Annotated in this window: 98 protein-coding genes, 1 tRNA gene, 2 pseudogenes and 1 riboswitch (1 of these 102 running past the window's edge); of the genes and pseudogenes, 29 read left to right on the top strand and 72 right to left on the bottom strand. The window is 50.3% G+C overall.

Annotated elements, in window-relative coordinates; translation table 11 throughout:
• On the bottom strand, positions 1-1,636 hold the 5' portion of the coding sequence (locus ACI77B_RS05050; RefSeq protein ID WP_409337670.1) for a cation-translocating P-type ATPase. It extends 980 nt beyond the left edge of the window; 1,636 of the gene's 2,616 nt are visible here — the first part of the coding sequence; the start codon lies at positions 1,634-1,636; its stop codon lies off the left edge, out of view.
• 360 nt (positions 1,637-1,996) lie between these two features.
• On the opposite strand from ACI77B_RS05050, the gene ACI77B_RS05045 reads away from it, so the two are divergent.
• On the top strand, positions 1,997-2,785 hold the full coding sequence (locus ACI77B_RS05045) for an RNA-binding protein (protein WP_409337669.1): 789 nt from the start codon (positions 1,997-1,999) through the stop codon (positions 2,783-2,785).
• 445 nt (positions 2,786-3,230) lie between these two features.
• On the opposite strand, the gene ACI77B_RS05040 is transcribed toward ACI77B_RS05045, so the two are convergent.
• Positions 3,231-5,003 (bottom strand): AMP-binding protein, encoded by a 1,773-nt coding sequence (locus ACI77B_RS05040; protein ID WP_409337668.1) that lies wholly within the window; start codon positions 5,001-5,003, stop codon positions 3,231-3,233.
• Positions 5,004-5,307: 304 nt separating this feature from the next.
• Here ACI77B_RS05040 and ACI77B_RS05035 point away from each other — a divergent pair, with 304 nt between their 5' ends.
• Positions 5,308-6,492, top strand: coding sequence for a shikimate kinase (locus tag ACI77B_RS05035; RefSeq protein WP_409337667.1), 1,185 nt, complete (start codon positions 5,308-5,310; stop codon positions 6,490-6,492).
• Between the two features lie 15 nt (positions 6,493-6,507).
• Positions 6,508-6,741 carry a hypothetical protein gene (locus ACI77B_RS05030; protein WP_409337666.1) on the top strand — a complete coding sequence of 78 codons (234 nt, stop codon included), beginning with the start codon at positions 6,508-6,510 and terminating at the stop codon, positions 6,739-6,741.
• Positions 6,742-7,679: 938 nt separating this feature from the next.
• On the opposite strand, the gene ACI77B_RS05025 is transcribed toward ACI77B_RS05030, so the two are convergent.
• The gene (locus ACI77B_RS05025; RefSeq protein ID WP_409337665.1) at positions 7,680-8,249 is read right to left on the bottom strand and encodes a nitroreductase family protein; all 570 of its coding nucleotides are present in this window, start codon (positions 8,247-8,249) and stop codon (positions 7,680-7,682) included.
• Positions 8,250-8,599: 350 nt separating this feature from the next.
• Here ACI77B_RS05025 and ACI77B_RS05020 point away from each other — a divergent pair, with 350 nt between their 5' ends.
• Entirely contained in the window at positions 8,600-9,382 is a 783-nt protein-coding gene (locus tag ACI77B_RS05020; protein ID WP_409337664.1) for a PHP-associated domain-containing protein, read from the top strand.
• Positions 9,383-9,599: 217 nt separating this feature from the next.
• Here ACI77B_RS05020 and ACI77B_RS05015 read toward each other — a convergent pair whose 3' ends face one another.
• Both ACI77B_RS05015 and ACI77B_RS05010 read right to left on the bottom strand, forming a co-directional pair.
• Positions 9,600-10,790 (bottom strand): pyridoxal phosphate-dependent aminotransferase, encoded by a 1,191-nt coding sequence (locus tag ACI77B_RS05015; protein ID WP_409337663.1) that lies wholly within the window; start codon positions 10,788-10,790, stop codon positions 9,600-9,602.
• 126 nt (positions 10,791-10,916) lie between these two features.
• The gene (locus ACI77B_RS05010) at positions 10,917-11,618 is read right to left on the bottom strand and encodes a B3/B4 domain-containing protein (RefSeq protein WP_409337662.1); all 702 of its coding nucleotides are present in this window, start codon (positions 11,616-11,618) and stop codon (positions 10,917-10,919) included.
• A 551-nt stretch (positions 11,619-12,169) separates the two neighbouring features.
• Here ACI77B_RS05010 and ACI77B_RS05005 point away from each other — a divergent pair.
• Both ACI77B_RS05005 and ACI77B_RS05000 read left to right on the top strand, forming a co-directional pair.
• Complete coding sequence (locus tag ACI77B_RS05005) at positions 12,170-12,595, top strand: Hsp20/alpha crystallin family protein (RefSeq protein ID WP_409337661.1); 426 nt, start codon at positions 12,170-12,172, stop codon at positions 12,593-12,595.
• Between the two features lie 391 nt (positions 12,596-12,986).
• A complete protein-coding gene (locus ACI77B_RS05000) occupies positions 12,987-13,412 on the top strand; it encodes an Hsp20/alpha crystallin family protein (protein WP_409337660.1) in 426 nt (141 codons plus the stop codon).
• Between the two features lie 171 nt (positions 13,413-13,583).
• Here the strand turns inward: ACI77B_RS05000 and ACI77B_RS04995 are convergent, their stop codons facing one another.
• On the bottom strand, positions 13,584-14,834 hold the full coding sequence (locus ACI77B_RS04995) for an OFA family MFS transporter (protein ID WP_409337659.1): 1,251 nt from the start codon (positions 14,832-14,834) through the stop codon (positions 13,584-13,586).
• Between the two features lie 175 nt (positions 14,835-15,009).
• Positions 15,010-15,088: riboswitch (ZMP/ZTP riboswitch) on the bottom strand.
• Positions 15,089-15,281: 193 nt separating this feature from the next.
• Complete coding sequence (locus tag ACI77B_RS04990) at positions 15,282-15,584, bottom strand: hypothetical protein (RefSeq protein WP_409337658.1); 303 nt, start codon at positions 15,582-15,584, stop codon at positions 15,282-15,284.
• Between the two features lie 440 nt (positions 15,585-16,024).
• On the opposite strand from ACI77B_RS04990, the gene trpE reads away from it, so the two are divergent.
• From trpE to trpA, 6 genes are read left to right on the top strand one after another with little or no spacing between them, the layout of a single operon-like run.
• Entirely contained in the window at positions 16,025-17,491 is a 1,467-nt protein-coding gene (gene trpE, locus ACI77B_RS04985) for an anthranilate synthase component I (protein ID WP_409337657.1), read from the top strand.
• A 3-nt stretch (positions 17,492-17,494) separates the two neighbouring features.
• Positions 17,495-18,085 carry an anthranilate synthase component II gene (locus ACI77B_RS04980; protein ID WP_409337656.1) on the top strand — a complete coding sequence of 197 codons (591 nt, stop codon included), beginning with the start codon at positions 17,495-17,497 and terminating at the stop codon, positions 18,083-18,085.
• Between the two features lie 44 nt (positions 18,086-18,129).
• Positions 18,130-19,146: an anthranilate phosphoribosyltransferase gene (trpD, locus tag ACI77B_RS04975; RefSeq protein WP_409337655.1), complete on the top strand. Its 1,017-nt coding sequence runs from the start codon at positions 18,130-18,132 to the stop codon at positions 19,144-19,146.
• Positions 19,147-19,157: 11 nt separating this feature from the next.
• The gene (trpCF, locus tag ACI77B_RS04970) at positions 19,158-20,564 is read left to right on the top strand and encodes a bifunctional indole-3-glycerol-phosphate synthase TrpC/phosphoribosylanthranilate isomerase TrpF (protein WP_409337654.1); all 1,407 of its coding nucleotides are present in this window, start codon (positions 19,158-19,160) and stop codon (positions 20,562-20,564) included.
• A gap of 26 nt (positions 20,565-20,590) precedes the next feature.
• Complete coding sequence (trpB, locus tag ACI77B_RS04965) at positions 20,591-21,793, top strand: tryptophan synthase subunit beta (RefSeq protein ID WP_409337653.1); 1,203 nt, start codon at positions 20,591-20,593, stop codon at positions 21,791-21,793.
• Positions 21,786-22,559: a tryptophan synthase subunit alpha gene (gene trpA, locus ACI77B_RS04960; protein ID WP_409337652.1), complete on the top strand. Its 774-nt coding sequence runs from the start codon at positions 21,786-21,788 to the stop codon at positions 22,557-22,559. The genes trpB and trpA overlap by 8 nt, the downstream gene beginning before the upstream one ends.
• 510 nt (positions 22,560-23,069) lie before the next feature.
• Here trpA and ACI77B_RS04955 read toward each other — a convergent pair.
• The 3 genes and pseudogenes from ACI77B_RS04955 to ACI77B_RS04945 form a co-directional block, all read right to left on the bottom strand.
• Positions 23,070-23,999 carry a hypothetical protein gene (locus ACI77B_RS04955; protein WP_409337651.1) on the bottom strand — a complete coding sequence of 310 codons (930 nt, stop codon included), beginning with the start codon at positions 23,997-23,999 and terminating at the stop codon, positions 23,070-23,072.
• 922 nt (positions 24,000-24,921) lie between these two features.
• Positions 24,922-26,313, bottom strand: a pseudogene (locus ACI77B_RS04950) (APC family permease); the annotation flags it as partial.
• A 638-nt stretch (positions 26,314-26,951) separates the two neighbouring features.
• Entirely contained in the window at positions 26,952-28,139 is a 1,188-nt protein-coding gene (locus ACI77B_RS04945) for an aldo/keto reductase (RefSeq protein WP_409337650.1), read from the bottom strand.
• Between the two features lie 732 nt (positions 28,140-28,871).
• Here ACI77B_RS04945 and ACI77B_RS04940 point away from each other — a divergent pair.
• Positions 28,872-29,450: a carbonic anhydrase gene (locus ACI77B_RS04940; RefSeq protein ID WP_409337649.1), complete on the top strand. Its 579-nt coding sequence runs from the start codon at positions 28,872-28,874 to the stop codon at positions 29,448-29,450.
• A gap of 282 nt (positions 29,451-29,732) precedes the next feature.
• Here ACI77B_RS04940 and ACI77B_RS04935 read toward each other — a convergent pair whose 3' ends face one another.
• The 4 genes from ACI77B_RS04935 to ACI77B_RS04920 all read right to left on the bottom strand — a co-directional run bounded on the left by ACI77B_RS04935 (position 29,733) and on the right by ACI77B_RS04920 (position 34,000).
• Entirely contained in the window at positions 29,733-30,596 is an 864-nt protein-coding gene (locus tag ACI77B_RS04935) for an HAD-IIA family hydrolase (RefSeq protein WP_409337648.1), read from the bottom strand.
• A 193-nt stretch (positions 30,597-30,789) separates the two neighbouring features.
• The gene (locus ACI77B_RS04930; protein WP_409337647.1) at positions 30,790-31,767 is read right to left on the bottom strand and encodes a DUF368 domain-containing protein; all 978 of its coding nucleotides are present in this window, start codon (positions 31,765-31,767) and stop codon (positions 30,790-30,792) included.
• 84 nt (positions 31,768-31,851) lie between these two features.
• The gene (locus ACI77B_RS04925; protein ID WP_409337646.1) at positions 31,852-32,538 is read right to left on the bottom strand and encodes a response regulator; all 687 of its coding nucleotides are present in this window, start codon (positions 32,536-32,538) and stop codon (positions 31,852-31,854) included.
• Positions 32,531-34,000: an ATP-binding protein gene (locus tag ACI77B_RS04920; RefSeq protein WP_409337645.1), complete on the bottom strand. Its 1,470-nt coding sequence runs from the start codon at positions 33,998-34,000 to the stop codon at positions 32,531-32,533. The genes ACI77B_RS04925 and ACI77B_RS04920 overlap by 8 nt, the downstream gene beginning before the upstream one ends.
• A 253-nt stretch (positions 34,001-34,253) precedes the next feature.
• On the opposite strand from ACI77B_RS04920, the gene ACI77B_RS04915 reads away from it, so the two are divergent.
• Entirely contained in the window at positions 34,254-34,802 is a 549-nt protein-coding gene (locus tag ACI77B_RS04915) for a glutathione peroxidase (protein WP_409337644.1), read from the top strand.
• Between the two features lie 213 nt (positions 34,803-35,015).
• Here the strand turns inward: ACI77B_RS04915 and hemB are convergent, their stop codons facing one another.
• From hemB to ACI77B_RS04885, 6 genes are all read right to left on the bottom strand, one after another.
• Entirely contained in the window at positions 35,016-35,984 is a 969-nt protein-coding gene (gene hemB, locus ACI77B_RS04910) for a porphobilinogen synthase (protein WP_409337643.1), read from the bottom strand.
• 32 nt (positions 35,985-36,016) lie between these two features.
• The gene (gene cobA, locus ACI77B_RS04905; protein ID WP_409337642.1) at positions 36,017-37,471 is read right to left on the bottom strand and encodes a uroporphyrinogen-III C-methyltransferase; all 1,455 of its coding nucleotides are present in this window, start codon (positions 37,469-37,471) and stop codon (positions 36,017-36,019) included.
• A gap of 12 nt (positions 37,472-37,483) precedes the next feature.
• Positions 37,484-39,082 carry a hydroxymethylbilane synthase gene (gene hemC, locus ACI77B_RS04900; protein WP_409337641.1) on the bottom strand — a complete coding sequence of 533 codons (1,599 nt, stop codon included), beginning with the start codon at positions 39,080-39,082 and terminating at the stop codon, positions 37,484-37,486.
• A gap of 340 nt (positions 39,083-39,422) precedes the next feature.
• On the bottom strand, positions 39,423-39,917 hold the full coding sequence (locus ACI77B_RS04895) for an NADAR family protein (protein ID WP_409337640.1): 495 nt from the start codon (positions 39,915-39,917) through the stop codon (positions 39,423-39,425).
• 128 nt (positions 39,918-40,045) lie between these two features.
• A complete protein-coding gene (locus tag ACI77B_RS04890; RefSeq protein ID WP_409337639.1) occupies positions 40,046-41,563 on the bottom strand; it encodes an L-lactate permease in 1,518 nt (505 codons plus the stop codon).
• A gap of 938 nt (positions 41,564-42,501) precedes the next feature.
• Positions 42,502-43,491 carry a carbohydrate kinase family protein gene (locus ACI77B_RS04885; RefSeq protein ID WP_409337638.1) on the bottom strand — a complete coding sequence of 330 codons (990 nt, stop codon included), beginning with the start codon at positions 43,489-43,491 and terminating at the stop codon, positions 42,502-42,504.
• 171 nt (positions 43,492-43,662) lie between these two features.
• On the opposite strand from ACI77B_RS04885, the gene ACI77B_RS04880 reads away from it, so the two are divergent.
• Positions 43,663-44,616 carry an AEC family transporter gene (locus tag ACI77B_RS04880; RefSeq protein WP_409337637.1) on the top strand — a complete coding sequence of 318 codons (954 nt, stop codon included), beginning with the start codon at positions 43,663-43,665 and terminating at the stop codon, positions 44,614-44,616.
• A 944-nt stretch (positions 44,617-45,560) separates the two neighbouring features.
• Here the strand turns inward: ACI77B_RS04880 and ACI77B_RS04875 are convergent.
• The 23 genes from ACI77B_RS04875 to ACI77B_RS04765 all read right to left on the bottom strand — a co-directional run bounded on the left by ACI77B_RS04875 (position 45,561) and on the right by ACI77B_RS04765 (position 68,529).
• Positions 45,561-46,721, bottom strand: a complete 1,161-nt coding sequence (locus ACI77B_RS04875; protein WP_409337636.1) for a pyridoxal phosphate-dependent aminotransferase — start codon at positions 46,719-46,721, stop codon at positions 45,561-45,563.
• Positions 46,718-46,927, bottom strand: a complete 210-nt coding sequence (locus ACI77B_RS04870; RefSeq protein WP_409337635.1) for a hypothetical protein — start codon at positions 46,925-46,927, stop codon at positions 46,718-46,720. The genes ACI77B_RS04875 and ACI77B_RS04870 overlap by 4 nt, the downstream gene beginning before the upstream one ends.
• A 49-nt stretch (positions 46,928-46,976) precedes the next feature.
• Positions 46,977-47,049, bottom strand: a tRNA-Ala gene (locus tag ACI77B_RS04865).
• A 1,449-nt stretch (positions 47,050-48,498) separates the two neighbouring features.
• Entirely contained in the window at positions 48,499-50,163 is a 1,665-nt protein-coding gene (locus ACI77B_RS04860) for a sulfate adenylyltransferase subunit 1 (protein ID WP_409337634.1), read from the bottom strand.
• The gene (gene cysD / locus ACI77B_RS04855) at positions 50,163-51,074 is read right to left on the bottom strand and encodes a sulfate adenylyltransferase subunit CysD (protein WP_409337633.1); all 912 of its coding nucleotides are present in this window, start codon (positions 51,072-51,074) and stop codon (positions 50,163-50,165) included. Before cysD ends, ACI77B_RS04860 begins: the two co-directional genes overlap by 1 nt.
• A 176-nt stretch (positions 51,075-51,250) precedes the next feature.
• The gene (locus ACI77B_RS04850) at positions 51,251-51,565 is read right to left on the bottom strand and encodes a 4Fe-4S dicluster domain-containing protein (RefSeq protein WP_409337632.1); all 315 of its coding nucleotides are present in this window, start codon (positions 51,563-51,565) and stop codon (positions 51,251-51,253) included.
• Positions 51,546-53,258 (bottom strand): adenylyl-sulfate reductase subunit alpha, encoded by a 1,713-nt coding sequence (locus ACI77B_RS04845; RefSeq protein ID WP_409337631.1) that lies wholly within the window; start codon positions 53,256-53,258, stop codon positions 51,546-51,548. The genes ACI77B_RS04850 and ACI77B_RS04845 overlap by 20 nt, the downstream gene beginning before the upstream one ends.
• Positions 53,259-53,307: 49 nt before the next feature.
• Positions 53,308-54,828: a chromate transporter gene (locus tag ACI77B_RS04840; RefSeq protein ID WP_409337630.1), complete on the bottom strand. Its 1,521-nt coding sequence runs from the start codon at positions 54,826-54,828 to the stop codon at positions 53,308-53,310.
• A gap of 334 nt (positions 54,829-55,162) precedes the next feature.
• The gene (locus tag ACI77B_RS04835) at positions 55,163-55,420 is read right to left on the bottom strand and encodes a sulfurtransferase TusA family protein (protein WP_409337629.1); all 258 of its coding nucleotides are present in this window, start codon (positions 55,418-55,420) and stop codon (positions 55,163-55,165) included.
• A gap of 20 nt (positions 55,421-55,440) precedes the next feature.
• Positions 55,441-56,382, bottom strand: coding sequence for a 4Fe-4S binding protein (locus tag ACI77B_RS04830; RefSeq protein WP_409337628.1), 942 nt, complete (start codon positions 56,380-56,382; stop codon positions 55,441-55,443).
• A gap of 50 nt (positions 56,383-56,432) precedes the next feature.
• A complete protein-coding gene (locus ACI77B_RS04825; RefSeq protein ID WP_409337627.1) occupies positions 56,433-56,855 on the bottom strand; it encodes a M67 family metallopeptidase in 423 nt (140 codons plus the stop codon).
• Positions 56,856-56,871: 16 nt separating this feature from the next.
• Positions 56,872-57,690 (bottom strand): thiazole biosynthesis adenylyltransferase ThiF, encoded by an 819-nt coding sequence (thiF, locus tag ACI77B_RS04820; protein WP_409337626.1) that lies wholly within the window; start codon positions 57,688-57,690, stop codon positions 56,872-56,874.
• On the bottom strand, positions 57,690-57,896 hold the full coding sequence (thiS, locus tag ACI77B_RS04815) for a sulfur carrier protein ThiS (RefSeq protein ID WP_409337625.1): 207 nt from the start codon (positions 57,894-57,896) through the stop codon (positions 57,690-57,692). The genes thiF and thiS overlap by 1 nt, the downstream gene beginning before the upstream one ends.
• Positions 57,897-57,953: 57 nt before the next feature.
• The gene (locus tag ACI77B_RS04810) at positions 57,954-59,189 is read right to left on the bottom strand and encodes an O-acetylhomoserine aminocarboxypropyltransferase/cysteine synthase family protein (protein WP_409337624.1); all 1,236 of its coding nucleotides are present in this window, start codon (positions 59,187-59,189) and stop codon (positions 57,954-57,956) included.
• Between the two features lie 105 nt (positions 59,190-59,294).
• Positions 59,295-60,200, bottom strand: a complete 906-nt coding sequence (locus tag ACI77B_RS04805; protein WP_409337623.1) for a LysR family transcriptional regulator — start codon at positions 60,198-60,200, stop codon at positions 59,295-59,297.
• Between the two features lie 643 nt (positions 60,201-60,843).
• On the bottom strand, positions 60,844-61,575 hold the full coding sequence (locus tag ACI77B_RS04800) for a PrsW family intramembrane metalloprotease (RefSeq protein ID WP_409337622.1): 732 nt from the start codon (positions 61,573-61,575) through the stop codon (positions 60,844-60,846).
• 613 nt (positions 61,576-62,188) lie between these two features.
• On the bottom strand, positions 62,189-63,418 hold the full coding sequence (locus tag ACI77B_RS04795) for an MFS transporter (RefSeq protein ID WP_409337621.1): 1,230 nt from the start codon (positions 63,416-63,418) through the stop codon (positions 62,189-62,191).
• A gap of 367 nt (positions 63,419-63,785) precedes the next feature.
• Positions 63,786-65,129 (bottom strand): acetyl-CoA hydrolase/transferase family protein, encoded by a 1,344-nt coding sequence (locus ACI77B_RS04790; RefSeq protein ID WP_409337620.1) that lies wholly within the window; start codon positions 65,127-65,129, stop codon positions 63,786-63,788.
• A gap of 2 nt (positions 65,130-65,131) precedes the next feature.
• Complete coding sequence (locus tag ACI77B_RS04785; RefSeq protein ID WP_178264450.1) at positions 65,132-65,692, bottom strand: 2-oxoacid:acceptor oxidoreductase family protein; 561 nt, start codon at positions 65,690-65,692, stop codon at positions 65,132-65,134.
• Positions 65,692-66,456, bottom strand: coding sequence for a thiamine pyrophosphate-dependent enzyme (locus ACI77B_RS04780; RefSeq protein ID WP_409337695.1), 765 nt, complete (start codon positions 66,454-66,456; stop codon positions 65,692-65,694). Before ACI77B_RS04780 ends, ACI77B_RS04785 begins: the two co-directional genes overlap by 1 nt.
• A 5-nt stretch (positions 66,457-66,461) precedes the next feature.
• Positions 66,462-67,538, bottom strand: a complete 1,077-nt coding sequence (gene vorB, locus ACI77B_RS04775) for a 3-methyl-2-oxobutanoate dehydrogenase subunit VorB (protein WP_409337619.1) — start codon at positions 67,536-67,538, stop codon at positions 66,462-66,464.
• Positions 67,539-67,552: 14 nt separating this feature from the next.
• On the bottom strand, positions 67,553-67,771 hold the full coding sequence (locus ACI77B_RS04770) for a 4Fe-4S dicluster domain-containing protein (RefSeq protein WP_178264452.1): 219 nt from the start codon (positions 67,769-67,771) through the stop codon (positions 67,553-67,555).
• A gap of 71 nt (positions 67,772-67,842) precedes the next feature.
• The gene (locus tag ACI77B_RS04765) at positions 67,843-68,529 is read right to left on the bottom strand and encodes a hypothetical protein (RefSeq protein WP_409337618.1); all 687 of its coding nucleotides are present in this window, start codon (positions 68,527-68,529) and stop codon (positions 67,843-67,845) included.
• A 245-nt stretch (positions 68,530-68,774) separates the two neighbouring features.
• On the opposite strand from ACI77B_RS04765, the gene ACI77B_RS04760 reads away from it, so the two are divergent.
• The 7 genes from ACI77B_RS04760 to ACI77B_RS04730 all read left to right on the top strand — a co-directional run bounded on the left by ACI77B_RS04760 (position 68,775) and on the right by ACI77B_RS04730 (position 74,990).
• Entirely contained in the window at positions 68,775-69,419 is a 645-nt protein-coding gene (locus ACI77B_RS04760) for a helix-turn-helix transcriptional regulator (RefSeq protein WP_409337617.1), read from the top strand.
• Positions 69,419-70,321 (top strand): LysR family transcriptional regulator, encoded by a 903-nt coding sequence (locus tag ACI77B_RS04755; RefSeq protein WP_409337616.1) that lies wholly within the window; start codon positions 69,419-69,421, stop codon positions 70,319-70,321. Before ACI77B_RS04760 ends, ACI77B_RS04755 begins: the two co-directional genes overlap by 1 nt.
• Before the next feature lie 249 nt (positions 70,322-70,570).
• Positions 70,571-71,044: a hypothetical protein gene (locus ACI77B_RS04750; RefSeq protein ID WP_409337615.1), complete on the top strand. Its 474-nt coding sequence runs from the start codon at positions 70,571-70,573 to the stop codon at positions 71,042-71,044.
• A 48-nt stretch (positions 71,045-71,092) separates the two neighbouring features.
• Positions 71,093-72,034: a flavodoxin family protein gene (locus ACI77B_RS04745; protein ID WP_178264457.1), complete on the top strand. Its 942-nt coding sequence runs from the start codon at positions 71,093-71,095 to the stop codon at positions 72,032-72,034.
• A 132-nt stretch (positions 72,035-72,166) separates the two neighbouring features.
• Complete coding sequence (locus ACI77B_RS04740) at positions 72,167-73,039, top strand: acetyl-CoA hydrolase (RefSeq protein ID WP_409337614.1); 873 nt, start codon at positions 72,167-72,169, stop codon at positions 73,037-73,039.
• A gap of 14 nt (positions 73,040-73,053) precedes the next feature.
• On the top strand, positions 73,054-73,563 hold the full coding sequence (locus ACI77B_RS04735; RefSeq protein ID WP_409337613.1) for a DUF1097 domain-containing protein: 510 nt from the start codon (positions 73,054-73,056) through the stop codon (positions 73,561-73,563).
• 77 nt (positions 73,564-73,640) lie between these two features.
• Positions 73,641-74,990: an LVIVD repeat-containing protein gene (locus ACI77B_RS04730; RefSeq protein WP_178264460.1), complete on the top strand. Its 1,350-nt coding sequence runs from the start codon at positions 73,641-73,643 to the stop codon at positions 74,988-74,990.
• A 1,473-nt stretch (positions 74,991-76,463) separates the two neighbouring features.
• Here the strand turns inward: ACI77B_RS04730 and sfsA are convergent.
• From sfsA to dapD, 4 genes are read right to left on the bottom strand one after another with little or no spacing between them, the layout of a single operon-like run.
• Complete coding sequence (gene sfsA / locus ACI77B_RS04725; protein WP_409337612.1) at positions 76,464-77,123, bottom strand: DNA/RNA nuclease SfsA; 660 nt, start codon at positions 77,121-77,123, stop codon at positions 76,464-76,466.
• 13 nt (positions 77,124-77,136) lie between these two features.
• Entirely contained in the window at positions 77,137-78,288 is a 1,152-nt protein-coding gene (locus tag ACI77B_RS04720) for a M20 metallopeptidase family protein (RefSeq protein ID WP_409337611.1), read from the bottom strand.
• A 1-nt stretch (position 78,289) separates the two neighbouring features.
• Positions 78,290-79,453, bottom strand: a complete 1,164-nt coding sequence (locus ACI77B_RS04715) for a pyridoxal phosphate-dependent aminotransferase (protein WP_409337610.1) — start codon at positions 79,451-79,453, stop codon at positions 78,290-78,292.
• Positions 79,453-80,145 (bottom strand): 2,3,4,5-tetrahydropyridine-2,6-dicarboxylate N-acetyltransferase, encoded by a 693-nt coding sequence (gene dapD, locus ACI77B_RS04710; protein ID WP_409337694.1) that lies wholly within the window; start codon positions 80,143-80,145, stop codon positions 79,453-79,455. Before dapD ends, ACI77B_RS04715 begins: the two co-directional genes overlap by 1 nt.
• 253 nt (positions 80,146-80,398) lie before the next feature.
• On the opposite strand from dapD, the gene ACI77B_RS04705 reads away from it, so the two are divergent.
• Entirely contained in the window at positions 80,399-81,292 is an 894-nt protein-coding gene (locus ACI77B_RS04705) for a YitT family protein (protein ID WP_409337609.1), read from the top strand.
• Between the two features lie 54 nt (positions 81,293-81,346).
• Here ACI77B_RS04705 and ACI77B_RS04700 read toward each other — a convergent pair whose 3' ends face one another.
• Positions 81,347-82,522, bottom strand: a complete 1,176-nt coding sequence (locus tag ACI77B_RS04700; protein ID WP_409337608.1) for a PucR family transcriptional regulator — start codon at positions 82,520-82,522, stop codon at positions 81,347-81,349.
• Positions 82,523-82,759: 237 nt separating this feature from the next.
• Here ACI77B_RS04700 and ACI77B_RS04695 point away from each other — a divergent pair, with 237 nt between their 5' ends.
• On the top strand, positions 82,760-84,007 hold the full coding sequence (locus ACI77B_RS04695) for an aspartate aminotransferase family protein (protein WP_409337607.1): 1,248 nt from the start codon (positions 82,760-82,762) through the stop codon (positions 84,005-84,007).
• Positions 84,008-84,202: 195 nt separating this feature from the next.
• On the opposite strand, the gene mscL is transcribed toward ACI77B_RS04695, so the two are convergent.
• Positions 84,203-84,607 carry a large-conductance mechanosensitive channel protein MscL gene (mscL, locus tag ACI77B_RS04690; RefSeq protein ID WP_409337606.1) on the bottom strand — a complete coding sequence of 135 codons (405 nt, stop codon included), beginning with the start codon at positions 84,605-84,607 and terminating at the stop codon, positions 84,203-84,205.
• A 376-nt stretch (positions 84,608-84,983) separates the two neighbouring features.
• Between mscL and ACI77B_RS04685 the strand changes: the two genes are divergently transcribed.
• Positions 84,984-86,696 carry an IS1634 family transposase gene (locus ACI77B_RS04685; RefSeq protein ID WP_409337605.1) on the top strand — a complete coding sequence of 571 codons (1,713 nt, stop codon included), beginning with the start codon at positions 84,984-84,986 and terminating at the stop codon, positions 86,694-86,696.
• Positions 86,697-86,837: 141 nt separating this feature from the next.
• Here the strand turns inward: ACI77B_RS04685 and ACI77B_RS04680 are convergent, their stop codons facing one another.
• From ACI77B_RS04680 to ACI77B_RS04645, 8 genes are all read right to left on the bottom strand, one after another.
• Positions 86,838-88,778, bottom strand: coding sequence for an EAL domain-containing protein (locus ACI77B_RS04680; protein ID WP_409337604.1), 1,941 nt, complete (start codon positions 88,776-88,778; stop codon positions 86,838-86,840).
• Between the two features lie 210 nt (positions 88,779-88,988).
• Positions 88,989-89,765 carry an alpha/beta hydrolase family protein gene (locus ACI77B_RS04675; RefSeq protein WP_409337603.1) on the bottom strand — a complete coding sequence of 259 codons (777 nt, stop codon included), beginning with the start codon at positions 89,763-89,765 and terminating at the stop codon, positions 88,989-88,991.
• A gap of 80 nt (positions 89,766-89,845) precedes the next feature.
• Entirely contained in the window at positions 89,846-91,963 is a 2,118-nt protein-coding gene (locus tag ACI77B_RS04670) for a CocE/NonD family hydrolase (RefSeq protein ID WP_409337602.1), read from the bottom strand.
• 293 nt (positions 91,964-92,256) lie between these two features.
• Positions 92,257-93,177 (bottom strand): lactate/malate family dehydrogenase, encoded by a 921-nt coding sequence (locus ACI77B_RS04665; protein WP_409337601.1) that lies wholly within the window; start codon positions 93,175-93,177, stop codon positions 92,257-92,259.
• A 117-nt stretch (positions 93,178-93,294) separates the two neighbouring features.
• The gene (gene dtd / locus ACI77B_RS04660) at positions 93,295-93,744 is read right to left on the bottom strand and encodes a D-aminoacyl-tRNA deacylase (protein WP_409337600.1); all 450 of its coding nucleotides are present in this window, start codon (positions 93,742-93,744) and stop codon (positions 93,295-93,297) included.
• A gap of 42 nt (positions 93,745-93,786) precedes the next feature.
• Positions 93,787-94,788 (bottom strand): hypothetical protein, encoded by a 1,002-nt coding sequence (locus ACI77B_RS04655; RefSeq protein ID WP_409337599.1) that lies wholly within the window; start codon positions 94,786-94,788, stop codon positions 93,787-93,789.
• A gap of 459 nt (positions 94,789-95,247) precedes the next feature.
• The gene (locus ACI77B_RS04650) at positions 95,248-95,436 is read right to left on the bottom strand and encodes a ferredoxin (protein ID WP_409337598.1); all 189 of its coding nucleotides are present in this window, start codon (positions 95,434-95,436) and stop codon (positions 95,248-95,250) included.
• A gap of 55 nt (positions 95,437-95,491) precedes the next feature.
• Positions 95,492-96,148: a cupin domain-containing protein gene (locus ACI77B_RS04645; protein WP_409337597.1), complete on the bottom strand. Its 657-nt coding sequence runs from the start codon at positions 96,146-96,148 to the stop codon at positions 95,492-95,494.
• A 106-nt stretch (positions 96,149-96,254) separates the two neighbouring features.
• Here ACI77B_RS04645 and ACI77B_RS04640 point away from each other — a divergent pair, with 106 nt between their 5' ends.
• Positions 96,255-96,923 (top strand): Crp/Fnr family transcriptional regulator, encoded by a 669-nt coding sequence (locus ACI77B_RS04640; RefSeq protein WP_409337596.1) that lies wholly within the window; start codon positions 96,255-96,257, stop codon positions 96,921-96,923.
• Between the two features lie 107 nt (positions 96,924-97,030).
• Here the strand turns inward: ACI77B_RS04640 and ACI77B_RS04635 are convergent, their stop codons facing one another.
• Both ACI77B_RS04635 and ACI77B_RS04630 read right to left on the bottom strand, forming a co-directional pair.
• Complete coding sequence (locus ACI77B_RS04635) at positions 97,031-97,225, bottom strand: helix-turn-helix transcriptional regulator (protein ID WP_409337595.1); 195 nt, start codon at positions 97,223-97,225, stop codon at positions 97,031-97,033.
• A complete protein-coding gene (locus ACI77B_RS04630; RefSeq protein WP_409337594.1) occupies positions 97,222-97,752 on the bottom strand; it encodes a hypothetical protein in 531 nt (176 codons plus the stop codon). Before ACI77B_RS04630 ends, ACI77B_RS04635 begins: the two co-directional genes overlap by 4 nt.
• A gap of 213 nt (positions 97,753-97,965) precedes the next feature.
• Here ACI77B_RS04630 and ACI77B_RS04625 point away from each other — a divergent pair, with 213 nt between their 5' ends.
• Entirely contained in the window at positions 97,966-99,225 is a 1,260-nt protein-coding gene (locus tag ACI77B_RS04625; RefSeq protein WP_409337593.1) for an MFS transporter, read from the top strand.
• Positions 99,226-99,332: 107 nt separating this feature from the next.
• Here the strand turns inward: ACI77B_RS04625 and ygiD are convergent, their stop codons facing one another.
• On the bottom strand, positions 99,333-100,115 hold the full coding sequence (gene ygiD, locus ACI77B_RS04620; protein ID WP_409337592.1) for a 4,5-DOPA dioxygenase extradiol: 783 nt from the start codon (positions 100,113-100,115) through the stop codon (positions 99,333-99,335).
• 161 nt (positions 100,116-100,276) lie between these two features.
• Between ygiD and ACI77B_RS04615 the strand changes: the two genes are divergently transcribed.
• Positions 100,277-100,627 (top strand): winged helix-turn-helix transcriptional regulator, encoded by a 351-nt coding sequence (locus tag ACI77B_RS04615; RefSeq protein ID WP_409337591.1) that lies wholly within the window; start codon positions 100,277-100,279, stop codon positions 100,625-100,627.
• Between the two features lie 113 nt (positions 100,628-100,740).
• Positions 100,741-101,622: a nitroreductase family protein gene (locus ACI77B_RS04610; protein WP_409337590.1), complete on the top strand. Its 882-nt coding sequence runs from the start codon at positions 100,741-100,743 to the stop codon at positions 101,620-101,622.
• 146 nt (positions 101,623-101,768) lie between these two features.
• Here the strand turns inward: ACI77B_RS04610 and ACI77B_RS04605 are convergent.
• The 12 genes and pseudogenes from ACI77B_RS04605 to ACI77B_RS04550 form a co-directional block, all read right to left on the bottom strand.
• Positions 101,769-102,641: pseudogene (locus tag ACI77B_RS04605) on the bottom strand (IS3 family transposase); the annotation flags it as partial.
• Between the two features lie 17 nt (positions 102,642-102,658).
• Entirely contained in the window at positions 102,659-103,354 is a 696-nt protein-coding gene (locus ACI77B_RS04600; protein WP_409337335.1) for a helix-turn-helix domain-containing protein, read from the bottom strand.
• Positions 103,355-103,504: 150 nt separating this feature from the next.
• Positions 103,505-103,807: a type II toxin-antitoxin system RelE/ParE family toxin gene (locus ACI77B_RS04595; protein WP_409337589.1), complete on the bottom strand. Its 303-nt coding sequence runs from the start codon at positions 103,805-103,807 to the stop codon at positions 103,505-103,507.
• Positions 103,800-104,063, bottom strand: coding sequence for a type II toxin-antitoxin system Phd/YefM family antitoxin (locus ACI77B_RS04590; protein ID WP_409337588.1), 264 nt, complete (start codon positions 104,061-104,063; stop codon positions 103,800-103,802). The genes ACI77B_RS04595 and ACI77B_RS04590 overlap by 8 nt, the downstream gene beginning before the upstream one ends.
• A 109-nt stretch (positions 104,064-104,172) precedes the next feature.
• Entirely contained in the window at positions 104,173-106,713 is a 2,541-nt protein-coding gene (locus ACI77B_RS04585; protein WP_409337587.1) for an ABC transporter permease, read from the bottom strand.
• A 66-nt stretch (positions 106,714-106,779) separates the two neighbouring features.
• Positions 106,780-107,484 carry an ABC transporter ATP-binding protein gene (locus tag ACI77B_RS04580; RefSeq protein ID WP_409337586.1) on the bottom strand — a complete coding sequence of 235 codons (705 nt, stop codon included), beginning with the start codon at positions 107,482-107,484 and terminating at the stop codon, positions 106,780-106,782.
• Positions 107,485-108,324: 840 nt separating this feature from the next.
• The gene (locus ACI77B_RS04575) at positions 108,325-109,254 is read right to left on the bottom strand and encodes a DUF1848 domain-containing protein (RefSeq protein WP_409337585.1); all 930 of its coding nucleotides are present in this window, start codon (positions 109,252-109,254) and stop codon (positions 108,325-108,327) included.
• A gap of 516 nt (positions 109,255-109,770) precedes the next feature.
• The gene (locus ACI77B_RS04570) at positions 109,771-110,652 is read right to left on the bottom strand and encodes a GGDEF domain-containing protein (RefSeq protein WP_409337584.1); all 882 of its coding nucleotides are present in this window, start codon (positions 110,650-110,652) and stop codon (positions 109,771-109,773) included.
• 90 nt (positions 110,653-110,742) lie between these two features.
• On the bottom strand, positions 110,743-110,925 hold the full coding sequence (locus ACI77B_RS04565; protein ID WP_409337583.1) for a hypothetical protein: 183 nt from the start codon (positions 110,923-110,925) through the stop codon (positions 110,743-110,745).
• A gap of 64 nt (positions 110,926-110,989) precedes the next feature.
• On the bottom strand, positions 110,990-112,570 hold the full coding sequence (locus ACI77B_RS04560; RefSeq protein WP_409337582.1) for a glucose-6-phosphate isomerase: 1,581 nt from the start codon (positions 112,568-112,570) through the stop codon (positions 110,990-110,992).
• An 804-nt stretch (positions 112,571-113,374) separates the two neighbouring features.
• Positions 113,375-113,713, bottom strand: coding sequence for a hypothetical protein (locus tag ACI77B_RS04555; protein WP_409337581.1), 339 nt, complete (start codon positions 113,711-113,713; stop codon positions 113,375-113,377).
• Between the two features lie 195 nt (positions 113,714-113,908).
• Positions 113,909-115,255, bottom strand: coding sequence for an alpha-amylase family glycosyl hydrolase (locus tag ACI77B_RS04550; protein WP_409337580.1), 1,347 nt, complete (start codon positions 115,253-115,255; stop codon positions 113,909-113,911).
• Between the last annotated feature and the right edge of the window lie 88 nt (positions 115,256-115,343).

The raw sequence follows: 115,343 nt of genomic DNA, 5'->3' as shown, positions 1-115,343 counted from the left end.
AGGCCAGGTCGCCCTCATGCATAATGCCGATCCGCTTTGCGATGGCTGAAGCGGTAACCTTATGATCTCCAGTGATCATGATCGGCTTGATTCCGGCCGCGATACAGTCGGCGACCGCCTTCTTCGACTCCTCACGCGGTGGATCCACCTCGGCGAGCAGGCCGATGTACTCGAGATCAAACTCATCTGCGACAGTCAGCTTCCTGTTTTCCGGAATCGTCTTCATCGCAAATCCCAGAACACGCAGGCCTTCCGAAGACAGCTTCATGTTCTCTTTTCTGACCGCGTCGATTTCTTCATCCGTCAGATTGACCGTACGGTCCATGATAACGTCGATCGCACCCTTGATAAACATGACGTACTCACCGTTCACCTTATGCAGCGTGCTCATCAGCTTTCTGTCCGAGTCAAAAGGCACTTCAGCAAGGCGCGGATGGTCATTCAGCACCTTGTCCAGCGCTTCTTCTCCGCGTTCCTTAATATAGTAGTCAAAGTAAGCTGTTTCCGTCGGATCTCCAGTCAGCTTCCCGTCCACCCTCTTGGTGTCGTTACAGAGTACAGACGCCATCATCATTTCATTTTCCACGTCTTCTCTTGCATCCGCATATTCCACGGTCATCCGGTTCTGGGTCAGCGTTCCGGTCTTATCCGAACAGATGACCGATACACAGCCCAGTCCTTCTACCGCATTCAGATCCTTCACGATCGCATTCTGCTCCGCCATGCGGGACGTTCCGATGGCCAGCGAAATCGTGATGATGGAAGACAGCGCTTCCGGAATCGCCGCTACCGCAAGTGCGACGGCAAAAAGCAAAGCATCAAGGATATGCATGCCTCTGTACATGCTCAGCAGAAAGACAACTGCACAGATTGCCATGATCGCAATGGACAGCTTTTTGCTGAACTGATCCATGGTTACCTGCAGCGGAGTCTTTTTTTCTGATGTGTCATTCATCAGCTCCGCAATCTGTCCAAGCTCGGTTTCCTTTCCAACGGCTGTAATGACTGCCGTTGCGCGGCCGTATGTGACCAGGGATCCGGAGAAGACCATATTCTTCTGGTCACCCAGGGCAACGGTTTCCTCGTCGATCACCTTCGCGTGTTTCTCCACGCTCATGGATTCGCCGGTCAGGGTGCTCTCATCCGTTTTCAGGGAGAAAGATTCAATGATTCTTCCGTCCCCCGGGACGATATCACCGGCTTCCAGCGTGATGATATCTCCGCAGACCAGGTCTGCCGCGTCAATGATGTGCGGCGTTCCCTCGCGGATGACTTTGGCTTCCGGCGAAGACAGCTTCTTCAACCCTTCCAGCGACTTCTGCGCTTTAAAGTACTGCACCGTTCCCAGAATAGCATTCATGATCAGCACCAGGAAAATAACCACGGTGCTGGATACACTTCCCGTCAGCATGGAAACGATCGCCGCAACGATCAGGATAACGACCAGAAGGTCCTTAAACTGATCCGCGAAAACCTGAAGAAAACTTTTCTTCTTCGTTTCCCTGAGCCGGTTGGCACCAAACTCTTCCCGGTTCTTGTCTGCCTGCGCGTCAGAGATGCCCTCTTTTCCGGAATGGAAATACTGCATCGCCTGCTCTGCAGACTGGTTGTAAAATGTCTGTTTCTTTTTTTCCATCGGATTCTCCTTTTCGATGACAGGGGAAGCTGCAGATCTGTTCATCTGCACCCTTTCAAGTCCTTTACAGCCTCCTGAACGCCTTTGTTTCAAGATAACAAAAAAGACTTTCAAGGCAAACACACCTTAAAAGTCTTGCTGTTTCAAGTAATTGCGGATCTGCTGAAGATATGTTTCTTCCGGGCAGATCGTGTACTGACGCTGATTACCGCGGCACCGATGAGATACCGCCAGCTACTCCCCTTTAATTCATAAATATGATATCCTGTCAGGAGAAGAAGTGCAAGCTTTTTTTCTTGCTCAGGAACTTTTTGTCAAAAAGAAATCCGGCAGGATACAAATATGGAAGGATGAATCACAATGAATGAAGAAAACATACTGCTGGGACAGGCAGAGGACCGTATTACACAATGTCTGGACCGCTACATGCTGACGTTTACGGGCTTTCTGGACCCGCATCAGCAGGCCCTGCTGCGGCAGAAAATGAGGAAGGAAAATCCGGCCTGTAAAATACTCTTTACGGGAGGCTATCCGGACGCGCAGAGGCGGGTCATGGCCTGTCTCCCGGATTACATGGAAGGCGACGCCGGTGAACAGGACGCTATGCAGCAGATCTTCTCCGTCATCTGCGCGCAGCACAGCAAAAACTCTTCCGCCTCCCGATCCGGGCGTGCCCTCCGCCATGGAGACTATCTCGGCGCCCTGATCGGCCTGGGGCTGAAGCGGGATGTTATCGGCGATATTCTGGTGAGAGAAGACGGTGCGGACATCATCGTGCTGCAGGACATGGCGGAATACATCTCAGATAACTTCGGTAAGGCCGGAAGGACCTACCTTTCCGTCAGCGTTCACCCGCTCTCCGAACTGCTGATCCCGGAGCAGAAAGTGAAAATGAAGCACGACACCGTCGCCTCCCTCCGCCTGGACAGCCTGGTTTCATCCGCCTTCGGGCTGGCCAGGAGCAAGGCAGCCGATGCCATCCGCGGCGGCATGGTGCTGGTCAACCACGAAGAAGTTTTGAAAATCGACCGGATGCTGGAAGAAGGCGATGAGCTGGTTCTCCGCCATCACGGGAAAGCCGTACTCGACGAGGTCGGCCGGGAGACCAGGAAGGGGCGGACGGCGATTACACTGAAAATTTACATATAGGATGACGAGATGGAGTTCCAAAAGCTGGTGTGGACCAGATGAGCAGAAAGAGAAACTGATGAAAGACAGAGGAGACGCTGAACTTGAGTATACTGTATTATAATCATTTTTTATAAATTATCTCGGTCGGGATTTCATTCCCAATCTGAAGGTTTCCCGACTTTTATTTCACCGCTGTCGGGAAACCAATCCTCTCACCACGAGCTCCCAACCGCTGGCATTCTATTTTCTTCCCATCTAATAATAAAGAGAAGTCCGGCTCAATCGGTATACAGTATACCCAATCATCCTTTTTCCTACTTTTTTCCACTCATTTTCTCTTCCTTCCCCTTCATTTCATTATCCATCCTTTACAAAAAATGCATGTCCATCGGCATTTCAGCTCGGATGAACATGCATTGTCTATTTCCTGTTTTTATTTATCGTTTTTCTGCAATATTTTCTTCTACTGCTCCTTTGGCGGTTTATCGTAACGGACGGCGCCTTCGCGGAAGCGTTTTACCTTGCCGGTTGTCGTCTTTTCCATCTCTTTGTCGGTGGCGATCAGACGGTAGATCTGCTTGTAGACTGGAAGCTCTTCATTGATCTTATCCAGGTCTTTCTTGATGACGGCTTCGATGTCTTCCTGGGTTTCCGCGTGGAAGGCGTTCTTCATGTAGTCCGGATCGTAGACGATCTTGGCGCAGAGGGCCAGGTCACGGTTGTTTCCGTCGTGGTGGCGCGGCTGGCCGATGACGATGTTTTCCTTAACATACGGAAGGTTGTCGATCAGGGTTTCAATCTCTTCCGGATAGACATTTTTTCCGTTTTTCAGGACGATGACATTCTTTGCACGGCCGGTCAGCCAGATAAATCCGTCATCATCAATGTAGGCAAGGTCGCCGGTCCGCAGCCATCCGTGAACCAGAACCTTGGCGTTTTCTTCCGGATCATTGTAATAACCCAGCATGACATTGGCGCCTTTGACAACCAGTTCGCCGACTCCGTCTGGACCTTCATTGACGATTCTCGCTTCCATGCCTGCCATGGTCTTTCCGACAGAACCCGGACGCTGGTTCAGATAGTTCTCTGCGCAGATGACCGGGGAAGTCTCTGTCAGTCCATATCCCTGGATAACCTGAACGCCGATATCGTCAAAACCTCTTGCAACTGCAGGATCCAGCGGAGAAGCGCCGCTGATGATCAGGCGCAGGTTGCCCAGTTCACCGATGATATCTTTAAACATACGTCTTCTGACATCGATGTGCATGCGCCGTAAGCGTCTGGAAATCTTCAGACCTCTCTGGAAAGATGCTTCCTTACCCTGCTTGCGCACACCCTTCAGGATGTTTTTATACATCTGCTCAACCAGAAGCGGAACGCCGACGAACATCGTTACATTATATTCTTTCAGATTCTGCTTGATGTAGCGCAGGCCGTCACAGTAAACGTTCACGATGCCGCACTGCAGAGCGGTGACAACGCTGATGGATCCGAAGGTGTGGTGGTACGGAAGGAAGTTCATGTTGACATCTCCTTCGCGCAGGTCCTCGCAGCGGATCATGGCATAAACGTCGAACAGGAGATTGTGCGGTGACAGCATGACCGCCTTGGACTTGCTGGTTGTACCGGAAGTGAACAGCAGCTCGGCCATCTCATCCGGGTCACGCATGATGTTCTGGAAGGATGTGTGTCCGGCCTGGAATTCCCGGACGCCTTCATCCATGATATCCTGCAGGGAATCGAATCCCTCCAGCGGCGTCATGCAGATGTATTCTTTCGCACAGGCGTTATTCTCTTGCAGATACTTGATCAGCGGAAGGTGCTTTTTGTCAAAGACAACTGCGTCAGAGGAACTCCTCTGAATGGAAGACAGGGCCTCTTCCTCCGGGAGTCCCTTATCTAGCGGAACAACGATTCCGCTTCCGCAGAGGACAGTCAGATAGGTGAGCGCCCACGGGTAGCTGTTCTCGCCGACGATGGCGATGCGCTTGTCGCCCAGGCCTCTGGCCATCAGACCAGTTCCCAGCCAGTTGATGTGGTTTCTGAGCTCACGGTAGCTGATGTTTCTGTAGGTCGGTTTCTCCTTGCGGTTTGCCGGTTTGTCCTTCACGATGAAACATGTCTGATCTTTATATTTAGCCGTGACGCCGTCGATAAAGGAACGGAATTCGCGGTATTCTACAGTTTCCTGAACAGGCTTCAGCTGTCCTGCTCTGGTCTTGAATTTCTTGCTCATAGATGCCTCTTTCTGATGATACGAGTATGATCTGAAAAATGCCAAAAATATTCAGATACTTATACAGATATATTATAGTATCTGCAGGAGGGAAAATAAAGATGAACCATGTGTAAAAACGATGTGGGAAAATGATTTTTTGCTCACAAACACCCTGCAAAAATGCTGTATATTAAATTGTGTCTGTCTGCGGAAATGCCAGAACACCGCAGGCTTAATTCAGAACAGTATGTCTGAAAAGGTGGAGAATACAATTCCATTGTTGTATAATGGACCTGTCACGCAATGCAGGAGGAGAGGTAAAATGGGAAAGTTTGGATTGATCGGCAAGGGGCTGGAATACAGTTATTCTGTGCCGATACATCAGATGTTCGGAAATTACACCTATGAACTGCTGGAAACCAGCGAAGAAGAACTGGAATCAAGACTCCGGGATCACGACTATGACGGATTCAATGTCACGCTTCCATATAAGCAGAAGGTCATCGATTACTGCGATGAGATTTCTCCGGAAGCTCTGGCAACCGGCAGTGTGAATACGATCATCCGGGAGTTTGGAAAACTGAAGGGCTATAACACCGATTACTTCGGGTTCTGCTATCTTCTGGACAGAAATGAAATCGATGTCACGGGAAAGAAATGCCTGATTCTCGGCAGCGGAGGCGTATCCCACACCGTCCGTCAGGTCCTGAAAGACCGGAAAGCCGCAGACATCGCAATTGCCTCCAGAACCGGAGGACTTAACTACGATAATATTTACGAAAAAGCGAAGGACGCGGAAATCATCATTAATACTACGCCGGTCGGCATGTATCCGGACAACGGCCGCTCCCTGATCGACATCCGGGAATTCCCGCACTGCTGCGGAGCCGTCGACGTCATCTACAACCCGGACAAGACCTGGTTCATTCTGGACGCCATGTCCCACGATATTCCGTGCGCAGGAGGAATTTCCATGCTGGTCGCAGAGATCAAGCAGGCAAGCGAGCTCTTCCAGCAGAAGGAAATTTCCGATGACGACATCGACACGGCCATCTATGAAATCCGCAGCCAGAAGCTGAACTACATTCTCATCGGAATGCCGGGTGCCGGAAAGACCTATCTCGGCGGACAAATGGCAAAAGCAAGGAACCGCGATTTTTATGATCTGGATACCTGCATTGAGAAAAACGAAGGAATGAGCCGCCGGAAAATCATCAAAGAAAAAGGTGAAGACTATTTCCGGAACAAAGAAACCGAATGCCTCCGCAGACTCTGCAAGAAAAACGGCATCATCATCGCTGCCGGCAGCGGAATCGTCACCCGCAAAGCCAACTACAGCCTGATGAAACAGAACGGACGCATCATCTGGATCAAGCGCGACCTCGATAAGTTCGAGATCGACGACTACTCACCAGAACCAGAAGAACTGAAAAAACTCTACGATGAGCGCGCCGATCTGTACGACTCCTGGAGCGATTACTTTATTGATAATAACCAGGAGCTCTAAGGAGGGATTTTTTCTATGAAGAAGCACCGGGTTTATGCATTATTGCTTGTGTTTGCAGTGCTTATCGCAGCAATTACAATCATAGGAGCTCAATTAATCGGTCAAATTATGCCTTTTGATTCCAGCGATTTACCTGCATATCACTATGACTGCAAAATGCTCATCAATGCGATATTACTTGGAATTAACATTCTCTCAGATACACTGCTTTTTATCTGTGGAGTGAAAATTTCTCAAAGGGATAAATAGAAAAATGAAGATGTGTGGCGGCTGCACCTGATATCATTTACAGGCGCAGCCGTTTCCATTCAAACCACCAGTGGCCTGTAACTCAATGCAAGAATTTAGTTACAGGTATACTGCATACAAGAACTTAATCTCACGATAGTTTCAGCTATTGCCGTATTCACCGTTTATGCAGACGATAAAAGCAAATTTATGCTTCCTTGCTTCTCGTTTTTAGGTAAAATCCTGGCGAAACCAAAGATCTTACCAATGATATAGCATCAGTTTGGTAAAATGACCTGAAACTGCCGATATCTACCAACTACCTATTACATCACACGGAAACTATGTTGGTAAAAGCAGGCGATTCCCGCCATTTTTATCAAGTATATGTACAGACTATTCCAACAACATCATCCATAAGCATAATTATTTCCCTTGCCAACATTTTCCCTCTTTACTCGCTTACTTCCAGTTGATTTTCATTTCTATATTTATCACTATTTATGTATATATATCAAATCACTTGCATCAATTGCCCCGACGTTATCATCCTTAAGGAAAACTTTTTGGTAGAAATCATGATTATCATATCATCTTACTCAAAATATTTTCCTGTTGGTACAAAATTGCGTTTTATGCGTTTTTTACCAAGGGTTTTTCTCTGTCAGCAAATCAACTTGATCAACACGTTATATTGCATGTTATTTTACACATATTGCCAGGCAATAAAGTGCTTAAGTTTCTGTGATGCTCTCCTTCCTCCCATCGACCAGAAAGTAATTTCTTCCACATCTGTCTATGCAGCCAGAGACAGGCGGTGGAAATCGTAAGCGGACTGATAGTACATTACATGTTTGCATCAGTCCCCACGATTTCCCGGATGTTTCTGGATCTGCGCCAGCGGCCTGGAGAGCAGCCTGCCAGTCGCAAGGCACTTGGATTCGCGGGGGTAGGTCTCCCTATCTGTACTTCACAATCTCATCCAGCGCGCGCTTCGGAACATGGTAGTCGCCGTTTTCATCGCGCCAGTATTTTACGTCGCCGTCTTTCATCTCGACGATTTCGGCTTTGTGTTCTGGCTTTCCGAATGCCATGACGAGGCGCAGGTTATCCTCTTCAGGAATGTCGAGAAGTTCTTTGATGGCATCCTTTTTAATGTTTCCGAGGATGCAGCTGCCGAATCCTTTTTCCCAGGCTGCTGTGGCAAGGGTATTTGCGGCGATTCCCAAATCCACGTCTGCGAAGGCACCGGCGCCTTTCGCTTCGATCAGGGCGATGAACATCACTGGCTGATGTCCCTTCTGCGGAGTGCCGGCGCCTTTCAGATAACCGGCCCAGCCGACCAGATCCTGCATTTTCTCTACATTTTCCTGCTCACGAACGACAACGTAACGGAGTGGCATGAGATTGGCCGCGCTGCTGGCGATACGCACGTCTTCCATCATTTCCTCTACCACATCATCCGGAACCGGATCCTGTTTAAACGCGCGGTAGCTTCTGCAAGTTCTGTATAATTCTTTCAGTTCCATGAATTGTTCCACCTTTCTGCCGGCCTTGCACATATCCGGTCTGTCTACTAAATAAATAACCGCCGCAGATCAGAAATCTGCAGCCGCTGCATCAAGACATCGCACGGACCGGCCGATATCCGTTCCGCTTCTTGCTTCGTCTTTTTTGTCTCTCATTATTATACCCCATAAGCGCTCTGGTATGTGCCGCCATTCTGGACAAAAAGAAAAAGTGCCTGCAGCACATTTTACATATATTGCCAAGATTTCACAATTTCTTCTTCATTTTTGCGTTCCGGCGGTTTAGAACAGTGTATAATAGAGGTAGCCGGTCGGGTTCAGAGACCGGACTTACAGAAAGGAATGATGCGATGAAATTTGACATGCATTGCCATACCGCCGAAGGATCCATTGACGCGAGAATTCCCATCAAGGAATATGCCGAGATCTTGAAGAGTAAGGGCTTCGGCGGTATGCTGGTCACCGATCATGATTCATATAGAGGCTTTAACCACTGGCAGACATTCCGGGAGCAGATGCCGGAAGACTTCGTCGTGCTGAAAGGCATCGAATACGATACCCGCAACGCAGGTCACTTTATCGTGATTCTGCCGGACGGCGTCAATCTGAAACTTCTCCAATACCGCGGAATGCGGCTGGAAGTTCTGACCAGAGTCGTCCACGAATACGGCGGAGTTCTCGGCGTCGCGCATCCATTCGGAATGAAGAGCTCCAGCGCAATGTTCACCTGGCACACCCGGAAACATCCGGAGATCCTTGCCGATCTGGACTTTGTCGAGGGGCTGAATGCCTGTGAGAAACCGTCTTCCAACGTCAAGGCCAGAGAACTGGCCGACCGTTTCCAGCTTCCGTGCACAGGCGGCACGGACGCCCACGTTGCCAAGTACGTCGGACTTGCTTACACGGATTTCGATGAGGACATCACATGTAACAACGACATGATCCACGCCATCAGGAACGGCGGCATCGCGGCGTTCGGCGGAAGAGAGCGTACCTATAAGCTCAGCCATGAGAAGCGGAACATGTTCGCCGCAACATGGGGATTTAAAGCCTACAATCAGGGTCTGGGACTGATTTTCAAGCCTTACCGCAGATCAGTCGTGCATAAGATCCTTGGGGATTACAACATTTAGAAGATTATGTTCCGGCAAAATATAGCCGGGCAAGAAAACAGGAACTGCCATCCCGTGACTTCATGTTCACAGGAGGCAGTTCCCTTTTTACGTGAAAGGCGTAATCTCTGACGGCGGCCGGTTCCCTGCCTTGGATCAGGCTCTGTCATCAGCCAGACACAGCCGGGCAGCGGCCTTGCTCCGCCACTTTTTGTCCTGTCGCCCTCTCTTTATATTCTTACTTGAAATATTTCTCTCCAAGTCTCATGAAGGCATCTCTGGAGCGCTCAATCATTTCATGAGATACGCAGAAGGAGAGTCTGACATTTCCAGGTCCTGCGAAGGAGCTTCCCGGAACCAGGATGATGTGCTCTTCCTCAGCAGCCTCTACGAATCTCTTCTCGTTCGGAACCGGTGACTTCATCCACAGATAGAAGGCTCCTTCCGGCTTGACGCACTCGAAACCGGCTGATGTGACGATATCATACAGATCTTCCGCATTCTTCTTGTAGTAGTCAATGTCTACCTTCTCATCCAGGCAGCGCTCAATCGTCAGCTGCATGAGGGACGGCGCATTTACATCGCCGCAGATTCTGTTTGCGATCGTTGCAGCCTCGATAAACTCAGCAGACTGGTCGGACATGTCCGGAATGGCCAGGTATCCGATTCTCTCTCCCGGAAGGGACAGGGACTTACTGAAGGAATAGGCAATCAGCGTATCGTCATAGAACTTGGATGTGCAGACAATCGGCTTGTCGGTGTAAATCAGCTCTCTGTACGGCTCATCAGAGATCAGGTAGATCGTGGTTCCCAGTTCACGCTCCTTGGCAGCCAGGATGTCGCCGATCTGCTTGATGACGGTATCCGGGTAAATCGCACCGGTCGGGTTGTTCGGCGTATTTATGATGACCGCTCTGGTTCTTCTGTTGATCTTATAGGCAAACTCCTTCATGTCCGGCATGAAACCGTACTCCGGATTCGGGGAAACTTCAATCGTCACGCCGTGATAGTTCGCAATATAATTTCTGTATTCAACGAAGTACGGAGCAAATACGATGACTTCATCGCCCGGGTCCAGGATGGTTCTCAGCGCAACATTGATCGCGGAGCCGGCGCCGACCGTCATAATGATGTTCTTTGCGCCGAAATCTGTGTTAAAGCGCTTATTCAGGTTATCCGCAATTGCCTTTCTGGTGGATTCAAATCCCGCGTTGGACATGTATCCGTGCACCTTGTGCGGATCTTCTGTGTTCAGGATATCAATAATCGAATCTTTTACTGCTTCCGGCGGATACAGGTTCGGGTTGCCCAGGCTGAAATCGTAGACATTCTCCTCACCGTAAATTGCAGCCATCTGCTTTCCCTTTTCAAACATCGCTCTGACTGCGGAATTGCCCTGCACCAGCGGAATCATTGAATTTGCAATCATTCTTTTACCTCCATTTTCACATTCTTCACTATATATCCGATATATTTCTTCTATTATATAGTATACGATATCTTAATATCTCCCTGCACAGTAATAGTTGACAAAAATCAATGCGCAAGGAAAAAGCTAGTCCTCATAAACCGGATTCTGCACGTCCACCATACCGGTGTGAACGGTTCCGCCGAAATACTTCTTAAGAAGGTCTGCCAGCTCGTCTCTGGCGGCTTCTACCTGCTCCCTGTTGAAGTCGGAGAATCCGTCGATCGGGAACTGGATGGCGGTGGTGTCTTCCGTAATTTCTCCGATCTGGCTCTGGCGCCAGGTCCAGCGGCGGGTGCGGACCTGATTTCCGGAGGCGTAGACGACCTCCCCATCCTTCGGGTTGTCCGGCTCTGTCGAACCAAACGGGATAAAAACGTCCCCTTCTCTGGTGTAGCGGACCATCAGCGCATCCTCAATCGTTCCATTGTCATGGGCGCCGATCGGGAGACGATACTTCAGGGAAACCGCATTTCCCAGGTCAACTGCCGGGTTGATATGCGGCATTCCCTTTCCTTTGGAGATACGGTCAATCAGTGCCTCGATTGAGCACATGTAACGGTTCGGATTGATGCCGATCTTGCGGAAGGCCTCGCGGTAAGGCTGGACCTCGTCCGCCTTCTTGGCCTTGATGCCTTCAAAGGCGCTGCTGCATTCGCTGACCGCATTGCTGAGCAGTTCCTCGATTTCCCCATTTTCTCCGTGATTGTCAATTCCGTCTACCGTAACGATTCCAACGATATATTCCGGCAGAAGCTTGAATACTTCCTTCTCAACCTCAAATTTCAATGTCTGCCCTCCACAAAACTCCTGTTTTTCTTGTAATATCAACCAACTTTTCTTATCTTTTATCTTAACATATAGATGTAGAGTTTCAAGGAAAAGCCGATATTGTGAAATTAATAACCCACTTTTCTCTCTGTAGTTATCGTGGACGATCACCATTTCCAGCGCCACAGCAGCGATATCTTTCTGCCGGATGAGTAAAGCTCTCCATTTCAGAAGCTGAATCCCGCCGTCTGCTTATCCCGGCCATCAAATATGATGCTTTATTTCTCAATCGTACTTGTGATTTCCCATCAACCTGCGACAGATCCAGAATAAGATCTGGAAATCATTGGAATAATTTAAATTCAAAAACCGCAGAATTCCAACGTTTTACAGCGATTCTCTCCAGAATACCCAAATTTTTTTAAAATTTTTAGCACTCACATGTTGACAGTGCTAACAAAATGAGTATAATAAGAATTGTCAAAGGGATAGAGATTAGAGAGTAGATGGAAACATTCCGGAAGGATGAAAATCCGGAAGGGGTGTGAACATAAAAGGAGGTTTTCGTTATGATGTTACCGAGCATTTTCAGAAATGGATTCTTTGATGATTTTGATGATTTCATAGACTGGCCGACCGTCAGCACCGATACGACACTGATGAAGAGCGACGTAAAGGACGCCGGAGACCACTATGAACTGATGATGGATCTGCCAGGATTCAAGAAAGAAGATGTAAAGCTGCAGCTGAAGAACGGAGTACTGAGTTTTGAAGCTACAACCAATAAGAACAATGATAAAAAGGATGATAACGGTAAGTACCTGCGCCGCGAGCGTTTCCAGGGCACCTGCTCCAGAAGCTTCTACGTCGGCAAGAATATTACCGAAAACGACATCAAGGCAAAGTTCGACAATGGTGTTCTGACCGTCTGCATTCCAAAGCCGGAGCAGAAACCTCAGGTTGAACAGAACCACTTCATTCAGATCGAAGGTTAATCCCCTCGCATGAAGATGAAGATATAGATAAATTTGATAACAGCCGCCAGATCCGGACATCCGGATCAGCGGACTGCATATAGATCAGGCTTTTCCTAAAGCCATCATTCAGGATCGATATTTTCGACATTACATAGATTCCTAAAGCAATCACGTCCGGTGCTGCAAGTTGACGCGGTACCGGCTTGTAGATCTGCTCATTAGACGATCGCAAGGTTCCCGGGTACCCGTCCGGCGCTTCAGCGCCGTGAAAGGGTGGGGTTCTTATTATAGATTCAGCTTAGCACTCTCAGGTACACAGTGCTAAATCCACTGAAAACAGCTGAGAGTTCCGGCTGAGCAACAGCGCAGGCTGTATAAACACGAGTAAAGAATTAAGGAGGTTTTCATTATGTTGTTCCCAAGCGTATTCAGAGATAATTTATTTAACGATTTTAATGATATCATGGACTGGCCAACCGTCAGTACCGATCCGACACTGATGAAGAGTGACGTAAAAGACGCCGGTGATCATTATGAGCTGACGATGGATCTGCCGGGATTCAGCAAGGATAATGTAAAGCTCCAGCTGAAAGACGGAGTCCTGAACTTCCAGGCCTCTACAAGCAAGAGTAATGACGAGAAAGATGAGGACGGAAAGTATCTGCGCCGCGAGCGCTTCCAGGGCAGCTGCTCCAGAAGCTTCTACGTCGGCAAAGATGTAAAAGAAGAGGATATCAAGGCGAAATTCGATAATGGTGTTCTGACCGTCTGTGTTCCTAAGAAGGAAGACAAGCCAGAAGTCGAGGACAATCACCTCATTCAGATCGAGGGTTAATCCCCTCTTTCTGACCCCGGTCCCGGCAAAAGCCAATACGCCGGGGACCGGATGATCAATCAATGAGCTTTTCCAGGCAATACCAATAAACCAATCCAACCAATATTCAAACACTCACTTACAATTCTAAAAGAAAAAGAGCTCCGGATTCTGTCAGTCCGGAACTCTTTTTTATCTTACCGCCGCTCCTCCCGGAACGCAGATATCCTCCTCTTCCTTTCCGACTACGAACTGCGCGATCAGGAAAGCAATCAGATACAGACCCGCAAGAACGATGATGACATTCTCATAGGACCCTGTCAGACGGAGAATCAGTGCCGTGAGCTGGTTTCCGGAAAGTCCCGCAAAGGCCCATGCGGACAGCGCCACGCCGTGAATCGTGCTGATGTTCTTCATGCCGAAACGGCTGGACAAAAGCGCAGGCAGTGTGCTGAATCCCCCGCCGTATCCGGCGTTCACCACAAGAAGCAGGATAAATACGATGACCATAATTCCTTTAGAAACAGCAGAAACAGAAAATGCCAGAAGCGCCGCACCGATGCACAGCAGGAAAATCGCTTTATACACAGAATTCCTGTCCTTCAGATGATCGCTGAAGCTGGAAAATCCGATTCGGCCCAGAGCATTGGACGCCGCGGTCAGAGACTGAACGACGCTGATCGCCGCCATTCCGAATCCTGCCAGCTGCAGAATCGGCTTCTCATAAGAAATCAGGGCCAGTCCGCAGGTGATGTTGATGTAAAACATCAGCCAGATGCCCGCATAGGTTTTATTCTTAAAGAAACGCAGGCGATTGACATGGCTCTTTACCCTCGGCTCAATCCAGCCCTCCGGTTTTTTCAGGAGAAAATGACCGAGCATCATCATCAGGAAATACACGCCTGTCAGGACAAAAAACATATTCGCAAGGCCGATCTTCCCCTGTAACGTGTTCATGACCGGGCTTGCAATTGCCTTTGCCAGGCCGAATCCCATAATGGAAATTCCGGTTCCCAGGCCCGGATTATCCTTAAACCAGAGCATCAGAGTCTTTACCGGCGTAAGATAGCCGATTCCCAGACCGATTCCCATAATGCATCCATAACACAGGAAAATTCCGGCTGTTGTCAGTCCCCTTCCCAGCATACTGGAATAGCGGATGCAGAGTCCCGTTCCCGCCATGCCGGCAGTAAAACAGAGGCAGGCGATCAGGCTTGCCTTGTGAATGTTTCTTTCAATAAATGGGCCTGCAAAAGCGGCAGACATGCCGAGAAAAAAGATTGCCAGACTGAAGGCAAATCCGATCAGTGCCGGAGAAGTGCCGATCCGTTCCGCCAGAGCGCCGCTGAAGGACGACCAGCAGTAGACAGTTCCGATGCTGCAGTGAATCAGCAGAGCCGGAACCGCTGCGCGCATCCATTTGTTTTCGATAAGTTTCATCATGTCATGACCTCCGAATCTTCCAGGTACATGACAGAATGCCTCGTACCTGAACATAAGGTTGGGGTGTCTTCCTGTTTTCCCTGAACATCGGAATAATTGCAGAAAACGAAACTGCCGTACAGAGGAAGTCATCCCCCATATCCATTTCAGAGAATAAAAAAAACAACCCATTGAATTGAGCTGCCCAGGCGGTCGGCATGTATAAATCTGCAGCGCACCGTGTTCTTTCACGTGATCCGCCAGCGCTGCGGACAGATTTTCATTCCGGTATTTCTCTCTGGACGACATTCCGTCCGGAAAGATAAAACCGATATCTAGAGAATAGCGTATTTGCTTCTTCCGGTCAAGAGGGAAAATAACGAGATACTGTCAATCGCTGATGGGAGTTTTCGTTGACAGGTCTCCAAGTTGTTTGGTGATCTGTACGCAGCATGGTAATAAATTACACTATTTCTCATTCCAGGCACTGACCTGCTCTCTCAGCCAGCCGCACCATTGATTCACACCCTCTCCGGTTTTGGCGTTGATCGGAATGATTTTCAGTTTTGGATTTCTCATATGCGCGTATTTTCTAACCTTATCCATATCGAAGTCGAAATACGGCAGTACGTCAATCTTATTCATTACCAGAACATCGCAGACGGCGATGCAGAGGCTGCCATTGCCATTTACAAACGGGAAGCCGAGATATTCATCAAGCGTCTGTAACCCGGAATCACAGCCATCGTTACGCACTAAATATTGAACCAAAACAAATACACCATACCTTTCCTGTTTTGGTTGACCAAACAACCTTTTGGTGATATATTTGAATCAGAAAACAAAATAGCAAGAAACCGATGAGGCGAAGAAAAGATAATTATGCTCCTACAGAGAGTCTGCGAAGCTGAAATGCAGATGGAAAACAGGTTATGCAATATGGATCGCTGAGGGCGCGGTCAAAGGCCGGAAGAAGGTGTTCATCAGAATGAACTTTTCCCCCGTCTGAGTATTCCGCGACGTAAGGCACACGTCAGCTGCCAGGAATATGATGGTATTCCCCAGAGTGCGCATTATGCGAAGCAAGGTGGCATCGCGGATGATTGAAGATTATTCGTCCTTGGCAGATTAAAATGATTATCTGCCAGGGGCTTTTTTCTTGCCAGGGTAAATTTTGCCGCTGAATGGGGTCTTTAGGAAAGGAAACCAGATTGAACATTACGCCTAGTCTTGATGAAATTAAAAAGATTGCTGCAGAGGGAAAATATGATATCGCGCCGGTCATGGGAGAAATGCTCTCGGATATGGCGACGCCGGTTCAGGTCATGCGGAAAATGCTGAATATTTCCGAACACTGCTACATGCTGGAGAGCGCAGAGGACAACAAACAGTGGGGCCGCTACTCCTTCCTCGGATGTGAGCCGAAAAGCGCGATCAGCGCAGTGAACGGTGTGCTGAAAATCGACGACCTGACCATTGAGAACGCGGATCCGAGAAAATACATCCGCCAGATTATGGAGAAGAACCGCTCACCGAAGATTCCGGAAATGCCGCCCTTCACCGGAGGACTTGTCGGATATTTCTCTTACGATTATCTGAAGTATTCTGAGCCGACTCTCCGCCTGGACGCGGAAGACACGGAGGGTTTTCAGGATGTGGACCTGATGCTGTTCGATAAGGTCATCTGCTTCGACAACTACCGGCAGAAGATCCTGCTGATCGCCAACATGCCGCTGAATGGCGACCTGGATGCCGCCTATAACAAGGCGCAGCTGGAAATCCAGCATCTGAAGGACCTGATCCTGAACGGCACTCCGAAGAAAGACATTCCGGGCCACATGACTTCTGAAATCAAACCGTATTTCTCGAAAGACCAGTACTGCGGCATGGTCCAGAAAGCCAAGCACTACATCAAGGAAGGCGATATTTTCCAGATCGTCCTGTCCAACAGACTGGAAGCGGATTTTGAGGGCTCCCTCTTCAACACCTACCGGGTTCTGAGGACGCTGAACCCTTCCCCATACATGCTGTACTTCTCCGGTTCCGACATGGAGGTCGCCGGAGCATCCCCGGAGACCCTGGTCAAGCTGCAGGACGGAACCCTGCACACCTTCCCACTTGCGGGAACCCGGCCGAGAGGAAAGACAAAGGAAGAAGATGACCGGCTGGAAAAGGAACTTTTGGAAGACCCGAAGGAACTGGCCGAGCACAACATGCTGGTCGACCTGGGCAGAAACGACATCGGAAAACTCAGCAAATTCGGCACAGTGGAAGTCGAGAAATACCATGTGATCGAGAAATATTCCCACGTCATGCACATCGGTTCAACCGTAAAAGGCGAAATCAGAGACGACATGGACGCGCTGGACGCAGTAGACTCGGTTCTGCCTGCCGGTACACTTTCCGGAGCACCGAAGCTCAGAGCCTGCCAGCTGATCAACGATCTGGAAAACAATAAACGCGGAATTTACGGCGGAGCGATCGGATACATTGATTTCACCGGAAATCTGGACTGCTGCATCGCCATCCGCATTGCCTATAAGAAGAATAATAAAGTGTTTATCCGGAGCGGAGCCGGAATCGTTTACGCTTCCGTACCGGAAAATGAGTATCAGGAATGCCTGAACAAGGCCGCCGCCGTTGTAAGTGCGCTGAAGACAGCAGAAGAGGAGGACTAACAGATGATTTTACTGATTGACAACTATGACAGTTTCTCCTATAACCTGTATCAGCTTATCGGATCCATCAACCCGGATATCAAGGTCATCCGGAACGACGCCATGACCGTGGAAGAAATCGACAGGCTCAATCCTGAGGCCATCGTAATCTCCCCGGGACCGGGCCGGCCGGAAGACGCAGGCGTCTGCATCGACGTCATTAAGAAGCTCGGCTCCCGCATCCCGATCCTTGGCGTCTGCCTGGGCCATCAGGCCATCGCCATGGCCTTCGGCGGAAAAGTCAGCTACGCGAAAACCCTGATGCATGGAAAACAGTCCATCGCCCGGCTGGACACGTCCACCACCCTGTTTAAGGGCCTTCCGGACAAAACCGAAGTCGCAAGATACCACTCGCTTTCCGCTGATCCGGACACTCTGCCGGACTGCCTTCAGATTACGGCAGAAGCGGACGACGATGAAATCATGGCTGTTCAGCATAAGGAATACCCGATTTTCGGCATGCAGTTCCATCCAGAATCCATCATGACCCCGGAAGGAAAGCCGATGCTGGAAAACTTCCTGTCTGCTGCAGCAGAGTATAAACAGACAAGATAGAATATAGAAATACATATAAGTTTTGAGAGACAAAGGAGAAAGAAATGATCGCAGAAGCAATTAAGAAAATTGTCGGTAAAGGTGATCTTAGCTATGACGAAGCCTATGCAGTAATGAATGAAATCATGAGCGGAGAAACGAGTCAGGTGCAGAATGCCGCATATCTGGCGGCCCTCTCCACCAAGAGCACCCGCGCAGAAACTATCGATGAAATCACTGCATCCGCAGCAGCCATGCGCGAACACGCCCTTCCGGTTTCCCACAGCCAGAAAGTCATGGAAATCGTAGGAACCGGCGGAGACCACGCAGGAAGCATCAACGTATCCACGACTTCCGCATTCGTAGTCGCCTCTGCAGGCGTTCCGGTTGCCAAGCACGGAAATCGCGCGGCTTCCTCCCTCTGTGGCGCAGCAGACTGCCTGGAAGCCCTCGGCATCAACATTCAGCTTGAACCTGAGAAATGCACCGAACTTCTGGACAAGATCGGCATCTGCTTCATGTTTGCACAGAAATATCACGCATCCATGAAGTACGTCGGCTCCATCCGAAAAGAACTGGGAATCCGCACCGTCTTCAACATCCTCGGACCCCTGACCAACCCGGCCAAGCCGGAAATGATGATGCTGGGCGTCTACGATTCCTACCTCATCGAGCCTCTGTCCAAGGTTCTGACCAAACTGGGCGTCAAGCGCGGCATGATCTTCCACGGCGAAGACGGACTGGATGAAATTTCCGCTTCCGCACCGACCAGCTTCAGCGAATTCCGCGATGGATGGTACAGAAACGGCACACTCAAGCCGGAAGACTTCGGCATGGAGCGCTGCAATAAATCCGACATCGTCGGCGGCACCCCGCAGGAAAACGCAGAAATCACACGCGACATCCTGAAAGGTGTCAAGGGACCGAAATACAACATCGTCATGCTGAATGCCGGAGCATCCCTCTACACCGCGGGCAAAGCCGACACGATCAAGGAAGGAATCGAACTGGCCGAAGCACAGGTTGCAAGCGGCGCAGCATACAAGAAACTGGAAGAATTCATTGCTGAATCGAATAAATAGAGAGCGGTAAAATGAGCAATATCCTTGAAACAATTGCAGAATCCACGAGAAAACGAGTCGCAGACGCGAAAAAGCGCGTGTCGGCAGAAGAAATGAAACGGCGCGCACAGGCCCTGGACCCGGACACCGGCTTTCCCTTTGAAAAAGCCCTTGCCGCCGATGATATTTCCTTCATCTGTGAATGCAAGAAAGCATCCCCTTCAAAGGGCCTGATTGCAGCGGACTTCCCATACCTGCAGATCGCTAAGGATTACGAGCGCGCCGGCGCCTCCGCAATCTCCGTGCTGACCGAACCGGAATGGTTCATGGGAAGCACGCAGATTCTTCAGGAAATCACCAGTGCCGTCCACATCCCAGTCATCCGGAAAGACTTCACGGTCGATGAATACATGATCTACGAGGCAAAAGTTCTGGGTGCATCTGCTGTTCTTCTGATCTGTGCCCTTCTGGATGAAGATACACTCCGGCGCTGCCGGGAAATCGCCGACTCCCTCGGCCTCTCTTCCCTGGTGGAGGCCCACGACGATCAGGAAATCCAGATGGCCATCCGCGCAGGAGCACGCATTATCGGCGTGAACAACCGCAACCTGAAAGACTTCTCCGTCGATGTGAGAAACGCCAGAAATCACCGGGCGCAGGTCCCTGGCGATATCCTTTTTGTCAGCGAAAGCGGCATCAAAACCCCGCAGGACATCGATATCTTAAGAGATGCAGATGTCGATGCCGTCCTGATCGGAGAGACTCTGATGCGGGCAAAAGACAAGCCGGCCATGCTGGACTATCTCAAGGGGAAAACGCGCCTGAAAATCTGCGGAATGCGGCGGCCGCAGGACATCGAATACGCCAATCAGACGCGGCCGGATTATATCGGATTCATCTTCGATCCGTCCCGGAAACGCTGCGTCGCGCCGGAAGACGCAGCATCGCTGAAAGGCATGCTTGACCCGGAAATCCAGGCTGTCGGCGTCTTCGTCAACGCAGAAATCGATGATATCGTGAACATCGCAAAGGCCGGCAGCATCGACCTGATTCAGCTGCACGGGCAGGAAGGGCCGGAATACATCGAAAAACTGAAGGACGCGCTGAAAAACGCCGGGGCCGGAGACCTTCCGATCATCAAAGCCTTCAAAATCACTTCGGAAGCAGATCTGAAGGCTGCTGAAGAATCCCCCGCTGACCTGATCCTGCTGGACAACGGTGCGGGAACCGGCCAGCCCTTCGACTGGACCCTGCTTTCCGGTTTCAAGGGATTCCGCCGCCCCTTCATTCTGGCAGGCGGCCTGGGACCGGACAACGCAGCCGCAGCAATCCGGAAATTCCATCCCTTTGCCATCGATGCGAGCTCCAGCCTGGAGACTGACGGCGTAAAAGATATAGAAAAAATGCAGGCACTGTGTGAAGCGGTAAAAAACTGCTGACTGCATCATGCATACAGGAGGAAAAAATGACTGAAACGAAATCAAGATCAAGAGGAAGATTTGGCCAGCACGGCGGCCAGTACATTCCGGAAACACTGATGAACGCCGTGATCGAACTGGAAGAAGCCTATAATAAATATAAGGACGATCCTGAATTCAACCGCGAGCTTACGGCCCTGCTGAACGACTACGCGGGACGTCCCAGCCGGCTTTATTTTGCCAAAAAGATGACGGAAGACCTGGGCGGCGCGAAAATCTATCTGAAGCGTGAAGATCTGAACCACACGGGCGCACATAAGATCAACAACGTCCTGGGCCAGGCCCTTCTGGCAAAGAAAATGGGCAAGACCCGCCTGATCGCGGAAACCGGCGCAGGCCAGCACGGTGTAGCAACGGCAACCGCAGCCGCTCTGATGGGCATGGAATGCGTAGTCTTCATGGGCATCGAGGACACAAAGCGCCAGGCCCTGAACGTATATAAGATGAAACTGCTGGGCGCTGACGTCGTACCGGTTACAACCGGAACAGGAACACTGAAAGACGCGGTTTCCGAGGCTATGCGCGAGTGGACCAGCCGCATCGACGATACCCACTACTGCCTCGGTTCTGTCATGGGCCCGCATCCATTCCCGACCATCGTCCGCGACTTCCAGGCCGTCATTTCCAAGGAAATTAAGGAGCAGATTCTGGAAAAGGAAGGCCGTCTTCCGGATGCCGTCATCGCCTGCGTAGGCGGCGGATCCAACGCAATCGGCAGCTTCTACAACTTCATTGATGATAAGGATGTTCAGCTGATCGGCTGCGAAGCAGCAGGCCGCGGTGTCGACACATTCGAGACTGCCGCAACGATCGCAACCGGACGCGAAGGAATTTTCCACGGCATGAAATCCTATTTCTGCCAGGATAAATACGGCCAGATCGCGCCGGTTTACTCCATTTCCGCCGGCCTCGACTACCCGGGCATCGGACCGGAGCACGCCTACCTGCACGACATCGGCCGCGCCAAGTACGTACCAATCACCGACGACGAAGCCGTCAACGCATTCGAATATCTGTCCCGCACGGAGGGCATCATTCCGGCCATCGAGTCCTCACACGCACTGGCCTACGCCATGAAGATCGCGCCAGAGATGGATAAAGACAAGATTATCGTAGTCACCATTTCCGGCAGAGGAGACAAGGACTGCGCAGCAATCGCACGCTACAGAGGGGAGAATATCGATGAGTAAGATTAAAGAAGCATTCCAGAACGGAAAGGCATTTATTCCATTTATTACCTGCGGTGACCCGGATCTGGAGACGACAAAAGCAATTGTCAAGGAGATGGCAGCGCGCGGCGCAGACCTGATCGAACTCGGAATCCCGTTTTCCGATCCGACCGCAGAAGGCCCGGTCATCCAGGAAGCCAACATCCGCGCGCTTTCCGGCGGTGTGACAACGGATAAGATTTTCCAGATGGTCAAAGAACTCCGGGAAGAAGTCACTCTTCCGATGGTCTTCATGACCTATGCCAACGTTGTATACTCCTACGGCACGGAGAAATTCATCTCCCTCGCCGCAGAAGCCGGAATCGACGGCCTGATTCTACCGGATGTCCCGTACGAAGAACGCCCGGACTTCGCGCCGACCTGCGAAAAATACGGCCTTGACCTGATTTCCATGATCGCGCCGACCTCCGAAGACCGTATTTCTATGATCGCGAAGGAAGCGACTGGATTCATCTACGTCGTCTCCTCCCTCGGCGTCACCGGAACCCGCAGCAAAATCACAACCGACATCGGCCATATCGTGAAGATCATCCGCGATAACACGGATATTCCTTGCGCCGTCGGCTTTGGCATCTCCACACCGGAACAGGCCGCCAAGATGACACAGTTCGCGGACGGCGCCATCGTCGGCTCCGCCATCGTCAAGCAGGTTGCCGCCAAAGGCCGCGACGCCGTCTCCGGCATCGGCGACTATGTACAGAGTATGAAGGATGCGATTCGAGGATAAACGCAGATCCGCTGGCTTCGCTGCATGCTTCGTTGCAGGCTTCGCTGCATGCTTCGTTACTGGCCTCGCAAACCCAGCAGAACACGGAGCCTCACCTGACATCGCAAGCTAGCAGATCCCACAGACCTCGCAGATTATAGAAGGAACAGTGGTGCGATGCACTGCGTTAAAGTAATAAAACAGCAAGGTCAGTTCCACGCTGGCGAACGCGCGCCGCGTTAAAGCGCTAAAGCAGCAAGGTCAGCTCCACGCTGGCGAACGCGCACCGCGTTAAAGCGATAAAGCAGCAAGGTCAGCCCCACGCTGGCGAACACGCACCGCGTTAAAGTGCTAAAGCAGCAAGGTCAGCCCCACGCTGACGAACACGCACCGCGTTAAAGCGCTAATACACAAAATTGAAATAATCCAGGAAGTTCTGCCCATAATCGGCATGCTTCCTGGTTTTTCATTTTTTCAACATTCTGCCCCTGCCGGAATCGTCCCTCTGCCTAATGGAATCAAACCCTGATATTATTGCATATTCATGTCCTTCACAGCTTCTTCCTGATGTTTTTCTTGTATAAAATATTTCCTGATAGTTTCACCTATTTCCGCCGAATTAATGCCGCTTTCCGTGTCATCATATGTTACGATCAGATTTTGCCCGAGAATGATTCCCTCGTCCTGATAATGCTGTAATTTCCAAAGCGCGTTTTTCATATACTTCGAGTCATCAAGCAGTCCCATGTGCTCCCAGACAAACAATCTTTTCTTTTTCTCCGAAAGGACGAGAAAATCCGGGCTGACCGTGTAATTTCCAAGCTTCAGATCCGGCTCATAAACAAACGCCAGACCGTTCTGGATCAGCTGATTACAGATGATCACCTCCGACTTGGACCTTACCTTCAGATTATGATCAGCCTGATGCCTGAGATCCTGAGGGTATTTCGGGTTATTGATCCTGTGCACGGACAGATGCTCTTCTCTCCATTTATTAATATTCAGGCTTCCAGAAATCTGATAGCACTCTTCTGGCAGGGGAAAATAGGATTGTCCCCAGTTGGCTGAAATGGATTGCGGATTAAGCAATTTTATTACTTCCAACAAATTCTCAATTCGGGAAATGCTGCAATCTAAACGTTTAATATATTCATATAAATACCTATAATAGATGATATTTTCTATTGTTTTCGCGTTATTTTCATCTCTTTTTCCCATATACCAGCGTTTCTTCTTTCCCAGGCTGTTGTCTTCCCTTCTAATCATAGAGTAATACAACTCACCATTCTTTTTATAGCATGAGAGCCGGAAATATTTATACTCGTCAAGGCGGCGCATTTCCTTGATGCATTCTTTTCGTATTCTCTTTTCTCTCATTATTTCCTGGCTCAAATCTTCCGAGAAATCCGTCGTTTGCGAAATATTGAAATGATATAGCATCTCTGTATTTGAATCACGCATTTCGATATACCCTTTATCACTGAACTTGGCTTTCTTAATATGGATGATCTATTCCATATCTTAGATTTCCATATTTTTACATCTATGTCAAATATTCTATATGGAATCTCACAATTACACAATAGGAATTTTATTCCCTATGTCTGACATGTATACTTGGTAAAACGGCTGGATTTAAGCAATTATTACCAACGACATTATTTTTTGGGATAATACATTTCCAGATGCAGATCGTCCCAACTTTTTCTTCCATTCCAGAAATATATTCTCGTATATTTGTTCAATTTTTATATTTTATCATATTATAGCATGATTATTCATAGCAAAGGAACAACGCCATATGCACTCAATAATACTATATACTCATTCCTTTTCATTATCCGAACATTATTCGATTTATTTTGCAAAAACGTTCACATCAAAGCATTTTATGCAGACAATAAAATCCACTGCAATCCTAGGTTTTAGGTAACATTTCGACTTTTACGCCGTTTTTCCCAAAAAGAACATAGTGTTTTGGGAAATTCCTCAACTTCTTATCAAAAATACCAAAACAACTCATTTTGAGAACTGTGTTCGTGTCAAATTTCCATTTTCTTCCTGCATAATCAATGCATACTTCCCTGGGTGACCTTTTCCCATAGTCCGAACTCAGTACACAGTATACCCTCACTCCTCTTCCCGCGAACTGAACACTCACTCATCGTGGCCGCGACTTACTATATGACAAAAAAGCAGGGCCGCCTTCCCTCCAGCGCCTCAGCGGCGTAGGATGAATGGCGGCCCTGCTTTTTTTCAGGCACTGCGTTTTCGCGGCCCATTGATTAACCAATATTTTTCCTGACTGCAGCAAACTGCAGCCTTTATAATCAATTTCTACAGCGGCTGGCCTTTTTCCTGGACAACAGCTCCTGCACAGTTCCTACATGATCTGTCCGTTCTTGGCTGCGGCCTTTGCCTGCTTTGCAGATGCAGCTGCGCTGTAATCAGTTCTGTGCTGGTAAACCTTGGTAACGATGAAGCCAGCGATCAGGACGATGAACGTGATGATGGCCAGTGAGTTTCCGGCAAGGTTTCCATAGAAGCAGTATGCCATTACAGCAATGGCGATAATCGGGAAGATTACCTTCCATGTCCACTCACGCTTACCGTCGCGGAGTCTTGTGAAATAGATGACAGAACTCAGGCAGGTCAGGCCGTAAGTCAGAATCAGTCCCAGAATTCCAACGGTACCGAATACATCAGTTCCGGAAAGTGCTCCATGGGAGGCTGCATACATTGCAATCGGCGGAATCAGCGCGATCACGAAGATCGTGTGGTCGGATGTATACGGCGTGTTGTGTTTCTGGTGCACGCGGGCGAACACAGCCGGTGCCTTATGCTCTTTTGCGAGCTCATACAGCATACGTGTCGATGCTGTCATGGATCCAAGTGCCGTTGAGAACGCAGATACAACGATAGCAAGCGTTACCAGAATGGTAATAGCGTTGTTTGTGTACATACCAGAAAGTTCAACAACAGAAGATCCAGAGTTTGCGAACTTGGTCAGTCCAGCCTTTGTCAGACCGAATCCATTCATCTCAGCCCATGCCATAATGATGAAGATCGCTCCGGCAAAAATTACAGTACTGAGAATAGCAAGCGGAATATATTTCTTTGGATTCCTGGATTCCTCTCCGAGTGACGCAGCTCCTTCAAATCCGCCAAAGCAGAGGACGGCCGGCACGATGGCTCCGCCGATTCCTGCAGCAGTTACCGCACTTCCCTCCGGCATGAAGGCACCGTGCAGCTTGAACGGCATTGCGGAAATTCCGGTTTTTGCTGCGACTCTCGTCAGAATGAAAATGGCCACGACAACCAGAAGAATGGTTGACGCAAGCTCGACAAACAGCATGATTCTGGTGGAAAGCTGAATGTCATAATAGGTAATCAGCCAGATGGCGACAATTCCCAGTACCGCGAGGTAAATCCACGGAACGGAGACGCCGGATACTTCCTTGATAAAGGCTGAAAACAGATATCCGAATGCAGAGGAGCATCCGCTGGTGAATGTGAAGTATGCCAGCAGCAGGCCCCAGCCGGTAACCGTTGAAACGTTATCCCCCAATCCGGCTTTTACATATGTATATGCCGAACCAGCCGATGCTACGCGCTGACCGAATTTCACAAAGCTGAATGCTACGCAGAGCAGCATTAATACAGAAATAATAAATACAAATCCGATGGCCGAACCTGCGGAACTGACCATCATGCCCAGATTCATTGAACTCGCAAACGTCGGCGCGATAATCGCTACAGACAATGCAACGACCTCAAAGAATCCGAGCTAGTCTTTTTTCAAAGACGTACGCTCTTCTTTTTTACTCATAATCCCCAACTCCCTTTCTCAGATGCGGATTATCTGCCAGGCAGTTAATCCCTCTCTGTGCAGCGGTTTCATTACCCCTTTCACTCCTGACTCTGCAGATATTATCAAGTCGGTCAGGATGAACGATAAACCCATTTAATGAAACACGCTATGAAACTTTGTCGTGTTGAATGCATTCATGCACTCCGAGGCAGAATTTCATTTTTCCCTACGATGTAAATGGGTTGTATGTATAATACATCAACGCGCTATTGATTGTCAAGGATTTTTTATAAATATTTCACAATAAATTCTAATTAAAATTGTGGTGTTGCCACAATAATCGTTACACGCGCTTCTTGTGAAGCCGCCACAAGCAATTACTGTATACTGTATGCAAATTTTGTGTCCGAAAAATAAGAAGCCGATTCCCGGCCGATTCATTGACATGGGACATTCAGATCATCGTGTGCACAGTATACATAAGTTGTTCTGCTTTTTTTCTTGAACATCAACGATGATCATTCCAGGATGGCAGAGCTCCGCTATCCTTTCTTCTTCATTCTTCGCAGCATTCACGACAGTCAGAAAGTTTCCCTTTCCCGTTACTTCATCTTCCGCAGCATCTTTTTCCGGGCGATTGAAATTCCTATGCGGTAAGGAAGCGGCCGCAGGGCGCGGTCCGCTTCCTTTAATTTTTTGCGGATCGGCAGGCTCTGCGGGCAGCGCGTCTCACATTTCCCGCACTGGACGCACTGGCTGGCAAAAGCGGGATCCATCCGCAGGCCCACGGTCTGGGCGTATTCCTTCCGGCCGGCGCCTTTGTTTTCTGTATACATGCGGTTGTAGCAGCGGAAGGCGGCCGGAATGTCCACGCCGCGCGGGCATGGCATGCAGTAGCCGCAGCCCGTGCAGCCAACTTTTTCCGTCGCAGCGATGATTTCCTTTATTTCACCGACAACCCGGAAATCTTCATCCCTGAATCCACCGACCTGGGCCTCCGAAGCGATCCGGCAGTTTTCCCGCACCATGTCAAGAGAATTCATACCTGACAGAACACACATGATTTCCGGCTGATTCCAGAGCCAGCGCAGCCCATACTCCGCTGCCGAGTATCCCGACGGCTGCGCGGCGATCAGTGATTTTGCCTTATCCGGCAGGAGATTCACCAGTTTTCCGCCGCGCAGGGGCTCCATGATCACAACTGGAATCCCCTTTCTGCCGGCGGCTTTCAGCCCGTCCACACCGGCCTGCGCATACTCGTCCACATAGTTATACTGAATCTGACACATATCCCAGTCATAGACATCCAGGATCTTCAGAAAGTCCGCCGTATTTCCATGGTAAGAGAAGCCAATATTTCTGATCCTGCCAGACTGCTTTTTGTCCCGGATCCAGTCCTCAATGCCAAGGGCGCAGAGCTTCTCCCACTGCACGATTCCGGTCATGTGGTGCAGCAGATAATAGTCCACATAATCCGTCTGCAGGCGGCTGAGTTCCTCATCGAAATACTTATCCATGCCGTCCGGCGTCGTCACCATGTACTGGGGAAGCTTGGCCGCAATCTTCACCTTTTCGCGGATGCCGTTGCGCTGGAAAATCTTCCCGATCGCCGTTTCGCTCCCCGGGTAAACGTAGGCAGTGTCATAATAATTGACGCCCAGCCTGTAGGCCTCCATCAGCTCCTTTTCCGCCTTTTCCAAGTCGATATTTCCCGCCGTCCGCGTAAATCTCATGCACCCGTAGCCGAGCGCAGAAACCGCTTCCCCGTGTTTGTCCTTCCGATACTGCATAATCAGCTCCTCCATTACACCTGTGTTTTCTACAGTATATCCGGATTTCACGTCTCTCGTCAATTTTCAGTTTCCGGTCGTTGGTGTCAAGAGGCAGTGGTTTTTTTGTTGACAGATCTCCAAGCTTTTTACTGTGAGCCGTATGCAGCCTGATGCAACGTGATCTGATATCCGCACGGAGTTCTTTTCCATCTGCGATAACACCGACAGCGCGTCCGTCTTCAATCAGGATTTTTGAGACTTCGCAGTTATACCAGATGTCCCTGTCATGCTTCAGAATACTGTCCGCTAGTCCCAGAGAAAGTGCATGGGATTTCATCTCCGACATGCCCGGTTTCAGATAACAGTATTTATAGATCATCTGGCAGGTAGTCAGAAAGTCCATTTCATCGGCATCCGCGCCCAGATAGCACCAGTAGGTCTCCAATGTTCTGTGCCTTCTCCGGCATCCCGGGACCTGACGTTCCATTTCATCATTTACACAACAAGGAAAAAACTGTCCGGCCGCCTGCCGGCATATTTTCTCATAGCAGGCAGTCAGTAATCACAAGGGTTATGGGGCATACAGTATACATATATTTATCTGCTGCAGACCCGCGGCAACGGAATACCGTCACCGGCACTCGCCGGAATTGCTGACAATATTCATTCTTTTCGCGCAAACACTGGAATGCTTCTGGAAAACGTTGTAAGATATGAATACGATAAGAAGAAGACAAAGGAGATGAGAACATGGCAAAACAGCAGAATTTAAACGCGCATCAGGCTCTTCTCCGTCTGGAGGAAGGCAACCGCGCATATATGGAAGCCTCGGCTTCAACAGGTAATATTTCCCCCGCGATCAGAAAGGAAACAGCAGAAAACGGCCAGTCGCCGTACGCGATCATCGTCACCTGCTCCGATTCCCGTGTGATTCCGGAAAGCATTTTCAATGCCGGTATCGGTGACCTGTTCGTCATCCGCGTTGCGGGAAATGTCATCGATAAACATCAGCTGGCAAGCATCGAGTACGCGCAGAAACATCTGGGTACCCGGCTGATTGTCGTTATGGGCCACACCCACTGTGGCGCGGTGGAGGCCGCCATGCATCCGGATGAAGACTGTAAATTCATCCAGTCAATTCTGGAGGAAATCCGCAGCGCAATCGGCGATGAATCGGATGAACGCACCGCTTCCGTGCTGAATGTCCGCCACAGCATCCACCGGATCGAAAACAGTTTTGAGATCCTTGCAAGCGAGGAAGAAAACGGCCTGGACGTCATCGGCGCGATTTATGACACGGAAACCGGAAAGGTTGATTTTCTGGATTAGCGGGAATCCTGCCGGCCAGCTGACCTGTAACTGCTGGTTTTCCGTCATCTGGCCGGGGCAGAATTGGGTTTTGTTCACCTTACAGGTTTATCTGTTGCCTGACCGCTTACAGATGATCCTGAACGCAAAACAGGCGCTGCCTGTGGCACGGAATCAATCCGTCCTGTAGACAGCGCCTGTTAATTAATATCGATTCATCTTTTGATCTGCATGATCGTCATCAGATCCCTGCCGTTCCGGCGGCAGGAAAATGCTGCCGTCTTTCTGGCACATTCAGCGGCCTTACTTTCCGGAAGGCCTCGCAGATCCAGCTGATTTTCCTTTTTCCGCAGTTTTTCCGGAATCCGGCTCGCGGTAAGAAGCCGCGGCTTTCGGGATATCGCCGACGCCCTCCAGCACCATAGATGGACGGAAGGCAAAGGACTCCATCATATCCCGGTCGAAAACGCCGGACATGACGAGCACGGTGGACATGCCGCTCTCCAGTCCGGAAATCACGTCTGTATCCATGCGGTCGCCGATCATGACGGCTTCATTGGAATGGCATCCGAGCCTCTTCAGCCCCGTGCGCATCATCAGCGGATTCGGCTTGCCGCAGAAATAGGCTTTTGTGCCGGTTGTCATCTCTACAGGAGAAACCAGGGAGCCGCAGGCCGGCATGATGCCGTTTTCAATCGGTCCGGAAATATCGGAATTGGCGCCGATCAATTTGGCACCGTTCATGACGAGATTGCAGGCCTTGGTCAGTGTATCCAGAGAATAGTTCTTTCCTTCTCCGATGACGACATAATCCGGATCTACGTCATTCATGACAATCCCCGCATCATACAGGGCGTTCAGCAATCCTGCCTCGCCGATGACGTAGGCAGAGCAGCCCGGCGCCTGATCCGCGAGGAATGATGCGGTGGCCAGAGCGCTCGTATAGAAATGCTCTTCCGGAACGTCCAGTCCCATCCGTTTCAGCTTCTGTCTCAGTTCACGCGGCGTATATCCGCTGTTGTTGGTCAGGAAAAGATAGGACTTCTTCTCGTCCTGAAGCCATTTTATAAACTCCTTCACCCCCGGCAGAATGATATTCCCGTGGTAGATCACTCCGTCCATATCGCAGATGAAGCCTTTTTTCTCATTAAAATTAATTGCTGCCATAATCATCACATCCTTACTTCTAATATGCAGAGCACACTCCTCCGTGCCCTTTCTTTATTTTTATTGTAAACTACAAGTTCACTATATCATGTTCAGGATGCTGATTCCACAGTCTTTTCTGTTTATTAGCATAGTTTTAAATGCCGTTTACGCGCCCATAACATTTCTTCATAAGAATTTTGAAAAAAGGCATCTATTCGTGCCGGATTTTTTTATAATCCAGCATTTCCAGCGGAAGTTTTCCCGTCTGTTTCTGAAACAGGGCTTTCTCCTGGCGCTGTATTTTTTGTCTGAGGGAACGCGCACGGAAAATTTCCAGCAAGGCGACCAAAAGTACACCGGCAAGGAATAAAAGCGGCCTGCCGTTGGACAAGCTCAGCATACTGCCGCCGTAAGAGGGGACGGTCAGCGGTCCGAGGATAATCGCATAAATGGAGCCGATCACCATGCCGGCGACGTTGAATTTCATTGCGGTTCCGTGGGCCGCAAGAAGCCGTTTCAGCAGACGGATGAAGCCGGTAATTCCGATCCAGACACCCAGAATGAAAATCAGAAGTGCCGGAAGATAACGGAAATCCATGTGCATAGTGTTTTTCACCGCATCGATAACCGGTACATATAGACCGAAGATCAGCAGAATCGTTGATCCGGAAATGCCCGGCAGGATCATTGCGGAAATCGCCAGAGCCCCGATCAGAAACAGAAGAACCCCAGTCAGTGCATCCAAATGAAGCAGCTGGAAGCTGAAATGACTGATCACGCCGAGCTGAGCGGCCGCGCAGACCGATGCGGCGCCGAGAATCAGACAGCCTGCCCGCTTCAGCGTCCAGCCGCAGCGGACCTCCGGATCCATCATCAGAAATACTGCTGCAGCAATCGTAAATCCCAGAAATAAAGAACTTGCTCCGTAAATATCCCTTTTAAAAAACGCCGAAAGTACAGAAACGCAAAGGCCGAACCCGATGACCCAGCCGAATCCCAGCGTCAGCAGAAAGGGTACATTCTTGTGTATTTTCTTTTTGTTCCAGCTTGTGATGCCCTCTACCGCATCTACAAGCCGCTGATAAAAGCCCATTAAGTAGGCAATGCTTCCGCCCGATACGCCCGGCACGGAATCCGCGGCTGCCATACACATGCCGCAGACCATGTTTTTCACAGATTTCTTAAACATCTCCGCTATCCTCCTTGATAAAAAGGATAGCAGAGAAGAATCAACCCCATATTACATGGGAATAAACATTCTTTAAATCAGCCGCTATTTACTGAAGCGGTAGCCGGCGCCCCAGACGGTCTGAATATGGCGCGGATGGGCAGGATCGTCTTCGATCTTGGTGCGCAGACGGTTGATATGCACGGCAACGGTCGCATTGTCGCCCATGGCGTCCATGCCCCAGACGTTTTCGTAGAGGGTCTCTTTATCAAACACCTGATCCATGTGATAAACCATAAACAGGAGCAGCTCGTATTCCTTATTCTTCAGTCGGATTTCCTTTCCTTTAACCGTAACCCGGTGGGACGATGTATCGATGCTGATGTCTCCGACATCGATTCTGGACTGGTGCCCATCCTTTCCCGTCAGCCGTTCGTACTGCTTCAGATTGGCCTTGACCCGCGCCACCAGGACACTCGGAGAAAATGGCTTTTCGATATAATCGTCGGCGCCCAGCCCCAGGCCTCTGATCTTATCCACATCTTCCTGGCGCGCCGTAACCATGAGGATCGGAATGTCGAGGCTTTCCCTGCATTTCTGACAAAGGGTGAAGCCGTCCATCCCCGGCAGCATCAAGTCGAGAAGGATGAGATCATATTCCCCGCTCATGCTCATTTCATAACCCTTATCTCCGTCCTCTGCAATATCCACTTCAAAACCGTTTACCGCAAGGTAGTCACGCTCAATTTCCGCGATTGCCTGATCGTCTTCCACGATTAAAATCTTACTCATCTTCTGCTCCTTCCGGGATTTCTATGATGATGCGCAGTCCGTGAGGATTCACGTTTTCCGCCCGCAGCTGCCCCTTCATCGAGGACACTGCTTTCTCTACAATGGCAAGTCCCAGGCCGCTTCCCTTGTCTGGGTTCTTTCTGGCCTGATCGCTCCGGTAAAACGAGCTGAAGATCTTCTGCAGTTCATCTTCCCGCACGCCCGGTCCGTCATCTTCCATGGTGAGCTGCGCCCAGTAAGGGTGAGTCTCACTGTCCTTCCTGATTTCCTTCAGGCTGATCTTCAGATTTCCACAGTCCCCTTCTTTATATTTCAAGCTGTTTCCGGCGATATTGCTGAGGATCCGCTGAATCAGCCCGGAATCACCGAGAACCAGAAGCGGCCCCGGCGGAAGGTCGGTATGAATCGACAGCCCTTCTTTTTCATATCGATCCTTATCCTTTTCCAGCATATCATGAATTTCCTGATTCAGATCGAGTTCCCGCATCACCGGCTTATATTGATCCAGATCCATCTTTGAGAACATGAAGATCTGTGAGATCATGCCCTGAATGGCCAGCGCCTTGTCGTGAATGGTCCGGAGATATTTATTTCTCATCTCCTCCGTCTGGGCAATGCCGTCCATCAGCCCTTCCACATAGGCCAGAATGGATGTCAGCGGAGAACGGATATCGTGAGAGAGGTCAGCAAGCAGAACCTTCCGGCTTTCCTCATGCTTCTGCACCTCTTCAATGGACATCTGCAGGTGGTCCGCCATTTTATTAAAGTCCTGGCAGACCGGCAGAAATTCATCCTTCCGGTCGTAGTGAATCCGATAATCCAGATTTCCCTGCCCGATGGCGTGAACTCCGTCAGCCAGCGTGTCCAGCGGATCCTCAATCCTGCGGAATACAAAACGGATCAGAAAGCGGTCTGTAAAGAAAATCGCAAGGACAATGACTACAGCCAGAATAACCGCAGAAGTGATAATGGCCTTCTTCAGGGTACTGTAAGTCAGATGACTGACCTTGCTGAATATATAAATGGAGTAGTAGTTGTCCCCAATATGGCGTTTAAGCGCATAAACGCCCCGCTTATTATCCGTGGCCATTGCCGTATTTCCAAGCTTATCCACCGTCCTCACCAGCTTCGCATCACTCGACGATTTCTTTCCGTATTGATAAAACGGCTTTCCGTTGCAGAACACTACTAGCGACATATTCTGCTCATCAATCATACTGGTTAATTTATTCAGCCGGCTGGCGCGGTTGTCCGGGCTGGTCTTCAGCGTCTGAATGACCGATGCCGCCAGGCCGCTTCCCGCCTGATAGAAATCTTCATTATCATCGAAACTCAGCCCCTGTCCGTGCGTAATCATGGAGAGAATCATCCCCAGGCAGGCCAGCGCGATAATCATCGTGATCACCACTGGCACCAGAATCATCAGCACATTCGACAGAGCAAGCCGTTTTTTTATCGTCATCCCATTTCCTCACTTGCCAGTCTGCATTTTGTCTGTATCTGATTCTCAGTATAGCATTTCTAAATGCATCGTTATTTAACAAAAGATAAACAGCAAGTCCGCACTGCCCTGAAATCTGCATCTCCTGCCCTCCGGGATAAATTCTGGTAAAATACATTTAATTCCTTGACATCTGATTCCGGCATGGGTATAATACGAGTATAAATTGAACGCAATTGAATTGAACGCAATATTATATACAGGAGGTAATACCATGAGCAGCAAGATCTATGAATATTCCCTGCAGAGACCGGACGGCACTGAAGTTTCCCTTTCCCAGTTTGAAGGAAAGGTTATGCTGATTGTCAATACAGCGACAGGATGCGGCTTTACTCCGCAGTACAAGGATCTGGAAGATATGTATGAGAAATACCACGATCAGGGCCTGGAAATCATCGACATTCCATGCAACCAGTTCCTCGGACAGGCACCGGGAACCGATGAGGAAATCCATGAATTCTGCACCCTGCATTACAACACAAAGTTCCCGCAGATGAAGAAGTCTGAGGTAAACGGCGAGAATGAGCTGCCGCTCTACACCTACCTGAAGAGCCAGAAGGGATTCAAGGGTATGGGAAAAGGTCCGAAGGCCCTGGCCATGAGCGCCATGCTGAAGAAGTTCGATAAGGATTATAAGAACAACCCGAAGATCAAGTGGAACTTCACCAAGTTCCTGGTTGACCGCGAAGGAAATGTTCTGGAGCGCTTCGAGCCGACAGCAGATATGAAGGATGTAGAGGCTGCAGTTGCGAAGCTGATTTAACTATAGTTGGAAAACCCGATTTGACCTGACTGAAGAATATACAAAAACCCCGAAGTTGCAGCTTCGGGGTTTTTCGTGTGCACAAGTTGGTAAACACTCTTAGCTATCTGAAGTTAAATTATACCACAACGCATCAATAAATATACGTCATTTTGCTGTGACAACAATTTCTATTTCAACCTGCCCTGCTTCCCTGATGAAAGCAGCTGAGCCCTACTTATCCTCTCTCAGCCATCTGGCCGCATCCATCGCATGGTAGGTGATGATGATGTTGGCGCCCGCGCGCTTCATGGAAAGCAGATTCTCCATAACGACACGCTTCTCGTCGATCCAGCCGTTTCCTGCAGCCGCCTTGACCATGGCGTATTCGCCGCTGACATTGTAGGTCGCAATCGGCACACGGACAAGCTGGGAAACTTCCTTAACCACATCCAGATATGCCAGAGCCGGCTTGATGATCAGGATATCCGCACCCTCATCGATGTCCGCCAGACATTCACGAACCGCTTCATTGCCGTTCGGCGGATCCATCTGGTAAGTCTTTCTGTCTCCGAATGCCGGTGCAGAATGTGCCGCATCACGGAATGGAGAATAGTATACCGAAGCAAATTTTGCACTGTAAGACATAATCGGCGTATTGATATAGCCTGCCTCATCCAGGGCCTTGCGGATTGCCGCAACACGGCCGTCCATCATATCAGACGGAGCGATCATGTCCGCGCCCGCTTCAGCAAGCGTTACCGAAGCCTTGGACAACAGCGGCAGCGTCTCATCGTTCAGAATAATTCCATCCTTAATCAGGCCGCAGTGACCGTGTGATGTATACTCACAGAGGCAGACATCCGCAATGACCAGCAGCTCCGGCGCATACTTCTTGATAAATCGGATTCCCTCCTGCGTAACGCCATTGTGGTCATAGGCCTCACTTCCGACCTCATCCTTATGCTTTGGAATTCCGAACACCAGAAGTCCTCTGACGCCGCTCTCCATGACATCATCCAGCAGCTCCGGAAGACGGTCGATGGACCACTGATAAACCCCCGGCATCGACGGAACCGGATTCTTGATGTTCTCACCCTCCGCGATAAACATCGGATAAATCAGCTCATCCGGACTCAGTCTGTTTTCCTGAACTAGTTTTCTCATTCTGGCTGAATTTCTCAGCCTTCTCATTCTCTGCATTGTTTTCTCCTCATTAACCTCTTCAGCAATATTTACCGCTGCATCAGCTTCAGCCTGCGCGCCAGTTCCTCCGCCGTATGCGGGTGCGTGACGAACTCCGGCTCAATGCCCCGTTTTCTCAGAGCATCCGCCGTTGCCTCACCGATACAGACAAAACGTTTCCCGGCAAGGGAATAGCCTTCCTGCTCTGCAAGCGCGAACATACTGTCCACCCCGGATGCGCTCGCAAAGGCAAGAATTCCCGTCCTGCCGAGTTCTTCCGGACTTACGGTCAGCTCCCCTTCTGAACGGTACAGACGGATTTTTTCGTACTCCATCCCTGCCTCGTCCATAATAGAAAACATCTCCTGCCGTCCGCCTTCTGCGCGGATAACCAGTACCCGCCCGCTCTTTCCGACCTGCTCTGCAAGAGCCTGCCCCAGAGCGTCGCTAGTATAACTTTCCGGCAGCAGATCCACGTGTCCGGCGGCCGCCCTCAGCCGCTCCGCCGTTCCCGGACCGATTGCGGCAAAACGCAGATGATCAAGGCGGTGAAGCGGATAGCGGTCCTCCCGGGCAATCCGTTCGCACATGGCGACCGCATTCCTGCTGGTAAAGACCACCCAGTCAAACTCTTCAATCCTGGAAAACGCTTCTCTCAGCTGCTTTCTCCCTTCTTCCGTTACGGAAAGACGGATCCGCATGACATGAGAAAGCATTCCTGCCTCCCCGTCCATGGCCCGCTCCATCCTCGCGTAGAAAGAATCTGAACCGATGATGCCGAACGGTGCATGATACAAAAAGTCAAGATCCGCGCAAGGGCCCACGACAACCACAGCCGGTGCCCCCATGCGCTTTTCTTTTGTCCTCTCTGCAATCTCCGACAGCGGCGCCCGCAGCACTCTCTGCCTTTCCGTAAAGCCCTGTGAAACCACGGCAGCCGGAGTATCTCCCGCCATTCCGCCGGAAAGAAGTCCCGACGCGATGCGCGGCAGAGCGGAAAGCCCCATCAGGAAGACCAGCGTCCCCTCAAGTTGCGCATAGGCAGCGTAATCCAGCTCATCATCCGCGATATGACCGGTGATGACATGAAAACTCCTGGCCAGGCGCCGATGGGTCACGGGAATTCCCGCGGCCTCCGGCACCGCAACCGACGAAGTCACGCCCGGCACCAGCCGGTAAGGAACGCCGGCCTCCTGCAGCGCCAGCACCTCCTCACCGCCGCGGCCGAAGACAAAGGGATCTCCTCCCTTCAGCCGGACCACCGTTTCATATTTCTGCGCGCCGGCAATCAGAAGGTGGTTGATTTCCTCCTGCGCCGCGCTGTGACGGCCTGCCCGCTTTCCGACATGCACGCACTGGCATGACGGCGGTGCCTCTTTCAGCAGATCCGCCGGCGCGAGACTGTCATAGACAATCAGATCCGCCCTCTGAATCAGCCGCAGCGCCTTTACCGTAACCAGCTCCGGGTCCCCCGGGCCGGCACCGACCAGATATACCGTTCCCATACTGCCGCCTCCTTATTTTTTCTCCGCTTCGCGATCCGGATGCTCCGATTGTCCGCCAGGCATTTTCGGATCATCTGCTTTTCCGGCAGACACATCTAAGCTATCTGTTTTTACGCCAGGCATTTCCGGACCTTCTGCTTTCCCGGCAGACACTTCCGGACCATCCTCCGCTCCGGCAGCCGCCTCCGGATCATCCGACAAAATTTTCCCGGCAAGGATGTCCGCTGCCTGCTCCGCCTGTGCGTGTATACTGTGCACAAAAAGCTTTCCACTGTAGTCTTTCATGACTTTCATTTTCAGGCTTCCGTCGTCCTGATACTGTGCAAGCGCGCCCACAGCCTCATGACATCCCGCATTGATGTCTTTCATAAAGCGCCGCTCCGCAGACAGTTCGATAAAGGTTTTCCGGTCATTGATTCCCCGGATCAGCCCGGCCAGATCTCCTTCTGCCGGTCCTTCGACCGCAATAATGGCCTGCCCCGCTGCCGGAATAAAGTTTTCCGGATCCAGGTAACGGTACACCAGATCCGGTTCCTGATCCAGCTGCAGCCGGTGAATTCCGGCAGCGGCCAGAATCACCGCATCATACTCCCCGGTTCTCAGCTTATGCAGGCGGGTCGGCACATTCCCGCGGATGACTTCACACTGAAGGTCCGGATACAGACGCTTCAGCTGCACCTTTCTTCTCAGACTGCTTGTTCCCGCGACTTTGATGTCTGCTTCCTTCGTTCCTTTCCGGTAAACCAGAACGTCGCGCACATCCTCCCTCTTCAGACAGGCGAGTACTGCTGTTCCTGCAGGACAGGCAGCAGGCATGTCCTTTGCACTGTGGACCGCCAGATCGATCTTGCCCTTCAGAATAGCATCCTCAAAATCCGTGACGAAAACTGCTTTTCCGCCGAATTTCCAGAGCGGCTTGTTCTGCACCTTGTCGCCCATGGTTTTTATCACTACGGCCTCGGATTCAATGCCGATGCTCTGCAGGGCATCCATGACCATTTCCGTCTGGATCATGGCCAGTTCGCTTCCTCTGGTGCCGATGCGCAGTTTCCGGCTTCCGATGTATTTTTCCGCCAGCTGGGTAAAAATTTTCTGCCGCTCGCTCTGGCTTTCCGCCCTGCTTTTGACTTCCTGGCGGACAGCTCCGAGTTCTCCGACTGCCTTATCATAAGCATCCGGAATGGATCGGCTGATGGCCTTCTTGATTTCTCTTGCCAGCAGGGGGCTTTTTCCGTCTGTGGATATGGCGACCGTGTAGTTTTCCCGACGGACAATGGCCGGAAAAATAAAATCACACATTTCCTTGTCATCCACTGCATTCGCCAGAATGCCGTGACTTCTGGCCAGTTCTGCCAGTTTCCTGTTCAATTCGCGGTCGTCTGTAGCCGCAACCAGAATGTCCGCATGTTCAAGATCTTTTTCCTGAACTTCTCTTCTGATCAGACGGATTCCCTTAAACTGCTCTATCTCTTCGGAAATTTCCGGCGCAATAACCAGCACGTCTGCTCCAAAGCCCTGAAAAGCACGTACCTTCCAGAGCGCACTGTGCCCGCCTCCTGCGATGATTACCGTTTTCCCTGAGATATCCATCATAAATGGAAAGTATGCCATGATCTGCTCCGTTTCTGCCTGACGCATGTCCTGTCACGCGCACAGCTGCCGGCCGTTATTTTACCCGTCCTGTCCGCTGCAAGCCGCGTTCAGTTTTTATTTTCAGACTCAGCCGCGTATGAACTGCAACTGTTTCAAGTGTACCATTTTCCTTAAACCTAGTCAATTAATAGTTAAATATAGATGATCAGAAAGCTTTGTGATCAGATTATCACACTTAAAAAAGCACTTCTGTAACACAGGTTACAAAAGTGCTCATCCATCATGTATACAACAAAAGAGGCGGACTTTCTCCGCAGCGGTCTCCGCCTGGATTTACCGGGGCTTTTCTTTTCCGTATTTATTCTTCTGCTTTCAGTTTTTCTCTGACCATCATCAGAAGGAAGCCCAGGTAGTTGCTGCCTTTCCAGTTTTCCATATAGAAACGGTTCTCGTCATCTCTTTCCATGGCGATTCCCCAGATCGGATCATCCGGGTTGCATTCTGCCAGAACGGCGTCTCCCGTTGCCAGCAGTTTATCCCGTAATTCCCTGTTCTGGGTGAATTTTGCCAGAAGGCCCTCATAGACGACGATCTGACGGACGCCGTTCCAGACGGTGTCATTGTAATTTCTGACCTTGCGGCCGATGGCCTTGATTTCCCGCGCATCGGTCAGATCAAGCACCTCCTGCGCATGCTCCCCATCCTGGAAAACCATGGCCTTGCGGTACATCATGTACTGCTCGATGGAGGAAAAAGTCTTTCCATCGATGGTAAACGCAGCTTCATACCAGTTGCTTAAAAATCCGTATTCCTTCTCCGGCTCATGAAAGCCGATCACATTCAGCTTCTCCATACTGGATCTCCTTTCTGTATGCTTTACTCCCTATATTATACTGCGTTACAGGCGCAAGAAAAACGGCCGGCACGGATATTGCCAGCCGTATATCTATTCCATGTTCTTTCCGATTTTCCTCAGAACGCCTAGACGATCACATAGGTGATGATTCCCGCGATGACTACGTAAACCAGTGCGAATTTCAATACGCGGCTGAGTACGGTGCTCTCATGTCCGGCAAGTCCTGATGCAGCGCAGCCGATGGCAATGCCCTGCGGAGAAATGGCTTTTCCGATGCCGGCACCCATCAGGTTTGCGGCAGCAAGCAGGTCCGGGTTGACGTGGATGGCAGCAGCGGTGTCTGTCTGCAGCTTTCCGAAGAGAACCGCGGTGGATGTTCCGCTTCCGGTTACGAATCCTCCGATCATGCCGATCAGCGGGGAAATTGCCGGATAGAAGCTTCCGGTTACGGCAACCAGGAATGCAGCCATTGCAGAGATCATGCCGCTGTAGCCCATGATTTTTGCCGTGGCAAGAACGCTGCAGATGGTGATGATGGTCTTGATGTTTGCCTTAAAGGTTCTCCAGAATACGCCCATAATCCGACCGAAAGAGGCGCCCTGAATCAGGCCGCCGATGATTCCGGCGATGAAGATCTTTACGCCCGGGCAGTCCAGCCAGCTTAAGGTCAGTGTGTTCGGGTTCTTTCCAGTGTATACGGTAACCTGGCTCGCGACTTTTGCGATCGGGTTGTGCAGAGCCGGGAAAATGCTGGAGGTGAAGAGGAGAAGTACAAAAATCAGAATGAACGGACTCCATGCAACCAGTGCTTTCTTCACGGTCAGATCCTTCATGGCATCTGACTGCTCTGCATCTTTATCCGGATGTTTCTTCTCATAGACAATTCCCGCGATGACGGTGCAGATCATGCAGACCACAGAACCGAGGATATTCGGAAGCTCCGGTCCGATGAACTTCGCCGCGATGTACTGCGGAATGATGAAGGACAGAGAAGAAATCAGCGCGATCGGCCATACGCCCTTCAGGGCCTTCACTCCTCTTCCCACGATGATAATCATGACGAATGGCGCAATGAAGGTCAGAATGAACTGCAGAAGCACGATGGAACCGGATACTGCCGTCGCATTCAGTCCTGTAACCTGCGCGATCGTGGTCGTCGGTACTCCGACGGAACCGAATGCTGTCGGCGTGGAGTTGACGATCAGACAGGCGATAACGGTCGGGATCGGGTCGTAACCCATGGCAACCAGGATTCCCGCCGGAATGGCAACTGCCGTTCCGAATCCTGCCATACCTTCCATGAAGTTGCCGAAACCCCAGACGATGATCAAAAGAACGATCATCTTATTGGAAGACACACCGGACAGCATGGCTTTGATGGAATCCATCGCCTTCGTTTCCAGTGTCAGTTCATAAACGAACAAAGCCGCGATAATGACGGCGCAGATCGGCCATAAGGCGTTGATAATTCCTTCCACCGCTCCGGTCACTGTATTCATCAGATTCAGCTTGAAATACAGCATGCCCACTACGGCAGATACCAGGACGGCAATCATGCAGGCTTTATAGCCCTGCATCTTGATCACGCAGAGCGCAATGACCAGCCAGATGATTGGCAATAGAGCAAGAATAAACTCTAACATTAATAAACCTCCTTTTTCAGGATTTCCTGTAACCTTTTTACTTTTACAACAGCATATACTGATCCCGGCCGGCTGCAGACTGCTGCAGGCTCAGACGCCGGAGAATTGACGCATTTCTTAATCCGGAAAGATCCGCTGTCCTTCCGTAAATATCAGACTATTCCATCGGAATACGGCCTGCTGCCGCATCCCGGCTGGCTCCGGAACATGGATATCTGTGTCGTTTTCCCGACAGACCCTCTTTATCTTTTGTATACAGAATACAGTATAGTTAATACAAATATCTCTTATGCGATGCTATAAACGAAATCGTCAGAAGATTTAAGATGTAACAGGCACAATGGGATAATATAAGTTATAATGTATTATGTATACAAAGCAGGTGAGCAAAAATCCCTTTCGTTCTAAAAACGGCTCTGCCGACCCGCAGTCTGCTCGCTGAGAGCATCCTTACTATCTGTCCAGGAATATCCATTATCTGGAACAATTTATTCAGTAGTATACTGTATATCTGCAATAATTTCAATAGTTTCGGCCATTCTCCGAAAAATATATTAATTTAAGTACATGACGAAGCCAGAATGGTCAAGGCATCGCAGCGGTGCATTAAGTCCGTATAATGCTGTAAATTGAAAAATCGGTAATAGAAAACTGACCAGGATACGAGTTGATTTGCGTATACAGTATACTTATTCATCAATTATTCTCTGCATTTTCATGCAAAACAGCCGAAATCGGTCGGGAAAATCATCTAGAAGACGGTTTTCCCGACTTTGCGTAAACGGGAGTCGGGAAAACCTGTACCATCATTCATTTTCCCGACTTCAATCAGAGAAATACATTTTGTTCAGCACCTTGCTGAAGCATCGTGTTTCAAAAAACCAGTTTTTCAATTTTACTCTACATTCTAGACCAGACCATAATCTGAAAATACAATTTTATTTTACTGATTGTATTCTTTTCTGAATCTCGTCCACCGACGGCATTACCGCCAGTGCACCCTTTCTCTGCGTAATGACAGAAGCCGCCGCGTTCGCGAAGGAAAGCAGCTCGGTCAGGCGCTGCGGATTCAGTCCTTCCAGGCTGTATTTCAAAACGTGATACAGCGCACAGGCACAGAAGGTATCTCCGGCACCCGTCGTCTCCACCGGCTCAATCTTATATCCCGGATGATAGACACATTCACCGTCCTTGAATGCCAGCGAACCATTCGGTCCCAGGGTGACGAAGACCAGCGGAATATGATACTCCTCAATCAGCTCTCTGGCTCCGGCCTTCATTTCCTCAATATTGGTGCCGTCCCTGCCTGTCAGAAATTCCACTTCATTATCCGAGATTTTCAGGATATCGCATTTTGACAGTCCGTAACGGATCTTTTCCTCCGCGTAAATTCTGGAGCGCCAGAGCGGCGGACGCAGGTTCGGGTCAAAAGAAATCAGGCAACCGTTTTCTTTCGCGATGCGGAGTGCCTCAACCGTTGCATTTTCCACCGTCTCATCCGTCATCGAAAGCGTGCCGAAGTGGAAGATTTTCGCGTCTTCAATTAACTGAGAATGCTCTTGCACTTCACTTTTTGTCAGGCGGACATCCGCACCGGGGCTGCGGTAAAAGGAAAAGTCCCGGTCGCCGTTATCCAGCTTCTGCACAAAGGCCAGTGTCGTGTGGATTTCCTGATCCACCATCAGGCCTGTCAGATTAATGCCCTGCTCCTGCGCCTTCTTCTTCAGCATCTGGCCGAAGGCATCATCTCCGACCTTTCCGATAAAGGCCGTCTCACAGCCGAGCTTTCCCAGCATCGCCAGAACATTGCACGGCGCACCGCCCGGATTGGCCTCAAACGTCGGATTTCCCTGGGCACTGATTCCGTTGGCCGTAAAATCCACCAGAAGCTCGCCCAGCGCGGTTACATCGATATGTTTACTCATCATTTCCTCCCTGATTCTCATACTTCCCGCATTTTTCAGCACATTTAATTTTCTGAGTCCATCATAGCACAGAATTCTGCACATCCCCATAAAAAACAAGGGCATTCTTCCCCTTTTTTTCTCTCCCCGATCGCGGTAGAATGTATCCAACTGACGTCTAAAGGGGAAAGATCTATGTTAAATAACTTTATTATCTGTCTGGATACGACTATACCAGCCTTTCTGATGATGGCTCTGGGCATATTTCTGCGGAAAATCGGCTTTATGACACCCGATTTCACGAAGAAACTGAATAATTTTGTGTTCAAGGTCACGCTGCCGGTCCTGCTCTTTTACAGCCTCGCCAGCAAGAACTTCTACGAGGCCTGGGACGGCCGTTTTGTGCTGTACTGCTTCCTCGCCACCTGCGCCAGCATCGGCCTGGTCATCCTGCTGTCCTATCTTCTCTGCCGGACAAAAAGAAACGTGCAAGGGGAATTCATTCAGAGTGCCTACCGGAGCAGCGCGGCGATCCTGGGCGTCATGCTGGCCCAGAATATGTACGGGAGCGCTGGAAAAATCCCTCTGATGATCCTGGGAGCCGTGCCGCTTTACAACATCATGGCCGTGCTGATTCTTTCGTTCTATAAGCCGGACAGGGAACCGCTGAGCGGGAAACTGATCAAAAGCACCCTTCTCAATGTTCTGAAGAACCCGCTTCTGATCGGAATCTTCCTCGGCCTTTTCTGGTCGCTTCTGAGCATTCCGATGCCGAAAATTCTCGCCACTTCCCTGGATACCCTGGGAAATACCGCTTCGCCGCTGGGCCTTCTCGCCCTCGGCGCATCCTTCAGCCTCGGAAAATCACTGTCCCAGATTAAACTGACCAGCATCGCGGCCTTCTTCAAACTTGCAGGCCTCGGTATTCTGTTCCTTCCACTGGCTGTCCGTCTCGGCTTCCGCGGAGAAGAACTTCTGGCCGCCATCATCATGTGCGGTTCACCGACCACCGTCACCAGCTTCGTCATGGCAAAAGGTTTCGGCCACGATGGCAGCCTGACCTCCGGCGCAGTCATCCTGACCACGCTCTTAAGCTCCGTCAGTCTGACTGCCTGGATGTTCCTGTTTAAGTCGCTTGGATATCTGTAAAACAATGCAATGAATCAGTCGTGAACTGGTCATTTCCGGCTTACGCGATACCTGCGAAAACCCATCAGTCGGCCCCGGCCCAGCCTGCCGGACAGGAATGTGCATGATTCAACCGGTCAGCAGGGCATTTAATACTGCTCAGCAGGGCGTGTATACAAAATACTTCTCACGTCTGATCTGCAGGGAAGGCAAATTCCACACTCCCGCGCTCACCGTATTCCCACACGCGATCACTCTGCCTTGAGTTATACCAGACAGCGTGTATACAGTACGCACAGGCCAGCAGCTTGTGCATCTGAAAACCGGGCATATCACGGCTCTTGCTGCTGGGCCGGGCTCCATCTGCGTATACTGTGTACATATGACCCTGCGTTTTCATTGTCATCAGTCTCATTATCTGATATTCATCATTTATGCAGGCACTTCAGACATTGTTTTCTGCAATCCTGCTTTCATTTTGGTATAAATCAGACAAAAACTCCACATTGTACCAAATACGCGGAAGTGTTTTGGTACAATCAATCGAAACCGGCGATTTTTACCCAATACATACTATACAGATTTCTATATATGTTGGTAATAATAGATGATTTCTGATGTTTTCACCTACTCATAACAGTCAATATTCCGACAATTGAACCGTAAACCCATTTCCCTTATCGATCTGCCAGACTGTTGCGGGAAATTTATGCATGTTTTCTCATAATTATAAAATCATGCAAAAAGTCATTTTCATTGTATCCGTATTTGTGCATTTTTTTGGTATGAATCATGATTATCATTCCATTTTCCCAAAATATTTTTTGCATTGGTAAGAAACCGTATTTTTTACGGTTTTTACCAATGCTTATTACGAGATTTCAGCCAATCTGGAGTAGATGTTGGTCATAACAAATTTCCAGGGGCGTAAACTGAGTAAAAATTAACACAGGTCCCTGGATGGGCTATTTCTTCAGCTTTCCAATGTCAGAAAGGTTTTCCAGGGCAGCCTGGAGTGTCTCGTCTTTCTTGGCAAAATGAAAGCGGATATAGCGGTTTTCCGGCTCGCTGAAGAAGCTGGAACCCGGAACGGCACCGACTTTCACCTTCTCGGCCAGGTCCTCGCAGAATTTCAGATCGTCATCGTAGCCGTAGTCGGAAATGTCAACCATGACGTAATATGCGCCCTGCGGAATGTTATGTTTCAGCCCGATGTCGTCAAGGCCCTTCAGGAACAGGTCGCGTTTATGGGTGTAAACGGCGAGCAGCTCGTCGTAGTAATCCTGCCCGAACTGAAGGCCAGGGATGACCGCCTCCTGAAGGGGTGCTGCTGCTCCGACCGTCAGAAAGTCATGCACTTTCCGGATACGGTCGGTGATTTCCGCCGGTGCGATGGTGTATCCCAGACGCCATCCCGTGATGGAATAGGTCTTGGAAAGTGAACTGCAGGAAATCGTGCGCTTGCGCATTCCCGGAAGGGTGGCAAAATACACGTGCTTGTATGGCGCATATACAATGTGTTCGTAAACCTCGTCGGTGATGACATAGGCATCGTATTTCTCGGCCAGCTCCGCAATCGTCAGGAGCTCCTCGCGGCTGAAGACCTTGCCGCTCGGATTGGACGGATTACAGAGGACCAGAGCCTTGGCTCCCTGGCGGAAGGCATCTTCCAGCACATTCGGGTCAAAATCGTATTCCGGCGGATTGAGCGGAACGTAGACAGGAACCGCGCCGGACAGAATCGCATCTGCTCCGTAATTCTCATAAAACGGTGAAAATACAACGACCTTGTCGCCCGGATTGACGATGGACATCATGGCCGCCATCATTGCCTCCGTAGAGCCTGCCGTAATCACAATCTCCGACTCCGGATCAATATCCATGCCCATATAATGCGACTGCTTGGCTGCAAGCGCCTCACGCGTGTCTTTTGCGCCCCAGGTGATGGAGTACTGATGGAAGTCCTCCTCGGTTACCTCTCTCAGTCTCTTCAGGATCTCTTCCGGCGGTTTAAAATCCGGAAATCCCTGCGACAGATTGACCGCGCCGTATTTATTGGAAATACGTGTCATGCGCCGGATCACTGAATCCGTGAAATGCGCAGTACGTTCTGATAATGGTCTCATTCTTCCCAAGCCTCTTTTCTGTCAGCGGACACGCGGCATCTTAGCTGCAGGGCCTGCAGCAGTAAGGATTTACTCTGTGCCGGCAGCCGTCCTGCACGCTGTCTCCGCTCCAGAGCGGCAGCCTGCCAGACTGCAAAATCCGGCTTGCTTCGGCTGCTGATGGTTTCGGCACCTTCTCTCTTCTCTGCCGCAGAATTCTGCCACATGGTGTCCGCTCCCCTTTTATTCTTTATTACATAAAATTACACGAAAAAATGGAGCATATGGGATTCGAACCCATGACCTCTTGACTGCCAGTCAAACGCGCTCCCAGCTGCGCCAATGCCCCAAAACAAATTCTTTCTTATTCACTTTTCTCTGCTGCCAGATCACAGCCTGCCTCCATGGGATATTCTGTTTTTCCGGCTGCCAGCATCACTGAATATGTTCTTATTATATCGAAAAAACAGTCCCAGATAAAGTGTGGATTGCAGGAAAGTGAGGTGAAAAAGCGAGGTATACTGTATGCAGCATAATAATGTGTCTGGCAGAGATACAGTAGTATCCCGGCGGTGATGTAGTTGAGTGGCCGGCAGTGGTGCGGTTGTATGGACAGCGGCGGCATGGTGGTATGACCGGCGATGTTGTAATATGTGGCCGGCGGTAGTGTAGTGTGTTGGCTGGCGGTAGTGTAGAGTGTTAGCCGGCGGTAGTGTAGTGTGCAGCCGGCGGTAGTGTAGTGTGCAGCCGGCGGTAGTGAACAAGTATACTGTATTATAATCGCGTTTGACAAATTCTGCTGGTCGAGATTTCCATACTAATCCGAGGGTTTCCCGACTCTCATTTCCTACAGTCGGGAAACCGGTCCTTTCACGGCAAATTCCCGAGCTTATTTTTCAGGACCTCGGGAAAATCAACTTAATCGTGTTTTTTCCCGAGCCTGCCAAAAGCAGCAATATACTCATATACGCCCAAATAAATATATATTATCTTATACACATATTTATTCATATATTCTATTTAATAATCGCGATATTTTTACTATAAAATAAATATATCCCTCATGCATGAGACTCTCCCGAACTTCTGCATCTGGAAGTTCGGGAGACTAGCTGTAATAAGGTATTTTCCCGAAGGCTCTGCTGTCAAAAGTTCGGGAACACCCCCTGATATGAAAGAATTCCCGAATTGCGTGCAATACGTCTCGGGAATTCCACATTTATAAGCTGTTTTCCCGACCTTTAGGAAGTGCATCGTATCAATATCCGCACAATTTAACGTGAATATTTTATGAATGCTGCATATTAAAGTATACAGTATACTTATATCTATCTATCAACCTGTCTATCTGCCCGTTAATCTGCCTTCTGCCCGTCGTTCTCTCTGAAACATCAAAAGCTGCCAACCGGCCTGTTTTCACCCCACCGACCGAGTCCTCGCCTTCCCTGCACCGGCCACCGGCCATCTGAAGTCACAAACAACGCCAGCCAAACTGTACATTCTGCCGCCGCCACCTATAGGCACGAAAGCCGCCGGCCGGGCTGGCAATCTGCCTTTCCCGGCCGGCGGCTCCTTGTGAAGGAATATGTTGAAGTATTGTAAATTGCATTGATAGGCCGGCAGCAGTGCTCTGACTGCGGCAGGATCAGCTGAACGCGACTGCTTCTCTTTCGCCTCGTCGGGAGGCTGACCGATCCTCAGCCGCAAAACTGTGTGTACCGCATCAGCTGCCCGGAGCCCTGCTCCGGCAGTCTGCTGCGTATGCTGGCTGTATGGCATAAAAGTAAATTATCTTCTCTTAAATTACCCAGTTATTGTATTCGATGGTCACGTTGGCATTGGTGATCTGGAAGATCTTCTGGGCGATTTCTGCGGCTGTCGCATCATGCGCTGCTGCGCCATTTCCGCTCAGTTCGGACCACAGCTTATAGCGCTCGTCGGAGCTCAGGCTGTCGTCTGGCTCCTGGTCGCTGTCGAGGACAAGCAGGACGATGATTCCTGTCTCTTTCAGGTGCTTCAGGACGTTGACATAGTCTTCACCCTCCTGTGGGTGATACAGATAGGTGTGGCGTCCGTTTCTGACCAGATTGAACTCTGCCTCTTCAACGGCCTCCAGCGTGGAACCGTCTTCTCCCGGACGGAACTCGACGATGCCGGAAGTCTGCCAGTTCAGCGAACTTCTCATCTGACGGGTTGCCTTTGGATGCTTCTTCTCCGACTGATCATTGATTTTTGTAACAATGCCGCAGGCGGAAGTCATGTGGCTGATACGGTCGATCAGGATCAGCTCGCCCTGGGTTCTGTGATCCTTGAACTCGGAGAGGATGATCGGCTCTGTAACAGCGATTTCACAGACAGCGATTTCATTCTTTTTCAGCGTGTCTGCGTTCTGCTTTTCGCCGGTGTTGATATCGATCTTGTACTTGATTTTTGTCAGGATTCCAGGAATCTTCTTGGTGCCAAGCTTGATCAGGAAGTTCTTTCCGATGCTCAGCGACTGGTCGTCCATCCAGAGAAGTTCGGTCTCAAAGGAATCGGATGCTCTCAGGCCGCTTCCGGACTCCAGTACGCAGCCTCTGGATACGTCGACTTCACGGTCCAGCTGGATGGTGACCGGCTGTCCGGTGACGGCGGACTGCTCCTCATGATCGGCCACGAGAATGCTCTTTACGTGTGCCTGCTCGCCGCTTGGAAGGGAAGTCAGTTCATCGCCGACTTTCACGCTGCCGCATTCGATCTGGCCCTGGAAACCACGGAACTCGTGGCTCGGACGGCAGACACGCTGAACCGGCATGTAGAAGCCCTTTTCTTCAGCAGCTGCATCGCCCACATCGACCGTTTCCAGCTGATGCAGAAGGGTCGGCCCCTTGTACCAGTCGAAATTTGTCGTCGGCTTGGTGATGTTATCGCCCTCGGTCGCGGAAACCGGGATAATCACAACGTCCTGCAGATCCAGCTCGTCTTTCAGCTCGCCGATCTGCTTTTCAGTCTCACGGAAACGGTTCTCGTCGTAGCCGACCAGATCCATCTTATTCACTGCGAAGATGAAGTGGCGGATGCCCATCAGAGCGCAGATTCTTGCGTGACGCTTGGTCTGGATCAGCACACCCTGGGAAGCGTCGATCAGGATGACGGCCAGGTCTGCAAATGACGCACCGCAGGCCATGTTTCTGGTGTATTCCTCGTGACCCGGTGTGTCCGCACAGATGAAGCTGCGGTTATCCGTCGTGAAGTAACGATATGCGACGTCGATGGTGATGCCCTGCTCACGCTCGGCAATCAGTCCGTCCAGCAGCAGAGAGTAGTCGATCTTTCCTCCGCGGCTTCCTACCTTGGAATCCAGCTCCAGGGCATTTTTCTGATCTGCGTAGATCAGCTTGGCATCATACAGCAGATGCCCGATCAGCGTGGATTTTCCGTCGTCCACACTTCCGCATGTAATAAATTTCAGTAAACCGCTCATTAGAAATACCCCTCTCTCTTACGCTTCTCCATACTTCCTGCTCCGCCGTCTTTATCGATGACACGGCTGGTACGCTCAGATTCCACGGCGCTGAGCGTCTCCTGGACGATCTTGTCCAGGGTGTCTGCATCTGACTCGATTCCGCCGGTCAGAGGATAGCATCCAAGCGTGCGGAAACGGATTTTCTTATGCATGATGTCTTCTGGCTTCAGATTCAGGTGGTCAATGATTCTGTGGTCGTCCACCATGATCAGATTTCCTTCGTAATTGATGCATGGACGTTCTTTCGCGAAGTAGAGCGGCACGATCTCAATGTGCTCTCTCTGGATGTACTGCCAGATGTCTTTCTCCGTCCAGTTGGAGATCGGGAACACACGCATGCTCTCTCCCTTGTTGATTTCTGTATTATAGAGTTTCCACATCTCCGGACGCTGGTTTTTCGGGTCCCAGGCCTGCGCAGAGTTTCTGAAGGAGAAGATTCTCTCCTTGGCTCTCGATTTTTCCTCATCACGGCGGCCGCCTCCGAAGGCTGCTGTAAAGCCGTAATAGGTCAGGGCCTGTTTCAGCGCCTGCGTCTTCATAATATCCGTGTAAGAAGCGCCATAGTCGAACGGATTGACCCCGGCTTTGACGCCTTCCTCATTCTTCCATTCCAGCATTTCCAGGCCGTATTTCTTCGCCTGCTCGTCTCTGAACTTGATCATTTCATGGAATTTCCAGGTGGTGTTGACATGCAGGAACGGGAACGGCGGCTTTTCCGGATAGAACGCCTTCAGTGCAAGATGCAGCATGACGGAGCTGTCCTTTCCGATTGAATAGAGCATTACCGGTTTCTCGCATTCCGCGGCAACCTCACGGATGATGTAGATCGCTTCTGCTTCCAGAGCGTCCAGATGTGATAAATTACTCATTGCTGACTCCTTCTGTCTCCGGCTTTCCGGAGCTTCCTTCATATTCCTTCTGGACAAAAGCCACACGCGCAAGGGATTTCCCTGCCTCTGCGGGCTCCGCCCGGTGCCGGCTGAAGCCTCTAGCCAGACCATTCCATTCCGGCCGCTTCAATTTCCGGCTGTCTGATCCTCCCGGATCAGTACTGGTTTGCGTTTTTCCGGTTGACGGTAATCACCGTCTCTTCCCCGGATGGACGGTGCACAATCCAGTTGTATAAATCTCCGTCCTTTTCGATCCGCATGGCAGATCCGGCTCCTCCGATGTCTGCTCCCAGGAACAGGCTGATGGCCGATACCGGACAAACCTTCATGCAGGATGTACATCCCCAGCAGTCTTCCAGAATCCGGATTTCTGCTTTTTTCTCTTCATTCAGGCGGATCAGGTTTCCCGGACAGGCTTCCGTGCAGCGTCCGCAGCCGATACATGTTTTCTTATCGATCTGTATGCTCATAACTGCCTCCTTTCACCAGATCCCGGTAGATGATTTCGATCTTCCCGTCCTTCAGTCTGGAATTGACGTAGCGAAGGCCTTTATCGGACTGCTCCGGGTAATCCGCGTTTTCTCCGAATGTATGCCAGCGGGTTTCTTTTCTTGCCCGCATGTGGGCGATCAGTGTGCGGCAGACGGTCAGGCGTTCTCTGACCTCATAGACATGAAGCAGATCGAACATGTCTTCTGCAGGAAGTGTTTTAACCAGTTTCTGCAGTTTTTTGATTTCCTCATCGGCCTTCTTCAGCCGGCTTTCGTTGTAGCGGTAATCTGTACGGATGCCTCCCGCATACTCGTCCATGACTTTCTGCATGGCTTCCTCCAGCTGATGCCAGTCTAAAATGCCGGCCGGCTGATTCAGATGATCCTGCATTTCCCGGATCGCGGAAGCGGCTTCCTTTTCATTAATCTCCTGCTCTGAACCGTTATCAGAGTCTTTTTTGTCCCTGAACCTTCTGGCGATGGATTCTGCGGCGATTTCCCCTTCCGCAAGGGCTCCCGTTACGTACTTCTGAGGCGCGCCCCCCGCTGCGTCTCCGGCTGCGTAGAGCCCGTGTACGGTGGTTTCCCTTGAGGTGTCGACCCAGAAGCCGCTGGCAGTGTGGCCGCCGACTACATACGGTTCTGTGCCCTCGACCTCGACATTCTGCTCAGACGGTCCCTTTCCGGATTCCAGCCATTTCAGGGTCTGCGACGGCGCCATGTTCAGATAGGCCTTGTACAGATCCTCTTCCTGCTGCTTTGTGATTCCGGAAGTGGCCAGGTAACAAGGTCCGCGCCCCGCCCGGTTCTCTTCCACGGTTCCGTAGATTCTCTGCGGAGTAGTCAGGCCGTATTTCGTTTCGTAAACCTCGCCCTTGGAGTTAACCTGCTTTGCGTGAACCCCCTGGGCGATGGTTCCCGTCGGCGCGATGGTGTCCTTACAGCGCAGCGCCACAAAACGGTTTTCAAACGTGGTCATCTCTGCGCCGGCCCGGATTCCCATGGAAAATCCCGCGCCGGTATTAAACGGCGGATACCACATCTTATGACGGGAAAATCCCGGGTTGTTCGGCCGGTACAGTCCTGCCGCGCCCCCTGTGGCGATCAGCACGGCTTTCGCGTCGATGTCATAGGCAGTCTCTTCTCTTACGGAGAAGCCGACCGCTCCGGTAACGGAAGTCTTCCCATCGGCTTCCTCTGTTTTCAGATCCGTGATATTCACGTGATTCAGAACCGTGACATTCGGCTGGGCTTCCGCCCCTTTTGCCAGCAGCGGTTTGATGTTCTCCCCGTTGATCTTCACGTTTCTCCAGCCCCGGGTGACGTACTTTCCGTTTTCATCCTTCAGGATGATCAGACCGCGGCGCTCCAGGTCTTCGGTGACCTCATTCAGCCGTTCGGAAATCGTCATCAGAAGGTCGTCTCTGACGATGCCCTCGGCGTCTTTTCTCGCATATTCCACGTAATCGGAAGGGGTGTGCCCTTCCGAAATATATGCGTTCAGTGCATTGACTCCCGCCGCGAGACATCCACTGCGGATGATGTTGGCTTTCTCCGCGATGAGGACCTTCAGCTTTTCGCCGCCCAGTTTGATGGCGGCGTAACAGCCTGCCGTTCCTCCTCCGATAATCAGCACATTGGTTTTGATTTTCTTTATCTCCAGGTTTTCCATAACTCTTTATCCCTTGTAACGTTCATTTTTGCCGGCAAAAAGTAATGCGCTAGACAGTGAGCAGCAGTGCGCCCGTCAGAGCGGATGCCGCAATCAGAATACCATTTCCCGCATGTTTTCTGTTCATGAGGAAGAGGTTGGCTGCGGTGAGGACTGCAGTGATGATCACAGTGGCTGCTGCGCTGTTTCCGAGCGCTGCGCCGGTGTCGATGTTGGTTCTGATCATGGTCAGGGTTACGTTCAGCAGAAGTCCGCTGATGATCGGACGGATCCAGCGGCTGATCTCGCGGAATACTGTGACTTCCTCAAACTCGGACAGCAGCCAGCGGATCCAGCAGAATACGAGGCCGGAAGCCGATACGCTGACGCCCAGGCATGCCAGAGCGGTCAGCCAGCCGCCTGCAGCGGTTCCGCTTACGTCCAGGCCTGTGAAATAGCCGATGCCGGTCAGGATCTTGCAGAGGATGGATCCCGGAAGCACATTGGCTGCCGGAACCAGAGTTCCGTAGAAATCATGGGCGCTGACCATGCCGTGTCCGACGAACATGCCGTCTGCCACGGACAGGTAGGCATCTCCGCCGCCGAAAGAAATCAGCGAAGAAAGAATTCCCTTTCCCAGAAGAAGTGCAGAACCTTTAATATAGAGCAGTGCCGGAAGTGATGTAACCGTAAGCAGAAGCAGCCATGCACCGGTCTGCTTAAGCGGTGTTTTCCAGCTGATCTCTGCCTGTGCATCGATGCGGCTGTGCTTTCTGTCATTCTGGATGCTTTCCGCAATTCCCTTCACGGAAAGGAGCACCATGAACAGATACAGCGCAATACGCAGCATGCCCGGAACGGCAGCTCCCGTCCTTCCAGTGAAAACCAGGTAAAGGACCGCGGTAATAATGCAGACTGTGCTCTTCAGCTTTGTGAACCTGCATCCGGTATAGAAAATACCGAAGAAGGCCAGTCCCAGAACCTCAACGGTGGACAGGCTGAGTACCGGATTTCCGCTGATTCCCAGAATCCCGAACAGATTTTTTCCAAAGGTCAGCAGGAAGACGGCAATCATAATCAAAAGTGAAACTCTTCCCGTCTTCTTCCCCTCCAGGGAAGATGTCTTCTGTGTTTTTGCCGCATAATTGATCAGAAGACTGCAGATGAACGCACCCAGGCCCACGGACAGATAACGGACAAAGTTCAGTGACTTGACACTGGATCCGGAGAAAACCGTCAGAAGAAGGACGGTGAGAAGAGCGCCCGGTGCTGCCATCGCGGCAGCGGCCAGAAGCATTCCTTTCAGGCCGAATGTGGTCAGTCCGTTTCCAGCGGCAATCTCAACCGGAAGAGCGCCAGGAGTCACGCAGGCTGCAATGACGTCCTCATCGTAGTCTTTCTTGGAAATGATGTTCTGCTCCTGCACAACTTCTTCTTCGATCACCGGAATCAGTGCGCTTCCGCCGCCGAATCCGATCACGCCGATTTTCAGCATGGAGAGAATCATCTTCCAGAATCTGCGTGATTCAGAACGGGCAGGAACCTGTACGGTCTGCTCTGCCTTCATTGTCTGTTCTGCTGTCTGACTCATGATCGTTCCCCTTCCGGTAAATTGAACCAATAACTTTCTGTTCCCCTGAATTGAAAGGTCCGCCCGGGATGCGCTCGTCACACTTTATCCTTTCATCCTGCTGAGCGGACATTTTATTACCATAATTCTAGTAGGAATATATCTTTATTAGTTATTATCATACCGCATTCTGTCCAGTTTGGATAATACGGATTCCTGATAGCCGGTTCTATGTTTTTACTTATGACGGGAAAACCAGTGACGGGTGACAGGGAAACAGAAGGACAGCAAGAGGCCGCCCCCCTGTTCATCTGAACCCGGTGCGGCGGCCTCCCATAAAAGACAGCGGATACTCCTACTCTCCAACCTTTCTCACGATCAGATCGTAGGTTCCGTCTTCATTATCGATCAGTTTCAGAATCTGGTGTCCCTCTTCCTTTACGCTGCGCGGAACGTTCTGCACCGGCTCGCCGTCGTTCATGTGAACAGAAAGGATCTGTCCCTCGTCCAGCTCCTCCAGCGCAACCTTTGCCTTAACAAAAGTTACCGGGCAGACAACGTCTGTAATATCCACGGTGTCATCAATCTTTATTCCTGCTTTTTCCTCAGCCATTTCAATCCCCTTTTCTCTTACTACTTCTTCTGCAGATCCGGACGAAGCTTCCAGTCCGTCAGTTCCAGCGGTTTGGAGGCCTGTGCATGTGCCTCTTCCTCGCTTGTTGCATAAACCTTCCGGATCATCGCGTCAAACTTATCCTCGCCTTCTCTTGCGATCGCAAACTGCAGACGGTCTCCCGGCTGTGCGTGATCATGGAAGAACTGGATCGTCGCATCGCACATCTGAATCAGCTTATCGTGACTCTCTACAAACGGTGTGAGCTGACGTCCCTTATGGAAGTGATTTCCGTACATTCCGCCAAAGCTCATGATGTATCCAGGATGCTCCTCATAAGCATCCATCGGACATGACTTTGCGCAACGGCCGCAGTATGTGCACTTATCCTGGTCGATGGAAATCTTTCCGTCCTCCAGCGAAACCGCGCCCTCACGACAGGCTTTTACACAGACACCGCACTGAATGCATTTATCCGGAATCCACTCAACACGCTCCGCGCCTTTGATTCCGATATCGTTTTCCTCAGTCTTCAGGCAGTTGTTCTGGCATCCGGTGATACCAAACTTGAACTTTCCCGGAAGCTCCTTCGCAAAATATCTCTGGTCAATTTCCTCTGCCAGCTCATAGGTGTAAATGCATGCACTCGGACAGGTATCCGCACCCTGACAGGCTGTCGTTGTACGGACACGCGGACCGCAGACAGAAGGCTCTACGTTATACTTTGCCAGCTCTTTCTTGATTTCCTCGATATCCTCCAGCTTCATATATGGAATTTCCAGGGACTGACGCGCTGTCAGATGTACATAGCCCTGGCCGTATTTCTCTGCGACCTTAGAAACTCCAATCAGCTGTTCCTCCGTCATCTTTCCGCCGATGACATGAACTCTCAGTGCAAACCGGTTCTTCTGCTTCTGGCGCATCCATCCGCCTTTTTTCAATGCTGCATAATCTGTTGCCATATTCGGTTCCTTTCTCTTCTTCCGTGACAAAAAGCAAACGGCCAAGGGGATCAGCCCTCAACGATCTGCAAATCTTCCTTTGTCGATACCTTATCCTCAACGTGGAAGGAATTCAGCACCGGATGACTGTCATCCATCAATGATAATATTAGATAACTTGCTTTGCCGTCAAATGCCAGACGGATATCTTCCTGAGAAGATCTGGACGGGCTCTCCGGATGAGAATGCCAGTTTCCCAGCGGCTTCATGCCGTTTTCTCTCATGTCCTTTACAGCCTTCAGCTGCTCCTTCGGATCCAGAGAAAAATGCTCGTTGCTGTGGTCCAGATTGGTCAGAAGGTAAACCTTCTGAATTTCTCTGCTGCCGTCTTCATGGTCAATTCCTCCAATCAGGCCGCAGGCTTCATCCGGTTTTTCTTTTCTGGCATGCTCCAGTATTTTTTCATAATCGCTTTTTTTCAATGTGATTTTCATTTCACTCTTGCCTCTTTTAATTTTGTCCCGGCTTCCACTCGCAGGCTGGCTGCTCATAATCGATCAGTTTGGTAATGGTCGGATGATCGGAGCATACAGCGCATCCTTCTCCGCGCGGCGGAAGGTTGATGGTGTGGAATTTCATTTTCAGTCCGTCAAAGGTCAGAAGCTTTCCGACCAGAAGATCTCCGGCTCCGGTCAGATACTTGACAGCTTCCAGGGCCTGCAGGGATCCGATGGTTCCGGCCATCGCGCCGATGACTCCGGCGGACTTGCAGGTCGGAATTGCGTCCTTCGGCGGCATGGTCTTGAATACGCAGCGGTAACACGGTCCCTCGTGTGGGATGACGGTCATCAGCTGGCCGCTGAAACGCAGGATTCCGGCGTGAGAGAATGGCTTGTTGGCCATGACGCAGGCATCGTTGATCAGAAATTTGGCTGGGAAGTTGTCTGTTCCGTCCAGAATGAAATCATAATCCTTGATGATGTCCAGGATGTTGCTGCTGTCGATGAACTGATGGTAGGTGACAACCTCGACATCCGGGTTGATGGCACGCATCGTTTCTGCAGCGGATTCCACCTTCGGACGGCCGACATCCGCCGTTGTGTGAATGACCTGACGCTGAAGATTGGACAGGTCCACAACATCTGCATCGACGATACCGATTTTTCCTACTCCTGCTGCTGCAAGATACAGAGCGGCAGGTGCTCCGAGGCCGCCCGCGCCGATGATCAGAACACTTCCGTTCAGGAGCCTTTTCTGGCCCTTGACGCCGATTTCTTTCAAAATGATATGTCTGGAATAACGCTCCAGCTGTTCATTGGTGAAACCCATTATCTTCCACCTCCCATGAAGTACAGGAACTCAACGACATCGCCGTCGTGCAGCTGCTGTGTGTCAAAATCCGCGCTCTTTGCGAACTCTTCGTTGACGGAAACGCTGACGTACTCCGGCGTCTCGACATTTTCCTGTGCGATGAGTTCGGAAATCGTGATTCCGTCCTTAACTTCCTTCTGGTCTCCTGAAACTGTGATCTTCATGATTTTTCCTCCTGAACCTTATGTTTCTCTATTTCTGAATTGAATCCTTGTTATCTCTTACTGGTCCGCCTGCTTTACGGCCTGCGTGAAATCTTCAATCAGGTCTTCCGGATTTTCGATTCCCACGCTGACCCTCACCGTATCTTCAAAGACACCGGCGGCTTCTTTCTGTTCTTCTGTATTATGAATAAATATCGTGGAAGAAGGATGAATGGCCAGCGTCCTGAGATCGCCGATGTTGCTGGCGATCACCACGCACTTCAGCGCATCCAGAATGCGGAATGCCTTTTCCTTTGATCCCGCACGGAAAGTCAGGATGCCTCCGCCTCTTCCGCGGAACTGCTTTTCCACAATGCTCCGACAGGGATGTTCCTCAAGGCCCGGATAACAGACCCTGGAAATTCCCGGAAGCTTCTCAAGAGCCTCCGCAAGTTTCTGCGCATTGCTGCAGATTCTCTCCATCCTCAGCCCCATCGTTTCCATGCCGACGATATTCATGTAAGCATTTGCCGGCGCCAGACAGCAGCCCAGGTTTTCCCCGAGATCCGTCCGGATCCGCACTAAATACGCCATCGGGCCGTACCTCTTAAACGGCGCCAGTGCCGGATACCGCTTTTCATCCCAGCGGAAATGCGTGCTGTCCACAATCACTCCGCTGATGGAATTCCCCCCGCCATTAATATATTTAGAGGAAGAATGAACAACAATATCTGCACCAAGCGAAATCAGATTGACCAGATACGGCGTCGCGGTTGTATTATCCACCACAAGCGGAAGTCCGTGCGCATGAGCCGTTTCCGCCACGGACTGAATATCCATGACATCCAGCCCCGGATTTCCAATCACTTCTCCGTAAATGACCCGTGTCTTCTCATTAATCAGCGGCTCGATCGTTTCCGGCGTCAGTTCCTTCACAAACCTGGTGCGGATACCAAAATTCTTAAAATCGTCGAACAGACCGATTGTCCCGCCGTACAGGCCGCTGCAGGCAATAATCTCATCGCCGCTGCTGAGCATATTCAGAAGCGACAGCGCTACCGCAGCCATTCCAGAAGAACAGGCCGCTGCTCCGCCGCCGCCTTCCAGCTCATTAATCCGCTGCTCAAAGGCAGAAACCGTCGGATTTCCGACCCGGGTGTAGGCATAGCCCATCGCCTTGTGCGAGAACACCGCCGCGTGCTTCTCTGCAGACTCAAACTGAAATGCGCTGACCTGACTGACCGGCGGAAGCGTCGCGCCGTCCGCATACGGCTTTACCGACTTCCCGTGCAGAAGTTTCGTATCAAAATTCATGCTTCCTCCTTTCCTTTTGCTTTTTGTCTATAAAGCAATACCATCTTACCACTGCATCTGTATACATGGTTATATGAACTCTCGATGCCTTGTTATAACCCGGGATTATAACGAAGCATCCTGGTAGTGCTCCAGCTTATCAAGATAAATCTCGCCCAGCCGCGAAAGCTTGGCGCCCTTATGCCTGAGATATCCGATCGTCATCTGCTCCGATTCTTTCAGCGGAATCGCCGCATAATCCGTACCATTCAGCTCCTCACTGATGATGCCCGAGCATAAGGTGTAGGCATTCAGCCCCACCATGAGATTCAGCATCGTTGCCCGATCATCGCCCTTGATCAGCTTCTTATACTCATACGTACTCTTCATCTCTTCCGCAAGGTAGAAAGAACTGTGACTGCCCTGCTCGAAAGCCAGGCACGGATAATCCTGCAGATCCTCCATCGACAAAATCTTCCGCCCGGCAAGAGGATGTCCTTTCCATAAATATACGTAAGTGTCACAATCCAGAAGCGGCTCAAACACCAGATCATTCTCCCGGAACATCTGCTTCAGCACCGCCTCGTTGAACTCCGAAAGATAGAGAATTCCAAGCTCACTCTTGAAATTGTGGACATTGCGGATAACCTGATACGTCGTCGTCTCATGGATCGCAAACTCATACTCCGCCATGCCGACTTCCTTCACCAGCTCCACAAAAGCCTTGACCGCAAAGCTGTAATGCTGGCAGGACACAGAAAACTTCTCCTTGCTGTCCTGTTCCAGATAACGCTTCTCCAGAAGCGCATACTGCTCAATGACCTGACGCGCATAACCCAGAAACTCTTCCCCGTCCGGCGTCACCTTGATGCCCCGGTTCGACCGCAGAAAAATCGTGATTCCCGCTTCTTCCTCGATCTCCCGGACCACTGCCGAAAGATTCGGCTGCGAAACATAGAGCTGCTTCGCGGCCTCATTCATCGAGCCCACATCCGCAATCGTAATAATCTGCCTCAGCTGCTGCAGCGTCATCCGCAATCCCTCCCTTCATGATTTCCCCTCCCGGGATCTACTTTCCAGAGCCTGTTTTCATGATCTTCCAGCCCTTCCGGGCATCTCGGCCTTTCCAATATTCCCGGTCCCTCCGATTCACCCAGACTTTCAAATTTTCTTATTCTCCAGGATCCACCCGGCTTTCAAATTTTCTTGTTTTCCAGGATCCACCCGGCTTTCCCGACTGATCACTGACCATTTATAAACCCGGTAAACCGTAGCAATTATACATACTTCCCTAGTAGGTAATTAACTATTAGGGCTAGATTACTACAAAGCCAGGGAAAATTCAACCGTAAAACCCAATTTTTTATCAGAAAAGTTGTTTTTACCTCTGTCCTTCTCCAGAAAGAAAATAATCGTTACCAATCTTAACGTGTAACAGGAGCGGCAAAATCCTCACCTGTCAAGATGATGAAACGCCAATGCTGCCTGATGACGAGTTTTGAGTTGATGGATGACGGGTTCTAAGTTAATGAGATGACGGATACCAAATATTCGGATAATTAGCTGACGCTCTTCCATACCTCTTTCCTTCAGCACTTCGCCCTGCCGAAAGGAAATTCATTACTTTCCTTTCGGCAGGGCATCATCCACGGCAGAAGGAACAACTCATTTTCTCCTAATACATAATCTCTCTGTCCGACCAGGATTCATGGCGGATCAGGTTGAAGATGACGATGTACATGAGAATGACAAAGCCTATGAAGAAGCCGGTGGAGCGGGCTGTTCCCCGCATGGCGCAGAAATCGTAGCTTCCGTGAAGAAAGACAGCCAGAATGTAGCCAACAATCAGGTTGACGGTTCGTTTAACTGGCTGGCGGCGGTTTGCGGCATATCTGGCTCTTCCGTAAAATACGCCGAAAACAACTGCGAATCCGAGATGCCCCGGGATAGAAAGCACGGCTCTTGGAAGTGCAACAGAAAGTCCGAAAGAGAAAACGTATTTAATATTTTCGAGGGCGGCGAATCCGAGAGAAGTAAACGCCGCGTAGACGATGCCGTCAAAACGATAGTTGAATTCCGGATTTCGCCAGGTCAGACGGGCCATGAAGAAGTATTTTGTTCCCTCTTCAACGACCGCAACGACCAGAAAGGCCAGAACCGCAGTATAAGCCGGCGTGTTGGCCTTCAGCCCACTGGTGTTCAGAACCGCTTCGCCAATTGTTTCTAATACAATAGAAGCGATGACGGCCAGAACGCCGCGGCCTACGCATGCCCACAGCAGCCGCGGCGATTCTTTCTCCACAGTATCTTTTTTATAAATATAGCGCATCAGAACTACCGCCGGCAGAACCGCTGCGGCGACATAAAGAGCAATAATCTGGTTCGTCAGTGAAATTACAAAAAACATAATAAATCTCCATGTTTTGTCTGCTTCATACAGCGAACCTGTCTGTCTTTCCGCTTACAGATTCGCAGCATTTTCGGATTATTCCGGTTTTGGCAGCGGCGGTTTATTATCGGGCAGCAATGTCCAGGCCGTTCGCCGTGGAATAAGCCCGCTTCATTACCGTCATCATTCGTCAGTGCGCCGAAATCTTCTTCCATTTCTTTCAGCACACTTTCCGTCTTCTCGTCCATGTTACCGGGAAATACAGTGTATCATATCCTGTCCCCGTACACAAACAGCCCGGCGAAAAACGCGCAGGCTGGCCGTCCTTATAATCGTGTTTTCAGACATTGTGATTTGTAAACGCATCAGAAATACAGAGTATACACAGGTTATCCTCTCACTCAGCCACAATTCACCAGATGCATTTTTTCAATAAAAAAGCCTGAGCAGAAGAGGAGCGGACAAGCTGCTCACCTTCTGCCCGGCTGATTTTATGGAAACATTAAACTATGTTTTTCAGCGGCGTTGTTTATTGAACGCGATTATTATGCAGTATACCGGAGTCACAGTCCCCGTCACTCGTTTCCCACACACTCGCCAATGCACTTACCGACTTGTTTCCCGGCACATGCTACGCAGTCTCGCCCTTGCGGGCAGCTTTTGGCGAACGGATGAGAATCGTCAGGACCAGCGCGGCGGCGGAGAAGAGCAGGATCATGAAGAAGGTCCGCATGTAGGAGCCGTTTCCGACCATTGGTCCCAGGTAGGAGGCTGCGATCAGGTTCAGGTTGATGACGCTGAAGTTCAGGGCGTAATTCTGTCTGCCGAAGAAATGCGCGGTGAAGGCGGAGTTGGTCGGGGTTACACCGCCGTAGGCCAGGCCCACGACGATGAATGCTGCTGCCAGTGCGGCAAAGGATCCAGTCTGCCAGGAGAGCATGAGCAGGAGTGCCGCGGCTGCGGTTACGATGCAGACGGAGACCATGGTGACCCGATAGCCTTTCATGTCGAACAGCTGGCCGAAGATCACGCGGCCGATTCCGTTGAACACGGAGACGATGCCGGCGATTGCGGCTGCTGCGGTCAGGCCGGTGTGCAGGACTTCCTGTGCGTATACGGTCGAACTGTTGATGATGGAAAGGCCTGCGGCGCTGAGAACGATTGCCCAGAGGAAATACAGCCAGAAATTCTTTCTTTTCAGCATCTGCTGTGCTGGAATTTCTTCAACGGCGGCATCGGTGCGCTTTCCGCTTCCGGACAGCTGTTTCAGGAAATCTTCGCCGGCCGGTCTTAAGATGAATGCGCCGGCAATCATCATGATGCCGAACACGATGCCAAACAGGCGGAAGGTCGCCCGCCAGCCGAGTGCGGAGATCATGGATGCGCCTGCTGTTCCGAGCAGCATGCCGCCGAAGCCGAATCCCATCAGGGTAATTCCGGAGATCAGACCCTGCTTATCCGGGAACCATTTTACAACGGTGCTGATTACTGTGTTGTAGCCAAGACCGACGCCGAATCCGCACAGTCCGCCGTAGGTCAGATAGATTCCGGCAAGGCTGTGAATCGTCGAAGCGCTGAGAAATCCTGCAGCAAGAAAGGCTGCGCACAGGATCATGGTCAGTTTTACTCTGCTTTTCCGGTTGATGATTCCGGAAACCAGACCGCCCAGACAGAACATCATCATGGAAATGGAGAATGTGACAGACAGTTGGGCGCTGGACCAGCCGAATTCTTTTGCCAGCGGAACACGGAAAACCGACCATGCGTAAATCAGTCCCAGGAAGAGGAGCAGTACAACTCCGGTGATGAGATAAGCCCACCTTTTTTTCATATTTTTATTATAATTTTCTGTAATATTCACTCTTTTACCTCCCACTGAGGGTTTTCGAAATGCCCTCTGACGGTTGACAAAAACGGTCTCAGGCCTCACACAGGCAGACATCTGCAGGCTTGCGGTTTACGACGCGTCTCAGGGCGTTTTAGAAGCCGTGTGAGAGCTGTCCCCGCGGGAATGCGGTTTACGGGGTTCCTCCGCCTTTCTGCGGCCTGTCTGTATTCAGGAATCCTGTTTTCTCTGCACTCCTGCAGGTAACAGAAAAGAGTCTCCGCATCCGGAGGACTCTTTTCCATTACTCACACTTCGTATTTTGATTGATTCTATCTATCTTAATAATGTATGTATAGAAGACGGCATTCTGTCTTCTATATAGAGGAGTTATCTGTTATGTTTAACGCTTGTTGGAACGTCTCCAGATTTTCTGTTCTTCTGCCGCGGCGATCAGTTCGTCTCTGACTTCCGGATGGGCAATGGCAATCAGCCGCTCAGCGCGCTCCCAGGTGCTGTGTCCCTGCAGCTGCGCGGTTCCGTATTCGGTCACGATGATCGGGGCCTGCGTACGCGGCGTAGTGATCACATTTCCTTCTGTGAACTTAGGGATGATGTTGGAGTGCTTCTTCCCTTTCTTATCCGTAAATACGGATGGAAGCGTCAGGAATGCCTTTCCGCCTTTTGAGCGGTAGGCGCCGGTGACGAAGTCCAGCTGCCCGCCGGTTCCGCTGATCTGGCGTGTTCCGACCGTTTCTGAGCAGACCTGTCCATACAGATCGACATTGATGCATCCGTTGATGGACACGAAGTTGTCGATGGACGCGATGGTTTCCGGTTTATTGACAAAAGCCATCGGGGCAGAGAGGATATCTGTATTCTCGTTCAGAAAATCGTACAGCTCACGGGAGCCGTTGCAGATGGAGAATACACCTTTGCCGCGGAGAAGTGTCTTTTTCTTATTGGTAATCTTACCTGCCTGATAAAGCTTCAGATATCCGTCGCTCATCAGCTCGGTGTGCATGCCCAGGTCTTTCAGATCGGATTCGGCGATCAGTGTTCCCAGGGCATTCGGCATTCCGCCGATTCCAAGCTGCAGGGTGATTCCATCATGCAGGAATGGAAGAATCTGTCCGGCAATCTTCTTATCAATCTCGGTCGGAGCAGGGCTGCCGACTGTAGCGATATGGCTCTTGCTTTCAACAATCATATCCACGTCACGGACGTTAATATGGTCATTTTCCATGCCGTAGATGAACGGCATCTCCGGATTAACCTCAGCGATAATCGTCTTTGCCGCATCCAGCATCTCCTGCATGCAGCAGTTGGTCAGGCCAAAGCTGAAGTTGCCGAAACGGTCCATCGGGGATACGGTAACCATGGCGACATCGACCGGTGCAAATCCGTTCTGATAATAGGATCCGCAGTCCCGGAAGAGCATCGGCATATGATATGCGCGTCCCTGATCTACGTAATGGCGGTCGATGCCCGAACAGTGCCAGAGATTGTAGGTAAAGGCCTTCTGCTCTGGATCCTGCTCGACTACCTGAACTGGCTGCATGGAGATCGCATTTCTGACTTTGACGTCAGTCAGTTCATCTTTTCTCTTTGCAAGGGCGGCATCCAGATCTGTCGGGAAAGAACAGGTCTGGCTGTAATCTACCCAGTCGCCGCTTTTTACGCACTTGACGGCTTCATCAGCCGTGCGCAGTTTTTCCTGATAAATCTTCTGAATGTCCATACCCATGACTATTTCTCCTGTTCTCTTGCAGCCTGTCCGATTTTCAGTCCCTTTTCAAAGGCCTCATTATTCAACGGAACCAAATGCGGTCTCTTGGCACCGATCTTATGCTCAATCGCGTGAAGAATGACGTCCTTGGAAATCACCTGTGTATATCCGACGTACACGCCCAGCATGATGATGTTCAGAACCTTGGAATTTCCCATTTCCAGGGACATCTCGGTAACCGGAGCTTCTACGATATGAATATCGTCTCTGTCCGGACGGGACTTTACGATGGATGTGTTCAGGAACAGTGTGCCGCCTTTCTTCAGCTTTCCAATGAACTTCTCCAGGGAAGCGTCATTGAAAATAACGAGGTCGTCGACCTGATCCATAACCGGCGCGCCAATTTCATCATCAGAGATTGCGACATAGCAGTTGGCTGTGCCTCCACGCATTTCTGCGCCGTAGGAAGGGAAATAGGTGACCTTCTTATCGGTTGCATCTGTCGTTCCCTGCGCAAGCAGAGTTCCGAACATCATGACTCCCTGTCCGCCGAATCCGGCGGCAATCAAATCTCTTTCCATTACTCTGCCTCCTTCTCATCTTTTGATCTGTCTCTGTATACGCCCAGCGGATATTCTTTCAGCATGTCGTCCTTAAGGAAATCCAGTGCCTTCAACGCGCTGAGTCCCCAGTTGGTCGGACATGATGTGACAATCTCTACCATGGAGAAGCCTTTTCCGTCAATCTGATTCTGGAATGCCTTCTTGATGGCTGCCTTTGTCTTTCTGACATGAGCAGGATCGATGCAGGTTGTACGCTCCAGATAATATGGTCCAGTCAGCTGGTTCAGGATTTCGCACATATGCATCGGGTAGCCCTGGCCCTTTTCCGGATCTCTTCCGCCCGGCGTGGTTGTGGACTTCATGCCCAGAAGTGTTGTCGGAGCCATCTGGCCTCCGGTCATTCCGTAAATTCCGTTGTTGATGAAAATAACGGTGATGTTCTCGTTACGGTTAGCGGCATGCATGGTCTCTGCCAGTCCGATGGACGCCAGATCTCCATCACCCTGATAGGTATAGATAATGGAATCCGGGTTGGAGCGCTTCATGCCTGTTGCCATGGCGCAGGCTCTTCCGTGCGGGGAAATTGTTGTGTCGTAAGAAACGTAATTCTGTCCCAGTCCGCAGCAGCCAACGCCTTCTGCACGGACGAGTCTATCCATAATTCCCAGTTCTTCAGCAACTTCACCGATCAGCTTATGAACGGTGCCATGCATGCAGCCCGGACAGAAACCAGATACTACATCCTTCTGAATACCCTCTGTTCTTGCGTAAACTTTTTTCATCATGTCTACAGCACCTCCTTAACCAATGCGTGAGCTTCTTCCATGACTTTTTCCTTGGTCATAATCTGTCCGCCGGAACGCAGGCACTCATGAATCGGAAGTCTGTCCTGAACGGCGTATTCCACATCCCACTTCATCTGTGCAGGAATGGACATCTCTACGTCCAGAATGCCCTTTACGCGGCTGTAGTCCAGATTCTTGAAGACGTCATACGGGAATGGAGAAACGGTGATCGGACGGATCAGTCCGGCCTTGATTCCTTCTGCACGCAGATCCTTTACGGCTGCCTTGGAGATTCTGGCGGAAATGCCATAGCTTGCCAGAATAATCTCTGCATCGTCTGTCATGTATTCTTCGCAGCGGATGTCCTTTTCCCAGGTCTTGTACATCTCTGCTGCTTCAATGTTGCGGATTTCCTGTCCGCTGCCGACTCCGCCCGGTTTTCCGAGCTTTCTGTCAGTGATCGGATGGCCGATAATAGCCTTTTCATAGTATTTTGCCTTCAGAACGGCAACTTCCTCATCACTCTTCATGTCCGGAAGAACGACCGGCTCCATCATGGTTCCGAGGACTCCGTCTGCCAGGATCATAACCGGGTTATCGTCACGCTCTGCCAGGTCGAAGGCTTCGTAAACCATGTCTACGCATTCCTGAACGGTGGACGGTGCCAGAACGATCATGCGGAATCCTCCGTTTCCGGATGCCTTGGTTGCCTGCAGATAGTCCTGCTGTGCCGGCTGGATGGCTCCGATTCCCGGGCCTCCTCTTACGACGTTGACAACAACTGCCGGGATTCTTGCGGATGCCATGAAGGAAATTCCCTCACTGTACAGGCTGATTCCTGTACTGGAGGAAGAACTCATGGAACGTGTTCCGGTCTGTGCGGAACCGTACAGCATGTTTACGGACGCAACTTCACTCTCGCCCTGAACAAAGTTTCCGCCGACTTCCGGAAGTCTTCTCGCAAAGTATTCCGGAATTTCGTTCTGCGGAGTAATCGGATAACCTGCGAAGAAACGGCAGCCTGCTCGAACGGCGGACTCTGCAATGGCTTCGCAGCCTTTCATGAATATTCTTGCCATGATTATGCCCCCTCTTAGTTTTCTTCTCTGTATACTTCAATTGCTGCGTCCGGACATACGATTCCGCACTGCGCGCATCCGATGCAGTCTTCCGGACGTGCCGCAACTGCATACAGATAACCCTTGGCGTTTACTTCTTTTCCAAGCTCCAGTACATTCTTCGGACAGTATTTCACGCAGTAGCCGCAGCTCTTGCAGCTCTCGATCCGGATTTCGACCTTGCCTTTTGCCATTTTCCAAGCCTCCTCGTCTCACACATTGAAGATTATTCATCCTTCCGGACGCTTTCGTCCATTGGATAGTTTTAATGATCCGCCGGTTTCTGATCCCAGTCATAAGTCATCATCAGGGACATCGGAAAGACCGGAAGATCACTCTGTTTTATTACCTGCTCCGCGCAGTCCTCTCTGACTGCCAGGAAAGATACCGGAAGAATGCTGCCGATCATTTTTTCTGATTTTTCAGCGCCCTCCAGAATTTCCTCCGCTGTCGTGGTCCTTCCCAGATTCGGATTGAAGATAACCGATGTATTTTCCAGCCCGATTCTGGCCGCGCGGTAGATCATGGTCATGGTCTGATCAATCTCTCCGATTTCTCCTGACCACGGCCGATACACATTCAGCATGAAGAACACCTGCGTGCCCGGCTGACTCATCCAGCCGGAGTATTCTCCGACCAGTCTGGAACCGGTGTCGTTTCCCCCGACATCCAGAATTGCTACGGCATTTGGATCGGACAGCGTTTCATTCACGCCTCCGGTCGAGGTCGGCGCGTCCTGAAACTGCTCTTCATAATGAAAGAAGATCTCCTCAGCTTCCAGAGCCTTGCGAACATCTCTTGAGCGGAACAGGGGTTTCGTCTGATCCAGATCGAAGAAATGCACTTCCTTATCGGTCATCTCTTTCACCTTCAGGGCAAAATTCAAAGCCGTCTCGGATTTTCCGCATCCGGCTTCACCAAGGAAGATAAAATTATTTTTTCTGTTCAGCATCTGCTGAATTGTCTCCTCTGCTCTCAAGATGCTCTCCTTTCTTTCATTTTGGAATGTTATCAAACTTATTTTTTGATTTCGATGTCATTATAAACTCATGCAGAACGTATGTCAAACTTATTTTTAGAAAATTATACTTTTTGTTTTTCTGATTTTTTATGATAGAATGGTTTTCAGAAGCACACGTTACTCGTCAACATCTGACTTTTTGTCAGATTACTTTTTGTCAGAAAGGAACAGCCGAAATGGAAAGAGATATAAAAGAAGTTCTGAGCGACGCCGCGGATGTGATCGCCGCGCAATTCGGTCCGGACACGGAGGTTGTGGTGCATGATTTCACCCGGGATCTGGATCATACAATTGTACACATCGTCAACGGCCATGTTACGGGAAGGAAGGTCGGCGACGGCCCGACCAAGTCCTTCCTGCGCGACCTGACGGAAAACAGTAATTTCAAGAAGCATCCGCGCACCATCTCCCTCACGGATGACGGACGGACGATCCGCTCCTCCACCGTCAATTACTGCAATGACGACGGCACGCTGGCCTATTCCATGTGCATCAATCAGGACATTACGAACCTGATCACGCTGGAGCAGGCCATTCAGGGAATGACAAAAGACAAATATTTTGAAACATCGATTCAGCAAGAGGCCGAAGAGAGTGGAACCATTTCCATCCAGGACGTAATGGAAAGCCTGATTTCTGAGGGTATCCGCAAGATCGGCATGCCGCCGGACCAGATGAACCGCGATGCGAAAATTGAGTTTATCCGTTTCCTGAACGAACGCGGAGTGTTCAAGATTCAGAAATCCGGTCAGGAAGTCTGTTCCCTGCTGAACATTTCTAAATTTACCTTATATAACTATATGGAAGAGGCGAAGAAATAATGAACAGCCAGCAGATCAACTATTTTATGGCCGTCGCATCCAATCTGAGCTTTACCAAAACTTCAGAAGAATTGTTCGTCTCGCAGCCTGCTGTTTCCCGGCAGATTTCCATGCTGGAAAAGGAACTCGGAGTCCGGCTGTTCAACCGCAGCAACCACCGGACGGAGCTGACCGACGCGGGAAAACTGTATTACGACTTCTTCAGCCAGGCAAAAGCGCAGCTCAGAAACATTCAGCAGAAAATCGGTCTCCTGGAAAACGGCATACGGGAGCCTGTCCGTCTCGGGATCCTGGAAGGCTGGGATATCGATGCCCTGCTGTTTCCGCTTCTTCAGCAGTTCGACCAGAAGCATCCGGATGCCGAGCTTTCCTTTAACTTCTTCGGACTGAAAGAAATCCGGACCATGCTGCTGACCGGCGGAATCGATCTGGCATTAACACTCAGAAGCCGCCTTCTGGATGCGGAAGAAATCCAGTGTCTGGACGTCGCGTCTCCGAAGAAACTTCTGATCTGCTCCAGAAATCACCCAGTCGTGATGCAGGCAGAGCATACTGAAGAGCTGACTCCCTACGACTTCCGCAATGTTACTTTCTATGCGCCCTGGGACAGTGCGGAAGAAAACATTGCGAAAGATATAGAAGGGTATCTGTCTCCTTACGGATTTACTCCTCATCTTCAGTTTGTTCACAACACCGCAAGTATGCTGACGGCTATACACTGCGGTCAGGGTGCCGGAATCATAAACACCTGGTCTTATGCAGCACACGATCCTTCTGTTTTCTCCCTTCCTATGGAGATCTATGACCATATCTGCCTGGCCTGGATGAGAGAATCTGAAAATCAGCATACGCAGAAAGCGGTCAGTATATTATCGGAAATCATCCGTTCCGAGGGAAAATAGAGCCACAAAATAAAGCCATCAGGAAATGCCTGCCTTACGATGAATGGAGGGCAGGCATTTCTGCTATATAAGCAGAATCAGACCATACATAACAATATGGTTATGTACAGTATGTCAGACAAAATATTATACATCCACAGAAGACTTTGATATTATAATAACAGGAAAACGCAGAGGACGTTCTCACGTACCAGGTAAGTTTCCGATGCATCAGAATAACAATTGAATTATACTATTCAGGAGAGTACTATGCAGAAGAGCAAAAAACTTACGGCGGTCTATGCACTGATCATGGATCTGCCCCTCAGTATTGTGATTACACTGATTGCGATTAACCTTGCACACAATTTCACTTTGCAGATGTTTGTAATGAATACAATCATTGCATATATTCTGACCTTTCTGATTAACATGTTTATTCCCGCTCCAAAATGGGGATTTACATTTGCTGTAAAACACGCGAAGCCGGGAACATTCAAGTTCGGCCTGCTGCTGAACATGATTGTGGCTGGAGTATTCGTCATTGTCCTGGATTTCGCCATGACCGGTATCGGCGTGCTCGGTTTTCAGCATCTGGGAATGAAGGTTTACCTCATTTCCGTACTCGGAGGATTCATTCCATGCTATCTTCCGACACTGATTATCGCCATGCTGTGGAACGGTCCGTCAGACAGAATGTCAAGAGCCATCTGCAGAGAGCCGGTTCCGGAAATGCCGGAATAACAGAAGATGCATAGCAGAATATAATGTAACTTTAATGGAGGAATAATAATGAAAGTATTAGGAATTTCCGGCGGAACGCCGAATGGAAACAACGACGCGATGTGCAGAGAAGCTCTGATGGGCGCTAAAGAAGCTGGTGCCGATGAGCTGCAGTTCATCAACTTAAATAAACTTCATATCGAACACTGCACAGGATGCACAGCATGCGTTGTCAGCCTGATGACCGGAAAGGGCGGAAAATGTGTCCTGAAGGATGATTTCGACTGGCTCAGAGATAAGATGATGGATGCAGACGCAATCGTTTTCTCCATTCCGATTTTCGAAAAAGGCGCATCCGGCCTCTTTCATACACTGATGGACCGCATGGGACCGAGAAACGATACAGCGATGAATATCGTTGGTACAGAGATTGCAGAGAAAACAGGCGGCACCGCTCCGGACCAGAGAATCCTGAAGCCGAAGACGGTTGCTTACATCGGTGTCGGCGGATCAGACTGGGCGACCAGAATTGAGTGCGACTTTAGAAACCAGGCCCTCACCCCAATGTGGAAAATCGTTGACACTGCCACATTCTCCTGGTCCAAGTCCATTATCATGGACGATGAAAAGGTTGCCCGCGCTCATGAAGTCGGATACAATCTCGTAAAGGAAACCCTGAAGGGATACGATGACGCACAGTATGTCGGTGATCCTGGCGTATGTCCTCACTGCCACAACCGCAACTTCTTCCTGAACGACGATGCGACCAAGGCAGTCTGCTGCGCATGCGGCCTTGAGGGAGAAATTAAGGTCGTTGACGGAAAGATTAAATTCGTCTTTGATCCTGAAGATGAACGCAAGGCACACGACACCCTGTCCGGAAAGTTCATCCATGCCGACGACATTAAAGAAAACGAAGGAAAGCTGAAGGATTTCAAGTCCGATCCGGAGTTCAAGGCCCGCAAGAAAGCCTACAACGACTTTATCCAGCCGATCGTTCCAGAAAGATAATTTTTTTAAACCTATACCGCCGGCGCCGGAAAGCAGTTTCCGCGCTCCGGCGCCTTTTCATACCCGGCCTCTTTCACCGCAGACCGCCGGACAGACAAAAACAATCCGCAAGGAAGAAAGGAACTAGAATAAATGAGAAAACCAGATTTTTACCCTGTAAGAAGCATCATCTACGTCGACCTCGCCCACGAAGACTACCGTATCAAGCTGGAAAACTGGCTCTACCGCTATCATGTTCCGGACAGCATTTCCCAGTTCGGTCCATACGTATCCAAATACGCATTTTATCAGGCCCTGCCGACTCCTCCGGGCGGCGAGCGCTTCGGAACCGTCCGCATGCAGATGACCGAGCACTACTGGCTGGCCAACCCGAATGACCTCCGCGAATTCACCCATCACAAGGCCCTGACCGAATATTTCCCGAAGGACGTCCTCATCTGGCAGAACAACCTTCCGGATACCGGCCATTCCCATAATATCGTCAAGGCAGAAGAAGAGAACATGGAAGGAGACAATGCCCGCTCTGTAAAGGGAAATGAAGCCCTTGGCACGGTACCTTTTGTCTTCGCCTTCATCCCGGTCTGGTGGGAAGACGACTTCAAGGGTGAGGGACGCACAGTCGAGGACGGTCCGAACTACCGCTGGCAGTTCATGGTCCGCTATCCGGAAGGCGTATCCAGAGAAGAAGGCGACCGCTGGCTGAAGGAAGAGTTCATCCCGGCATTCACCGCTCAGGATGAGGTCACCCGCTGCCTGTCCAGCCACATCATGAAGGAAGTCAACAATTGCGACTTCGACCGCATCGTGGAAATGTGGTTCCCTTGCCAGAGCGCCTGGGTCACTGCTGTTCAGAAGGCCGCAGAGACCGTAAAGAAGCCGGACTGGGCTGAGACAGAGGACTTCCCTTACCTGAAGAAATCCTACGGATTCGTCGGCATCTTCCTGTCCGACATCGCCCGCTCCGACAATATGACCCAGTACCACGGCTATATCACCATGCGTTAAGGGCAGTGGACAAAATGAAATCATCAAGGAAAGACATTTTATCTCTTGCCTTCCTGGTCGCTCTGCTGCCGCCGGTCTGGGCTGTCCTGGCACCGCACCTGAACATCAGTGTGGGACCGACAGCCCTGATCTGCGCCGGCATTTACGGTGCCAACGGAAACAAGTTCAGCGACGCCCTGAAAATTTCCCTGGGCTATCTCGCGGGAGACCTCTGGGCCCTGCTCAGCGCGGTCATTACCGCATCTTCCGCTGCAGATAAGCTCAGACCGTCACTGCTCCTGTTTCTGACCCTGTTTGTCTTAGGCTTCCTCGCTGTTGTTATAGCAGCGAACCTGCCGAAGCTGTTTTTCCTTCCGGCATGGCTCAGCGGATGGGCCATCGGAATGCTGACAAACACCCTGTCACACGGCACTTCCCTGCTGAGCCTGACCATCCAGACCGGCGCCGCTATGCTCGTGGGTGTCTTCTACGTCGGCGCCCTGGTGGACAAACTGCAGAAACTCATGGCCGGAAAACAGTCATAGACAGAAGGATCTTCAGGAGTACCGTAATATTAGTGACAAAAGCAATTGGGACAAGAGATTACAGAAAGGAATATGAAATGAGTCGAAGAACAGAAATGCTGATGAAAAACATGGAATACATCGGCTACACCGATCTGAACAAGAAACCGGGATTCCAGATGGCCATGTATAAAAGCCCGGAAGGAAAGTATTACATCTATACTGCCTGCTTCCGCGATAACGGATTCAATATCGTCGATGTAACCGACCCGAAGAACCCGACTTCCACATGGGTGGAGGGTGACTGGATCGGCGAGATCCACGACGGACAGAGCCTGGCAAAAATTCAGGCCGCTGACGGAAAACTCCTCTGCTTCTACGGCGGAACTATGCGCGTTCTGCACGGAACCCACGAAGTTCCATACTGGGGAGGCATGAAAATCTACGACATCAAAACCGATCCGATGCACCCGAAATTCCTGGGGCAGTTTGAATGCGAAGACGGCCCTGGCGCACACCGCTCTTTCTATAACGGCGGCGACTACGTCTACGTCCTCGGAAGCAAGCGCAACTTCATCGGCTACATTCTCAGAATCGTGGACATTTCCGATCCGACACACCCGGTAGAAGCTGGAAGCTGGTGGGCAGACGGCCAGTACATCGGAAACAAAAAAGCATCCGATATTCCGGAAGTTGGAACCGAGCCGTTCATGAAACTTCCAAACGGCCACGCCGTCACCGTAAAGAACGACATCGCCTACGCTGCATTCCCGAACGTCGGCTTCTGCCTGATCGATGTAAAGGATAAAACCCGTCCGCATCTGATCGGAAATATTCCGCTGAATCCGCCTTTCGCAAACGGACAGTCCGGCGCAGCCGTTCACACGGCTATGCCTCTCGGCGACCGCCCGTTCGCCATCGTAACCACAGAAGGCGAACGTCCGTGGTACTTCGACCCGAACCGCGAGACCGGCATGTTCCATAAAATCACCAGCCAGCCGATGAACATCATCGGAATGGTAGAAACCAGCGACATGGAAAACCCGAGCCTGATCTCCATCTTCCCTTATCCGGAAGTCCCGGAAGGCTATAAAAAATGCCACGGCGATAACTTCAACATCATCGACGGACAGCGCGTCGTCTTCGGCCCGCACAACATGTTCGACGCCTTCGGCCAGGACTGCTACGAAAACAGAGACGACCGCGTTTACAACTGCCACTTCCAGGCCGGCCTGCGCGTCTACGACGTCACCGACCCGTTCATTCCAAAAGAAATCGCCTACTTCATGCCGCCAGACCCAGAAGGAACCTGGTTCGACATCGAAGACGGCACCCTCTTCCCTGGACCACACATCGGCATCGCAGAAGACTGCCTGGTCGACGACCGCGGATACATCTATGTGGATACCTACCAGGACGGTATGTACATCGTAAGGTGCACGGTGTAAAAGAAGAACCCCACCCTTCCACGACGCTGAAGCGTCGGGTGGGTGCCCGGGAACCTTGTTGTCGTCTAACGGGCGACAATAAAAATCCATTTCATACCAGACGGCCGGATTCAGAAGCTGCTCTACAGACCGGGCGCAACAACGGAGATCATCCGATGAATCGAGGATTCTGACGCAAACGTTAACGTACACGATGCGTCAGAACACTCTCGATTCCTTTCGTCTATCTCCTGTTGCGCCACCGGTCTTACGAGAGGCTTCTTTTCCGGCCGTCATTCTGAAATGGGTTTTTTTATAATATATTTTCCTCTGACGTCGGTTGTGGCAGCGGCCTTTCGAGAGGTTGTAAAGGCGGTGACTGGGATACCCGGGTATACTGTATTATAATCACGTTTTCTACATTATTTCGGTCGGGATCTCATTATTAATCTGAGGATTTCCCGACTTTTATTTCCCGCAGTCGGGAAACCGGTCCTCTTACCTCGAATTCCCGAACGGCAGTATCTGCCGCAGCGATGATTTCTTTTTTTCTTGAATCTTTATGTGAAACAGGAAAACTATTGCCTTTCTTAATTTCAGAATCTTTCGGTATGTTAAATATATAATGTCAGAAAGCCCTGAAATGTGATGGAATTGTGGTGGAATTTCACGCGTTTCGTTTTTTTTTGCTTTTTGAGAGAAAGCGCAGAACCGAATATATATAAATACGTGAAAAACAGCAGAATTGTTATGGACATACTATGAGGAACTGGAAATTTACAGACAGCTGAAGTCAAAATTCCTTCTGGGAGAGAAAATAATTGTAAACTTTTTCCAACAATGCATGAATTACACATGGAAGTGGGTCAATCAACTGCAGTTTTCAGCAATAGTTTTCTGAACATTTAGCATCAGGGAAATCCCGGGTCTGTAAAATATATAATAATCATGATTTAAACGAACCAAAAAAATACGAACTCAGATGGACACAAAATACATGCATATATACGAAAATATATTCATTATGGGACCTTCCGCTGTTCAATCTTCGCCCATTTATAATCGAATACTGCGCTCGATTTCACAGGGATAGGATTGGATAACGCCGTAGCTTGCATCGCATCGACCTTCGCTGTCGCTCGCTCTCTGCGGCAAGCCTGACGGGGGACCTTCCACTGTTCAATCTTCGCCCATTTATAATCGAACACTGCGCTCGATTTCACAGGGATAGGATTGGATAACGCCGTAGCTTGCATCGCATCGACCTTCGCTGTCGCTCGCTCTCTGCGGCAAGCCTGACGGGGGACCTTCCACTGTTCAATCTTCGCCCATTTGTAAACGAACACTGCGCTCGATTTCACAGGGATAGAATGGATAACGCCGTAGCTTGCATCGCATCGACCTTCGCTGTCGCTCGCTCTCTGCGGCAAGCCTGACGGGGGACCTTCCGCTGTTCAATCTTCGCCCATTTATTAAAGAACACTGCGCTCGATTTCACAGGGATAGGTCTCCCTCCAGGCTGTCCGGCTCCACATGGCAGGGCAGGTACAAGACCTTTACTCCGGCAGCCTGTGCCTCGCGGAGGGCCTTTCCGAAGGCGGGATGGGTTTCGTCGTTTGGAAGGACCTTTTTCATGCCGTCGGCCTGCATGACGAAGGCGAGGGCGGCGGCGTATCCTTCTTTTCTGGCTTTGATCAGCTCGTGCAGGTGTTTGACGCCGCGTTCTGTGGGTGCATCGGGAAAATAGCCGATTCCGCCGCGTTCCAGCGTGCAGCCCTTGACTTCGATCAGCATTTTCTGACCGCCGTTTTCCAGATAGAAATCGATCCGGGAATCGCCGAAGCGATACTCGGGAACGATTTTATCGATATGCTGCCGCTCCAGCCATTCTTTGACCACGGCGTTCGGCGCCTGACTGTCGATATTAAACAAGACACCGTTCGATTTCCGTACCGCGATCAGATCGTATTTTGTCTTTCGGTTCGGATTGGATGCCTCTTCCAGGTACACTTCTGCGCCGGGAATAAGCAGCTCGCGGCAGCGGCCGGTGTTTTTCACATGGACGACCGTCTCTTCCCCGCCGATCATAACCTTTGCAATAAAACGATTCGGGCGGGAAAGAAATTCCCCCCGAATGACCTTGCCATATTTCATTTTGTCAACCCTTTCATCCTCTCATCGCCGCCTGCAGAACAGCGGCATGGACAGCAGCCGCCGGCGCCAGGGCGGATTCATCCGGGCACATTTTCGGGCTGTGCAGCGGGTAAGGGCAATTGACGCCGATGTGGTAATAGGCCCCCGGATATTTCAGGAGGTAAAATCCGAAATCCTCGGTCGTCATGGTCGCATCCTTCTCGACCTCCAGCCGGGACGCGCCCAGCACCGACTCCGCGGCCTCCTGCACCAGCTGGGTCTGCTGGTCGTGATTGGTGACGCCGACATAGCCGTCCACCATATGAAGATCATAGGTAACATGCGCGTCCTCCGCGATCCGGCTCAGAGTATCCTTAATTTTCTGCTCCAGTTCCGCGCGGAGATCCAGTCCCGCCGTACGCAGAATTCCCTTGAAATCAGCGTGATCCGAAATGATGTTCCGGGCGGTTCCGGCATGGAACTCGCCAACTGTCACGACCGCGCGCTCACCGTCATACAGGCCGGTCATCTCCTTCAGCGCCGCACACATCCTAGCCGCCGCATAGAGGCTGTCTGTGCCATTTTCCGGCTCCGCCCCGTGCGTGCCTTTCCCGTGCACCGTGACATCATACATACAGGCCGCCGCGTAGAACCGGCCGTATTTCACGCCGATCGTCCCCGCCGGCAGCGACGGATTGCAGTGGGCGCCGAACACAGACTGCACCTGCAGCTCGTCCAGAATGCCCGTGTCCAGAATTCTCTGCGCGCCGCCGTCACCCTCTTCATCCGGCTGGAAGATAAACACCGCCGTCCCGGAGAAGGCCTCCTTATGCATCGACAAAAGTTTAGCCGCGCCAAGGAGAGACGCCATGTGCATGTCATGACCGCAGGCATGCATCATGCCATGGATCTCTGAGGCAAACGGTACTTCCACCTCCTCCGTCACCGGAAGGGCGTCGATATCCGAACGGAAGGCCGCTGCCGGGCCCTCCCCGTTTCTGAGAATTCCGATGACGCCGGTTTTCAGTACCTGCCGCGTCTCAATCCCGCAGGAATGGAGGATCTCGATGATTTTTTCCGTGGTCCGGTACTCTTTATTTCCGATTTCCGGATGACGGTGAAAATCCCGCCGCCATCCGATAATTTCAGCTTCGATTTTTTCTGCTTCTTGCAGCCAGTTTACCATATTAACCGCGGCCCTCGCTTTCCAGAATCCGTACGAACTTCTCCAGACGGTCCATGCCTTCGTGCAGCTCTCCATCACTGTAGCAGTAGGTCAGACGAATATGGTCATCACTTCCAAAAGCGAATCCCGGCGTCGCCGCCAGCCTGACTTCCTGAATCATCCGGCTGCAGAACTCCGATGAAGAGAGGCCGAACTTCTTAATCGACGGGAAGACGTAAAACGCCCCGTCCGGCTCCGTAACGGAAAGCCCGATCTCCTTCAGCCTGCGCAGCATGAAGGCCCTGCGCTTCTTATAGATCTCCAGAAACGGCTCCGGATTAAAATCCAGAGCCTTCACCGCCGCTCTCTGGAAAGGAGCCGGTGTCGACGTAATCATAAACTGGTGAATCAGCTCCACCCGCTCCCTGATTTCGCTGTCCATGCAGACATAGCCCATTCTCCAGCCCGTCATAGCGTACGGCTTTGAGAAAGACTGCACCAGGAAGAACTGATCCTTCAGATCCTCATATTCCGCGATGCTGTGGCAGCCCGGCTTGTAGACCAGCTGCTGATAGACATCATCCGCAATCACGAATAAGCCGTGCTCCTTCGCCAGATCGTGCACGGCGTCCAGACTCGCCTTATTCAGCACACAGCCTGTCGGGTTGTTCGGTGAATTCAGGACGATCGCCTTGGTGCGGTTCGTGATCAAACTTGCCAGCTTATTTTTGTCGATCTGAAAGGCGTTGTCTGACGTGTCCAGAGGAACAAACTTTCCCCGGCACATCTTGGTGATTTCCTCGTAAATCATAAAGGCCGGCACCGGCACGATGACCTCGTCACCCGGGTTCAGAATGCCGAACAGAGACAGGAAAACGCCCTCTTCCGCACCGGCAGTGACGATGATGTTGTCTGCCGTGTAGGAATGGCCGTGTTTCTCGTTTTCAAAGGCCGCGATCTTCTCTCTCAGCTCCGGGCTTCCATTGTTCGGAATGTAGTGCGTCTCGTGGTGCAGAAAGGCCTCAAACACCTCGTCTTTCACCATCTGCGGGGTTTCAAAATCCGGTTCGCCCAGGGTCAGCGCCACGCAGCCCGGAGTCTTCTTCGCAAGGTTGGAAAACTCCCGGATTGCGCTGTGCTGCGCCTTGTACATGACCTGATTCAATTTATCTTTCATGTTTCCCATTACAGCTTCCTTAACATATCCTCAAGACCTGTCTTGCTGGAGGTCTTTTCATCCTTCATTTTAATGACTCTTGCCGGGCATCCCGCAACGACGGCGTTGTCCGGAACATCTTCGATCACGACGGCTCCTGCTGCAACGACTGCGCCCTTTCCGACGTGTACACCTTCGATGACGACTGCGTTTGCGCCGATCAGAACATCGTCCTCGATAATAACCGGAGTTGCGCTGGCCGGCTCGATGACGCCCGCCAGAACCGTGCCTGCGCCAATGTGGCAGTGATTTCCGACGGTTGCGCGCCCGCCCAGAATGGCGCCCATGTCGATCATGGTTCCCTCGCCGATGACGGCGCCGATGTTGATGACTGCGCCCATCATGATGACGGCGTTCTTACCGATGGAAACCTGGTCTCTGATGATTGCGCCCGGCTCGATTCTCGCGTCGATTTCCTTCATGTCCAGGAGCGGAACAGCAGTATTTCTGGAGTTATTCTCTACTACCGCGTCTTCGATCTTATCCTTGTTTGCATCCAGAATCGGCTTCAGCTCTTTCCAGTCGCCGAATACGATTTTATCCTTATCGCCGAATACCTTTGCATTTCCATAGTCAATCGGCGCTTTTTCCTTTACATATACCTTAACCGGAGTCTTTTTCTCAGACTCTCCGATGAAACGGATGATTTCTTCTGCATTCATCATGGCTCTTACCCCTCTTTTATTGTTTCCTTCCAGCGCCCGTGGCTCTTTTTCTGCCGGGCTTTTGTTTACTGCCACTATTTTAACACGTTGAAGTAGTGCATACAAACATGATTACCAATTTACAGCCAGCTTTATCGGGAAGATTTTCCCGGAAAGGATTTTCCTTTTTTTCTTGCGGTATACGTTGTAAAATATTTTTTGTCCAGAGGTAAAGTCCGGACAAAATCCAATGAGCAAGGAGTTAACTATCATGAGCACAATCCGTTCACTGCGCCATAATAAAATTGTCAGCAAAATCTTTCTGGTCGTATTCGGAAATATTTTCTACGCAGCGGGTGTTAATCTCGCCATCAACCCGCTTCATTTCTACAGCGGCGGCTTCACCGGAATCGCGCAGCTCCTGCGTCTTCTTCTGGTTCAGGTTCTGCACGTACCTCAGATCGGCGGACTCGATTACCTGGGAATTATCTATTTTCTGATCAATGTACCGTTTTTCCTCATCGCCTTTAAGGTCATGGGAAAGCGCTTCTGTCTGGAGACGCTGGTGTCCATCGTCATGGCATCCGCTTTTCTTTCAATTATTCCTGTGCCTTCCAAACCGATTATCACCGACCCGCTGCTGGCCGCAACGGTTGGAGGCCTGGGCTCGGGAATCGGAGCCGGCATGGTGCTGAGAGCCGGAAGTTCTCAGGGCGGACAGGACCTGATCGGTGTCTGCCTGGCGAAAACCCATCCGGACTTTAAAGTCGGCAACATCGGCATTATTATCAGCGTCTGCATTTATGCGATCTGCCTCTTCATCTATGATGTCCCAACCGTGCTCTATTCCATTATTTTCGCGGTTGTCACCGGCCTTTGCATCGACAGGGTCCACACCCAGAACATCAAGATGGAAGCCATGATCTTCACCAAGAAAGAAGGCATGGCAAAGGCCATCATGACGGAACTGAAAAGAGGCGTCACGGACTGGGACGGTGAAGGCGCCTATACCAATGAAGATTCCCACGTTCTCGTCACGGTCATCTCCAAGTATGAAGAGCCGCTGCTGAAAGAAATTGCAGCAAAATATGACCCTCACGCCTTCATCATTCTGGTGGATCACGCAAGAGTCATCGGTAATTTTGAAAAACGTTTTACGGAATAGCTGTCTCTGTACATCAGCTTAACTTCCGTAAAATCTTTTCCACATCTTCAGTTCCTACAGCATCTCATGAACCAGGAAGGCCAGCATCAGCTGCATCCGGTTTTCCAGGCTTCCGAGATCCATGTTCAGGATTTTAGAGGCCTGATTGATTTTATAGTTTACGGTATTTCTGTGCACGAACATCTTGGAGGCGGTCCTGGTGATGCTTCCGTCGTTCTGCAGATAGAGTTTCAAAACGTCGGTAAGATCGGTGCCCTTTTCCTTGTCATGCTTTACCAGAGGTCCGAGAACCTGATTATAGTATTCCTGCTTGATTTCGTCGTCTTCAATTCCAAGGAGCAGACGGTATGCACCCATATCGGTGAAGAAAATCTTATCCTGCGGGATGGATTCTTTCATCTGAAGCCTGACGATGGCTTCCGCCTGCCGGTAACTCTTATGGATGCAGCGCATGCTCTTGGTCAGCTTTCCGATTCCGATATAGACTTTTTCATCGTTCAGCGGAAGCAGAAAACAGACATGATCCAGCAGGTCTTCTGCCAGAATCCTGACCTGCTCGGTGTGCTGGGTGGAAATAACGGCGATAATATCCCGGTCATCGGTAAAAACCGCGCACTTCGGATAGATTTCCCGCAGATGGTTCCACAGCCGCTCGCGGATCGATTCCGCCAGCGCGTAAGGATCGGATGATGTGTTGGTAACCCGCAGCATGCAGATGGCATAGCGGTCCTCTACATTAAAATGATGCTCGGACAGCGGAACCACGTACCGCTCCTGCTGGTCCGGGAAGAAAATCGCGTTTTTAAAGGCTGTGCTGATTTCCTCTTCACTGACATTATCCTGAACAATATATTCAGTCAGCGGCTGAATAATTTTTTCAAGCGGCACCTTCCACGGAAGGGTAAACAGTGGGAAATCTTTAGCATTGCAGAAGGAACAGACCTTCTTCGGAATATTTCTGATGTAACCCCCTATATTAACAATGACTCCGGACGCTTCATTCTCATAAAGCAGCCGCACTTGATCTAAAAGCGCATCCTCAATATTCCACTTATCCAGACCGACGCCCGTGGTAATTACCAGCTCGCCGCCATTCAGATATTCCGCCATTTCCGGCGTTTCTGAAATGTGCACCCAGGTGACCTGACGGTGCATGCCGGTCGCCCCCGCGGCCAGTTTCAGCTCATCCCCCGGATACTGATCGACTAGTACTTTCATATCAATAGACATAATTAACCCCTCACTCCCTTGGGTATCCCCTTTTGTTCCCTATTCTATTATAAACCATTTTCGGTGGATTGCCACAATAAAACTGTGTGCACTTTTGTGTAAAAGCACAATAAACATTGTGCCCTGTCACAGCACCACTAGAACACGTTCTTGCTATAATGACAGCATCAAGGGGAGTTCAAAAGAACAAAAGAAAAAATGATGAATTGTTTATGAGAGTTTGAAGGGAGAATTAAGATGAAACTGAGCGATACAGGATTCACAGCAGAAGAAATCAAAGAAAAGGTTAACAAGTACATGATCGAGACTTACGAGCGTTTCGACTTTGTCGCTCAGCGCGGCGAGGGCATGTACCTCTACGATGAGAACGACGAGCCGTACCTGGACTTCTACGCAGGCGTTGCCGTCAATGCAGCAGGAAACTGCAACGAGCACGTGGTCAAGGCCGTTCAGGAACAGGCTGCCGATCTGATGCAGACCTTTAACTATCCATATACCATTCCGCAGGCACTTCTGGCAGAGAAGATCTGCACAACCATCGGAATGGACAAGATTTTCTATCAGAACACAGGAACAGAAGCCAACGAGGCAATGATCAAGATGGCAAGAAAGTACGGAATCGAGAAGTACGGTCCGTCCAGATACCACATCGTCACTGCAGCACAGAGCTTCCACGGCAGAACATTCGGATCCATGTCCGCGACAGGTCAGCCGGACAATGCATGTCAGATCGGATTCGGACCGATGGAGCAGGGCTTCTCCTACGCAGAATTCAACAACCTGCAGTCATTCATTGACGCATGTACAGAAGATACCATTGCATTTATGGTTGAGCCGGTTCAGGGCGAAGGCGGAGTTCACCCGGCTACAAAGGAATTCCTGACCGGTCTCCGCAGATACTGTGATGAGCACGATATGCTCCTGCTTCTGGATGAAGTACAGTCCGGATGGGGCAGAACCGGAAACATCATGTCTTATATGAACTATGGAATCAAGCCGGATATCGTATCCATGGCCAAGGCTCTGGGCGGCGGCATGCCGATCGGCGCAATCTGCGCGACAGAGGAAGTATCCAAGGCCTTCACACCGGGATCCCACGGATCCACATTCGGCGGACATCCAGTCTGCTGCGCAGCAGCACTGGCAGAAATCGATGAACTGCTGAAGAACGACCTTCCGGGCAATGCCAAGGAAGTTGGTTCCTACTTCATCGAACGCCTCGGAAAAGAAATTCCGCACATTAAAGAAGCAAGAGGCCAGGGCCTGTTCGTCGGTGTTGAATTTGACGGCAGCGTAAACGCTGTAGAGGTAAAGCATGAGTGCTTCAAGCGCCACCTGCTCATTACCGCCATCGGCGACGATGTCATCCGCATGGTTCCGCCACTGATCGTAAACAAAGAGCAGTGCGACCAGGCCGTAGACATCATCCGCGAAGCAGCAGAAGCAGCATTCGCAAAGAACAAAGCAAACTCCAAAGTTGCATAAGCATTTTGCATTTTTTCCAAACAACACAGGAAGCCGGAAGGGGATTTCCCCGACCGGCTTCCTGTGTTTTCTGTTCTTAATCTTCTTCCTCAGCCTTTCCGGACGGTGATGTCATCTTATGTCCGGACCAGATGCAGACGATTGCTGCGACAATCATTACGATCGCGCTGCATTTATGCAGTTTAAACGGATTCATTATCTTTCTCCTTTCTTCTGCTCAGCAAGCAGATCACGAATTTCTCTCAGAAGGACCACATCTTCTGACGGAGCAGGAGCTTCTTCTTCCTTTTCCTGCGGCTTATGCAGTCTGTTGATGCCGCGGATCAGAATGAAGACACACAGAGAAATCAGCAGGAAATTAATGATGGACTGAATGAAATTTCCATACTTCAGCGTGGCCGTACCGATGGTAACGCTCAGTCCCGCAATGTTAATTCCTTTCAGAATCATGCCGATCACCGGCATCAGCATGTCATTAACCAGCGATGTTACAATTGCCGTAAACGCGGATCCTACAATAATTCCGACTGCCATATCCAGGACATTTCCGCGCTGGATAAACTCCTTGAATTCCGTAATAAAGTTTTTGGTCTCCTTCATGGTGCTCTCTTTCCCCCAGACTATTGCATTTCATTAATTGATATAATGTAAGATTATACCATGTATAGAAAGCCCCGGACAATCATTTTTCCGGCTTATTCTCTTGCTTGTTATTTTTGTCCAGATGGGCGCGGATAAACGCAAGGAAGTCTTCTTCCGGCAGCGGCCTGGAAAAATAGAACCCCTGCTGATAGTCGCAGCCCAGCTCGGGAGTTTGACAGTTTGATTCTGCAAAAATCGCTGTAAGCCTTGCAATGGCTTTCTTTTTTTGTCAAATTTTATCAAAATAATTGTGGTATTGTTTGGTATTGTATGATATAATAAATTTAGGTGTAACTTGATTGACCGTTGAAAATCCAACACAAGGAGTACTGCTATGCGCCTCAATATTGTTAAATCGAAGAATGCTGAACAGCTGTACATTATCAAGTCTTATCGCAAGCCGGACGGAAAGTCCACGACTAAGATCTTCAAGAAACTTGGTACGATGCAGGAACGGCTTCCTGAACATGATAATTCCCGGAATAAAGTGATTGCATGGGCAAAGGCGGAAGCTAGAAAATACACAGAACAGGAAAAAGAAGGTTCCCTGGAGATCTCAATCCCGCTTTCCGAAAAGAAGCAGTTGGAACCCAATCAGCAAACCACGTTCAACGGTGGATATCTGTTTCTTCAGAAGGTATTCTATGATCTCGGGATTGAGAAAACCTGTCAGCAAATACAGAAAAAGTATCGCTTTCAGTCTGATCTTGGAGAGATTCTCCGGAATCTGGTCTATGCGAGAATTCTGGATCCGGGTTCCAAGCGCTCGTCTTTGGAATACGGGCGCAGTCTTCTGGAACCGCCAACGTATGAACTTCATGATATTTACCGTGCTCTGGATATTCTTCAAAAAGAGTCCGCTTTCATCCAGACTTCTCTGTACAACAGTAATTCGCAGATGCATAACACATCGGTTCTTTACTATGATTGTACAAACTTTTTCTTTGAGATGGAGGAAGCAAATGGAATCTGCCAGTATGGGAGGAGTAAGGAAAACAGACCCAACCCGATTGTCCAGATGGGGCTGTTCATAGACGGAAGCGGTCTGCCGTTAGCACTCAGCGTCTTCCCGGGAAACCAGAATGAACAGCCGTCTCTGATTCCTCTTGAGAAACAGATATTGGTAGATTTTGATCTTTCCCGATTCATCGTCTGTACTGACGCCGGACTTGCTTCTCAGGCGAATCGCCGCTTCAACAATATTAACGGGCGTTCCTACATCGTGACACAGTCCTTAAAGTGTATGAAGGACCATTTGAAAAAATGGGCCCTGGATCCGTCCGGCTGGAAAAGGCAGCATGACAATACAGAATACTCTTTGGACGAGTTGGATGAGGATGTCCATTTTAATGACGTATTCTTTAAAGAACGATGGATCAATGAGAACGAACTGGAGCAGCGGCTTATCGTATCGTATTCGCCGAAATACCGCAGATACCAGCGTTCAGTGCGTTCAAGACAGATCGACAGAGCACTGAAAATCATAGATAAAGGATCGAGAGGAGAGACACGAAATCCTCATGATCCAAAACGTTTCATCGACGAACAGCAGATCACAATGGATGGCGTACTGGCAGAAAAGAAACTGAGAACATTGAATGAAGACAAAATCCGGGATGAGGAACTTTACGATGGATTTTATGCGGTCTGCACAACACTGGAAGACGAAATCGGAGATATTCTCCGGATCAACAAACGCCGCTGGGAAATCGAGGAATCATTCCGTATCATGAAATCCGAGTTCCGTTCACGGCCTGTCTATTTAAGGAGAGAAGAGCGCATAAAGGCGCACTTCCTGACATGTTTTATTGCACTGCTGGTATACCGGGTACTGGAATCACGAGTAGGAGAAGACATCAGTATCCGCGAACTGATCAGTACGATGAAAGAAATGAAGTACCGAAAAATCGAAGGGATGGGATACATTCCCTGCTATACTAGAAGCCATATCACCGACGTACTCCATGCAGCCTGCGGCTTCAGCACAGATGCAGAATTCATATCGAATAAAAAGATGAAAAAAATTATGCAGAAAACAAAAAGGTAGCCAAAATACTACAAATCAAGCCGAAAAAATAAGTGCCTAAAACGTTGAAATCACAACGTTTATGGCACTTTTTACTCTTTTCAAACTGTCAAACTCAGGATATAATGTAAGATTATACCATGTATAGAAAGCCCCGGACAATCATTTTTCCGGCTTATTCTCTTGCTTGTTATTTTTGTCCAGATGGGCGCGGATAAACGCAAGGAAGTCTTCTTCCGGCAGCGGCCTGGAAAAATAGAACCCCTGCTGATAGTCGCAGCCCAGCTCTTCGAGTCCCTTCTTCATTTCTTCTGTCTCGACGCCCTCTGCGAGTACATGAAATCCTTCTTCCTTAAAATTCTGGATGATGCCCTTCAGATACTGGTTCTCGCCGCGGAAATAAGACCAGACGATGGACTTGTCGATCTTGATGATCTCGAATGGCAGCTTCATAATTTCCATCACATTGGAAAATCCCGTGCCGTAATCGTCCAGGGAAAAGCTCATTCCCGCATCGCAGAGGGTTTTCATGTGTTCATGCATCTGCACCGTGTCGGATGCTGCGGACTCGGTAATTTCCAGATTCAGACTCCGCATGGAAACGGAAAACTCCTCCGCGGTCTCCATCAGCAGCTCCGCCAGCCGCCCGTGACTGCTGTAGGCCGGCGACAGATTGACTTCCAGGTATTCCATTCCAAGCTGTTTCAGATCGTGATCCTGAATGAACTGACACGCCTTCTTATATACCAGATGATCCAGCTGAACGATGTTTCCGCTGCGCTCCGCATTCTCGATGAACTCTCCCGGCATGAGAAAGCCAAGTTTCTGGTCATCGATGCGCGCCAAAACCTCCGCAGAGGTAAAGGCATGGTCTCTGCAGGAGTAAATCGGCTGAAAATACAGAAGAACCGATTCATCCCGGATGGTCCGCTCCAGTGCCTCGTCCACCTCACTGTTTCTCCTGATCCGCTGAAGAATCTGGTTATCCGCGACAATTCTGGACGTCCTCCCCTGCTTCTGCATCTCCGCAAACAGGTAATTAATCGCCGCACCGACCATCTGTCCATCGACTTTCGGCATTCTTTCAGGGATATATGCGGTGGATACCTTCATCGTCAGCAGGTCATCGTCCGTATCCAGCGAGTCGTTGATGCAGGCATCTGCCGCACGCCGCAGTTCTTCCTCACTCTTTTCCCCCTGGTCACACAGGACAAAATGTCCATTGCCAAGGTAGAAAATCAGCATGGAATGTGCGGCCGTATGGAGATATTCCGATACCGGACGTGCCTTCCCGTCGCCGCGCCCCACACCGCGCGCTGCTTTGATTTCCTCATAATTGTTGACATTCATGCAGAAAAACGCCATCTTCCTCTGCCGCTCGATGTGATCCATGATCAATTCTGTCAACGCAGCCTGATTGAAGTACAGGTGATTTCCCTCCAGCAGACGACTCGGATCCTGAATCGTGAGATAGAGAAAACCGATGCCGACCGCGTAAATCAGATTCATCAGGAGTGCCTCGTCGTTGATGATCCTCACGAATCCCCCGATGATCAGAATTCCGCAGAAAACCAGAAAACTTACACACTGCGATCGCGAGATATGTTTCCAGTAGGTCAGCACCAGAGCAATGCACAGAAAAATATAGAATCCGAAGACCAGATAAATTACGTTATAGGAAGCCGTACGGAAGAACATTCCCTGTGAATCGTAGCTGTACATAAATCCGGTCCAGGGTGCCGAGATCACAGCAATCGAAAAAAGCAGATACGGCAGCCGGAACAGCCGGTCTCTCCATTTTGAAATCCGGTATTTTATTCCCGTAAAGCCCAGGGTAAACTCATACAGCACGAACACCCTTCCGACAAAACACAGGAAAAAGAGGATACTGAGCATGTGCAGCAGCGGCAGTGACGTGACTGCGCGGCTGCTGTCAAGCGTACAGGTTACAATATCAAGAAATGTTGTATAACAGCCGAATTCCAGAAGTCTCCGAAAGCAGAAATTCTGGTAGGTCGGCAGATGTTTGCTGAAGATATATAAAAGAAGCAGCAGAAGCTGCAGGACTAAGGCGGAATCGGCGAATTGATAGCTTAACGACATAATGCTCTCTTCCTTTCAGGAGAAGAAGTCTCTATTCAGCAGCAGTCTTTCCGCATTCCATAGCTTTCTGCCTGGATGTAACTTCACTGCAGTGACGGAATTCATTTCGAAAATTTTCAAAAAAGAAAAATCCTGCATCCCGGAATAGCTGACTCTCATCTAAGTATATACCCGTAATGCAGGAAACGCCTTCATAAATATGAATGTTTATTAATTAATGCGGAAAAACTCCAGTGCCTGGTCCATGACCTTATCTGGATCTTCCGGCTTCAGGTTGATGGAATGGCCTTCTCCTTCCATAAAGGTAATCGGAATCGAGAATTTCTCCGAAAACTTCTTCGCCATGCGCGGATCGATGACGGGATCTTCGCTTCCGTGCACCATCCGGCAGGACGTATGTCCGAAGGCGTCTGCATTGAATTTCTCAAACAGGTCGTTTTCTTTCAGGTCTTCGAACATGCCCAGAGGAACCTTCACCGGGTTTCCGACGCCGAGGTTGGGCTGCAGATATCCCTGCTTCTTTAGTAAAGCGATGGCCTGTTCATCCGGCTCGCTTCCCGGGGCCCCCAGAAGCAGCCAGGGCATGTTGACCGCTGCGCTTCTCATAAAGAATTTATGTCCGAGATGCGGCCTGCTGCTGATGTAAAGTCCGGTAAGATAAGCGCCGTAACTGGACCCGAAATACAGGATTTCCGCTTCCGGATACTGCTTATGGATGTAGTTTTCTACCGTCTGCAGGCTGTCCTTGCAGTCTTCGATGCGAATCCATTCCTGCCGGGCTTCTGCTTCACCGTGGCCCGGCTGGTCGTAGGAAACGACACCGATTCCTTCCTCAGGCATTCTCTTTCTCATCAGTTCTGCCGTTGCACATTCCTTACAGCTTTCAAAGCCGTGAATATAGATCGCGATCTTCTCTGCGCCTTCCGGGATTTCAAAAAGGCAGGGAACGATCTTGCCATTTTCTTTTGTCAATTTAATCTGTTCCATATCTTTCTCCTTCCGATAACAGATTACCCTCTTCAGGGCAGTTCCGTCAATCTGCGCAGCGTAGAGAAGACCCTCTGCTCTTACTTGCGAAGTCCCTTCAGGCCGCTGATTTCCGCGGTTACAGGGATTTCTGCCTGAATGGACGCATCATCGATGGCGATCGCGTAATGCTTATGCATCATGCAGTTGACCGGATCCTCGGTGTCAAGAACCAGTACCAGCTGATGGCCTGCCGCAAGGGTGTAGCGCTGGGCGTTCAGATATACGCTGTAATCGTGGAACTCGCCCGGCTTCAGCGTGATGCTGGACCAGGAAGTCTGCGGCTCGTATCCGGAATCCGGGTTGCAGAGGTCGATATAAGCGCGGGTGATGACCTTGTAATTCTTATTTGCGCTCTCAAACTCGATGACATCGAAGTCCGGAAGGTCTCCGCCGTTTTTGATGGCGCCTTTCTCTACGATCTTCAGCGGGATTTCGTTTCTCGCTGCATCGACGGTCTGATAGCTGTCGAACTTCTCGCTGCTGACATCACAGAGCAGGACGGTCATCTTGACATCGTCCATGAAATCGGTGTCCGTTCCGAGAGCAAAACTCAGCTTGTCTACGTCATTGACGTTCTCTCCCTGGAAGGAATCTTTCGGGTCTCCGGCGTGCAGTGCGGCGCTGAAATCAACCTTTACGGTTCCCTGAATGGTGACATCCTGCGGGAGTTTCTCGCTCTGGTAGCGCTGATTCATGTTAGAGGATGTCAGACTCATTTTCTCGTCAAAGTTATCCTGATTGACACCGGCCTTTTCCCAGTCCGTGTCGATCACGGTCTGTCCTCTGTCCTGATTCTTCAGGATCAGCTTGTGTGCGGTCTCCCAAGAATCTGCAGTCTCCCAGACATGCTGGTCGCGGTTGCTCTGTACCATGACGTCCGGGCGGTTTTCTGCCCCGTTGTCCACATCGAACAGATAATGAGAGAACCACTGGTTCAGAACATCGTCATAAGTCTGTCCGTCAACCAGGAAGCCGTAGCCCTTCAGCACCATGGTCGGCGTCATGTGATAGCCCTGGTGAAGCAGGAGCTTGACGTTCTGTCCTGCTTTCTTGAAGGAAGATCTCATCATCTCAAACTGTTTGGTGGATACGTTTTCATCATTCAGTCCGTGAATGATCAGGGCGCTGCACTTGATCTTGTCCGCGTTCAGGGTGTAGTTTCCGCCGTCCCAGAACTCCGGATCATAGTCAAACCCGCACTTGATCTGGTCTCTTGACATCTGGTACTGGTATCCGGCGAATTTCTTCTTTTCTTCTTCGCTGAGTTTCGGATCGTTGTAACGGCTGGAGCAGTAGTAGGACAGGAAGCTCATCAGCACTTCCTGCGGCCAGTATCTCTGCGCGCCCTGCTGATTCAGGAAACTGTACCAGTCCGCGATTCCGGCAACCGGCGCGATGGTCTCAAGACCTTCAACACCTGTGGAGGCAACGGCAAAAGGCATGGTTCCGCCATAGGATCTGCCGGTCATGCCGACTTTTCCATTTGACCAGTCAGCCTTTGTCTCGATATTATGCTCTCTGTCGGTATAGCCAGCCCGGTCTCCGTGCAGCCACTCGACGATCGCCGCAAAGGCATCCCTCTCATAAGTCGTTCCGACGGCCTCGAAGCCCTCGGATCCCAGCGTTCCAAGACCTGCGGACTGAACAACGGCAAAGCCTCTGATCAGGTAATAGTCGTACAGGTCGATGTTATCGTAGCAGTATGTGACGCCGTCCTTGTATCCCTGATCCTGATAATGCCATTCCGACGGATCTGCCTTCTCCGCTGCCTCTAGAGCGCTGATGCAGCCTTCCGGAGTTCTTGCCGGCGCATCATGGACATGGAGCATATCGTACTTCGGATAAACATCCTCATCAACTTCCTTCATGTGGTCATAGGCGTCATACTGGATTCCGGAACTGTAGGGACGGGCTTCATAAATCGTTCCCGCCTTATAATTTCCTTCCGCGGCGCTTCTCGGCAGCTGTACAAAGGCCTTGACCAGGTCGCGTTTTCCGTCTCCATCGAGGTCAAAATCCGTCTCCACGTAAACGCAGTATCTCACGATATCCGACGTCTGCGGATCATACTTGCTGCCCGTCTTTCCATCGGTAAACGGGAATACCGGCTGTGCGAGGCCATTTTCAAAATACGGCACCTTCTTCTGCTCACTCATTTCTGAACTTCCTCCTCATTTCACTCTTACACAACTCTATTTACCATCGCCCAAGATGCCCCGAATCTTCAGACGAATAAGAAACTTATCCAGAAAAAAACGGCCGGACTGCGCAGACCGCGTAATTTCTAGTCCAACCGTATTGTAACATATTTATGAAATTGGATAAGGGAGTTTGTGAGAAATTTTCGGATAAACCCAGAACTTTCTATCCTCTCTTCCTGCCTCTCCCTTCTCCGCCGCGCGGCAGCTTTCACCATGACTGCCGCCAGCCAGAATATATTCTTGCGTTTTTATTTTGCCGCCGCAATGGCAATGTTTCCGCGGACAACGTCGCAGGAATGATGGAACTGTTCCTTCTCTTCATCGGTCAGCGGAATCTCGAGAACGCGCTCGATTCCTTCTCCGCCAATTACGCACGGAACACCGATCTGGACGTCATTCTCGCCGTATTCACCGTGCAGATTGACGGATGCCGGCAGGATCTTCTTCTCATCTCTCAAAATCACGCCTGCCATGTATGCAGCAGCACGGCCGATGCCGAACTCTGTGCAGTTCTTTCCTTCAACGATGACCCAGCCGCCTCTTCTCATCTCAGTCAGGACATCCTCATCGGAAAGGTCAAAGTCGCTGTATTTCAGCGCGCCGATGTGAATCTGTGAGAACGGAATCATGGAAGACTCGCCATGCTCGCCCATAACAAAGCCCTGAATGGAATCTCTGGAAACGCCGGTCTGGCGGCTCAGTACGCGGACAAGGCGCGCAGTATCCAGCAGGGTTCCGGTTCCGAACATTCTGCAGTCGTCAACACCGAGGCCCTTTCTCAGGTAATCCGCAATGACATCGCACGGGTTCGTAATGGAAATCACGATTCCCGGAATCTTATATGGCTTCAGAGAAGCAATCAGCTCCTTACACATAATAATGGAGTGGTCCAGCATGTCCACACGGTCCTGTCCCGGCTTTCTCGGCTCGCCGATGGCGATCACGACAACGTCAGAGTCCTCTACATCAGAATAATCTCCGGCGCGAACCAGAACACTGTGACTGGAGAAACTCATTGCGTCATAGATGTCCAGCGCATGCGCCTTTGCCTTCTTCTCGTCCTTATCCACCAGGACAACTTCATCCGCCGTATGATCAAATGCAAGTGCCATCGCCACATGTGAACCAACGTGACCCGTTCCGATAACCATTGCTTTTCTGTGACTCATCGTATTTTCCTCCTGTAACATAATCAATCAATCCATAATCTTGTAAGTCAATGTTACCATTATACACTATTTTAGTGTTAAGTCATGCATTTCCCAGATATTTTTTGTTATAGCATACTAATGCAGATCCGCGGAATCCAGAATAATCGTAAACGGCCCGTCGTTGACCAGGCTGACCTTCATGTCGGCGCCGAATTCTCCGGTCTCGACGTGTTCAACCTGTTTCTGGCACTCGGAAATGATGTATTCGTACAGATCGTCAGCGATTTCAGGGTCGGCGGCGTCGGTAAAGCCCGGGCGGTTTCCGCGCCGGCAGTCAGCGTACAGGGTAAACTGAGAAACCAGAAGCAGACTGCCGCCGACCTTCTCCAGGGAAAGGTTGGTTTTCCCGTTCTCGTCCTCGAAGATCCGCATGCCGATCAGCTTTTTTACCATCTTATCCGCGGTTTCCTTTGTATCGCCGTGGGTAACGCCGATCAGGACCAGGAAGCCCTGACCGATTTCTCCGATTGTCTTTCCGTCAACTTCTACCTTGCTCTCAAGTACGCGCTGAATTACAAACCGCATGTTCTCCTCCTATACTCTTCTGCTTGTCATCGTTCGATGATTCTATTCTTCAAACAGTTTCCGGTAAATCTCTTCCCGTTCCTCCATCGCCGCGGTTTTCTGGGCGCGGAGACGTTTCTGAAGGACTTCGCCGTCTGAATGGCAGCGCTTCAGCGCATCGCACAGGCCATCCGCATCGCTGAACTGGTTTTCCTCTGCCGTGTACCAGGAATTGTGCAGGGTATTTCTGAATCCCAGAATCAGCTCATCGTGCAGGAAGGCCTGCTTGACCGCTGAAACGATCTCGCCGCCGTGGTTAATATCCAGATAATAATCGCATTTTTCAAGCAGTCCGTCAATAAGGGATTCCCGCGCACAAGGATACAGGCGGATGTTCTCATAGCGCCCGAAGGCAAGGAGTTTTGCGGACATTTCGGTCACTGCGGCGATGTGAATTTTCATGCCGGACGGCAGATTTTCCGCAATTTCCTGCAGCTGCTCGATCTGCTCGGAATTGGCTGTAGACAAAGATTGACTGGCCATGGAGGAGGCCTGCCCTGAGGACACTGCTGACGTGCTGGCCGAATTTTCCGCTGCACGCGAAACAGCCTCCGACTCACTCGCGCTCTGTGAAGAGGCCGATGACCCCTCCTCAGAAAGCTTAGTGCTGTCTGAAGCCTTCTCTGATGCCGCAGAATCCTCACCGCTTGCCGACGCGCTCATGGACCCTGCATCATTATTCGATTGTACTGCAGAAGCAGACGCAGATTTCCCCTGATCCTCCGCGGAAGCCGTGTTCTGCGCATCCGAAGCGGATGTACTCTGTGCAGACGCAGATGTACTTTCTGTGCTGCCTGCCGCTTCCGACTCCGAATTCAGCGCCGCGCTCTCAGATCCGCTTGCGGATTCTGAAAGAGATTCAATTCTCGATGCGGACGTACTGGTCTCTTCCAGCACACTCTCACTCTGCTGCCCTGTGATAGAAGCAGTCTGCGTTTCCGCGCCGTATACGATATTTCCCTGTGCATATACCGTTGTGCCGCCTAACACTGCGCCCGCAGCCACCGCGCCCCTCAGGAGAACGTCTTTTCTTCTGCTTCTTTTAATTCTCTCTTTTTCGTTCTTTCTTTTCTTACTTATATCAAACCCCGGATGTGCCCTTTTCTTAATAAAAACTGCACTCGCATCCGGCAAGACCACAGGGAAGTCATTTCCTGACTGTCCTTGTCCCGGCCGTCTGCAAATGCTTCCTATAGTATAATTATACTACAGTTTCTGTACTACAGTTTCTGTCTATTTAAAAATCAATAATTGTAAAGATTTTCCGCCATTGCATAGATATTCGCTTCGTAGTTTCCTCTTGAATATCGGCTTTGTCCGGATTCGCACGAAATTCTTCACACGGTCATCACAAACCAGTCCGCCCCGAACGCATCATCAGGCCGGCTGAGCCGGGTGCGTCTGATAAAATACAAAAAAGCGGGGCTGTCGCATTTGCAGCCCCGCTCTCGTCATTTCCGGCCATTAAGCCTCTTCAATTGCTCCAACCGGGCAGCCATCCTTGGCTTCCGCAGCGGCATCCAGTTCAGTTTCTGGAACTTCACCTTCGATTGCCTCGGCCTTGCCTTCGTCGTTCATGTTAAAAACCGCCGGACATGTGCTGTTGCAGAGTCCGCATCCGATACAAGTGTCCTGATCTACACGATATTTCATAGTTGTTCCTCCTCATTATGGTTAAATTTGTATGGTTATATGGTTCATTTATCTATCAGTCAAGCTGCAGCAGCAGGGCCATCTTGAACTTATGGTCTGCTGTCACAGAATGTCTGCCAAGCTTGTCAAACTTAAAGTTCTCCCCGGCCTTGATCCGGTACTCTTTACCCTCATATCCGATGACAGCCTCACCGTCCAGAGCGGTGATCAGTGCCTCGCCCGGAGCCGCGTGCTCCTCGAGGCCGGTGCCCGCATCAAAGCTCATGATCACGAGTTTCAGCTTTGGATCATTGATCAGATCCATGTTTACAATCTTTCCATCCTGATAAGGGATGAGATCCTTCAGTGAAAATACTTCTGCTGACTTTAATACCTTGTTCATTTCTGATTCCTCCTGAAGTGTAATTTCTGTATATACGCTGTCTTTTTCAGCCCGTATGCCAATCGGTACATCCGCAGGCACGACAAATACATCGCCTGTCCCAAGTGTTTTTTCAAAACCATTGCGCCCGAAGGCGGTCATCTTTCCTCCCGCGGCAATCCACAGTTTCGGGTTTCTGTAAATCTCCGCACTGATGTCTGTACCCTCTGCCAGCGCAAAATGGGTGATGCTGCAGCTGCCGCTTTTTCCGACGGTGTTGGAAATCGTACAGCCCGGCACCGGCGCGTTTTCTTCTGCAATCTTAAAGATTCTTCCTGCCTCTTCCTTCATGACATTCACTTCCTTTCGCTTACATGATAAACTTAACATGGAAGCTGAAATCACACCGTGGTTATAACCACATTTTGCAGAGAATCAGAATTCAGGAGGTCTCAGGATGAACGAGGATTTCTTTTTGAAAACGAGGCTGTTTCATGATATGACAAAAGAAGAGCTTGCCAGGGCCTTCAGCTGTCTGAATTACTACCAGAGAAGCTATTCGAAATCGGAACGCATCCTGTCTGCCGGTCAGGACATCCGTTTTATGGGAATGGTCTTAAAGGGAGAAGTGACGGTAGAACAGAATGACCGCTGGGGAAACCGCAGCATCCTTACGGAAGTCGATCCCGGAGAATGTTTCGGAGAGATGTACGCAATGACACCAGGAATCATTCTTCCTGTCGACGTCATCGCCGCAAAAGACTGCAACATCGCTTTTTTTGAGGTTGGCCGCCTGCTTGAGCATAACTGCTCCGCGCCTGATATTCTCGGAAAGCTGACAGAGAATCTCCTGCGCATTGCCCTGCATAAGAATCTCATTCTCTCAAACCGCAGTTTCCACACAGCGCCGAAAACCATCCGTGGAAAAGTCATGGCCTACCTGAACACCCTGTCCCTGCAGCAGCATTCCTTCGATGTCAGTATCCCCTTCAACCGCCAGCAGCTGGCCGATTACCTGAATGTGGACCGGACCGCACTGTCGAAGGAACTAGGGAAAATGAAGGACGACGGTCTGATCGATTTCTGGAAAAACCATTTCCGTCTGCTCGCAGATGCAGAAGACTGATCAGACCCCAGGCTGTCCAGAAGAACCCCACCCTTCCCGACGCTGAAGACGTCGGGCGGGTACCCGGGAACCTTGTTGTCGTCTGACGGATAGACAATCAAAAATTTTTACTCTTCCCAGAAGAGCTCGTCCAGCGTTTTATCCAGCGCCCTGCAGATGGAAATACAGAGATGAATCGTCGGATTATAGTCACCCTTTTCAATAGCACTGATGGTCTGCCTGGAGACATCGCAGAGCTTCGCCAGTTCCGCCTGGGAGAGATCCTTTGCCGCCCGGGCGGCTTTCATTCTCAGATTCTTCATTCCTCCTCACTCTCCCCTTTATCGGTAAATCTTCGGATCAGAACCGCCAGGAACATAACCAGGAAGAATATACCACAGGCCAGATTGGCTCCGGATGCCACGGTAATAACGCCGTGCACAAAAAGATTTCCATGTGTGCCCTGCGTTACCACGGACAAAATGTTTGCAGCCCCGAGCAGTGCAAACAGCAGCAGCTGAGTGTTTCCCTTTTTATCATATTCAATGTATGCGCCACGGACGATCATATAGATGATCCCTGTCAGCCCGCTGATTATAATGGTCATGAGGACCCACATGCCCGGTGAAAACAGCACTTTCTTTCCGGATTCCAGAATAAACATTATGGCCACCGACATTCCGATCATCGTCATATATCCGATGTAATTTCCCTTCGCCTGTATCTGTTTCTGCCTCTCATCATAGTGAGAAAGCTGGCCTGCCTTCTTTCTCCTGTACACCCAGACAAGCCGTACCAGACACACGATAGCAAACCCAACCGACAATCCCGCGCTAAACGAAGTACTCATAATATTCTCCTTTCCCGCGGATGAATCCGCATCCAGAAGGCATCTCTTTCCTGTATCCTCAGAGCACAATATATGCGCAATTTTGTCAATTATATTTTACATCTTGCTTTTTATATTTGTCACAGCCCGACATAATTTTCCCCGATGCTATAATCTGTTAATATCTTCCCTGTTCATTTATGGTACAGTAGAACTCAGGAAAGGAAAAGAGCAATGAAGCATTCACGACAAAATCAACCCGGCAGGGGGAATACGAAAAAACGCTGGTCCGCGGCACTGGTGTTTATTCTGCTGTTTGGCATCGTCAGCCTGTTTTCTGATATGACCCATGAAGGCGCGGACAGCATCCGCGGCGCCTATCTGGCGGCACTGGGCGCTTCCGCAGGGACTATCGGATTTATCTCCGGCCTGGGCGAACTGGTCGGCTATTCCCTGCGCTATGTGTTCGGGAAACTGTCCGACAAAACTGGAAAATACTGGTTCATGACCATTGCCGGCTATGTGCTGGACGTGATCTGCGTGCCGGCTCTGGCCCTGGTTGGAAACCACGGCTGGATTGCCGCCTGCATCCTTCTGGTCATCCAGAGAATGGGAAAGGCAATAAAAAAGCCGTCCAAGGACACCATCATGTCCTTCGCGGCAACGCAGGAAGGTGTGGGAAAGAGTTTCGGCATTCAGGAAGTGCTGGACCAGATCGGCGCCTTCGCAGGGCCGGTCTTTCTCTACCTGATTCTTTTGATGAAGTCAAGCGGAACGACCTTCCAGCGCTACCGCCTATGCTTTGCCATGCTGGCGGTTCCGGGCGCACTGACCCTGCTCTTTCTGATCTTCACGCGTCAGAAATTCCCGAACCCGGAAAAATTCGAGCCGGAACCGGCTCATGAAGAGCCCTTCCACATGAAGAAAAGTTTCCGCATTTACATCGCCGGAATCAGCTGTTTCGCCTTCGGATTTATCGACTACTCTCTGATCGCCATGCATGTTTCCAAAGTCTATATCGCATCCGGCGGTTCCTTTATGACTCAGGGAAATCTGCCCCTGCTCTACGCGCTTGCCATGCTCGTCGATGCCGTCTCTGCGCTGGTCTTCGGCTTCTGGTACGATAAGAGGGGCGTCAGTGTTCTGGTCTGGTCCACGATCATGTCGGCATTTTTCTCCGTGTTCATCTTCGGTATGCATTCCATGTCTTCTCTGATGCTGGGCGTCATCCTCTGGGGCATCGGCATGGGCGCGCAGGAATCCATCATGAAATCCGTCATCGCCCAGATCGTCCCGAAAAGCAGCCGGGCAACAGGATACGGAATTTTCGAATGTTCCTTCGGCATTTTCTGGTTCCTGGGAAGCTGGCTGATGGGAATTCTCTACGATTTCAGCATGCCGCTGATGATCACCGTTTCCGTCTGCGCCCAGCTCATGGCGATCCCCTTCTGCCTGTACACGGGAAAACTGCAAAAGAAAAACAGCAGGCACTGAGCAAATTCCCTGCTGTTTCAAAATATTGGTGAATGATGATTAATAGCTTTGTAGATATATGTAATCGTAAGACTTGCGAAGGGGGGGGCGTTTCCCCCTTGCGTTTTTTATTTGCCGCCGAAAATGTATCCGGTCATGGCCATGGACCCGAGATTGCAGACGTTGTTGAAGACCTCTGCAGAATCTCCTTCCGACGCGCCGAGGCAGTAGAGGAGCGGCAGGAAATGGTCCGGCGTCGGGACGGCATATTTCGCGTCCGGGTGCCGGTCAAAGTGAATGACGCTGTCAGCATCACCGCTGAGCACGGCCTCGCGGATGTAATCATTGAATCCTTCTGCCTCCGGTGTGCCGCCTTCATTGTCCCATTCCACACAGAAGAGGTTGTGCACGACGTTTCCGCTTCCGAAAATCAAGAATCCCTCTTCGCGGAGCGCGGCCAGCTTCTTTCCGAGGTCATAGCTTTCCTGCGGGCTGAGACCCTGGTTGACGGAAAGCTGCACCACCGGAATGTCCGCCTTCGGGAACATGTGCACCAGCACCGTCCATGTTCCATGGTCAATGCCCCAGTTATTATCTTCGGAAACCGCGCTTCCAAGCAGCGTCTTTACTCGGTCCGTGAGCTCTGCGCTGCCCTTTACCGGGTACTTCACCTCATACAGCTCCTTCGGAAAACCGTACATGTCGTAAACCTGTCTCGGCTCCGGCGCGCTCTGAATCAGCGTCCCCGGCACAAACCAGTGCCCGGAAACCGCCAGAATCACCTTCGGCTTCCCGAAATCCCGCAGAACCCGTTCACCGACGGCCTGCATTCCCTTAGTAATATCATTATGTTCCAGCGCCACCATCGGGCTTCCGTGTCCGGAAAATACAACCGGCATTTTCTTTGTCATCTTAATCCCCTCGATTCATGTATTTTCTGCATAACTTTAAACTTTATACTTGCTTTAGATTTCTTTTCTTTATATGATAAATATAATTGGACAAAATCAAATGTGCAAGAAGGATTTTTCTATTTACTTGGTATGTTTTACATTGGAATTGGAGAACTAGAATGAAAAAAGAGAAATGCAATCAGGCCGGTCTGTTCGGCGTCTGCCCCTTCGTCACCGCCCAGCAGGTCCTTCAGGGAAAATGGGCTATCCTCATCCTTCACGAACTTTCAGACGGCTCGAAACGCTTCAACGAAATTCAGAAAAACATCGAAGTCACCCAGGCCACCCTTTCTACGCAGCTGAAGAAGCTCCAGAACGAAGGCATCATCAGCCGCACCGTTTATCCGGAAGTCCCGCCGCGCGTAGAATACGAGCTCACCGACATCGGCCTGTCCTTCGGCCCTGTGCTGGACAGCATCGAAGTCTGGGGCGATAAGTATATCGATTACCTAAAGAAAAACCGGGCATAAGAGACTCTGTGAGTTGTGGCAATATTCCAGGAAATGTTATATACTTAACGTATGAGCAATAATGATGAGAAATCGCCCAAAAAAGAAAACTGACAGAAGGGAGAACATATTCTATGGAGAATTTAAATTATTATGACCTGATCATGAAGCGTGAATCCTGCAGAGCATTCACGGATGAAGATGTTGAAGAAACTGAACTTCAGCAGATTAAGGACAGTGTTTCCAAGTGTGACGCGCTGGATGACAGCATCGCAACGGAATTTCATATTATCGACCATGAAGAGGCAGCAAAGTTTGAGAGTACCGTCGGCTACAATGGATTTATGATTCATTCCCCGCAGTATGCGCTGCTCTTCTCTGAAAAGAAGGACCATTATCTGGAAAACGCCGCTTTCATTATGCAGGCACTGACCCTGAAGCTGACGACTCTGGGACTGGCTGCATGCTGGCTGACCATCAATGATGCAGACAAGGCCAAGGCTCAGATCGGCATCAGCACAGACAAGACACTGGCTGTCGTCGTCGGATTTGGCTACAGAAATAAAGACAAGAAGGGCACCCGCCTGGATATCAAAAGCCCGTCCGATGTCAAGGTCAACAAGACAGCGACACGTGCAGCATCCAAGATTTCCCTTGACGAGTTTGTTTTTGACGGCACATTCGGAAACAAGGCAGAAATCGACCTGGTCGCTCCGCAGTATCCGCAGCTGAACGACGCGCTTCTCTGCATGAGCGTTGCACAGTCCTTCTTCAACCGCCAGCCGTACCGCGTTATCCTCACAAAGAATGCTGTCTGCCTGATCGGCCTTGACGATGAGATGACCGGTGAAGCAGATACACATCTGAATTACGGAATCGAAATGTTTAATTTCTACGCGGTCAACGAGCGCACCCGCGGCGAAGGAGACGCCCTGAAGAAGTGGTCCTTCGAGGCACCGGAAGAGGACCTGCAGCTGCCTGAAAACGCACACTTCATCGCACAGTGCAGACTGTAGATAAACACGAGAAAACAATAAGAACCCCACCCTTCCACGACGCTGAATGAACTGCTCCCCGTCAAGAGGACAGTGAAAAAACATAATATTTTTGACCAGTGGCCATCCGGTTACTGGTCATTCTTTCCATTTTTTGTAAAATTCCATTATGCGGCTCGCAGGTACGCCCGATGTTTTTCCATCGGAGTTACAACACCGAGCCGTCTCTGAAGTCTTCGGTTATTGTAGTAGCTGATGTAGTCTTCAATCATTGTCACCAGCTCTTCCCGGCTTTTGAACCGTCTGCCATAATATCGTTCGCGCTTGAGAATTCCCCAGAAGCCTTCCATCGGACCATTGTCGATACACCTTGCAACTCTGGACATACTCTGCGTCATGCCGGCATCTTCAAGTTTTTTATGGAATGCTCTGTTCGTGTACTGGAATCCACGGTCACTGTGGCATAATGGGTGTGCACCTGGATTCTCAGAAATGGCCTTATCAAAAGTGTCGAATACCAGCGAATTATTGTTGTTATCTCTGATTACATAGGACACAATCCGTCTGTCAAAAAGATCCAGAATGGCACTCAGATACACTTTGTGCACAACGATGCCTTCATACCATTTAAACTCCGTTACATCCGTCAGCCACTTCTGATTCGGAGCATCAGCAGTGAACATGCGGTTAAGGATATTATCTGCAATATACTGTGGGTGACTGGCTTGTCGTGTACACCCATGATTACAGTACTTGATCGTAGATTTAATGTCCTTTGCCCTGCAGATACGCAGTGCTCGCTTGTCATTAATGTGAATGCCATGATATCGGTCAAGATCATCGCTGATTCGGCGGTAGCCCTTGGACGGATCATCGTTATGGATATCTTCCATGATTCCTGCAATCCGTTCATTTTCTCTGATCCGTTTGCCCGTGTCACCTCTGAGCCATTTGTAGTAAGCAGATCTTGCTACATGAAGGATGGAGCAGCATGATTCAACCGGATATCCGTATTTTTTTGTGCAGTATTTTATGGAGCTGTAGAGATGGGACTGCCTTACTTGTGAAAGCGTTCTTTTCTCTCCAGCTCCCTTACTTTTTTTAACAGATCACGCTCCATCTTCGTCATGTACAGTTCCTGCTCCGTCTGCGCCAGCTTGATCTTCAACGTTTCAATCTCACTGCGCGGCTGCTGATCGGCTTTGCGTCTGCCGCGTCGATCCTCAAGACCTGCTTCTCCAAGTTCCGTATATCGTTTGACCCAGGCATACACCTGTTGGTAACTGACGCCATATTTCATGGCTGTTTCGCCATAATTCTTCCCATTTGCCAGACATTCTTTGGCAATATTAACGCGCTCATTTTTACTTGTCTTTCGTGATGTAGTCATACGGCTTCCTCCTGACATCTTTCGTGTGAAGTCTATGCCGTTATTATACATCTTTATCCATTTATGTAGTTGAGTGCGTGCTCTCAAACCGTATCGTGCCGAAATTTCCCGTTGTGAGCCTTCACCGTTCAGATAGCTGGTCACTGCTTTGAGTTTGAGTTCCGGCGGATAAACTCTGTTATGGCCGGTATCAAGGAAATCCATTTCTCCTTGTTCCTGATAGCGGAGAACCCATTCGCTGACAGAGCGACTATCAATACCAAGTTCTCTGGCTGCTCCTTTACGAGTCATTTTTCCTTCAGAAATTTGCCTGGCATATTTTAGTTTGATTTCCTCGGAAATTTTTTTACCTTTTCTACTCATAGAATACTCCCTTCATGAGTACAACCGTGTTTTGTTTTTTCACTGTCTCTCATAAGGGGAGCATATCAGAAGCGTCGGGTGGGTGCCCGGGAACCTTGTTGTCGTCTAACGGGCAGACAATAGAAATGCATACAGAAACTTTCTATCAGTTTAAAAGTTTCTGTATGCATATTTTATTGTCATGACAATAACTGTTCTGCTGCTTTTATCAATACGATAAATGACAATATAATGATCGGCAAAAAGCTGTCGATAGCCCAGCCCGGCATATCTTCCTACTTTACGCTCTGCACCCCGCTCTGGGAACTCCCTCAGACTCAAAATCGCGTCTTCCAGGTGATCTGCGATATCCTCAGCAGCCTTAACTGCAAACAATTCTTCTTTGATATATGTATATATCTCATCAATATCCCGATACGCCTGCGGTGACAATCGAACAGAATACTTATCCAAAATGTTTCCTCCTCAGTTCCTTCAGCGCACTTTCGGCATCGCGCAGCTGACCGCCGGCGGCCAGCTCTTCTTCAGCATGTTTAATGGACTGGTCAACATCTGCAATTCCTGTCAATCTGTCATAGGTTTCCATACTCATAACCACCAGATCCCCATATCCCTGTTTTGTAACAAAAATAGGTTCCTGACTTTCATGGCAGCGCCTGGAAATCTCATTCGTATTCCGTAATTCTTTGATCGGTACAATTTCTGGCATAATACTCACTCCTTCATACACATATATTAGCATAATATCGCTGTGTTCTAAAGCATAATTATGTCATTTATTTCTACAAGGATCCAATTCTCTCTTCTGCACACAGCTCCTACTCCACACTCTTCAGCGACTCGATCATGTCGATGCGCCGCATGGAAATCGAGGAAATTCCATTTACGATGAGGGCAAAAACCACCGTCAGGAGTGCAGCAAGGAGGAAACTGGACCCTGCGACCGTCCGGCCGAACATCAGGTCATTGGTTTCTGCCGTGGACATAATGAAGGTCTTCAGCCAGACGCCCAGGAAAAGCCCCAGAACGATGCTGATTCCGGTCAGAATGATGTTTTCCCGGAAAATGTACATGGACACTTCTCTGTCGTAGAATCCCAGCACTTTCAGGGTTGCCAGCTCACGCCGCCGCTCGGTGATGCTGATGCTGTTCAGGTTGAACATCACGACAAAGGCCAGCATGGCCGCGGCGCCGCTCAGGACCCCGACTACCGTCCGCAGCAGATCGACGGTCTTTTTCATCGCCTTTTCTGCGCTGCTGGTCAGGCTGATCTGTGAGACTGCACCGTTCCTGAGAAGTTTATTAGGAATGGACTTCTCATGGATGTTTTTCCCCTTCCAGTTCAGCAGAATGCTGTTGCTTTCTGCGCTTTTTCCGGTCAGCTGCTTATAGTAAGCAGGAGAAATATAGACATAGTGAAGGACATAGTTTTCCGCAATGGCTCCGACTCTGGCCCGGACGGTCGTGCCGACGTTCAATTTCAGTGTAACCTGGGAACCTTTCTTTACATTGAGAAGACTTGCTGCCTTTTCCGTCAGGATGACCGAACGATCGTTCAGATGGTATTTTTCCCCGGATACCCGGTCATGCAGATCAATAAACTGATGCAGCTTTCCCGGATTTTCCGGAACGATGACGTATCCGCTGTAAGACTTCCCGTCTTTCTTCAAGGTGACGCTGTCCTGATACAGCTTTTCGGTGCTTCCGATTTCCGGCACATTCTTCAATGTTCGGCTGAGCGAAGCTTTTGAAGAGGCAGAGGCGTCCGGATTGATCAGCAGCTGGGCATCATACTTCTGCACCCGTCCGGATTGATTCACGGAAATTTCCGTCACTGCATCCCGGATGCCGAAACCAGTCAAAAGCAGCGCCGTGCAGCCGCCAATTCCGATAATCGTCATAAACAGCCTCTTCTTATAGCGGAAAATATTCCGCAGGGTCGCCTTACTGCTGAAACTCAGCCGTTTCCAGAGCGGCGTGATCCTCTCCAGCCAGATCCGGCTTCCGTTTTTCGGCGCTTCCGGCCGCATCAGCTGGGATGGAACTTCCTTCAGCAGATGACCGCAGGCCCAAAAGGTCGCGAGCAGATTGCAGAGAACCGCCGCAAAGGCCGCAAGAAGCGAGAACTTCCACTCATATGGGATCACCGTCTGATCCATATTCACGAACTGATTCCGGTAGGCATTGATAATGATATAGGGAAGCATTTTTTCGCCGATCAGAACACCGGCAATGCTTCCCGTTACCGTCGCCAGAAGGCTGTAACCAGCGAACTTCCTGATGATGACGCCTCTTCCATAGCTCAATGCCTCCATCAGGCCGATCTGTTCTCGCTCTTCCTCCACCATACGGGTCATCGCCGTCAGGCTGACCAGGGCCGCGACCAGGAAGAAAATGAGTGGAAAAACCTTTCCAATCGCCGCGATACGCTCCGCGTTCTGAAGATATTCCGCATAGGCCTGATCCTGTGCTCTTCCCTGCACATACCATTTCCCCGATCCCAGCTTTTTCATCTGTTTCTGCGCAATTGCCTCAGCCGATGCCCGATCGATTCCCGGATAAGAGGCCTGCACGGTCTGAACCGCCTGCTGCTTCAGTTCATTGAGCCTGATCCGGCAGCAGGAAGCCGCCATTTTCCTGAGATTCTTCTGCGCTGCACGTACTTTTTCTTTATACACCGCAGATCCTGTCGTGTATTTTTCCGCGCCCTTCACCCGGCAGTAAACCGCGGAATACGTGCTCATAGAAAAAGCCGACGGCTTCACGGCAATAAAGCCGTCTACCGTACCATTTCCAAGGGTCGTGCTGCCCCGGTCATCCGTCAGGTAAGCCGGACTGCTGCCCGTGCCGGTGACGGTGAACGTGCTGTATTTTAAACTCTTGCTGAGTTTGTCTTTTGTCCCTGAATAGATGTGAATCTTATCGCCGATGGAAAGATGGCGCTCCTTCGCAAGTTCTGCGTCCACCAGACACTCATTCTGCCTGCGCGGAAGCCGCCCCGACTTCACCGTAAAACTGTTCATCCCCCGGACCGTGCTCATCACGCGCACGACCTGCGTCCGGTTCCTGGAATCGCTCAGAACATCAGCACTGTACGCGCCCTCCGCCGCTGAAATTCCGTCCGTCTGCCGCGCCGCCTTAACATCCACGTCCGTCAGCCCAAGCGTTGACTGGATCTTCACGTCCATGTATTTATGCCGGTTCATATAGGCCGTCAGACTCTGCTGCATATCCGGCTCACAGGCTCTTACCCCGGACAAAAAAGACACGCCAAGGATGACAATGAACAGAATCGACAAAAATCGACCCGGATCCTGCCTGATCTCGCGGTAAAAGTTTTTCCAGACGGCTGTTTTCATCTTATGAACGTTCCTCCTTCTCTGCAGTCATTGTATTCTCTGCAGTCTCTGCTTTCTATGTGATTTCTACCAAACAATTTCATCGATGGACTGCGGTGATGCGTTGGTGTACACGCACTCTGCCCTGCCATTTCTGATCTCGATTACGCGGTCGGCCATGGCGGTCAGGGCGTGATTATGTGTGATCATCATTACGGTCATATGGTATTTTCTGCAGCTCTGGTGGAGCAGGCGCAGGATCTGCCGGCCGGTCTGGTCATCCAGCGCACCAGTCGGTTCGTCGCAGAGCAGGAGCTTCGGATTCTTTGCCAGCGCCCGGGCAATGGCCACCCTCTGCTGCTCGCCGCCGGAAAGCTGAGCCGGGAAATTATTCATCCGGTCTTTCAGACCCACGCCATCCAGAACCTCTTCAGGATCCCGGTAATCCTTACAGATCTGCACGGCAAGCTCCACATTTTCCAGCGCCGTCAGGTTCTGCACCAGATTGTAGAACTGGAAGACAAAACCGATCTCTTCTCTGCGGAAGCCGATCAGCTGCTTTCTGGAATATTCCGCGATGTTGTTTCCGTCCACCCAGACTTCACCGGAAGAAACTGTATCCATGCCGCCTAAAATATTCAGCACCGTAGTTTTTCCGGCGCCGCTCGGTCCGACGATGACCGCAAATTCTCCCTCGTTCACGGAAAAATTAACACGATCCGCGGCACGAATCTCCACGTCACCCATATGGTAGATCTTGCTTACGTCCTTTAATTCGATAAACGCGTGCATGAACGTCCTCCCATCTCATTTCTGCAGGCCTTCCTAAATAATGACACTCTTTTCTGACATTTTCGGACATCGCCGGCGCTGTTTCTATGTTCACTATACCATAGATAGCGCGAGATATAAAACGCATTTCGAGGATTAATGGCGGATGACGGAGTTCTTATTCAAAAAGCACAGATTTTATAAATTGAAAATCGAACAAAATAGAATTCCTGCATAGATGACCGCATTCTGGTGCTTGCTCCCTGGTAAATATTTTAGAATGCGGGGGATCTGGCAGGGTGTACGCCGCAGTGAAGGCAGTTAAAGTATACCGTAAAATAAGCACGCCTACGATTGAACGAAGTTCGGGATTTGCCATGTTATCCGCTTTTTCCCGAGCTCCTTTTTTCAAAGTTCGGGAAATACAGTTAAAACGCGCTTTTCCCGAACTGTGTACAGGACATATTCGCTCTATATAGATATATTATTGATAAAAATTCAAGTAAAAGAAAATTAATTCGTGTGCATTGTATAATAATCATGATTGATTATAATATCGGACTAGTCAAAACTGCGCTTCTGACAATTTCCCGATCGGTGAACCTCCCGAGTTCGGGAAATCGTCAGTACGATGCCATTTCCCGAAATATGAATCCCTGAAAGTTCGGGAAATGGCCGAATAAGAGGAGATTCCCGAGCCACATAAAATTAACCTCGGGAATTTGACATTTAATAAGCGATTCCCGAACAATTGCAGATACATTGTGTTGAAATAAATACAATTCGGCATGAATATTACACAAACAGGTATACTGTATACGTCACTCCGCTTTCTTTCTCAGGGACACCCTGAGCCAGACATCAAAAACTGATCCGCATCTGCCTCTCCACCCAGGACTCCTGCGGCACATCGTGAACCACATCCCCATCCCGATAGCCGCCGATCAGAAACGGTGACTCGGGATCGTGCAGGCGGCTGTTCTCCAGCACTCTTGTGGCCTCCGCGTTGGCGTAACAGTAGCGGCAGAGATGGCGGCAGGTGTTGTAGGCGCCGATATCGCAGGCCAGATAACAGGCACATTCCTTCCTTGCGCCCTTTCTTTTTGGCGCATGAAGAGGCTTTCCAATCGCCTTCTCATAGTCGCGGATCTGCATGCAGCCGCTGCAGTCGGCACCATAAGGAGCCAGTTCATCGCCTTCCGCGCAGGGCTTCACGGTCATGCCGTGTGCGGCGGCGATATCAATCATTGCCTTCCCCAGCATCAGGCGCTGCTCCTGTGTGACTTCGCGGGCCTTCGGAAAATTCCGCCGGACTTTTGGGTAGAGGTCGATGAAGCTGATGACGACCGTTTCTGTGTATCCGTCCAGCGCGGAGGCCATCGTTTCAAACGCCCGCAGATGATAGGCCGCAGAATAACGCTCGGAAATGAATATCGGATCATAGCGCCAGCCGATGGACTGGATGCCGACAGCGTCTGACAGTCTCTTGAAATCATCCAGCAGGCGGTGCTTGTCGGGGACATTCGGCTCAATATCTCTGCCATAGGGCGTAATCGTGACGAACCAGAACTGCCCGTAATCCTTCAGCAGATTCATGTAGGGGAACATCGGTGCCGGGTTCTTGGTGCAGAATCCGATCACATCCACGACGGAGGGGTCGAGGCGGTAACGGCTGACCTGAACCGGGTTATAGGGATTGCGCACGCAGACAGATCCCGCCTTCAGCCGCTCTGCCAGCCACGGTGCGTAGAAGGCCGGAATGTCTGTTCTCTGCCCTGTATTGATAATCATTTCCCTGCACCTGCCTTTTCTTAATTCTCATCGATGTCATTATTGTAGCGCATGAGTCATCATCTGACAAAATTTACGCGCGCAAGGGCATCACGCGCCGCGTAATCCACGCTGTTTCAGAATATCCGGCAGGCCGAAGGCTTCTGTCTGCCCGTGACTTTCAACACAGAAATCATAGATTGAATGGGAGATTATCGCAAGAATGTGCTTTATAGTAATATACTTCTCTTTCAGGAACTATAAAACCGCTGAATTTCAAGCCTGACAAAACTTAGCCGTGCAAGAGACCACAAGCCGTCTTATTATCCGGGACATTTCCGACAGCCTGGCATTCTGCGATGTTCACTTGCAGGACGGTTCTTTTCCGGATATTTCTCATGCTGCATGCAGAAAACAAAAATAGCGGAAAATGTCAAAACTTCCCGCTATTTTCGTATGGTAATAGACGAAATATTCAAAGTGCCTTTTATCACTATACTTCAAACTGAACCAAACGCACGGATCGGCTCTTTTTCATTACCTGATCACGACGCGGTTTCTTGTTTCCTTCGCTTCGTACAGCGCTGCATCTGCTTTTTCAAGCTCATCCTTCAGCTGTCCCTTTTCATAAACGCCGCCGATGCTGATGGTCAGATGGACGCCGGGATAACCCGGAATTTCCGCGGAACCTGCCGCCTCTTCGATATCTTGAAGTTTTTTTCGGAATACTTGCTCCGGAATATCTTCAAACGCCAGTATGAATTCATCTCCTCCGTAGCGCAGGACCAGATCGCTTTTCCGCACACATCCGGAAATCGCACTGGCAACGGCCTGCAGTGCCGCATCTCCCGCCTTGTGCATCCAGGTATCGTTGATATTCTTAAACTGGTCGATATCAATCATCGCGGCGGCCTGTACCGTCAGCCCGGAAACCTGCTCATCATAATACCTGCGGTTTCTGACCTGTGTCAGAGAATCTCTGTACAGACGTTCATTAAACTGGGTGATGCGTGAAACAAACTCATTTTTCCCGCAGGCGTCAATCATAACCTGATCATTAAGATGCAGGATCGATTCCAGAACGCATGGCTCTTTGTTTACTTCCAGATATTCTGAGACAAGAAGATAAATTTCATTATCTACAAATTCAAATTTGGATGCTCTCTGTTTTGTTGCAAAGGTTTTTGCAGAAATACAGTTCGCGCACGGAACATGCCTTTTCCAGAAGGAAAAACAGTAACCTTTAAGTATTTCATGTGTGCCGTCTGCATGATAGACGATCTGACGATGGACCGATGGGTTGACGACTCTTACCGTATCAAAAACCGTATTCAGCCCCCGGATCCGCTCCAGCAGTTCCGTATGGGTAATGCCGAAGTCCGGTACAGCTTCCTTTCTTGGAAATTCTTTGTTCATCATTAATTTTGTCCTCTCCTGATAATTTTCGCAACTATACGTAATTACCCGATTCCTGTATTCTAAAACAAGATATCCCAAAATGTTCCCACATTACTGTTTTCCCGGATCTTCCACATCCTGCATCAGTCCAAATGCGATTTCACCATTTGTATCTAGCGCCAGAAAAGCGATAAGACGCTTACAGGTGAACCTGCCGCTCTTCATATCATAAATGGAAAGGATGATGTTATCCCTGCCTTCCTTGACGGGAAGGCGTTCATACCGTCTGCGCATGCATATTTCTGTCTGATTTTCTTATTGCGGATGCCCGCTGCGCCCGGCAGCAGATCCTGCAGGTCTAAATATCCAGAAGTTTGCTGTATTCTGCCAGCGCGCCGTCTGTGTCGTGAGCAAGCACGCGTTTTGCCAGCACCTTTCCCAGCTGAACGCCTTCCTGGTCGAAGCTGTTCAGATTCCAGACAAAGCCCTGGAACATGACCTTATTCTCAAAATGCGCGAGCAGTGCGCCCAGGCTGCGCGGCGTTACTTCCTCGCCGATGATGATGCTGGAAGGACGGCCGCCCTCAAAGTTCTTATTCCGGTTCTCATCCGGCTTGCCGCAGGCAAAGGCGACAATCTGTGCTGCCACATTGGCACAGAGTTTCTGCTGACTCGTGCTGCCCTGAATGCTGTCATCTTCTCCCAGCTGACTCTTCCGGAATCCGACGAACTGAAGCGGCACAATATTCTTTCCCTGATGCAGGAGCTGATAGAAGGAATGCTGTCCGTTCGTTCCCGGTTCACCGAACAGTACCGGATCGGTCGGATAGGATACCGGCTCTCCAAAGCGGTTGACAGATTTTCCGTTCGACTCCATATCCAGCTGCTGAAGATGAGCCGGGAAACGGCTGAGCGCCTGTGAATACGGAAGAACTGCCGTACTCTCATATCCCAGGAAATTTCTCTCATAAACACCGATCAGGGCATCCAGCATGTCCGGATTCTTCAGCGGATCCGTCTCCTTTGCCAGCTGGTCCTCTGCGGCAGCTCCTTCCAGGAATTCAGCGAAGACTTCCGGTCCGAATGCCAGAGAGAGCACAGCGCCGCCGACTGCCGATGTAGAGGAATAGCGGCCGCCGATATAGTCGTCCATGTAGAAGGCAGCCATGTAGTCATCGTTATGTGCAAGCGGGGATGTTTCGCTGGTGACTGCAATCATGTGACGGGATGGCTCCAGACCCTGAGCGCGGAGCGCATTCTGCACAAAAGTCTCGTTGGTCAGTGTCTCCAGTGTCGTTCCTGATTTAGAGACCAGAATGAAGATCGCGTGCGCCACATCAACCGATGCCAGCACCGATGCGGCGTCGTCCGGGTCAACATTGCTGATGAAGGCGGCGTCCATGTAATCTTGCTTATTGGCTTTTGCCCAGTTCTGAAGTGCCAGATACATGGCACGCGGGCCCAGGTCGCTTCCGCCGATTCCGATCTGGACAACCGCGGTGAACTTTTCACCCTGCTCATTTACGATCTTTCCTTCATGCACATCCCGGGCAAAATCCGCAATCCGCTTCTGCTGCTCCTGATAGAACGCGCGCTTGTTCACGCCGTCTGCAATGACATCGCCGCCCAGCTGTCCGCGTGTAAGATGATGGAGCACCAGACGCTTCTCACCCGTGTTAATCACTGCGCCCTCATACAGCTCCTTAAACTTATCGCCGAGCTCCGCTTCCTGTGCCAGCTCTGCCAGATCCGAAAGAATCGTGTCATCCACAGACTTTGCGGCAAAATTATACTGCAGACCTTCCGCCATCGGAACACTGTATTTTCTGACACGCTCTGCCCCGGATTCGCCGGCCATCACTGCCGGAAGATCAACCTTCTGCTCGTTTTTCAGTGTCTGAAAGGACTTCAGCTCATCAAAATTTCTCCATTCTGTCATCCGTAACTCCTCCTGATTGTTCAATCCTTTTCTGCCACGCAGTCTCGCCCGAACTTCTGCACGTTCAGGCCTGCGCCGCTGCTCACCTTCATTTCTTATTATTATACAACAATTCTACAGCATTTTGCGTATCACCTGCGAGTTTCAGAGGGTATCAAATGGCCGTGGAGTTTTGCTGACAGATCTCCGGGTTTTTCTGTGAGCTGTACGCAGCCTGATGCCTGGAACGCCTCCCGGCTCCCTTCGCGCATACTCACGCTTCCGACTCCGCCGGCCTGCTCCGGACTGTGTATCTTCTGCTTCAGGCACTTGTGCTAATTATTTCCCACGTTTCTATCCGAAAATGTAGTTCAATCATCTTCAATCGCAACTGGAGTGAAGTCATGCAAAATCCCATTGGTAAAACCCGTGAAAAATCCATCTTTTTACAAACAGAGGATTATTTTTGGTAGTATTGAAAAATAATCACGATTCATACCAAACTTCTGTATCTTTACATGTACATTCTCATTATTTGATTCCCAAGATTTATAATAACAAATAAACATGTATAAATTTTCTACAGCCGCTCAGTAAATATAAGAGAGAAATCAACGATAAGCCGAAATGTCAGAATGTTGCCTCGTTTAACGGGATAAAACTACTAAAATTTTCCCACCTTCCCAGTCTTAATACCTATACTCGCTCTGGGTATTTGGTAAAAACACACGGCTTCTCCTGATCTTACCTAAATAATACTGCATACTTGGTACGATACGCAGATTTTAAATATTTCTACCAAAAATATTACCAGATTACGAGAATTCATGCTGATAACGTCTGCATAATCGATGAATATCTGAAACAGAGGCCGCTGCAACAGGTCATATTTGTCAGCGGCTGAAAATCCTTCATAAAGGAAATGTTATTCTTCATCTGCTCCAGCGTGCTCATGCCGGACAGCACCATGCGGATTCCGTCGAACCCTGCCGCAAAGCGGATTGCATAGCTGGCATTGGAATTATGTGTGCCGTTTTTCCGATTCAGATCATCATAGATCTTCTGCGCATCTTCCGGCAGATTCACAAGACTTCCGCCCTTCACCGGCAGGCGCATACAGCCAAAGCCAAAGTATTTCTTCATTTCCGGGAACGATTTATCCATGATCTGCCTCCTGCTTTCTTCACAATTGCGGATTTCACCTGCTATTTTATGCATTCGCCATTGAGATGTACAATGCCGTTTATGAAATATGCTATAACTATAGCACATACTGGCCGGTAAATAATCCCCGTCCGGCAGCCGCAGTCCCCTTATCTGGGATTCTCCTCTGCTCATTTGCGGCATGAATTTTGTCCCTTAATTTTCCGGAATCCAGATCTCGCCGCTGCAGGAATCGAGACTTACATGGATGTGCCCGTTTTCATTGACGGCTTCTGCACGGGTCAGAGCGCCCCGGTATCTTCCCGCGTCGCAGCGGACATCGAATGCGGCCGGGTTTTCATCATTATTCACCGTGACGATGACGTCTCTTCCGTCCAGCTTCCTCGCGAAGGCGTACTGGCGGTTGGTCAGGTAACGTTCTTCATACATTCCATAGGAAAGCGCCGGCTCAGACTGACGGACCCGTCCCAGGGCAGTGATCAGCCTTGTCAGCGTATTCTTTTGTCCCGCCTCCCGGAAGTCCTCCAGATGCAGGCATGGCCGGAGGGATGCGTCGGAACCCTGTTCCTTCTGCCCCTCGATGCCGAATTCCGAGCCGTAATAGACCGACGGCACGCCCGGCAGCGTGTAGAGCAGAATGTAAATCGGGCGGAGATGGTCCTTATTATTGACCTTGGAGGCGATGCGGGCTACATCGTGGTTGTCGACAAAATTATAAAGACCAAGGCGCAACGGATCGCCGCCAGCCATGTCCATCAGCCTCTTCACATTATGCGCAATCTCAAAGTAATTATGGTCGTTATGGCCGGAATAAAGGGCCTTATGCAGGGCGTAATCGGTCACGGCGTGCAGCATGTCGTCGTTCACCCAGCGGATATATTCTCCGTGGATCACCTCGCCCATCAGCCAGAAATCGGGTTTGACTTCATTCGCAGTTCTGCGGAGAGACTTCAGATACTCAAAATCCATGACATCAGCCGCGTCCAGCCGGATTCCGTCGATGTCGAAGGTCTCCACCCAGTATCGGATGACCCCGGAAATGTAGTCCCGGACCTCCGGATTCCACTGGTTCAGTTTGGCCAGGATATTGTAGCCGCCCCAGTTGTCATAGGAAAATCCGTCGTTGAACTCATTGTTGCCGCCGAAGTTCACATTGCAGTACCAGTCCCTGTATCTGGAATTTTCTCTGTTCTCCCTTAAATCTTTAAAAGCGAAAAATTCACGCCCTGTGTGGTTAAAAACGCCGTCGAAGATCACCCTGATGCCCTTCTCATGGCAGGTCCGGACGAAATTGATCAGGTCCTCGTTCGTTCCCAGCCGCCGGTCCAGCCTTTTATAGTCGGTCGTGTCGTAACCGTGGCTCAGCGACTCAGACAGAGGGCCGATGTAGAGGGCATTGCAGCCGATCTCTTTTATATGGTCAATCCAGGGAAGAAGGGTGTTCAGCCGGTGGACCGGCTCTCCCCCCTCATTATTGGCCGGCGCTCCCGCCAGACCGAGCGGATAAATATGATAAAATACAGCTTCATGGTACCATGCCATGTTAATCACCTCCAATCCTTCCAACACAAACCTCATATCCCCGTCTTCTAAGCTCAAAATAGATTACATTTTCAAGAGAAAACCCCAA

It is taken from the genome of Eubacterium sp. F2, assembly GCF_046244355.1.
GTDB lineage: Bacteria > Bacillota > Clostridia > Peptostreptococcales > Anaerovoracaceae > Aminicella.
This window is presented reverse-complemented; position numbering and strand designations above follow the sequence as displayed.

Bases quoted from the DNA above. Each gene is read 5' to 3' on its own strand.
- ACI77B_RS05045 (WP_409337669.1), top strand. From the start codon at position 1,997: ATGAATGAAGAAAACATACTGCTGGGACAGGCAGAGGACCGTATTACA.
- ACI77B_RS05040 (WP_409337668.1), bottom strand. From the start codon at position 5,003: ATGAGCAAGAAATTCAAGACCAGAGCAGGACAGCTGAAGCCTGTTCAG.
- ACI77B_RS05035 (WP_409337667.1), top strand. From the start codon at position 5,308: ATGGGAAAGTTTGGATTGATCGGCAAGGGGCTGGAATACAGTTATTCT.
- ACI77B_RS05030 (WP_409337666.1), top strand. From the start codon at position 6,508: ATGAAGAAGCACCGGGTTTATGCATTATTGCTTGTGTTTGCAGTGCTT.
- ACI77B_RS05025 (WP_409337665.1), bottom strand. From the start codon at position 8,249: ATGGAACTGAAAGAATTATACAGAACTTGCAGAAGCTACCGCGCGTTT.
- ACI77B_RS05020 (WP_409337664.1), top strand. From the start codon at position 8,600: ATGAAATTTGACATGCATTGCCATACCGCCGAAGGATCCATTGACGCG.
- ACI77B_RS05015 (WP_409337663.1), bottom strand. From the start codon at position 10,790: ATGATTGCAAATTCAATGATTCCGCTGGTGCAGGGCAATTCCGCAGTC.
- ACI77B_RS05005 (WP_409337661.1), top strand. From the start codon at position 12,170: ATGATGTTACCGAGCATTTTCAGAAATGGATTCTTTGATGATTTTGAT.
- ACI77B_RS05000 (WP_409337660.1), top strand. From the start codon at position 12,987: ATGTTGTTCCCAAGCGTATTCAGAGATAATTTATTTAACGATTTTAAT.
- ACI77B_RS04995 (WP_409337659.1), bottom strand. From the start codon at position 14,834: ATGATGAAACTTATCGAAAACAAATGGATGCGCGCAGCGGTTCCGGCT.
- ACI77B_RS04980 (WP_409337656.1), top strand. From the start codon at position 17,495: ATGATTTTACTGATTGACAACTATGACAGTTTCTCCTATAACCTGTAT.
- trpD (WP_409337655.1), top strand. From the start codon at position 18,130: ATGATCGCAGAAGCAATTAAGAAAATTGTCGGTAAAGGTGATCTTAGC.
- trpCF (WP_409337654.1), top strand. From the start codon at position 19,158: ATGAGCAATATCCTTGAAACAATTGCAGAATCCACGAGAAAACGAGTC.
- trpB (WP_409337653.1), top strand. From the start codon at position 20,591: ATGACTGAAACGAAATCAAGATCAAGAGGAAGATTTGGCCAGCACGGC.
- trpA (WP_409337652.1), top strand. From the start codon at position 21,786: ATGAGTAAGATTAAAGAAGCATTCCAGAACGGAAAGGCATTTATTCCA.
- ACI77B_RS04955 (WP_409337651.1), bottom strand. From the start codon at position 23,999: ATGCGTGATTCAAATACAGAGATGCTATATCATTTCAATATTTCGCAA.
- ACI77B_RS04945 (WP_409337650.1), bottom strand. From the start codon at position 28,139: ATGCAGTATCGGAAGGACAAACACGGGGAAGCGGTTTCTGCGCTCGGC.
- ACI77B_RS04940 (WP_409337649.1), top strand. From the start codon at position 28,872: ATGGCAAAACAGCAGAATTTAAACGCGCATCAGGCTCTTCTCCGTCTG.
- ACI77B_RS04935 (WP_409337648.1), bottom strand. From the start codon at position 30,596: ATGGCAGCAATTAATTTTAATGAGAAAAAAGGCTTCATCTGCGATATG.
- ACI77B_RS04930 (WP_409337647.1), bottom strand. From the start codon at position 31,767: ATGTTTAAGAAATCTGTGAAAAACATGGTCTGCGGCATGTGTATGGCA.
- ACI77B_RS04925 (WP_409337646.1), bottom strand. From the start codon at position 32,538: ATGAGTAAGATTTTAATCGTGGAAGACGATCAGGCAATCGCGGAAATT.
- ACI77B_RS04920 (WP_409337645.1), bottom strand. From the start codon at position 34,000: ATGACGATAAAAAAACGGCTTGCTCTGTCGAATGTGCTGATGATTCTG.
- ACI77B_RS04915 (WP_409337644.1), top strand. From the start codon at position 34,254: ATGAGCAGCAAGATCTATGAATATTCCCTGCAGAGACCGGACGGCACT.
- hemB (WP_409337643.1), bottom strand. From the start codon at position 35,984: ATGCAGAGAATGAGAAGGCTGAGAAATTCAGCCAGAATGAGAAAACTA.
- cobA (WP_409337642.1), bottom strand. From the start codon at position 37,471: ATGGGAACGGTATATCTGGTCGGTGCCGGCCCGGGGGACCCGGAGCTG.
- hemC (WP_409337641.1), bottom strand. From the start codon at position 39,082: ATGGCATACTTTCCATTTATGATGGATATCTCAGGGAAAACGGTAATC.
- ACI77B_RS04895 (WP_409337640.1), bottom strand. From the start codon at position 39,917: ATGGAGAAGCTGAATGTGATCGGCTTTCATGAGCCGGAGAAGGAATAC.
- ACI77B_RS04890 (WP_409337639.1), bottom strand. From the start codon at position 41,563: ATGTTAGAGTTTATTCTTGCTCTATTGCCAATCATCTGGCTGGTCATT.
- ACI77B_RS04885 (WP_409337638.1), bottom strand. From the start codon at position 43,491: ATGATGAGTAAACATATCGATGTAACCGCGCTGGGCGAGCTTCTGGTG.
- ACI77B_RS04880 (WP_409337637.1), top strand. From the start codon at position 43,663: ATGTTAAATAACTTTATTATCTGTCTGGATACGACTATACCAGCCTTT.
- ACI77B_RS04875 (WP_409337636.1), bottom strand. From the start codon at position 46,721: ATGAGACCATTATCAGAACGTACTGCGCATTTCACGGATTCAGTGATC.
- ACI77B_RS04870 (WP_409337635.1), bottom strand. From the start codon at position 46,927: ATGTGGCAGAATTCTGCGGCAGAGAAGAGAGAAGGTGCCGAAACCATC.
- ACI77B_RS04860 (WP_409337634.1), bottom strand. From the start codon at position 50,163: ATGAGCGGTTTACTGAAATTTATTACATGCGGAAGTGTGGACGACGGA.
- cysD (WP_409337633.1), bottom strand. From the start codon at position 51,074: ATGAGTAATTTATCACATCTGGACGCTCTGGAAGCAGAAGCGATCTAC.
- ACI77B_RS04850 (WP_409337632.1), bottom strand. From the start codon at position 51,565: ATGAGCATACAGATCGATAAGAAAACATGTATCGGCTGCGGACGCTGC.
- ACI77B_RS04845 (WP_409337631.1), bottom strand. From the start codon at position 53,258: ATGGAAAACCTGGAGATAAAGAAAATCAAAACCAATGTGCTGATTATC.
- ACI77B_RS04840 (WP_409337630.1), bottom strand. From the start codon at position 54,828: ATGAGTCAGACAGCAGAACAGACAATGAAGGCAGAGCAGACCGTACAG.
- ACI77B_RS04835 (WP_409337629.1), bottom strand. From the start codon at position 55,420: ATGGCTGAGGAAAAAGCAGGAATAAAGATTGATGACACCGTGGATATT.
- ACI77B_RS04830 (WP_409337628.1), bottom strand. From the start codon at position 56,382: ATGGCAACAGATTATGCAGCATTGAAAAAAGGCGGATGGATGCGCCAG.
- ACI77B_RS04825 (WP_409337627.1), bottom strand. From the start codon at position 56,855: ATGAAAATCACATTGAAAAAAAGCGATTATGAAAAAATACTGGAGCAT.
- thiF (WP_409337626.1), bottom strand. From the start codon at position 57,690: ATGGGTTTCACCAATGAACAGCTGGAGCGTTATTCCAGACATATCATT.
- thiS (WP_409337625.1), bottom strand. From the start codon at position 57,896: ATGAAGATCACAGTTTCAGGAGACCAGAAGGAAGTTAAGGACGGAATC.
- ACI77B_RS04810 (WP_409337624.1), bottom strand. From the start codon at position 59,189: ATGAATTTTGATACGAAACTTCTGCACGGGAAGTCGGTAAAGCCGTAT.
- ACI77B_RS04805 (WP_409337623.1), bottom strand. From the start codon at position 60,200: ATGACGCTGCAGCAGCTGAGGCAGATTATTACGATTGCGGATGTGGGC.
- ACI77B_RS04800 (WP_409337622.1), bottom strand. From the start codon at position 61,575: ATGTTTTTTGTAATTTCACTGACGAACCAGATTATTGCTCTTTATGTC.
- ACI77B_RS04790 (WP_409337620.1), bottom strand. From the start codon at position 65,129: ATGGGTATGGACATTCAGAAGATTTATCAGGAAAAACTGCGCACGGCT.
- ACI77B_RS04785 (WP_178264450.1), bottom strand. From the start codon at position 65,692: ATGGAAAGAGATTTGATTGCCGCCGGATTCGGCGGACAGGGAGTCATG.
- ACI77B_RS04780 (WP_409337695.1), bottom strand. From the start codon at position 66,456: ATGAAAAAAGTTTACGCAAGAACAGAGGGTATTCAGAAGGATGTAGTA.
- vorB (WP_409337619.1), bottom strand. From the start codon at position 67,538: ATGGCAAGAATATTCATGAAAGGCTGCGAAGCCATTGCAGAGTCCGCC.
- ACI77B_RS04770 (WP_178264452.1), bottom strand. From the start codon at position 67,771: ATGGCAAAAGGCAAGGTCGAAATCCGGATCGAGAGCTGCAAGAGCTGC.
- ACI77B_RS04765 (WP_409337618.1), bottom strand. From the start codon at position 68,529: ATGCTGAACAGAAAAAATAATTTTATCTTCCTTGGTGAAGCCGGATGC.
- ACI77B_RS04760 (WP_409337617.1), top strand. From the start codon at position 68,775: ATGGAAAGAGATATAAAAGAAGTTCTGAGCGACGCCGCGGATGTGATC.
- ACI77B_RS04755 (WP_409337616.1), top strand. From the start codon at position 69,419: ATGAACAGCCAGCAGATCAACTATTTTATGGCCGTCGCATCCAATCTG.
- ACI77B_RS04750 (WP_409337615.1), top strand. From the start codon at position 70,571: ATGCAGAAGAGCAAAAAACTTACGGCGGTCTATGCACTGATCATGGAT.
- ACI77B_RS04745 (WP_178264457.1), top strand. From the start codon at position 71,093: ATGAAAGTATTAGGAATTTCCGGCGGAACGCCGAATGGAAACAACGAC.
- ACI77B_RS04740 (WP_409337614.1), top strand. From the start codon at position 72,167: ATGAGAAAACCAGATTTTTACCCTGTAAGAAGCATCATCTACGTCGAC.
- ACI77B_RS04735 (WP_409337613.1), top strand. From the start codon at position 73,054: ATGAAATCATCAAGGAAAGACATTTTATCTCTTGCCTTCCTGGTCGCT.
- ACI77B_RS04730 (WP_178264460.1), top strand. From the start codon at position 73,641: ATGAGTCGAAGAACAGAAATGCTGATGAAAAACATGGAATACATCGGC.
- sfsA (WP_409337612.1), bottom strand. From the start codon at position 77,123: ATGAAATATGGCAAGGTCATTCGGGGGGAATTTCTTTCCCGCCCGAAT.
- ACI77B_RS04720 (WP_409337611.1), bottom strand. From the start codon at position 78,288: ATGGTAAACTGGCTGCAAGAAGCAGAAAAAATCGAAGCTGAAATTATC.
- ACI77B_RS04715 (WP_409337610.1), bottom strand. From the start codon at position 79,453: ATGGGAAACATGAAAGATAAATTGAATCAGGTCATGTACAAGGCGCAG.
- dapD (WP_409337694.1), bottom strand. From the start codon at position 80,145: ATGAATGCAGAAGAAATCATCCGTTTCATCGGAGAGTCTGAGAAAAAG.
- ACI77B_RS04705 (WP_409337609.1), top strand. From the start codon at position 80,399: ATGAGCACAATCCGTTCACTGCGCCATAATAAAATTGTCAGCAAAATC.
- ACI77B_RS04700 (WP_409337608.1), bottom strand. From the start codon at position 82,522: ATGTCTATTGATATGAAAGTACTAGTCGATCAGTATCCGGGGGATGAG.
- ACI77B_RS04695 (WP_409337607.1), top strand. From the start codon at position 82,760: ATGAAACTGAGCGATACAGGATTCACAGCAGAAGAAATCAAAGAAAAG.
- mscL (WP_409337606.1), bottom strand. From the start codon at position 84,607: ATGAAGGAGACCAAAAACTTTATTACGGAATTCAAGGAGTTTATCCAG.
- ACI77B_RS04685 (WP_409337605.1), top strand. From the start codon at position 84,984: ATGCGCCTCAATATTGTTAAATCGAAGAATGCTGAACAGCTGTACATT.
- ACI77B_RS04680 (WP_409337604.1), bottom strand. From the start codon at position 88,778: ATGTCGTTAAGCTATCAATTCGCCGATTCCGCCTTAGTCCTGCAGCTT.
- ACI77B_RS04675 (WP_409337603.1), bottom strand. From the start codon at position 89,765: ATGGAACAGATTAAATTGACAAAAGAAAATGGCAAGATCGTTCCCTGC.
- ACI77B_RS04670 (WP_409337602.1), bottom strand. From the start codon at position 91,963: ATGAGTGAGCAGAAGAAGGTGCCGTATTTTGAAAATGGCCTCGCACAG.
- ACI77B_RS04665 (WP_409337601.1), bottom strand. From the start codon at position 93,177: ATGAGTCACAGAAAAGCAATGGTTATCGGAACGGGTCACGTTGGTTCA.
- dtd (WP_409337600.1), bottom strand. From the start codon at position 93,744: ATGCGGTTTGTAATTCAGCGCGTACTTGAGAGCAAGGTAGAAGTTGAC.
- ACI77B_RS04650 (WP_409337598.1), bottom strand. From the start codon at position 95,436: ATGAAATATCGTGTAGATCAGGACACTTGTATCGGATGCGGACTCTGC.
- ACI77B_RS04645 (WP_409337597.1), bottom strand. From the start codon at position 96,148: ATGAAGGAAGAGGCAGGAAGAATCTTTAAGATTGCAGAAGAAAACGCG.
- ACI77B_RS04640 (WP_409337596.1), top strand. From the start codon at position 96,255: ATGAACGAGGATTTCTTTTTGAAAACGAGGCTGTTTCATGATATGACA.
- ACI77B_RS04635 (WP_409337595.1), bottom strand. From the start codon at position 97,225: ATGAAGAATCTGAGAATGAAAGCCGCCCGGGCGGCAAAGGATCTCTCC.
- ACI77B_RS04630 (WP_409337594.1), bottom strand. From the start codon at position 97,752: ATGAGTACTTCGTTTAGCGCGGGATTGTCGGTTGGGTTTGCTATCGTG.
- ACI77B_RS04625 (WP_409337593.1), top strand. From the start codon at position 97,966: ATGAAGCATTCACGACAAAATCAACCCGGCAGGGGGAATACGAAAAAA.
- ygiD (WP_409337592.1), bottom strand. From the start codon at position 100,115: ATGACAAAGAAAATGCCGGTTGTATTTTCCGGACACGGAAGCCCGATG.
- ACI77B_RS04615 (WP_409337591.1), top strand. From the start codon at position 100,277: ATGAAAAAAGAGAAATGCAATCAGGCCGGTCTGTTCGGCGTCTGCCCC.
- ACI77B_RS04610 (WP_409337590.1), top strand. From the start codon at position 100,741: ATGGAGAATTTAAATTATTATGACCTGATCATGAAGCGTGAATCCTGC.
- ACI77B_RS04600 (WP_409337335.1), bottom strand. From the start codon at position 103,354: ATGAGTAGAAAAGGTAAAAAAATTTCCGAGGAAATCAAACTAAAATAT.
- ACI77B_RS04590 (WP_409337588.1), bottom strand. From the start codon at position 104,063: ATGCCAGAAATTGTACCGATCAAAGAATTACGGAATACGAATGAGATT.
- ACI77B_RS04585 (WP_409337587.1), bottom strand. From the start codon at position 106,713: ATGAAAACAGCCGTCTGGAAAAACTTTTACCGCGAGATCAGGCAGGAT.
- ACI77B_RS04580 (WP_409337586.1), bottom strand. From the start codon at position 107,484: ATGCACGCGTTTATCGAATTAAAGGACGTAAGCAAGATCTACCATATG.
- ACI77B_RS04575 (WP_409337585.1), bottom strand. From the start codon at position 109,254: ATGATTATCAATACAGGGCAGAGAACAGACATTCCGGCCTTCTACGCA.
- ACI77B_RS04570 (WP_409337584.1), bottom strand. From the start codon at position 110,652: ATGATGAACAAAGAATTTCCAAGAAAGGAAGCTGTACCGGACTTCGGC.
- ACI77B_RS04565 (WP_409337583.1), bottom strand. From the start codon at position 110,925: ATGCGCAGACGGTATGAACGCCTTCCCGTCAAGGAAGGCAGGGATAAC.
- ACI77B_RS04560 (WP_409337582.1), bottom strand. From the start codon at position 112,570: ATGACAGAATGGAGAAATTTTGATGAGCTGAAGTCCTTTCAGACACTG.
- ACI77B_RS04555 (WP_409337581.1), bottom strand. From the start codon at position 113,713: ATGGATAAATCGTTCCCGGAAATGAAGAAATACTTTGGCTTTGGCTGT.
- ACI77B_RS04550 (WP_409337580.1), bottom strand. From the start codon at position 115,255: ATGGCATGGTACCATGAAGCTGTATTTTATCATATTTATCCGCTCGGT.